The following is a 115,343-nucleotide window of genomic DNA, read 5'->3' as shown; positions in this document are numbered from 1 at the left end:
TTTTGATAACAGGATGTAAGACCAATTCAAATTCCATAAATTGGGCACAACTATTTTCTATTTTTCCGTTCTGTTAACAATTGACTGACCGTTTACAAAAGCAACATCTGTTTGGAATTACTTGATAGATTTTCTGATGAGGCCCTGTGGCAGGGGTTCGTGACTGAAAAAGACAGGCAGGTGCTGGCAGTACTGTATGACCGCTATCTCACCCTTGTTTATGGGGTTTGCCTCAAATACATGGGCGACAAAGAGGAGGCCAAAGATGCTGCCATGGAGGTTTTTGAGAAGCTCTACGAAACCAGCCCCTCCCAGAAAATAGAAAAATTCAGAAGCTGGCTTTTTGTCGTAGCTAAAAATCATTGCCTGATGAAGCTTCGTTCGAAAAAGGGAATTCAGGAAAAAAGTGCACACTTATTTATGGAATCGACCGAAGTTGTGCATCCATTAGACGAAGAAGAAACTGATCTCACACCGCAACTACAGCAATGCCTTGAGCAACTGAAGATGGAACAGAAAGGATGTGTGGAGATGTTCTATTTCAACAAAAAGACCTATGAAGAGATCGCATTGAAGAAAAGCATAGATGTGAAACAAGTGAAAAGCCATATTCAAAACGGAAAAAGGAACTTGAAGCTCTGTATTGAGAGTAAAAGATGAGCAAGCCCAAAAACGATATTGATCCGTCAAAAAGCCAGGAAGAAAAAGACCTTCTGCGCTATCTCAATGAAGAGATGAGCAGCAAGGAGAAGTACGCTTTTGAAAGAAAGGCAGAAAACGACCCTTTCCTCTATGAGGCGATGGAAGGACTCCAGGATGTGGACGTGAAACTTCTGGCCAAAGACCTGGCTGACATGAAAAAGAAGCTGGCCCGGTCTGAAAATGCTTCTTTTTACAGCTTCTCTAACGTTTGGAAAATAGCAGCCGTGGTTACGCTGCTGTTGGTGGCAGGCTTCTCCGCCTGGAGACTGACAATGTCTCCTAGATTGGAGGAAAATGCATCCGCCGAGACGTTAGCTGCGGATTCATCACTGGCGATCAATGACCCTGCGCCAATTGAAATGGATGAAACCGAAGAACAGGCCGATTCGGCAAAGGCAACAACCGACAATACCTCCTATCAACAAAATCTGGTAGCTGAAAGTCAGCCAGTTGAAACACCAAAACCAATAGCTGACGAGGAGAAAGCAAGCCCCCAGGTTACTGGCGCTCCGGTGGCCGTGGCCGATGAGGCTGAGCTAAGTGATGAAATAGCGGTTGCTGAAGAAACACCTGACCTTACACTAGCAGACGATATAGAATTTGCTCAGGCAGAAGAAAGCAGTCAGGGTGCTGGCTTGGCATTGCAGGAGACGGAAAAAAAAGATATTGCTACTGAGACGGTGCCGCAAGAAGTGGCTGCCCCCAAACTATCTGAGCTCAATGCCATTACAGCGACTGATGTGAGTAGTGGTGCAGCAAAGGCAAAAAAGGAAGCCGATCAAGCCAGTCAGCCGGTTGCCAGATCCGCAAGAATTGCCACCACCACGCAACTGGCGACACCTGTGGCAGGACTTGAGTCTTTTAGAAGGTATGTGACCGACAACCAGCAAAAAACAGCTGACATGGTCGCTGGGGAAGTGCAGCTTACATTTTCTCTTACTTCCCAGGGAGCTCCTCAAAACATCACGGTTAGCAAATCTCTTTGCGAGTCTTGCGATCAGGAAGCCATCTGGTTATTGCAAACCAGCGGCCCCTGGAAATACAACGATGGGATAACAGGCACTCCGTTGAGTACCATAACCATTCAAATCAGCAACTAGGCTGAATTGGCATGAGGGCGTTATAGTGCCTACCTTCGTGCCTTAATATCCAGACATGAAAGCAAACCCCTGGTGGGTTCATCCTGCACTTTTAATCACTGGCTTACTCTACGGCGCCAACTACAGCGTTGCCAAATCGGTGATGCCGGAGCCGGTATCTCCGTTTGCGTTCATTCTAGTGCGGGTGCTTGTAGCAACAGTACTCTTCTGGCTTATTCAGCCATTATTTACAAACGAAAAAATAGACAGCCGCAAAGATTTTATCCGGCTGGCTGTCTGCGGCTTTTTTGGTGCAGCTATTAACATGCTTATGTTCTTCAAAGGCCTCAGCATGACTTCTCCCGTCAACGGCGCTTTGATCATGACACTTACTCCAGTGGCAGTAGTCACAATGTCATACTTTCTACTGAAAGAGCGGATCACCAGACGCAAAGCACTCGGGCTTTCTTTTGGTTTGGCCGGAGCGGTTTCTCTTGTAGGCCTTCATGAATTCTCCTTCAGCAACAGCTTTCTTTTGGGAGACCTTCTGGTGATCGGCAACGCCATTTCCTATGCTATTTACCTTGTTTTGGTCAAGCGACTGATGGCCCACTACCACCCTTTGACGGTGGTCAAATGGACATTTCTTTTTGGATTGTTTTTAGTTACTCCGTTTTCAATTCACGAGGCTGTTAACATTCCTTTTGGGGACTTGTCCAGCGCCCAGTGGATTAGCATCGCCTATGTGCTCATTGGAACGACCGTTATTGCCTACATTGCTAATGTGTCAGCTTTGAAATACGTGAACTCATCAATAGTGGGCTATTACATATTTCTTCAACCTCTTTTTGCCACGCTTATTGAAGTGGTATCGGGGCGGGAGCTCCCCACCATTGGCAAACTAATTTCCGCAGCTCTTATTTTTCTTGGGGTATACATGGTGAGCGTTAAAAGGGGCAATTAAAACGCACTTTTCAGCTTCCCCACAGCCTGGCCGAAATAGTCAATCATGTCATCCTTGATGTCCAAGTGGGTCACCAACCTTACCTCATGCTTTCCGAAAGGCACTGCTAAAATGCCCGTTTCTTTCAGTTTGGCTACCATGTCAGTTGCCAGCACCTTTTTGTCGAGTTCGAAAATAACAATATTGGTATCCACAGGTAGTAGTCCGGTCACATAGGGAAGCGTCGTGACCAGCTCTCCAAGCGCTTTGGCTTTCTGGTGATCAATCTTCAGTCTTTCTACATGGTTGTCGAGCGCAAAGATGCAGGCGGCTGCCAAAAATCCCGCCTGACGCATACCGCCACCAAAAACCTTGCGCACCCGCTTTGCCTTTTTGATGTGCTCATGGCTACCCACCAAAGCAGAGCCAACAGGAGCACCAAGTCCTTTAGAAAAGCAGCAGGACACGGTATCGAACAGCTCGCCAACGTCCTTTGGGCGATCGCCCGTTTCTACTAATGCATTGAAAATACGAGCACCGTCCAGATGCATTTTCAAGCCTTTCGAGCGGGCGGCGTCACTCACAGCTTTGGTCTGGGCCAGCGTGTAATAAGCACCGCCCCCTTTGTTCATCGTGTTTTCCAGCGACACAAGTCGGGTGAGGGGTAAATGGATATCATCCGGATTATTGATGTTTTCGAGAACGTGCTCTGGTGAAAGCCTGCCCCTGTCTCCGTCGACCAGCCTGGCAGAAATGTGAGAATTACTGGCAATGCCGCCACCCTCATAAAGGTAAATATGAGAACGTTTGTCGCAGATGACCTCGTCCTGTGCCTGGGTGTGGATGCGAAGGGCAATCTGGTTGGTCATGGTCCCAGAAGGACAGTAAATAGCAGCCTCTTTCCCAAACATGCTGGCTATTTTTGCTTCCAGCTTCTTAATGGTTGGATCTTCGTCGAAAACGTCGTCGCCCACTTCAGCGGTCATCATGGCTTCGAGCATGCCTGGTGTCGGCTTTGTTACTGTATCACTTCTGAAATCTACTGTCATCATGCGGGCAAGATATTAAAAAGTGTCAATAGGTGGCACGTGAAGACACGACGCCACGGCGAAATATTAATATGTGTGTTCAGGGGGGTCTGGCTGGTGAAGACACCAAGCCGCAACGGAGACTGGTGAAAACGCTGACCGAAAGTTGTATCACGAAAAAACGAATGGCAAAGGCCGGTAGGTTCTCTCCACCAACTTGCTTATAAAAAAACAAAAGGTCCAAGCGGGACGCATTGAACCAGTTTTGTTTTTTTATTCACTACGAACTGTCTTGAGCTAAAGCTATGAAGGACAGCAACTATCGCATAACAGCTACTTCAAATATTTATCAAAGTACACCTTGGCCGCCTCAAAGGTGCGGAACCAGCTATCATACCGCAGGAAGCCGTGCACTTCGTCGGGGAATATGAGCAGATCGACATTCACTCCTTTTTCTCTGAGGGTCTCGGCCAGGTCAGTGGTTTGCTGGAAAAGCACATTCCGGTCGTCGTCACCGTGCACCAGCAGCACAGGCGCCGTCCACTTGGAGAGGTCAGAAACCGGAGACGACTCGTAAGCCTTGCCCATCAAGTCGTCGCTGATGCCCCACCAGCCGCCAAGGCTAAATTGCTTTGCCCGAAAAGCCCAGTCGTGCACGCCATGAAGATCAACACCGGCTTTGAAAAGCTCCGGGTTTCTTGCAAGGCCCATGGCAGTGAGGTAGCCGCCGTAGGAGCCTCCCCACAGGCCTATTTTGGCTGGGTCTACTTCCGCCCTGCCTTGCAGGTATTTGCCTCCGGCTACAATGTCCTGGTATTCCGAAGCTCCTCTTGGACCCTGGTTTTCAGCTCTGCGAAAGTTTTTTCCATACCCGATACCATCACGATAATTCACCGACATCACCACATAGCCCTGACTGGCCAGGTACTGGTTGAAGGCATAAGCGTTGGAATAATAACTTGAATAGTGGAAGGTCAGCAGCATTTGTCTGATGGGGCCGCCGTGCATGAAAATAATGGCGGGATGCTTCTCACCCTTTTTGTGCGTAGCAGGCATAAATAGTTGTGCGTGAATTTCAACGCCATCGGGCGATTTGTAAATGACCTGCTCTGGCTTGACCAGCGACTTAGCGGGAAAGGCCAATGGAGCAGTCGAGGAAATTTGTTTCACGGTCGTCGCTCCAGACGCCAGAAAACCGACAGTCTTGTCAAAGTTATAACCCATGTATTGCATCGCCAGGCCCCTGCCGGAAGCCAATGGCACCGGCGTCATTTCGCTTCCTTCTCCCTTTGTCAGTGCTTTTGGGACTCCACCTTTTACTGCCACACTATACAAGTGCCTTCTGTCGATATCCCCACAGTTGGAAGAAAAATAAAGTGTGCCGCCGTCTGGAGAAATGGCGCTGTCTTCTGCCTCGCAGGCACCGGGTGTCAAATCGACAAGGCCCGACCCATCCGGATTCATGCTGTAAATGTGCATCCAGCCGTCATGCTCAGAATAAAAGAGCAATCTGTTTGCTTTCGTCCATTGAAGTGGAGCCGCCGGGTACGATTGCGCAAAGCCCCCGTCGTCCGAAGGGGATTTCCATACTTCTTTAGCTGCTCCCGTGGCAGCATCCGCCACCATGATTGAAAATGACTCTCCACCGGTTAGGTTAGTCAGCTCATATCGTTTCAAGCCGCTGAACCTGACAAAAGCCACCTGTTTGCCGTCAGGCGACCAAACGGGAATCATATCTCTGCCTACCGATGGAGCCATCCAGCGGATTTCCCCTTTTTCTGGATTGAAAATCCCCAAGAAACTATGATCTCCTCTTGAACTGGTAAAAAGCACTTCTTTGCCGTCAGGTGACCATGCCTGCCCACCATTGCTGCCACGGGCCCGAAATAACAGCCTTTCACTATCAGATTCAGGAATGCCGTATTCATTGATCTTTATTTGGAAAATGCCTGCCGGACTGGAAAAAAGAATGGTGTTTTCAGTGGGATGGACGGTTGGTGAGTAACCGTTTGCCACCCTGATCGCATCACCCCCTTCTGTAGAAATAAGCCAGATGATTTGCTCGGCGCCTTCTGGGTTGCTATCGGGGTTGGCTATTTCGCCATTTCCGTTGGGTGCACTGCCCCGCACGTAAAGCAGCCACTGGTCATTCATAAAAAAGGTGAGCGAGGATATTTCCTGCCCATCGTCCTTACCATAGCTGGTAAGCTGAACCGAAGGCCCTTCAGGCCCTTTTGCAAAGTAGATATTTCTTACCCCCCTTTTGTTTTCAACCCACGCCATCGCATCGGTCGCCCTGCCAGCTACCAGCTCAGTGGCAAAGGGGTAAGACATCACCTCCTCAAGGCTGAACTGTGCAAGTGCGGGCAGGGAAAGGATGGGAAGCAGGATAACCAGCAAAAGCTGGCGGAAACGATTGATCATTTTGTGGTTGGTTAGTCGAAGGTAATTTACCCAAATGAATCGTTCCCGCCAACTGGTTTAAGTGAACCGGCTGTTATTCACTTTCCACGATCAGAAACTCCACCCTTCGGTTGAGCTGCCGACCATCAGCGGTGTTATTATCAGCAGTTGGTTTGGTGAGCCCATAGCCTTTGAATGCCAGTCGCCCGCCGTCGATACCCTGCTTGATTAGATAATCATAAACGGCCTTTGCCCTATTGGCGCTCAACTTCATGTTGTAGTCAGCGCTGCCCGTGTTGTCGGTGTGCCCCGATATCTCGATACGCAGTCCCGATTGGTCGGTCAGCAGCTTGACAAACCGGTTGAGCTCAGGAGTAGCCTCCTTCTTGAATGTGAACTTATTTACGTCAAAAAAGATGTTGTTAAGGCGCACCACCTGCCCCTTTTCAATTGGCACCAAATAAAGATCCTTATTGATTTCCCGATACTCCTTCAGGTTGACAAGATCCAGGTTTTCGCTCACCGAAATAAACCCATCGGATTGACCCAAAAAGCCATAATTTTCACCCGAAGGTAAAATAATACTGTAGCTTCCATCTACTGCGTCGCTATTGGCAACGCCTGCCTGTTTACCGGAACTCAGCACTTCATAGTTGATGCTGGCTCCCAGTGGCTCGTTTGTTTTGGCATTGAGTACCCGGCCCCGCACTACTACTACTGGTTTTGGCCTCAGTGATTCAGGAAGTCTCACCCGATATAAATCGCTCTTTCCATAGGAATCTTTGCCGTAAGAGGAGAAGTATGCGTAGTCGCCCGATGCGGTAAAAGAATAGTATGCGTCAAATTGGGGAGAGTTAATGTGAGGTCCCAGGTTTTGCGGCTCTGTCCAGTTGAGCCAGGTGTCGTCGAGGCGTCGGGTGACGAACATGTCGGAGCCGCCGTAGCCGGGCCACCCTGACGTAGAATAGTAAAGAGAAACACCGTCGGCAGCCATATAGGGGAAAATCTCAGATGCCGCTGTGTTTACCGTTGGCCCGATATTCATGGGTGCCGTCCAGGTACCATTTTCCCTTTTAAAACTGACATGGATGTCTTTGGAGCCAATGGAGTTGTCTCGCTGCAAAGTCATCAAAAGGGTTTGTCCGTCGGCCACGAGAAAATACTCTCCGAACTTATTGTGGTTGTAGAAGCTGTCGATGTCGACTTTTACAGGAAAGCCCCACTTATCACCTTCCTTGTGTGTGATCGAAACACCTACGCCCATCGTTCCGTCGGCATTGTAGGTGTTGAGCAGCAAGGCAGTTTGGTTATCGGGCAAAATAGACTCCAGACCGCTGTTGCTGGCATTGTTGAGCGGCCGGCCAATGTTCACAGCAGTGTCAATGCTACCATCTTCGTTGATATTCGCAAACCAAATGTCCTGGGTAGCCGGATCATCGAGGTTCTCGGGGTGGCCTTCCCTTGTGAAGTACAATACCTTGCCATCCGGCGAAATAATGGGATTAAGGTCATCTGTAGGCGCATTCACACTTGCAGAAAGGTGTTCTATCTGCAACACCTTGTCCGCATCGGGAGACAGGTTAATCCCCACTGGAACCGGTGCCTCCGAGTCACTAATGGCTATTGCGTCAAGCTCGTTAAAGCCGGGCACCGAAGATGTGCGCAATTCGACCTTTACCGCAGCCACCTTGTAGGTCGTTTTAGGGAACACATGGGAAAGCAGCCTACCAGCCTCGCTCAGCGGTGCGGTTGAGTCGTTTTGGTAAATAACCGATTCGTTGTCTGCCTCATCGTAGAGGAGTATCCTGCTCACGGCCCCTGGATTGAAGATTTCGACTACGACTACCTGGCTGATTTGCATAGGCTTGTCGAAGCCAACTTTGATCCACTCGCCTTCAGGACTATTTTCCTTGCTGGGCGTCCAGCCGCATGGTGTCGCTCCAAATACCGGATACCTGCTTGGCTTACCCAGAATCTCTTTGGCGAGATATTGTCCTTTGTAATTGTTGTTGATATACTCGCTGGAAAAACCACCAACTGAAGAGGCCCACTGCACCTGCTGGGCTTTTAATGTAAACATGCCTGCACACAACAGAGTAGCTGTGGCGGTCCACTTTCTAAAACTTGTAGCAATCATAAATGTACCTGTGTTTTGTTAACAAAACAGCGGCTAAACAGGTACGCATCCTGGGCCAAACAAGGCCCTCTTTAAGGCCGAAAATTATAGATTAATTTTGGATACTTCTCAATAGTCATTCAATTTCTTGCAATTCCTCAGGCCACTGAAGTATCCACTCAGAATGCCGGAATGGCTCCCATCCTACGCTTCCCAGGTCAACTTCCGGGTCAATCAGGGGGTAGGAAGGATGTCCATTAAGGCTTACCACACAGTCAACAAATACGGCAACCTCTTCCCATCCTTTACTTTCGTATTCCTTTTTGAGATGATGAGCAAACTGCCAGATGATGTCCGGATGGCTGCTGGCCATCCTGCCTTTAAGTGAACCCAGGTAATGAGACGGACGAACTTTTTCTACTTCTCCAGTTTTCTTGTTGGTGACTCTGTAAACAGCACTGCCGCTCTTCGTCCGAAGCATCATATGCCACGATAATTTATGACCTTCTTCTGTCCAATGGACGTTGCCCTCAAACAAATGATGCCTCAATGGCAGCAACAGCTGAATCAGGAAATAGCCCAAAAAGAGGAAATAGCCTGGGTGGTTTAGCAAGTCCGTTTTTGCATGCAAAGCAATTCCCCATTTCCACCTTCCCAGTAGTTTTTTTCTGAGGTCAGCTCCATCGAAAAAGAAGAACAATGTGCCTAGCATGAGGTAGGGAAAGATACCGATTTGAAAAACAAATGAATTAAAGAGGTGAAAAGCTATCGACAAGGTGACGCCTACCCAGCGAGTCCTCTTGATTAATAACAACCAAATAATAGCTCCGTCAAAAACGATGCCCCCATAGGCAAGTACATAGTGAACCCACTTATACTGCAACACACCGCCCACCAGCCAATAGTGAGACTTGCCCTTCATCCAAATTTCCATCGGCCTTGTTTCCAGCCAGTCGGGGTAAATTTTGGCGATACTGGCAAACGTATAAACGATCAGCAACTGAAGCACAAAAAAGGAGACACACCACCTGGGACAAGACGTTGATCGCCTGTCAGGGTGGTAATGGGCATCAAGAGACAAATCATCGGCTGCGGGCATGAGCGCCATAGCGTAGGCCATCAGCATAAAAAGGTAGTGATGATTGTTATAGTGGGCCTTGTGGGAGAAGTAAATGTATGTCCAGGTCAGGGCAAATGCCCAGGCTGAAAACCTGTACCGCCAACCAAGCATGATCATGATGCCAATCACACAAACAAAAGTAAAAACCAGGTACATCCCAATGCCTGGCAGCGGCTGCATCCAGCCTAGTCCCTGATAGGTGAAAACAACAACTGCTTCAGTATAAATTTCGGAGATTTGGCCGAGCAAGAAAAAGCTTGCCCCCTCCATAAACACGAGAAAGCCAAAAACCACCCGGAACAACACAAGGGGTGTATTGTCAACTGGTTGCGATAAGTACTGTCGATTATGCGTCAGAGAGGAAAACACATCAAAAAAGTTTGTGTAAAGAAATGAATCTCTGGCATAAAAAAAAGGGCCCTAAAGACCCTCTTTTTCAAACCAACCTAAACCTATCTACTAAAAACAACTATGCGTTGTTATTTCTTATTCATTTAAAAGCGTTTACGTTTCAATTGACCATTGTGTTGCCCCCGGCAGTGAAATTTTGATCTATTTCTTTCGCCAATTTCTTGGATGTCGCCAATTTCTCAAGCTGCAGCTTTGCTTCAACCCTCATAGCGTCATCTTTTTGGCCAACGGCCGCTCCCGTCAGTGCCCTTTCCCCTGCCACAAATCCTGACCCATTCAAAGACGACAGGAGCGAGACGACTGCCACAATTACTCCCAGTAGGAGAATCTTTGTTGTATTTGCGTTCTTCGATTTCATAGTCTCTTTGTTCAATGATCATGAAAATAAGTCAACACTTGTGCCAAAAATTTCAACCTACTAATAATCAACTAGTTAAATATTTTCTTCAACAAAAAAGTGTACACATATGAACAATAACCTGCCGATAGATGAACGAAACTGACCTGGCTTCAGCATCTGAAGCGCTACTAATTCGTACAAATGGGCTGATGTTATATTTTCAATCCTCATTTTCCTAATTTTGAAGCTTTATACAACCCAAGCAATGAGTCAGTCACTTGAAGAAATTCGCAGCCTGGTAGAAAAAGAAGTTCAGGCCATTCATAATATCCCGGTAGATGAGTCGATACTGAACGCCATCGATGCGCTGTACGATCAGATACATATTAATAAAGGCAAGATCGTCATTAGCGGCATTGGCAAAGCCGGTCAGATAGGGCAGAACATCGCCACTACTTTTTGCTCAACGGGCTCCCCTGCTGTGTTCCTTCATCCATCGGAAGCGCAACATGGCGACCTGGGAGTTTTGCAGCCGAACGACATCCTGCTCGTGATTTCCAACTCGGGCAAAACTGAAGAAATTCTCAAGCTGCTGGAGCTGGCAGACAACCTGTATCCAAAAATCAAGACTATTTGCATCACCGGCCATCCGGAAAACGAGCTGGGAAGAACAGCCAATATTTGCCTGAGCACCGGGCAACCGAAAGAAATTTGCCCCCTTGACCTGACGCCAACCACTAGCACCACTGTGATGTCGGTTTTGGGCGACTTGCTGGTGGTAATGTTAATGAAAAAGATCAACTTTGATAAGGCTGGCTACGCCAAAAGGCACCATAGCGGCTACCTCGGACAAAAAAGCAGAATGCGATGAGTAAATTATTCCTGATAGCCGGCCCTTGTGTGGTCGAGAACGACAAAACACCTTTTGAAATAGGCAGAAAAGTAAAAGGTATCTGCGACGAGCTGGGTATCGATTACATTTTCAAAGCCAGCTTCAAAAAAGCCAACCGCACCAAGCTCAACAGCTTCACCGGCATTGAAAAAGAAGAGGCCATGGCTATTATTCAGGCTGTGGGAAAAGAACTTGGCGTGCCTACCATTACCGACGTGCATGAGAGCTATGAACCTGCCATTGCCGCCAAGTACGTGGACTACCTGCAAATCCCCGCCTTCCTATGTCGGCAAACCGATTTGCTGCTGGCTGCCGGTGAAACAGGCAAAGGCGTGAATATAAAGAAGGGGCAGTTCATGTCACCCGAGGCCATGAAGTTCTCATTAGAGAAAGTACTGTCCACTGGCAACAAAAATGTGTGGCTTTGTGAGCGTGGATTCTCGTTTGGCTACGAAGGGCTCGTGGTGGATGCCACGGCTATTGCCAGACTGAAGAAGCATGGCGTGCCCGTGGTGATGGATTGCACGCACTCGGTGCAGCAGCCTAACAAAGCAGACGGAGTAACTGGAGGCAATCCCGAAATGATTGAAACGATGGCCCTGTCAGCTATTGCCACCGGAGCTGACGGTCTTTTTATAGAAACCCATCCCGACCCCGCAAATGCGTTGAGCGACGGCCAAACGATGCTGCCGATTGAAAAGCTTGAGGGGATATTGAGGAAGGTAATGAAGGTGAGGAAAGCACTGGAGGGGTAAAGCACCAAATGGCAAATCGGAAAATCAAATAAGCTCCAAGGTCAAATATTAAAAAGAGAACTAAGAGAACTAGGTTAGATCAAGACTCTCAACCATTGCCTTGAGCTCATTTGGCTTGAGGTCACTTTTCTCACTCTTGTCATAGATCGTCAGCAAATAGACACCTCCAGCCTCAGTGTAGAAGTAGGTAATTACTCTAGCCCCACCCCTCTTTCCTTTGCCTTTGCTACCAATCCCGAGCCTAATCTTAAAACAATTATTTCCTATGGGAGTACCCGAATCGGGAGTTTGCAGAATCTCAGTTATTAGCTGACTAAACTCCTGCTTAAGGGACGGAAATTTTTTTACGAGACGTTTTAACTCCTTTTCAAATCGATGGGTGGGTATGATGCTATAGCTCATCCAACAGTTCTTGAGCTGTTTTGAGCTGAATTTTTCCTTGCTTATGTAAACGCACCTCCTCTGCAGCCTCCTTCAGGTTCTCCCAAAGCTCAGCTGAAGCCAGGGACATAGGCTTTGCATTCTTCACGAACGACAGGCTTTTCAGTACCTTCATCCCAAAAACGGCCTCTTTGTCAGCAATATCAACCAAAACTTTCATAGATTTCAATTTTTTTCTTCTTCTTTCAGCGTCTAAGTGAACACGGATAAATTTAAGAAAATTCAGATAGTATTTAAGCTGGCGCAAAATAATGGCTCCGCAAGCCGGCTGTGGCAGCAGCGAAAATCAGCATCAAGATTCCCTTTTAGCGGGCTCCTATCCCTTGAATTTGATCAACTTGTGTATGTTTTCACTTTTGTTTTTTGATCTTAGGCCTTTGAATACATAACCTTGATTTTTAATGCCTCCTAAATATAACATCAAGCTCCTCATTCTCGACGTTGACGGCACACTTACCGACGGCGGTATTTACATTATGGAAGACGGCAGTCAGTTCAAAAAATTTAACTCCCGTGACGGTATGGGCATACGGCTGCTACAGAAAGCGGGCATTGAGGTAGGCATTATCAGCAATGGGAAGACCACCTCTATGGTAAAAGCACGTGCCGACATGCTGGGAATGACCAGGGTTTATGTAGGCGAAGCAAAGAAAATGGATGTGCTGGAAGCCTGGATGAAGGAAATGGACATAGGCCTTGACCAGGTGGGCATGGTGGGCGACGACATCAACGATTTGCCTGTCATGGAAAAAGCAGGACTCTCGGCCTGCCCGGCTGATGCAGTGAAGGCAGTGAAGGAAAAAGCTGATATCGTGCTTCAGCTCAAAGGGGGCGAAGGATGCGTGCGTGAATTAATCGACAACTACTTGCTGGCCGATTGAAAATGGGGTTAAACCGGCCTATTTAGGTTTGGCAAAGCGATTATTAATCCTATTTTTGTGCAAAAATCTTACGACAGAATGAGCGTTCTAGTAAATAAAAATTCCAAAGTCATCGTGCAAGGCTTCACAGGCACTGAGGGTAGTTTTCATGCCCAGCAGATGATTGAATATGGAACCAACGTAGTAGGAGGTGTTACTCCGGGTAAAGGAGGTCAGAAGCATCTTGACAAACCCATTTTCAATAGTGTAGAAGAGGCTGTGCAAACGACGGGAGCTGATGTTTCTATCATTTTTGTGCCACCAGCTTTTGCCGCTGACGCTATCATGGAAGCAGCTGACGCTGGCATCAAGGTAATTGTGGCAATCACAGAAGGCATTCCTGTAAAGGACATGATGACTGCCAAAAATTATATCAAGAATAAAAAAGTAACACTGATTGGCCCTAACTGCCCTGGCGTCATCACTCCTGGCGAAGCGAAAGTAGGCATCATGCCTGGTTTCGTGTTCAAAAAAGGAAGAGTGGGCGTAGTGTCTAAGTCAGGCACATTGACTTACGAAGCAGCCGACCAGATCGTGAAGGCGGGTCTTGGTATTTCTACGGCAATTGGCATTGGTGGTGACCCCATCATTGGCACTCCTACCAAAGAGGCAGTTGAGTTGCTGATGAACGACCCCGAAACTGACGCCATCGTGATGATTGGTGAAATTGGTGGTAACTATGAGGCACTTGCTTCTGAATATATCAAGAGCACTGGCAACAAAAAGCCTGTAGTTGGCTTTATCGCTGGCCAAACAGCCCCTCCGGGCCGTAGGATGGGTCACGCTGGTGCTATTATTGGTGGCGCTGATGATACAGCAGCTGCCAAAATGAAGATCATGGAAGCCTGCGGCATTCACGTGGTGCAGTCTCCTGCGGATATAGGAGAGACACTGGCCAAAGTGCTTAAGAAATAAGTAATACATTATAACAAGCAAACCTAAACCAAAGAACAGAGCCGCCCTGCTACGCAAGGCGGCTTCTGTTTTTCTAACTGCTCTGCTTTAGAACTTCAGCGTATAGACAATGTTGGGCAACATGGCCAGCTGATAGGATTTCACAATGTTGCCAGTGCCAGCCACATAGTATTCATTCACCAATGCCTGGTTGTTGGTGACATTGGTAACGTCAATTTTAAATTCGCTGGTCGTCTTCTTTCTGTTCTTTCTGGTGCCAATGGCCAGGTTGACAAAAAACACATCGTCTCCCTTCACTGAAAACGGATTGGCATCATCCCTCACCTCTGTGCCGAGCTCCCTGGAGGCTTCAAGGTCGATGGGGCTATACCTTTGCCCGCCAATAAGCGCCGCTTTGGCGTTGACAAAGAGTACTCTGTTCTTGTCGATACTCCCCACTTTAAATTCTTTTCCCCCTATCACATTCACGATGTAATTTCCATCAAAAGCGGACGCCCTCTCAACGCCATCTTGCGCTGTGTAAAGTGACTTGTACAGCGATACAGTTGACATGTAATAGAAGCCACGGTTCAGGTATTGCTCCAGCGTAAGCTCTAGGCCATAGTTTCTCCCGGCTCCTTCATTTACCAACGATTCATTAACAAAAGCTCCAGAGCTGTTGATCATGGAGAAGCTGCTTGAAGGATCGTTCTCCACCGGCACATCATATAGCTGCTGATAGTAGGCTTCGAGCTTCAGATGAGTGCTTTGATTAAGCACCTGATTGAAACCCACCACATAGTGCGCCGCTTTGGTTGTTCTCAGGTTCTTGTTGGGCTGCAAAAGCGAGCCATCCTCCTGCGTCTGTTTGGCCAGGTAAGCAGAAATCGGCTCCAATCGGCTATGAAGGCCAAAGCCTGCAGTAAAAGCCTGCTTGTTGTTGAGGTCGTACTTCAAGCCGACTCTTGGCTCCACAGATTGCGTATCGTTCAAAGCAAACAGGAAGTAATGAACACCACTGGTCATCGTCCAGGCCTCACTGAAGCGTAATTTCCAACTACCAAATGCCTGAAAGGTGCCCGTATTCCCTTTGTCGTCCAGCCACGTATCCATGGTCTTGTTTTCATAATTGTAAAGATCAACTTTGGCATTGTAACCAAGCCTTGAGTAGATAATGCCAGTCTCAAACTTATTTTTTGCATTCAGCTTGTAGTTCAAAGTGCTGGCTACTCTGATGCTATTTTTGTTGAGGTCAATATCTTCCACATCCCTGAAGCCTGTGTCTTCATTCATGTCGTAATTAGATGTTTGGCCCGACAATGACAATGCAATGGAGTTCCTGACAAACACATTGTCGTTGACAAAGTAGGTGTAATTAACACCGGCTACTCCCAGCCGAGCGCTAAAGTCTCCTCTGGAAAGTATGATGTCCTCATCTTCCTCGTCGGTTTCGGTTTGGCTGATATTGCTAATACCTCCCAGGCCAAATAGTGTAACGTACTGCTTCTTCCCTATTGGCAAGGCGATATTGAAAGATCCGTCCTGGTACTTGGGCACCCCGTTGAAGTCAAGAATACCGGCATCTGACAGCAACTGCAGCGAGGAATAACGATAATTTGCTATGTAGGAACCATTATACCCTTGCTTGAAAGGCCCTTCAGCTGTAAAGTCCACTCCGAACACACCGAGAGAAGTAGTATACTCTCGTTGCTCGTTGTTTCCCTTTTTGAATTTGATGTCAAAGACTCCTGAAAGTGCATTGCCATACTCAGGCGAGAAGGCTCCGGTGAAAAAATCGGAGTTATCGAGCATATTGCTGTTCAAAGCATTCACCGGGCCGCCGGTGGCTCCTTCGTTGGCAAAGTGATTGGGATTGGGTATTTCCACGCCCTCCAGCTTCCACAAAATTCCTTTGGAAGAATTTCCTCTTACCACAATGTCGTTGTTGCCCTGCGCATCGCCGTTCACACCAGCAAAAGCCGATACCATCCTGGCAGGGTCATTAATGGCTCCAGCATAGCGCTGTGTTTCCTCCACCGAAAATGAACGGGCACTGACCAGCGCCATCTCATTCAGCACTTCCGATTTGTCCTTTTTGGCAGTAACAACCACTTCATCCAGCTTGTCAATCGACTCAACCAGGTCAATATTGAGAAGTACTTCTTTGGCGGAATTGACCTGGATATTCGGAATAACCCTGTCTTCATAGCCAATGTAAGTCACAAAAAGCGAAGCCCTGCCAACTGGCACATTTGTAATCCTGAAGTTGCCATCCAGGTCGGTCACAGCGCCAAGTATTGGATCGGTGCCAACTATCTGGACGGTGGCGCCAATCAAAGGGCTCTTAGCATCCTGGTCTAGAATCTGTCCTCTGACAGTTTGCGTCATTTGCTGAGAAAATGACAAAGAAGTAGCGAGCAGGAGGAGTGCTCCTGATAATAAAAAATTCTTCATGAGTGTTTTTGTGTGGTTTATTGGAAAAAGGAGGGGGAGGTATTAAAACCTCACCCCAACATGATAGCCTACCCAGGCCTTCACGTTTGTGCCCGAAAAAGTCTGGTCATAAAATCCATTCTCACCGAGGCCGAGGCCAAAGCTGCCATCAGCATTAACTGAACGGGAAGTGGATATATTCAATATCGGGCCAGCGTTCACTGATAAGGTTTTGAATATTTTGTAACCTACGTTGACTGACAGTTTGGTCACCTGGTTGAGGTCGTCCTGAAAATCATCCACTCTGTTTACCCCAAAAGAAGCAAGCTCAACGCTTGTTACAAATTTGTCTTTGATTGGTTTAAACTGCGTACCGAAACCTGCACCTACCGCCCATAGGGGATTGTCGCCAGTTTGAATACCCACTTCAAGTACGCTGTAAAACTTATCAGTTCCCGACCTGAATGCTGCATTGATATCGGTAATGTCGTTGTAGCTCAGGGCAACTTCATGCTTGCCAGTCCTAACAATGTTCAGAAAGCCTATTGTTGCACCCTTTTCAACTGTGTCGGCAATGTTGATGATACCAAATTGGAACCCCCGCAGGGTTTTGGTGTAGTTGGCAAAACCAGATGCCTGCACACCGTTTACCTCTTTTGCATGGTTATAAAACCCGCTGAGCTGAGCGCCTTTCAACGAATCGTTGGCATAGTTAACAAAACCGGCACCCTGCACACCCTTTACACTTTTTGCATAATTGACAAAGCCTGAGCCCTGTGCACCAACTACATCACCCAATGCAAAGTTTACAAAGCCGGTTCCCTGCACCCCGGTAATATCTCCGTGAGCGTAGTTCACAAAGCCTGAGCCTTGCCCGCCGATCACATCCCCTTGGGCATAATTCACAAAACCTGAACCCTGAAGCCCTGTCAAGCCTTTGCTCATATTGACAAAGCCTGCCATTTGGGCCCCTGTCACCTGCTGTTTGACGCCGTTTACAAAACCGGCTCCCTGGAAGCCAGTAACGTTTCCTCCAACGAGGTTTACAAACCCAGATAGCTGCAGGTACTTCACGTCCGACCTGTCGACGTTAACAAATCCACCAAGCTCAACACCGTTGACACCGTAATTGTATCCGGCAAATATGTTCAACGAAACATTGTTGAGTGATTGACCATAGGGTTTGAAGTTGGTGCCTAGCACCGGAATAAACGACACCTGGAGTGCCTGCTCGCTGATAATCTCTTCAGCTGCATCGCCTTTCTGGGATTCATCTGAAGACTCTTGTGCTTTGCCCGCAAAGGTTACTAAACCAAGGAGCATCATCGATAAAAAAAATTTTGAGTTCATGACTTTAATTTTTTAGAGTTCTACTTAATTTCTCTTTCCCCTATGGAAATTAAAGTCGCTACTACCCCCACGGGCAGATGAAAAAAATCAGAAAAATATTTTTAAGAGTACTATTATGTGGCCAAAAAGGCTAAAAAAGGCGCAAAGCGGCAGTATATCCTACCCAAACCTTAGAGTTGGAAGTTGCGCCAGAAGATTTGAAAAGTGGTCGTCCGCCAAATTTTGTGGAAAGATCCAGCGCCTCACTGTCGGAAGAGTAATTAAAGAAATGAACAACAGGGCCAGCATTGATCGAAGCCCATTTCAACAGCCTAAATCCGAAATTGACCTGGAAACGGTAGTCACTCGGGGCGTTTTCAATCCAGGTATCCATTGGTTGCACAGTGTTTGTTGACAGCTCAAAGTCTGTATAGATTTTCTCGGTCCAATCCACCTCTGTTCCTACGCCTATTCCCATTGACCAAATGGTGTTCTCCTGTGGAACAACGCCAAACGTTAACAAGGTGTAGAAATGCTTCGTGCCAGACCGGAAGGAAAAATTCAGATCAGTGATGTCGTTGGCGCTCACGTCAAAGGAGTGAAACCCTTCTTTCACAAGGTTCACGACTCCTATCGTAGCTCCTTTCTCAACCCTTTTTGCAATATTTAAAATGCCAATCTGTAGCCCTTTCACTGTTCCAGCCATATTGATAAGACCGGAAGCCTGAACACCATTAACGGCGGTGGCCATATTCAAGAAGCCGGCCCCTTGAATACCCCTCACCCTTCCTGCCATGTTCACAAAGCCTGTTCCCTGAACACCGTTCATGTCGAGCAGCGTAAAGTTAGTGAAGCCTGAGAGCTGTGCGCCATTGATGTTGTTGGCCACATTCACAAAGCCGGTACCCTGCAGGCCGGTATACCTCGTGCCAGCGTGATTGACAAATCCTGAAAGCTGCGTTCCGGTGCCTCCACTGGGTGTCAAATTGACGAAGCCAGATAACTGAGCACCATCCACCTGGCCCCCAACAATATTGCCAAAGCCACCTGCCTGAAAGCCCTTCACATCCATCCTGTCAACGTTGAAAAATCCTCCCAGCTCAACACCACTAACCGAATGATTGTAGCCAGCAAACATATTGAGAGAAACATTGTTGCCAATTTTTCCACCCATGACGCCATTGGTACCTATCACTGGCAAAAACGATACCTGTAACCAACGCTGCTCGACCATGTCAACGTTGCGAATATGCTGCTTCGCTTTTCTGTTGACCAAAAACCTGACAATGTTCAAAGAATCAATGAAACGCCGGAGTGTTCTGTCTCTGGTTTCTTCGGTTGCTTCCAATGGCTGCAGCTCAATCTTAACCGGCGCTATCTGCTGATTAACAATCCTGATTACCGTGTCTTTATAGTTCTCTTTGCTGATGGCGAAAGCCGTCACGCCATCCTGAAAAAAGGTGGACAGTTTGTAAGAACCATCCTCACCGGAAAGGGTCGATGATAAATTATTTACGTCGTAAACACTCGTATTGGCAAGGCTCCTGCCCGTGCGGGCATCTACAACTTCGCCTACAAACTCGATATTGGACTTGTGCGATTGCCTATCTGCCACCGGCTGAATAATAATGTAGCTGCCCCGTACTTTGTAATCGAAGCTCTTTCCAATCGTCTTTTTTAAAACTTCCTCAAGTGATGTCTCCTGAAAGCTGGCAGTAACGTTTTTATTTGGAAGCAGGTCCGGATTATAGGAAAATCTGCAGTCGGCCTGATTCGATATTTCAGTAAGCGCCTGCCCAATCGGAAGATCAGTGAAGGTTAGTGACAGCCGTTGGTCAAGCAGGTTTTGACACCAGGCCCTACCAACAACCGCTACCAAAAAAAATGTTAAAAAAATCAGTTTTCCGGACATCCCGTTCCCTTTAAAAGAATGACGTTTCCACTTTTACTAACCTTCAGGTCGAGCGTCAGCGCAATCACATCAAGGATATTGTTCAAAGAGTCATTTTCAAAGTTTACGGATAGGCGACAGTTAGCCATTTGCTCATTTTCAAGCTCAATGTCTACAAAATAGGCCTCTTCAATAGCATCGATCACGTCTGGGAGAGAATGGCCAGCAAAGGAAAGCCGACGGGTTCTCCAAAACTGATCTACTCCGGTTGAAGTAGACCCACCGGTAGAGGCCAAAAGCCCCGACTTGGCTGTGTACGTAGCTTTCTCCCCCGGGGTTAGAATAATTTCCTGCGTGCCCACAGAAAAAGACACTCTTCCGGTGAGCACAAAGACAGCAACCGTGTCCTCCATTACCGAACTCTTGACGTTGAATGAGGTACCAAGCACCGTAATGATAGCAGGCCCGGCATGAATAACAAAAGGCTTAACGGTATCGGGCGCCACTTCAAAAAAAGCTTCTCCTTTCAAGTTCACCTGCCGAAGATTGGCAGCAAACTCCTCGGGGTATTGAATAATACTTTCTTCATTCAGGGTGATATGGGAGCCATCCTGAAGGTCAACGTTTATTATCTCGGAGGCTGACGCTACCTCGGTCATCTGCACTTCGGTGAAATAGCTGCGCAAGAAATAAGTGATGCCACCCAGCAGAACCAGAGAAGCTGCAATCCGCATAATCCACGGATTTCGACTTTCCAATTTCCTCTGGTTGCTGACGGCGGTTGCCTTAGCCGTTTTTACGTTGGCCCAGGCAGTGTCTACATCAAAAGATGTGTGTGTCGTTGCGTCGTCTATCATCACAGCTCCGAGGTCTTCCCAAAGCATTTTTTGCTGAACAAATGCCTCCTCATTTGCCGGAGACCCGGAAATCCATATCATCACAGCCGCTGATTCTTCATCAGACGCCTCACCGGCAAAATATTTTGCCAGTAACTCGTTAGTGATCATATGTGGACTTTGCTTACTCATCTCTTCATTTGTTCGACAACAAGATTACCATTTACCCCCATGCAAAAACAGAAACAATAAAACCACCGGAAGGTACTCCCCCAATTCTTCACGCATAATCTTCAGCGCCTTCCCCATTTGATTCTCCACGGTTTTCAACGACAAGTTCAGTTCGTCGGCAATTTCCTTATATCTTTTGCCCTCAAACCGGTTTAGCTCAAATATCTCCCGACATTTTTCCGGGATTTTATCCATAGCACTGGCAATCTTTTCTTTTAGCTCCTCTAGTTCCAGAAAGTCGGTAGACTCTCCCACTGGCGCCACGTATCTTGTTCTGTCTGCATACTTCTGCTCTACCTTCTGGTGCTTGATATAATTGAGGCAGGCATTCCTGACGGCCCCAAAAAGGTAGGACTTTATCGACGTTTTGATTTTCAACAGATCTGTTTTGATCCATATATCGCTGAAAAGCTCCTGCACAATTTCCTCCGCTATTTCCGTGTCTTTGACATATTTGAGGGCAAAGGAAGCCAGCCCTGAATAATATTCACGGAAAATCCCCTCGAAGACTTTTTCGTCAGCGACATTGACAATGTGGACACTATGTTCTACCTGCTCTGACAGTTTCTGTGTTATTTCCTGCAATAATAGTGAGTTTTAGATCAAAACAGCTTGCATCCACGGTTAAGAACCCAAAAGTAGCCAGCCAAAAAAAAAGAAAAGCCGGGAACGCCCCGGCTTTATATTGTTTAAGCTTTTACAAGGCTATTCTTCGTGCAAAACATCAACAGGGTTGCTGAAAGCCGTTTTTACCGACTGATAGCTTACTGTGAGAACGGCCAAAACCAGGGCACTCAATCCAGCGTAAATAAACACCTGCCAGTTGATAGCGGTTCTGTACTGATAGTTTTGCAGCCACACATTAGCCGCCCACCAGCCAAGCGGCACGGAGATAGCGAAGGCAATGATCACAAGCCGGGCGAAATCCTTACCCATTAGCACCACAAGCTGACTGACCGACGCCCCCAACACTTTCCGGATGCCAATCTCCTTGTTGCGCACTTCTGCCATATAGGAAGCCAGCCCTAGTAGGCCCATACATGCAATTAGTATAGCCAAACCGGTGAATACCGAAAACAGTTGACCAAGGCGCTGCTCAAATTCAAAAGCGCTGAAAAACATAGCATCAGTGAACTGATAGCTAAATGGTAAGCCAGGTGCAAATTCGTCCCACTGCAATGTTAAAAAGCTTAGAAAGTCTTTTACGTCTGCAGCTTGATTATTTTCCGGCTTCAGTCTGACGGACAGAAAATGTGTCTCCTGATGGGTGATAGGTGCCCCATAAGGAAATACCGCCAGCGGCTGTATCGGGCTGTCAAGCGTCCAGTAGTTAAAATCTCTGATCACACCGATAACGTTGAAACGGGTACCCCAGTAAACTAGCTTTTTGCCTATCACAGTCTCATCATTGTTCCAGCCAAGGGCTGTTACTGCATTTTCATTCAGCACAACGCTCGTACGGTCGGCCTGGAATCCTTCTTCAAAGATTCGGCCGTGCAGCACTTCAACACCCAGTGTTTGCAAGTAATTATTACTCACATTCATATAGTTGATGGGCTGCTCGTTCTCCGGATCGTCCTCGGTGGTGAAGCTGTCACCATCCCATATATTGGGAGGAACCGACGTAGACATGCCCACCGAAGCAACCGAAGGATTGTTGCTAAGTACTTCTCTGAACGACACCCGCTTCACTGAGTCCATTCTTTGCACCTGAGGCACAATGATTAGGTTGCTCTTATCAAAACCAATGTCTCTGTTTTGCAAATACGTGATCTGGTCATAAACGATAAAGGAGAGCACGACCAGCGTAATGGATATGGCAAACTGAAATACGACAAGGCCTCCACGAAGAAGCCTGCCGCCCTTTCCCACTTTGTTCTGCTTTCTCAATGCCTGAATCGGACTGAAGCGAGCCATATAAAACGCTGGATAAGCGCCGGCAAGAAGGGCGGTGGAAAAAATAATTATTAGCAGGAACATGACCTTTGTGCCACTATCGAAAAGACCAAGGGTGGACAATTGGATGCCCGCCATGGTATTGAAATAGGGGATGCAAAGCTCGACAAGCCCTACGGCCAATGCTGATGAAAATATAACCAGGATAAAAGACTCGGCCAGGAACTGAAAAAGCAGATGCTCCTTCAATGCGCCCATCATTTTACGCACACCCACCTCTTTTGACCTGCTGACCGATCGTGCTGTGGCCATGTTCATGTAGTTAACACTGGCCAGCACAAGCACCATAATGGCTATGGCGGACAGTACATACACATAGAGAATATTACTGGTTGGGCCGAGCCGGTTGGGTGAACTTACAGAATGCAGCCATATATCAGACAAAGGCATCAGGTACAAATGCCAGGGCTTGCCGCCAGAGGTAATTGATTCATAAGCCTTGCCTGCTCTTTTGCTGGGCAGGTCAAAAATACCTTCCCTGACTGATTCGGGATTTGTGCCATCCTTCAGTAACGCATAGGTGACAAACCCAGACCAAAACCAAGTCGCCTTCCGGGCAGCGACTTCCGGGAATGATGACATAGAGGCAAGTACATTAAAGCTGAAATGGCTATTTGGAGGCACGTCCTCTATTACACCAGTGACTTTGAACAGCCCCTCTGTTCTACCGTCTGCTATTTTCAGGATTTGCCCCATAGCGTCAACTTTTCCAAAATATTTCAACGCCGATGATCGGGTGATGACCACCGAAAATGGCTCATTAAGGGCCGTTTCGGAGTCTCCATCAATCATTTGAAAAGTGAATAGCTGTAAGAAGGTGGAGTCCACCGCACCCACTCCGTTGTCCTCATAGGCGACAGCATTTTGCTGAGAAGGCACACTTACGAGCTTATCACCCACGGTGTACACCCTAGAGGTTTCCTCTACGCCGGGAATGTCTGTGCGAATGGCGTCGGAAACGCCCGGCCCCGTAGAACCAAAAGTCGGATATGCATCGCCCCAGATAAATGTTTGATCGATCCTATAAAGTCGATCACCCTTTTCATGGAATCCATCGTAGCTGAACTGGTAGTCGATATAAAGAGAAATAACCATAAAAACAGCCAGCCCTACACCCAACCCAAACACATTGAGAATGGAGTAAAAGCGCTGCTTGAGCAGGTTCCTTATGGCGACGGTTAGAATGTTCTTTAGCATATCCTTAAATTTTTGTCTAACCTGTTAAGACAACCATTGTACCAAAATATAATCTACTGTTTTTCAGTTAATTACGAATATTTGACTCGCTTTCTCAATTCCAGTATCAAACAGAGGTGTCTGATATCGGACGGTATAAAAAGAAAATCCCACCGAGTGGCGGGATCTTCCAGCATTAGTAACCTATGGCTTTTCAGCTCGGGTAAAGCTCTTCTTATATGTCAATCACATTGTGAAAACTGAGGTCTTTCAGTGAACTCAAGCTTTCATATTTATTCTCAAAATACTCTTCCTGGTCGCTTCCGGGGTATTGTGGTCATTTACGAAGTATGAAATAGTTTTGGATTTCTCTATGCCCGAGATCAGGTAGTTATTTGCCCGAGCACCACCATGTTCTCCAGCGTTGGTGACTCCAGCCCTCCTTTGGGCTCAAGGGTGATGGCAAACGCTACAGCTCCTTTGATGTTCTTCATCTTCACAAGACTATTGGAGTTAGTGAAATCAATCACTCCCATGTCAATCGGCTTACCCTCCACAATGGCCCAAAGCTGATAATCCTGCTGGTCACCTGGTGTGCCTAAGTTGCCAAGGTCGAGGTAGACCTCTTCGGAGGTGGTATTCCAGTAAACAAACAATTGAAGGTTGGAGCCTTCTTTTGTGGCGTTCAGTTGAATTCTCTTGGTATTTTCGTCTGTGGCAAGGGCCAGCATTTGCTCGTTTTGGTCATGCGAATTCTTCACCTGGTTAAGTTCCTGCGCCATCATGCTGTTCTGAGAAACGAGCGCTTCGTATTCCCCACTTACGCTATTGTACTTTTGGAAATAGAATAGCGCTGCGATAAATGAAAGCAGGGCAACGGTTACAGAAGCAGCCATCATCCAGTTATTCTTCGTCTCGCTGGCTGGTTGGAGATGTATCTGCTTACCTTTCCCTACCAGGGTAGACTCGGGAAGAGCGTCAAAAAGTTTCTGCTTAACCGGCACAGGTGGTGCAATTCCCAGCTCCTGATCCATCAACTCCATTGCATGCTCAACAGCCTCAAGTTCAGCCTTCACCTCAGGGTGCTCAGCGCACATACGCTCAACCTCAGCCTTCTCAGGTGCAGAGAGCGTGCCCAGAACGTAAAGTTCCAGTATACCTGATTCGATGAATTCTTTACTTGTCAACGTTCAATAGTTTTCTTAACAATATCATTCCAGCCCTTAACCTGGTTTTCACCGTGCCAAGAGGAATATTGAATTTCTCTTCAATTTCCGATTGAGTGTATCCCTGAAAGTACATCAAGTCCACAATCTCTGCCTGATCCGGTTTTAGCTTGCTGAGCAATTCCCTCACTCCAATCCCGTCCACCTTCATTTCTTCCATTGGCAAGGCTGCCTCTGCATATACGAAGGACTCCACCGAATCAGTTTTACCCGATTGAGAAAATTCTTTTGACCGGGTTTTATCAATGGCCAGGTTTCGGGCAATATTCACCATCCAGGTATACAGCTTTCCTTTAGAGGAATCGTATTTTTCTGAGCGCTCCCAATACCGCAAAAAGGCATCGTTAAGCACCTCGGAGGCTACTTCTTCACTTCGGACAATTCGAAAAACGACACCATAAATAGCCTTTGAGTACCTGTCGTACAGGTACTCAAAAGCCAGCTTGTCCTTTTCCTGAACACGGCGGACTAACTCTTCTTCCGGGATGATATAGACGGTTCTTCCGCTCAACTACCGCTTTTTACAAATGAATTACCTCGTCGTAAGCCGCTGCTGCTGCTTCCATCACCGCTTCAGACATAGTCGGGTGAGGGTGTACCGATTTGATAATTTCATGGCCTGTGGTTTCAAGCTTTCTCGCTGTAACAATTTCAGCGATCATTTCCGTCACGTTAGCACCGATCATATGTGCACCAAGCAGCTCGCCGTATTTGGCATCAAAAATTAGTTTCACAAATCCGTCGGCGGCTCCGGCGGCTTTGGCTTTGCCTGAGGCTGAGAACGGAAACTTGCCCACCTTCAGCTCATACCCGGCTTCTTTGGCAGCCTTTTCGGTGTAGCCTACAGAAGCCACTTCTGGCGAGCAGTAGGTACAACCAGGGATATTGTTGTAATCCAGCGGTTCAGGGTGATGCCCTGCAATTTTCTCTACGCAGATAATACCCTCGGCAGAAGCAACGTGCGCCAGCGCCTGGCCCTTCACAATATCGCCGATGGCATAAATGCCTGGTATATTCGTTTTGTAGTAATCATCTACCAGCACTTTACCTCTGTCGGTAGCAACGCCCACATCCTCCAGACCTATTCCTTCAAGATTGGTAGAAATACCTACGGCAGACAGTACCACATCACACTCAAGGTTTTCTTCACCTTTTTGCGTTTTCACAGTCACTTTGCATTTCTTGCCTTTGGTGTCGACCTTGGTTACTTCCGAGTTGGTCATGATGGTCATGCCGGCTTTCTTAAAGATTCTTTCCAGCTGCTTAGAAACTTCTTCATCTTCCAGTGGCACAATATTGGGGAGAAACTCTACGACGGTGACGTCCACCCCAATTGACTTGTAGAAGTACGCAAACTCAACGCCGATGGCGCCCGAACCTACCACCACCATGCTTTGTGGCTTTTTGTCAAGCGTCATGGCCTTTCTATAGCCGATAATTTTTTCATTATCGATGGGCAATGCCGGCAATTCACGTGAACGACCTCCGGTTGCCACTATGATGTGGTCAGCCTGGTAGTCCGTCTTCTTACCGTCTTTGGCAGTTACTTCGACTGTCTTGTTTTTCTTTAGCTTACCGAATCCTTCGATGTGATCGATTTTATTCTTTTTAAAAAGGAACTGGATGCCTTTGCTCATTCCGTTGGCTACATCCCGGCTTCTCTTCACCATGCCATCAAAATCTGCCTCGGCGCCTTTTACTGAGATACCGTAGTCTTTGGCATGATTGATATATTCAAATACCTGGGCACTTTTAAGTAGGGCTTTGGTAGGTATACAGCCCCAGTTGAGGCAAATTCCGCCCAGCTCATCACGTTCTACCACACCTACTTTCATTCCCAGTTGAGAGGCCCTGATAGCGGCCACATAGCCTCCGGGTCCACTCCCAATAACAATCAAATCGTATTTCGTAGCCATTTGAATATGTTTATGTCAATTTAAAATATAGTCTGGCGGCAAATTTAAACCGTTTGGCTGGAGAAAAAAATTTACATTATATATCGTAATTTCTTTCCCGAAACCATCAAGCGGGTCATTTGTATAAGAGGTCTTAATATGCTTATTTCGACTTTACATGAGCACTCAAATGAGCCCGTATCGACGTCCTTGTTTGAAGGTTTTAAATAGAACCACTTTATAGGAAGGTAGGTTCGGAGTGAATTAAACAACTTTATATAATGAAACTATTGGAAGGAAAAGTCGCCCTCATTACCGGCGCTTCAAAAGGTATTGGTAAATCTATTGCACTGGCCTTCGCTGAGCAAGGTGCTACTGTAGCTTTTACTTATCTGTCAAGTGTGGAAAAAGGCCAGGCGCTCGAAAAAGAGCTGTCGGCAAAAGGTGTAACAGCCAAAGGCTACAGATCGGATGCCAGTGACTTTCAGGCGGCTGAAGAGCTGATCAACTCAGTAGTAACCGACTTTGGAAGACTCGACGTGCTGGTAAACAACGCCGGCATCACAGCCGACACACTGCTGATGAGAATGAGCGAAGAGCAGTGGGACAAGGTAATTCAGGTGAACCTGAAATCTTGCTTTAACACAGTGAAGGCCGCCACCAAGCCCTTTTTGAAGCAAAAAAGTGGCAGCATCATCAACATGACCTCAGTGGTTGGTCTCAAAGGCAATGCAGGCCAGGCGAACTATGCTGCTTCCAAGGCAGGCATCATAGGCTTCACCAAATCCGTAGCCCTGGAGTTTGGCTCCCGCAATATCAGATCCAATGCCATAGCTCCAGGTTTTATAGAAACTGAAATGACTGATGTGCTTGACGAAAAAATAGTTCAGTCGTGGAGAGATGCTATTCCCTTGAAAAGAGGTGGCCAGCCCGAAGATGTGGCCAATGCTTGCATCTTTCTTGCCTCCGACATGTCAACCTACATCACAGGCCAGGTGATCCAGGTCGATGGTGGTCTGCTGACCTAAAACCTTTGACTCGGTAATCGGCTTTGCAACCACACCGGTCACTCATCGCCGATTACCGGTTAACATAACCCAGCGTGCCGCTCACCAAATTTACAGTAACTTCCAACACCCTTTTGCGGTGCACTTCGTTATCATTGATGTGTCTTAAAGAGCCAAATGACAGAAAACAATAATTTACTGTTCGAACATTCTCCCTGGTGGATTTTGGCGTGCTGTGCTTTGGGTTTGCTTTATGCTTTTTTGCTGTACCAGAAAAAATCAACCTGGTCAACACTGACAAACCGCATCCTTTTCAGCATTCGTTTTCTGCTGGTAAGCTTCCTGGCCATTTTGTTGCTCAGCCCTTTTCTCAGGCTTGTACTTAATCAGGTAGAAGAACCCATTTTCGTCCTTGCACTCGATAACTCCACTTCGGTTGCCAGCGGTTTAGACTCTACTCAGCTTTTGGCCGTGTCCAGGCAAGTGGATCAGCTGGCTGCCGCACTAGGTGCAAAAGACATTACAGTAGAAAGAAGGAACCTCAACAACGAAGACCTTTCAAAGTTTGAAGGCACACCTTTTGACCAGAAAACAACCGACCTTTCAACGCTCCTCAGAGAGTGGCAAACCGAATTCGAAGGAAGAGCGTTTGCAGGTGCACTGATAGTATCTGATGGCATCTACAACAAGGGCATGGCTCCCCAGTATCTCAACTTTACCGGCAAAGTTTATACGCTGGGCGTTGGAGACACAATTCCTGTAAAGGATCTCATTTTGAACAATGTTCAGTTCAACAAAATCGCTTATCAGGGAAACCTTTTCCCAGTGCGGGCAGAGATAATTAACCAAGGCATTGAAACAGGAGAGTTGGAAGTCTCCATTTTAAAAGACGGGAAAATAATCAGCACGCAAAGAATTAAAGGCGGCGGTGGTGAGCTTCTCAACGCCGACTTTCAGGTGCCCGCCGAGCAGAAAGGCCTTCAGCACTACGTAGTTCAAGTATCGACCCATCCTGAAGAAACGATTCTTTCCAACAACCGGCAGGACATATACATCGACATTGTAGAGGGCAAAGAAAAAATCCTCATTGCTTCCGGCGCTCCCCACCCCGACATCAAGGCCCTTAAGGCTGCCATATCGAAAAATGAGAACTACGAAGTAAAAACCTATGTGCCGATGGTAGACAAAGAGCTGCCTACCGACGTATTTGACCTCGTTATCCTCATCTCCCCTTTCGAAAGACAGCGAAGACTAGCTGCTTTGTTAGAGAGAGTGAAAAATGAAAACATGAGTGCCTGGTATGTGCTGGGCAGCACTACTTTGTGGGCAGAAGCCAACAATCAAAATACCCTCTTCAAGGTGGAGAGAACGAGAAATGAATCAGACCAGGTCAGGCCAGCATACAATGATGCCTTTCAGCTTTTCACGTTCGAAAGTGAGTGGAAAGGGATAGTCAATTCTTACTACACCCCAGTCACGGTTCCATACGGTGACTATCAAATAAGTGGTGGTGTAGCTGTGGCTTTGTTCCAGAAAGTAGGCGCTATTACCACACCCCGGCCCATGTGGTTTTTCTCACAAAACCAGCTGCCCAAGCAAGCGGTGACTTTAGGTGAAGGCCTTTGGCAATGGCGCATGCAGGAGTACTCGAGAACAGATAATTATGTAGCATTTGATAATCTCGTGCTGAAAACGGCACAATACCTGAGCTCTAAAGAAGACAAAAGGAAGTTTCGGGTGTACACGACAAAAACTGAATTTTTCGACAACGAGCAGATCATTTTTCAAACTGAAACCTATAACGACGTCTTCGAGCCTGTTTATGGCACAGAGGTGGAGCTAAAGCTGACCTATGCCGATGGAAGCGTAACCAACTACAACTATACTACTGCGCCGGGAAATACCCGATTCCGGCTCAATGGATTGAAAGATGGTATTTATAAGTTTGAAGCCAGTGCCATGGTAAACGGGAACAGGGAGCTTGCCTCGGGTCAGTTTACAATAAGAAAGCTCGACCTTGAAAACCTACAGCTGACAGCCAATTTTAATGTTTTGAGAGAGTTGTCAGCAAGCACAGGCGGTAAGTTTTACGCAGCCAATCAGGTTGACGCCATGATCGCCGACCTCACCGCACTGCAACCAAAAGGCAGGATTTACAGCTCAGAAAACTACCTTCCGATTATTCATCTCTGGTGGATCTTCACTATCCTCCTGGTACTGCTGTCAGCAGAGTGGTTTACCCGAAAATATTCGGGCAGCTATTGAAACTAAGTCCTCATCACTTGATTAAACCGGGATTAATTTGAATAAAGACTACAAAAGTTTGGTTTGGGTCAGTAGCGTAAATACCCCTTCCAACTAAGCTGCAAGCCATTGCCCAGGGCTGTCTTAATAAACTTTTGTAGTCTGGTGGTGGCAGAAGTGGTTTACCAGAAAGTATTCAGGCAGCTATTAAAAAACAAAAGCCAGAAGTGAGACCTCTGGCTTAGCTAATTCTATTTGAGTATTTACTTCAGTTACTCTTTCTTTTCTTTCTTCACTTTCTTCTTTTTCAGCGAAATCACCAACTGCTCGGCGTCGGTTACATGATCGGCAAGGATAACGTCCCCCTCCTCAATTTCACCTCTAAGAATTTCTTCAGCCACAGGATCTTCCAGGTATTTCTGAATAGCCCGGTTTAGCGGTCTTGCACCATATTGTGGATCATAGCCCTTGTCCGACAAGAAATCCTTTGCCTTTTCCGTCAGCTCCACCTGATAGCCAAGGTCTGTGATTCTCCTGAACAGCTTACCAAGAGTGATGTCGATGATCTTATGGATATGCTCTCTTTCAAGACTATTGAAGATGATGATATCGTCTAACCTGTTCAAGAATTCAGGGCTGAAGGTTTTCTTCAAAGCATTCTGGATGGTCGACTTCATCACCTCATCCATGCTGTTTTGTCTCGACTGAGTGGCAAAACCAATGCCCGCTCCGAAATCCTTCAAATCACGCACACCAATATTGGAGGTCATGATAATAATTGTATTTCTGAAATCGACTCTTCTACCAAGTCCATCAGTAAGAATACCGTCATCGAGCACTTGCAACAGGATGTTAAACACATCTGGGTGTGCTTTCTCAATCTCGTCGAGTAGCACCACAGCATAAGGCTTACGGCGCACTTTTTCAGTCAATTGACCGCCTTCTTCATAGCCAACATATCCGGGAGGCGCTCCCACAAGTCTCGATACAGAGAATTTCTCCATGTATTCGCTCATGTCGATGCGCACCAGCGAATCGTCTTTATCGAAAAGGTAAGTAGAAAGCACTTTTGCCAGTTCGGTTTTTCCAACACCTGTAGGACCAAGGAAAACAAAAGATCCGATAGGCTTCTTAGGATCCTTCAAACCTACTCTCGTGCGCTGAATAGACCTTACCAGTTTCTTGATAGCCTCTTCCTGACCAATTACTTTGCCAGCCAGCTCTTCACCCATTTTCAGCAATTTATTGCCTTCCTTCTGAGCTACCCTGCTGGCAGGAATGCCGGTCATCATGGCTATTACTTCCGCTACGCTTTCCTCGTCAACTGCATAACGCTTCGACTTAGTCTCTTCTTCCCAGCGAGTCTTGGCATTTTCCAGCTCCTCTATCAGTTTCTTCTCCTTGTCTCTCAGCTGAGCCGCCTCCTCGTACTTCTGGCTTTTTACCACCCTGTTCTTCTCCTTCTTCACATCTTCTATCCGCTCCTCCAACTGCACGATGTCTTCAGGAACATGGATATTGTTAATGTGAACACGGGCACCAGCCTCATCCATCACGTCGATGGCCTTGTCGGGCAGGAACCTGTCGCTGATATACCTGTCGGACAAAAGCACACACGATGCAATTGCTTCTGGTGTATAATTCACATGGTGATGCGACTCGTACTTGTCTTTGATGTTGTTCAGTATCTGCATGGTTTCTTCCACCGTAGTGGCATCCACCATAACTACCTGAAAACGACGGGCAAGCGCACCATCTTTCTCAATATATTGACGGTACTCATCAAGCGTAGTGGCTCCGATGCATTGTATTTCGCCTCTGGCCAAAGCTGGTTTGAACATGTTGGAAGCATCAAGTGACCCTGATGCACCCCCTGCACCTACTATGGTATGCAGCTCATCGATGAAAAGAATTACGTCAGGTGATTTCTCTATCTCATTCATCACCGCCTTCATTCGCTCTTCGAACTGCCCACGGTACTTTGTGCCGGCTACCAGCGAAGCAAGGTCAAGCGTTACTACTCTCTTATTAAAGAGCACTCTCGACACTTTCTTCTGAACGATTCTCAGCGCAAGGCCTTCAGCAATGGCTGTTTTACCAACGCCTGGCTCACCAATGAGAATGGGGTTGTTCTTTTTACGGCGGCTAAGGATTTGTGCCACCCTTTCAATTTCTTTCTCACGACCTACAATTGGGTCAAGCTTGTCATCCTCGGCCATCTTGGTCAGGTCTCTGCCAAAATTGTCGAGTACAGGCGTTCTGGATTTCTCCCCGCCTTTTGCCGCACCAGCCTCTCCTCTTCCGGCAGACCCACTTCCGCTGCTGCCAAATATTCTTGAAGAGGAATCGTCGTCAGTATCATCAGTGTCTGACGATGCCAACGGATTTTCAGTTTGATATTCCAATAGCTCTTTCACGACTTCGTATGTTACGTCAAATTTCTCAAGAATTTGAGTTGCTATATTGTCTTCATCTCTCAGGATAGAAAGCAATAAGTGCTCGGTGCCAATCAACTGACTCTTAAATATTTTTGCCTCCAAATAAGTGATTTTAAGCACTTTCTCTGACTGCCTGGTCAGGGGTATGTTGGCGAGGTTTTTTACATTACTGGTGGCAGTGCCTTTGGTTGCCTGCTCCAGAGCAGTGCGAAGCTCCTCCAGAGAAACGCCCAGTTTCTTCAGCAAGCCTACAGCTACACCTTCGCCTTCTCTAATCATCCCCAACAATAAATGTTCAGTGCCTATATAGTCATGCCCGAGACGGAGCGCCTCTTCCCGGCTTAGAGAAATTACCTCTTTGACTCTATTAGAAAATTTTGCTTCCATAAAATGGTATATCCTGTATTAGAGTAAAAATAATTTTTTAGCAGCGCAATTACTACTAATTGATGGTCGATTTGAATCTATTTAACAACGCCCTTCTCCCAAATGTTCAGTTCACAATTTACTAAGCTAATAAGGCCACTTTACTGAGGACTTCTTAATAATATGTAATGCATTAGGGCCTTCGCAAAAGATTAAATCGAGAATGGAGAGGTTAGGGACAAATTCGCTGCCAAAGTTTTGCTGGTACACAGCAGGCACGAAATGATCAATTTCCCCATTAGTGCTCTTGGGGCTAATTTTCGACCTGAAATCGGTAAAATCAAAATCTTTTGCCAATAAATATTTTTCTGACTGTAAAAATTTGTCTGACAGTCCGGCGCATTTCAGACATAATGACAGCAACTTTTCATTAAAATCAAGCAGCCTGTCTGTCGGACGCAGAATCGCCGCTTCAAAATCCTCGCCGAAAAATTCGAAGAAAGGCGACTTGCCATAAGCGGAAAGGATGCCCTTCCAGAAAGGCCGCTGCCATGGAATGGTGTTGTCAATCAACACCTCGTGAAAGGGAATTTTGGGAGCTGTGTGGCGCACGGGCACCGTAAGCGCCAGAGGGCCGTTGGCCCCAAGGATGATGCACCTGTTTCTGTAAGACTGCTTGATGTAATTTTCATGCACATCGAAAATCACTTTGTCGAAGCTTTCCCAAACAGCGAAGTATTCAATGCACGGCAATAGCGGAAACTCACAAACCACAATTTTCTCTGCGCCCACTACAAGAACTGGTTAAAGTCTCCAAGCCCTTCTCTGATCACCTCAAACTCGTCGTCAACACAATTCACTATGGTACTGGGTACATTGTTGCCATAGCCGCCGTCAATCACTGCGTCTACCAGGTCTTCGTATTTTTCAAAAATGAGACCCGGATCGGTTGAATACTCAACAACCTCGTCCTCATCGTGAATGGAGGTAGTGATAATCGGGTTGCCCAGCACATTTACTATTTCTCTGGGAATATTGTGGTTTGGCACCCTGATACCGACCGTTTTTTTATTGGCATGCAAAATTTTTGGCACACGGCTGCTGGCTTCCAAAATGAATGTAAAAGGCCCTGGGAGCGCTTTCTTCATCACTTTAAAAACCGGCGTGCTCAGGTGGCGGGTGTATTCGGAAATATGGCTAAGGTCGTAACAAATGAAAGACAGGTTGGCATTCTTCATTTTCAGGCCCTTGATACGCAAAATTTTCTCAATGGCTTTCTGATTGAAAATATCGCACCCCATGCCGTACACTGTGTCGGTTGGGTAAATGATAACTCCTCCGTTTCTCAATATCTCCACCACCTGATCGATCTTCCTCATATCGGGATTATCGGGGTGTATTCTTATCAACTCTGCACTCATATGGTTAGCTCTTTGCCTCCTTTAGAAACATTTTCTGGCCCGAAAAGAATCTTTTTGCATCAAAAAATTCCAAATCCTGTTAAATACACTAAACTTTGAAGCCGCTAAGTTAACTGAAGTTAAACGGGTATGACAAAACGCAACGTATTGGTTGGGGCAATAGTGGTATTTTCCACCCTGGTATCATCATTTGCTTTTTACGCTTATCAGGTGCTTTTTACTCCCAATTTTTTAACCGAAACAGAAGGAGACAAGCCATTCATTATTGAGAAAGAAGCCACATTCAAAGATGTGCAAAACTCGCTGTACGACAATGGTTATGTAACCGATCTGGTCTCGTTCAGCTTCCTTGCCAAGCTGATGAACTACCATGAGGCTGTGAAGCCAGGGTATTATATTATCCGAAAAGACATGAGCAATATCGATGCCATCAGGATGCTTCGGGCGGGGCTGCAACAACCTGTTGACATCACCTTTAGCAATGTGCGCCTCATGAGTGAGTTGCCTGAGAAGCTGAGCAAAAACCTGATGATGTCGGAAGAGGAACTCAGGGCTTTGTTGCTTAGTGACTCGGTGGCTGAGGCTTATGGCTTCACCCAGCAAACGTTCATCAGCATGTTTATTCCAAACACCTACGAGTTGTATTGGACCATTACGGGCAAGGCATTTCTGGACAGGATGCACAGTGAGTACACCAAATTCTGGAGTGCACAAAGGAAAGAAAAGGCCGATGCCCTGGGAATGACGCCCGTGCAGGTATCCACGCTGGCCGCTATTGTGCAGGCCGAATCCATTAAGGGCGAGGAAAGTGCCACCATTGCCGGGCTGTATCTCAACCGCCTAAAGAAAGGCATGCCCCTTCAGGCTGACCCTACGCTCAAATTCGCCCTTGGCGACTTCGCCATCCAGCGACTACTCCTCAAAGACCTCGAAATAGATTCGCCCTACAACACCTACAGGAATGCTGGCTTGCCTCCGGGCCCTATCAACATGCCTACCATTCAGAATATTGACGCCGTGCTGAACTACGAAAAGCATAAGTATCTGTATATGTGTGCCCGAGAAGATTTTTCGGGTTATCATGCGTTTGCCACCAACCTTATTGATCACAACAAGAATGCAAAACGCTTTCAGGACGCATTGAACAAAGCTAAAATATTCCGCTAAGCATGTATACCCACGAAACTCAGCTCAGGGTACGCTACGCCGAAACAGACCAAATGGGCTACGCTTACTATGGCAACTATGCTGCCTACTATGAAGTAGCGAGGGTGGAATGCATAAGGTCACTAGGGTTCTCTTACAAAAAGCTGGAAGAAATGGGCGTGATGCTGCCTGTGCTGGAGCTGCACACCCGTTACCTGCTGCCTGCCCGCTACGACGAGCTGCTGACTATTAAGGTGGTGATCCCCAAAAAGCCGACGCTGAAAATTCTATTTCAATATGAGATATTGAATGAAGCTGGTAAGCTGATCAATGAGGGAGAAACTACACTGGTGTTTATCAACATGGAAACCAACAGGCCCATGCGCATGCCTGAGGTGATGGGGAAGCTGCTGGAGCCTTTTTTTGGTAATCAGTAAGGAGTATACAGTAATAGGTGGGGTACCAATGAGGTGCGTCTTCAATCACCTGAAAGTTCAAAAGCAGCTCTAATCTCAACTATAAGTGGTAAATGGCAGGAAATATTCAGTAATCAGTGGCGTGCTTAGTTTGCGGCGAGTACGAAGATTTAAAGTGCATAAAGTGATGCGGCTCTCTACTATCTACTACTTACTGATCACTGAATACTTTTTTTCTTCCTGCCTATTGGCATATATCACCCAAACCACTACATTTGCAATCCGTTTGAAGAACGACCAAGTAAAGGAGTGGCAGACTTGTCTGTAGATGCCTTGAAACCTCAGACGGAATTTTAATTAGAGGAGTGGCAGAGCGGTCGAATGCGGCGGTCTTGAAAACCGTTGAACTGCGAGGTTCCGGGGGTTCGAATCCCTCCTCCTCTGCAAAAAGCCCCAAATACATAAAGTATGAGGGGCTTTTTCTTTTTTGGTACCGGCGATGGTACCGACATCTGAGAGGCGGATTCTGGATCAAGCAATAAATCTGGGGAGTAAAACTCAAAAATAGAGTTATTCTATTCAGCGATTGGAGATCATAAAGAAGCAAAAGGTCCAAGCCTGTCCCGGCCGGGCGAGACGCATTGAACCAGTTTTTGCTTTTTTATGACCACTCGGAATATTGGGTTTGAAGGGTAATCCCCAGCTTTTCCGCTTGATCCCTGAAAACCTCACCCTGGATGTGCCTGTTCAAGCCCGCAGTGGCACATAAAGACACGAGGCCACAACCATGATTGTTTTGGTGAGTGTCTCCACTCACCAATCCCCTTACTCCCCAGCCTTAAACACTTCGTTCCCCTCGTTACCCCCTGCCATTAAGTAGGCCAGCAGGTCTTTCAACTCTTCCTCGTTCAGCCTGTTCACCAACCCGGGGAACATCAGCGAAATATAAGAGTACTTTGTGCTCACCACCTCGGTCTTAGGGATTGTGCGGGTTACTTCCGGTGCAAATGGGTTCTGGAAAATAACATAGGCTTCGTCCGTTTCGTTGGTCAACCGCCCGACAATGGAGCTGCCGTCTTTCATGGTGAACACAGTGGACGCATACTGATCAGACACCACCTTGTTGGGGTCGATGATCGCTTCCAGCATGTCTTTCTTTGAAAATCTCGTGCCCAGCTGGGTCAGGTCAGGGCCAATGCCGCCACCTTCACCTTGCATCGAATGACAAGAAATGCATCTGGTGGCAGCGTACATATTTTTGCCTTGCAGAAAGTTTCTAACACTTGAATCTCCCTCAATCAATGGCAGCGCTTCATCAACTGTCCAGTTTCTACCGGGGCCTTTAGGTGATGGGGCATTGCTGGCCAGGTCGTTACCTGAGTTCGTTAGCAGGTCACCGCCAGAAAGCTTGTCGTAATACGCTAGCTTGTCTTTGGGCACATGGGTGAGTGCTGCCTGCCTGGCCTTGTTGATAAAACCGACATAGCTCACGCCTCCCTTGTAGCCAAACGCCTTGTTGAACCATTCAAAGTACTTCTGCTGAGTGTCGGCCGTCCAGCCTGATTTAGCTTCACTTAGCACGGTGGCCAGGTAGGTTTGCTGCGCCGGTGGCACTTTGGACAGCATGCCGGCGATGTCCATACCATATTGCGGGTTTCTCAAAATAAGGTCGGACGATGCGCTGGCAGTTTTTTCTATCGGATCGTCCTTAGCATTTTCGAGTAAAGCGAGTGTTTTCTCGGTTCCTTTTGGATCATCCAGGTAAACCAAAAGCTTGCTAAGTCCACGGTTCAGCTTATTGGAGTTGGCTGGGTAAGCCTCATTCAAATAGGCCACCACTTGCGTTTTCACTCCGCCTGTTGGTGCACCCATTCTTAGCATCACCAGTTCCATGGCTCGCAAAAGATCGATTTGTTGCATTTCACTGAGCGCCTTATAATCTACCGATGCCAGTGCTTTCAATGCTGCATCTTTCTGGTTTTTATTGCCATGTCTGGAAAGGGCAATCATCGACTGCGTCAATGCCACAGGCTGCCTTTCCGCCAGCGCTTTGGCCTGCCATTCACTAACAGGCTGGTGCTCTACAGCCATTCTTGCTGCATAGCGAACAAATCGATCTTCATGGCTAAGATAAGGCCAGGCAAAGTCAACCGCTCCGGCCTGAGGTGCTCCATGGTAGGCTTCCAGCTGCTTTCTTAGGGCAGCGGGTTCGGTGGCTGCTGCAACAGCCGGAGCTGCTACCGACTCGTCGCCTGTGTAGGCTACTCTGTAAAGATCCGACTCTAACCGACGACCTCCTGTGAGAAAATACAATGAGCCGTCAGGCCCGAAAATACCGTCTGTGAGCGGTAGGGGAACACCAGACAGGAATTCTTGCGGCTCTGCGGTGTAAGAAGCCCCGTCAGGGCTCAGAAAAATAGCGTAGATAATACCGAAGCTCCAATCGGAAGCAAACAGTGCTTTCTGGTACCTGGCCGGAAACTTAGCATTTTTTCCGTGGATGAGGTTAGTGGGTGAGCCCTGGCCAATATTGATCACTGGTGACAGATTGTCCGGATAGTCGGGCGACCACTTGCTGTTGCCCGTGCGCCAGCCATATTCGCTGCCGCTGGTTACGTGGCATATGCGGGTAGGGCGGTACCACGGCATGCCAAAGTCCCACTCCATGTCCGAATCGTAGGTGAAAAGCTCGCCCTGCTCATTGAAAGCAATGTCAAAAGGATTGCGGTAGCCGACGCTAACCAGCTCCCATGTCGTTCCTTCGGGGTTTATTTTGGCAACCCAGCCACCCGGCGCCATGCGGTCGTTGGCGTGGCCTCGTGGATCCTTGATCAATGGAAACAAATTATCCTCCTGCCACACTTTCGGGTATCTGTAAGCATCCATTTCCGGCACGTCGGTATGGTTACCAGCAACTACATAAATAGATTTTCCATCGGGTGCCAGCACAACACTGTGAGGCCCATGCTCGCCTGCGCCATGCAAAGACTTAATTAATGTGATCGATTCAAACTGATCATCACCATCCAAATCCTGTAGCCTGTAGAGGCCGCTTGTTTTTTCGAACTCCTCATTGCCCCAGTGGTTGACCATCACATACAAACTATTGAAAGCATAGAGCAGCCCCTGGGCGTAGCCCATGCCTATTTTGAAAGCAGAAGTATCATTTAAGGCCGGTTTAAGATCACCTACTTTCAGCCGTTCTATCCTGAGTGAGTCCCCCGACTCTTTGGCTGGAATTTCCAGCCTGTAGAGCCAGCCATACTGGTCGGAGGTGATCATGCGCCCCTTGTCGTCGAACGTCATAGCCACCCACGAGCCGTTTTCGTTCTCGGAAGGGCTGTACAAATGCTCAGCCTCAAAACCGGGCAGCAGCTTCAGCTTGGCAACCTTGGGATGAACAGGCTTTGTTTCAGCTTCTTTCTTTTCCTCGCAGGCTGAGAAAAGACTTACAAAAAGAGCGGCAGACAATCCTGCTAGTATTCTCTGGGAAATGGTGAACTTCATGCAGTTTAATGTTAGGTGTTTAGGATAAGAACTAAATCTAAAAAATACTTTCAGATCAACCACTACTTATTCCCCCAAAGGTAATCAGTGTTGATAACAATTCGTTGGTGGCAGGCAGCCCCTGGCTTTCACCGGGGAGACCTCATAAAGTTTCGAGGCTAGGGTGACATTTTATTTTGTAATTATGACCAGGGTCATAATTGTGGCTTCGGTTTTTTGCAATCTTTGTCACCATGAAATCAATCATCGCCCTAAGTATCCTTTTGCTCTACAGCATGGTACTCTTTAGGCCCGCCCTGCAGGTGGTTGATTATTACGTGCAGTTACAACAGTACAAAGCAAAGTGCGTCAACAAATCGAGGCCAGAGCTCCATTGCGACGGCACCTGTTTGCTGGCACAAAAAATAAAAGCCATGGAAGAGGAGCAGGGTTCGCCTGTGGCACCGAGCCCTGTAAAAATCAATATAAAAGATTTTCCGGTTGGCATTTTTCAGCATTTCACCTTGCAACAGCTTTTTAGAGCCGCCTTTAATGTCTCTGAAGTTTCCTATCTGGAAAAATTCGCCAGCCAGAGCGTTATCAACGACATCTTTCACCCGCCGTCTTCGCCTCTTCACCCTCTCGTTTGAGCAGTTGTTCAAACTCCTTACTTGTGATTAGAATTTGCTGTTCCTGCGCTCAGCAAACGTCAAATCCCTGAATAGTCTATTTGAAAATTGTCGAATGCACGGCCCTGGCTTGCCATCTGCGCTATGCTATGCAACATGCCGTGCCCAAAATGAATAACAAAATGAACGCATCTATCATAAAAACAATATTTTTCGGTGGGTTTATCACAACCCTGCTCTTTTCTTGCTCTTCCGACGACGAGCCATCTATCAACCCCACAGAAGGCCTCACAAAAATATCCGAAGCCTATGCCAATGGTGCAGCGGCCAAAGTCGAGATATGGGCAGCAGAGGAGCTGTTTGCCGGCTACAATCCCATTTACCTTTTTATCACCGATTCCCTGACAGGCGAGACAATTACTGACGCTCATATCACCCTGAGCCCGCTGATGACCATGGCCACTATGAGCCATTCCTGTCCCGTGGAAGTAACTGAAGGAGAAGCTGTAAACGACTTATTCCCAGCTGCAATTCTATTCAGTATGGCATCCGGAGAAATGGGTTCATGGTCACTTGAGGCCCATATTGACAATCACCTCAAAAATTTATCAGGCTCAGCAGCGTTCGACATCGAAGTAAAGGCCACCACGCCTTCCAGAGTGTCGGTATTTCAATCGGAAGCCGGACAGAAATATTATCTGTCTTATATGTTCCCCAAAGGAATGAAAGTGGGTGTCAACGACTTTGAGGTGGTAGCCTACACAACGAAAAACGGAGAATTTGTGCCAGTCGAGACGTTGTCGATTGAGTTTACGCCTGCAATGCCAGCCATGGATCACGGTTCGCCTAACAACGCAAATCCCACCTACGTGGCATCAGGGCACTACATGGGCAAAGCAAATTTCACTATGACGGGAGAATGGCGACTGAACCTTGCGCTCACAGATGGAGAAACCAGTCTGGGCACCAGGTCTTTCGACATAGTTGTAAACTAAAAAACTAATGCCTTTCACCACCCGGGCCGGTACCGGGTGGTGAAAAAAACAAAAAAATATAGTGATGAAAATCGGAGAAATATTGAGCATAATCGGCTTCATGATGGCCTTCTCCAGCTATGGACAGGCACCCGACAGCATTCGCACATTTGTTATGACTGAGGTGGTGGTGGGCAGCGAAAAACTGCATTCCGACACGTTGCAGAGCTTCTATCAGTCGAACACTTCGGCGACTACAGAAACCATTCTTTCCAGAATGAGTGGCGTTTCGCTTGTTCGCCGGGGGGCATATGGCCAGGAACCTGTGCTCAGAGGCCTCAGCGGTGGGCAAATCAATGTGACTATTGACGGAATGAAGATTTTTGGTGCCTGTACCGACAAAATGGATCCGGTTACCATCTATGTGGAACCGATGAACCTTTCGGTAATACAGGCCCTACCCGGCTCTCAGGGCGGGCAGTTTGGAAGCACCATAGGCGGATCGTTGAACATGAAGCTGGCCGAGCCCTTAGTTGGTGTCCCTGGGATACACGGACAAGCTGGCATCGACTACCAAGCATCGGCGGGTGCGGTCAATGCATTTTCCTCCGCCAATATCGCCAGAAACACAAGTGCCTACCGGGTGAATGCCACCTTTCGAAAAAGCAACAACTATCACGCCGGAGGAGGAGACGAAGTTGCCTATTCACAGTTTCAGAAGCTCAACGTTGGTGCATCCGGCAAGTGGGTGCTGGGAAAATTTGACACACTACAGGCCGACGCCATTTTTGATCAGGGCTGGAACATTGGCTTTCCTGCGCTGCCCATGGACGTGGGCACAGCTACCGCAGGCATCTACTCCGTCGGCTACAAAAACAGCACGCCATGGTGGTTTTTCCGTGATATCCGAGCCAAAGTTTATCAAAACAGCATTGCGCATAGCATGGATGACACACACCGGGAAAATGTGCCTATGCACATGGATATGCCGGGCAAAAGCACTACGACCGGAGGTTATTTAGAAGGCAGCGTTGGAATTTTCAGAGAGCAGAAAACCACCGTAAAAGCCGAATACTACTCCAATACATTAATAGGAGAAATGACAATGTTTCCAGCGGAAGGCCCACCGATGTACATGCAAACGGCACCTCAAACCACGAGGCAAAATGTGGGGTTGTATGCGCAGCAACAGATCAAATTTAGTCCGAAAGACAAAATGCAACTATCGGCAAGGGCAGATGCTTTCTTCGACAGAATGCATGACGGGATCGGAAGCCAGCAGTGGGAAGTTTTTGACAATGGGCTGGCCAAATCAACCACCAGAATACTAAAAACAGCCAACGCCAGTTTCACTCATTTTATCTCCGGCAATCTGCAAGTGGATGTTCAGGGTGGGTACGGTGAAAGAATCCCGACCCTCAACGAACGCTTCGGATTTTATCTATTCAACCGGCTGGATGGCTACGACTATATTGGGGATCCCGGTTTGAAAAACGAAACCTCCTGGAATGCGGAAACCACGCTGAGCTATTTCGGTCGCAATACAGAGTTTAGGCTCACGCCGTTTTTTAAAACCATCGACAACTACATCATGGGCCGGGTGGTGCCGGATCTAACCACAATGACCATTGGTGCCAGAGGGGTAAAGCAAAATGAAAACCTGGCCTGGGCGAGAATGACCGGTGTCGACATGCTGGTGATGTTCAGCCCCTTTAAGAATGTTCAACTGGTGTCGAACAATAAGTATACCTACGGCACCAATTCCCTGAACGAAGCAATGCCTCAAATCCCTCCCTTTAAATCTGTTTCTTCCGTCAGGCTACAGTTGGCTAAGTTTAACGCCCAGGCAGAGTATGAATGGGCGGCAGCCCAAAGCCATATCAGCAGCTCATTTGGAGAAATGAAAACAGCTTCTTACTACATCCTCAATTTTAGATCAGGCTGGAAAGTGAACAGCTCGTTTCAGGTGAATGGTGGCGTTGAAAATATATTAGATAGAAACTACAGAGAGCATCTTGACTGGGGAGGCATTCCCAGACCAGGGAGGAATTTCTACTTTAGCATCACCTGCAAATTTTAACCACCAAAAAGAGGTGCCAGATGGGTTTGTCACCTAAAAAAGTGAGTCTATTTGTTTGTTCAGTAACTAGATTATGTGTTGTATCTTCGGCTGAAGTTTTAGTTTTAATGGGGCGGGTGTAATAATTGGCACCCCTCTCGCCACTAATATTTCAAATTCAATCAGTCAACCCAAACTACTACAAGCCTTGAACATTCTCGTTACAGAACACATCCACAAGAGCTTTGGCGATTTCAAAGCGCTGGATGATGTAAGCATCACTATTCCCGAGAACACCATTTTCGGACTGCTTGGCCCCAATGGTGCCGGCAAAACCACCCTTATCCGTATCATCACACAAATCCTTATGGCCGATCAGGGCAAGGTCATGTTTCATGGGCGCCCGCTGGAGCTGGAAGATGTGCACCGCATCGGCTACCTGCCTGAAGAGCGGGGTCTCTACAAAAAAATGAAGGTGGGCGAGCAGCTGCTTTACCTGGCGCAACTCAAGGGAATGAGCAAAGCTGAGGCCACCAAAAAAATTAAGGCCTGGATGGAGAAATTCGACATCATTAGCTGGTGGGGCAAAAACGTGGAAGACCTTTCCAAAGGCATGGCGCAAAAAGTGCAGTTTATTGCCACGGTGCTGCACGAGCCGTCTTTAATTATCCTCGACGAACCTTTCTCCGGCTTCGACCCTGTGAACGCCAACCTGATCAGGGATGAAATCCTTGAAATGAAGAAAAAGGGCATCACCATTATTTTTTCCACCCACCGCATGGAGTCGGTGGAAGAGCTTTGTGACCATATTGCGCTCATCAACAAGTCGAAGAAAATACTGGAGGGGCCAAAGAAAGACATCAAGGAAACCTACAAGTCCAACACGTTCAATGTGCTCCACCATGGCAAAGTAAATGGGCTGCCCGCCGACTTTGACACTTTAAGTACTGAGGAAGTGGAAGGAGCCATTCACTCGACCATACAGATCAAATCGGCTCTCGGGCCTAACGATTTGCTCAAGGCGCTCATCAGCCAGGTGGAAGTGCATGAGTTTGTTGAAAAAATACCTAGCATGAACGAAATTTTTATCCAAAAAGTACAGGAGGGCGGCCATGAATAAGATATCACTCATTATAGCAAGAGAATACATCACCCGGGTGCGCAAGAAGTCATTTCTCGTCATGACCTTTGTAGGGCCACTACTCTTTGCATTGCTTATCATCGTGCCTACCTGGCTTGCTACCAGAGACGGTGATGAAAAGGTCATTGAGGTCGTTGACGAATCCGGCTTATTCAAAACTGTGTTAACCGACACCGACGAGATCAAATACTCTTTCATGAATGAAGACCCTGACGCCCTTAAGCAATCGCTTGAAGGCAGCGAGTATTATGGATTCCTTTACATTCCTAATATCGACATCGACAACCCTCAGGGCATTCAATTCTATTCCACGTCGAAGCCCAGCTTAAGTGTGATTGGCGATCTGGAATGGGGCATCAGGCAAAAAATTGAAAATATCAAGCTGGAAAAATCAGGTCTCGACAAACAAGTGCTCGACAACCTGAAGGCAAACGTCGACATTGCCACCATCAGCATCACTGACCAGGGCGAGCAGGAAAGCAGTTCTATTGCCGCTACCGGCATTGGTTACATTTCCTCATTGCTGATTTACTTCTTCATTTTCTTTTTTGGCGCCCAAATCATGCGTGGCATTATTGAAGAGAAAACCAGCAGGATCATTGAGGTAATTATCAGCTCAGTGAAGCCCTTCCAGTTGATGATGGGGAAAATAATAGGGGTTGGGGCTGTTGGGCTCACGCAGTTTCTGCTTTGGACACTCCTTACTTTTACAATTACCACGGTGCTCAGCAGTGTGTTTGGCTTCGAACCACAGGCTGCAAATAGCATGGTGAACGGCCAACCTGGCATGGCAGAAGTGCAGGCAGCAGCAGGCGATCAAAATGAATTCGCTAAAATCATGGGTGCCATAGGATCCATCAACATCCCGCAGGTGCTCTTCTTTTTTCTTATTTATTTCCTCGGCGGATACCTCCTTTATGGGTCGCTGTTCGCAGCCGTAGGTTCTGCCGTCGATTCGGAGGTCGACTCTCAGCAATTTATGCTGCCTGTCACTCTTCCGCTCATTCTTTCCATTGTTTCTCTGGGAGCAGTTTTGAATGAGCCGGACGGGTCTTTGGCCTTCTGGATGTCCATGATCCCGCTGACCTCTCCTGTCGTTATGATGATGCGGATACCCTTTGGCGTGCCCATTTGGCAACTCCTGCTTTCGGTTACTCTGCTAGCGGGTGGTTTCATGTTCACCGTCTGGCTTGCTGCCCGAATTTACAGGGTGGGCATTCTCATGCATGGCACCAAAGTGAATTACAAAGTGCTGGCCAAATGGTTTATGATGAAAAATTAGCAAGACAATATCTGCTCAAATTTCCCGTATCTTAGCTTTCACTTATAGTCAAAGATATTCGGAATGCAGTACCCCCTGAAAGAAGCCACTACCCTTGAATTTTATAAGGACAACTCCAATTTCAAATGGGTAGTGGTTTTAATTGCCATCCTGATCAGCATTGGGTCTATCTACTACACCAACATAGTTGTTGAGAGCCTTAAGGATCGGGAAAAGCGGCTGATCGACCTTTTTGCTAACACGCTGGAGTACACCGCCAACGAAGATGGAGAAGCTAACCTCACGTTCATTTTTGATGAAATCATTGTAGCCAATAACTCCATCCCGGTCATCATCGCCGACGAGTTTGGGATACCGTCTCAATCAAAAAATGTTAAAAAAGCTGACGAAGCAAAAACGGAAAGAGAGCGAATAAGAATCCTGGCAGAAACACTCAAGGACATGGAGAAAGACCATGAGCCTATCGTGGTTACACTGCGTAACAAAAACAAGAACTACGAAATTACGGGCTACAACTATATTTACTACCAAAACTCAGACCTTCTCAAGCAGCTGACCTATTACCCCTATATTCAGCTAACGGTCATTTTCCTCTTCGGGCTTATCGCCTACATCGCCTTCAACTCTTCCCGCTCGGCCGAGCAAAATAGGGTGTGGGTGGGCCTGGCCAAAGAAACAGCCCATCAGCTGGGCACGCCACTCTCCTCGCTCATGGCATGGGTGGAATATTTCAAAACAGATGATCGCTTCAAAGATTCGGACATTATCCCCGAGCTCAACAAAGACATCGAAAGGCTGGAAATGATCACCTCCAGGTTTTCAAATATTGGTTCGGTACCGCAGCTCAACGAAGAAAACCTCTACGACGCCTTAGAGGAAACCATCAATTATCTGCAAAAAAGAGTTTCCACCCGGGTAAAGTTTATTCTCAGCGCCTTCCCGAACAAAGATATCAAAGCCGACATTAATAAGCCCCTGTTTGCCTGGGTAGTGGAAAACCTCTGCAAAAATGCCGTGGATGCCATGAGTGGTACAGGCACCATCGAAATCAAAATCCTGAAAGCCAACGAGGGCAAGGTAATGGTCGACATCAGCGACACGGGAAAAGGAATTCCCAAATCAAAAATCGGTTCGGTATTCCAACCCGGCTACACTTCCAAGAAAAGAGGCTGGGGACTTGGGCTTACACTGGTGAAACGAATTATTGAAAATTATCACACCGGAAAGATTTTTGTTAAATCATCTGAGCTGGACAAAGGAACCACGTTTCGCATCGTTTTGAAAGTTTAGTTGAGAAAGACAAAATCGCCTCTCGAAGCCTCATTCTAAGTGGTTCACGCATAAGCTGAAAAGAATTCAAATTCTTTGGAATCAAGATGGAAATCAAACTTGGCTTTAAAGGATTATTGGTTTAATTTTGCACTTCGAAATTCAAAGTGACATAATTCTTATAACACTCACAAAATAATGGCGAACACCGGAAGAATAACCCAGGTAATTGGACCCGTCGTTGACGTTAGTTTTGAAGGCGAAGGCTCCAAACTGCCCGAAATCCTTGATGCCCTTAAGGTTACCAAAGAAAATGGCCAGGTAGTAATCCTGGAAGTACAGCAACACCTGGGCGAAGACAGGGTTCGTACTATAGCCATGGACAGTACAGATGGTTTGAGCAGAGGGATAGTAGTAACAGATACTGGCGCTCCTATTTCCATGCCCATCGGCGATGATATCAAGGGTCGTTTGTTCAACGTAGTTGGTGAAGCCATTGACGGCATTAGCCAGCCTGAAGGCAAAAAGAGGCTTCCTATTCACCGCTCTGCTCCAAGGTTCGAAGATCTTTCAACTTCTACTGAGGTGCTTTTTACAGGAATCAAAGTAATCGACCTTATCGAGCCTTACTCAAAAGGTGGTAAAATTGGTTTGTTCGGTGGTGCCGGTGTGGGTAAAACAGTATTGATCCAGGAATTGATCAATAACATCGCCAAAGCCTATGCAGGTCTTTCAGTATTTGCTGGTGTGGGTGAAAGAACACGTGAAGGAAATGACCTTCTTCGTGAAATGATTGAATCTGGTATTGTAAACTATGGCGACGACTTCCTCCATTCGATGGAAAAAGGTGGTTGGGATCTTAGCAAAGTAGATAAAAAGAAATTACTTGAGTCGAAGGCGACTTTCGTGTTTGGCCAAATGAACGAGCCCCCTGGGGCCCGTGCAAGAGTGGCTTTGTCGGGTCTTACCCTTGCGGAATACTACCGTGACGGTGATGGAACAGGCAAAGGAAAAGACATTCTTTTCTTTATCGACAATATCTTCCGTTTCACCCAGGCTGGTTCTGAGGTGTCTGCCCTTCTTGGTCGTATGCCTTCTGCGGTGGGTTACCAGCCTACGCTGGCTACCGAAATGGGTGCCATGCAGGAGAGAATTACTTCTACCAAAAATGGTTCTATCACATCAGTGCAGGCTGTTTATGTACCTGCTGATGACTTGACTGACCCTGCTCCGGCAACTACCTTCTCTCACCTTGATGCTACTACTGTACTTTCAAGAAAGATTTCTGAACTAGGTATTTATCCTGCCGTGGATCCTTTGGATTCTACGTCAAGAATTCTTTCAGCTGACATCGTGGGCGAAGAGCACTACAGATGTGCGCAAAACGTGAAGGAAATTCTTCAGCGCTACAAAGAACTTCAGGACATCATCGCCATTCTTGGTATGGATGAACTTTCTGACGAAGACAAGCAAGCTGTTTCACGAGCTCGTCGTGTGCAGCGTTTCCTTTCTCAGCCGTTCCACGTTGCCGAGCAGTTCACAGGTATCCCTGGCCAGCTGGTTGACATCAAGGACACTATCAAAGGCTTCAACATGATCATGGCTGGCGACGTTGATCACCTTCCTGAATCAGCGTTCAACCTGAAAGGAACTATTGAGCAGGCAATCGAAGCTGGCGAGAAAATGTTGGCTGAAGCTGCTAAAGCATAATCTGAAACTGTAGAACATGTATTTGGAAATTATCACACCCGATCGTAAAGTGTTTGAAGGAGAAGTTGATGCTGCTACCTTCCCTGGCAGCGACGGCTCGTTTCAGGTGCTGAACAATCACGCACCTATTATCAGCTCTTTGGCGAAGGGGGATTTAATCTACAAAACCAAAGAGGGATCAAAAATCCTTATAGTTGATGGTGGCGTGGTGGAGGTAAGAAACAATCATGTGATTGTTCTGGCGGAATCTGTGGAATAGATCATCAAAGCAAATAATAAAAGCCTCTGACAGCCCTTGTTGTCAGGGGCTTTTTTCGTTTTAACAGGCCTCGGAGGCCACTTCTGGGGCTGTTGCGCCATTGCCCCGGCATTCAAAATGAGTGTTAACTATTTAGACTACTTTTATCAATACATTATACTTACCTACTTCCTCATGAAAAGAATTCTGATCCTATTCGTTCTTGGACACCTTCTATTCGCCGGCTGCACCTCCGATCAGCCGACTACCCCCTGGCAGATTGGCCCCTTTGTCAAACAGGACGACGCCAACCCCATCTTAACTGCTCTCGATAGCACAACTTTTTTCTGTCCGGTAAGAATGGACAGTGTGTATTGGGAAGCAAAGGACGTATTCAACCCCACGGCGCTGGTAAGAAATGGGCAAGTGCACCTGCTCTACCGAGCCGAAGACAGGATCGGGAAATACGCAGGCACTTCCCGCATTGGATTGGCCGTCAGCGATGATGGTATTCACTTCGAAAGGATGCCAGCCCCCATTTTCTACCCCGAAAATGATGATCAAAGCAAATACGAGTGGGAAGGTGGCTGCGAAGACCCCAGGATTGTAGAAAGTAACGACGGCACCTACTTTATGACCTACACAGCTTACGATGGCGAAGTAGCACGACTGCTGGTGGCTTCCTCTAAGGATCTGGTGCGCTGGACAAAATACGGGCCGGTCTTTCAATCGACCGAAAACGGGAAGTTCCTCGACCTTTGGTCGAAATCAGGTGCTATAGTGACAAAAAGGGAGGGCGATAAATTTGTCGCTACCAAAATCAATGGCAAGTACTGGATGTACTGGGGCGACACCAACATTTACCTGGCCTGGTCCGACGACCTCATCAACTGGACGCCGGTAACAGATGATGCGGCAGGTGTTACCGACTACAAGCTGATGCCCATATTCGGCCCCAGACCGGGCAAGTTTGACAGCGATCTGGTAGAGCCTGGCCCACAGGCTTTCGTAACCGAACAGGGCATTCTCCTCATCTACAACAGCAGAAATTATGGAGAAAACCGGACGGCTGATTTGGCAGACGGCACCTACTCCGCAGGACAGATTCTTTTTGACATCAACGACCCCTCGAAGGTGGTAAGCCGCTCCGACGATTACTTTATGACACCCGATAAGGACTATGAAATCACCGGTCAGGTAAACAATGTGTGTTTTCTGGAAGGGTTAGTGAATTTCAAAGGCAAATGGTACTTATATTACGGAACCGCTGACTCAAAAATCGCAGCAGCGGTAAGTGAATAAAAATCTAATAAATCCGACGATGAAAAGATTAGCACTATTTCTGGCTATTGCTGCTTTCAGCACCGCTTCATTTGCCCAAAACAAACTCACCAAAGAAGAAAAAAAGGATGGCTATATGCTCCTTTTTAATGGAAAAGACCTGTCTGGTTGGGTAGGCAATAAGCAAGATTACGTGGCCGAAAACGGCACTATTGCAGTGAAAACAGATGCAGGTGGAAGCGGCAATCTTTATACTGAAAAGGAATACGGAGATTTCATTTTCCGTTTTGAGTTCAAGCTAACACCTGACGCCAACAACGGCCTGGGCATTCGCACACCGCTGGAAGGTGATGCTGCTTATGTAGGCATGGAGCTGCAGATATTAGACAACACTGCCGAAATGTACTCCAAGCTTCAGCCCTATCAATACCATGGCTCTGTATACGGTGTTATTCCGGCTAAAAAAGGTTTTCTAAAACCTGTCGGCGAGTGGAACTACGAAGAAGTCGAGGTAAAGGGAAACAAGGTGAAGGTGACCCTGAATGGCGAAGTGATTGTGGATGGAGATATCGCCGAGGCCAGCAAAGACGGCACCATGGATCATAAAGAGCACCCAGGTCTAAAAAACAAGAAAGGTTACATTGGCTTTTTAGGCCACGGCTCAGAATTGTATTTCAGGAGTATCAGGATTAAGGAGCTTGATTGAATAACTCATCAACAAATCAGTATTCAGGTTTTAGGATAACAGAACCTCCGCCGGGATATTGAATTCCTTGTGAAATAGCTTAGCCAATTCCAGGGTTAAAGGCTTTCGTTTGTTCAAAAGTGAGGAAACATGACCTTTGCTCCCATACTTTCCTACCAGGTCTTTATTCCGGAGGCCTAGCTCTGACATTTTTAACCTGATCGCATCTATCGGGTCAGGTAATGGGACTGGAAAGTGTTCGTCTTCAAACTGCTTAATAAGGAGCAAAGCAACTTCCACCTTTTTACCGACAGGGGAATCTGGAGCAACTTTTTTGTCAAACATTTCATCCACCCATTCAAGATAAGCTTCGTATTCAGCTTCGTTTTTTATCACCGCCAGTTCCATCCTATTTCTTTTTAAATTGTACAGTTGCTACATCTATTTTGTCATATTCGGCATGAGTGCCAAACCACTTGACTTGGATCACCTTAAACTCAAATATAATGCGGACGACAAGTCTGTATTTATTCCCCATTATGTTAAACACGACCCGATCATCTCCGACCAAGCTGGCATTGGCATACACATTCTTCAAGTCATTAAAGCTTTCAAAATCAGCTTTCACTAATTCATGATACCACTCGAATAGCGCTGTCGCAGCCAATGGGTATTTTTCTGTGTACTCCAGCAGGGTCCTTCTTGTTATGACATTGAACACCTGTCAAATATAAAAAGTTTTCCTGAAGAAAACTGCCGAGTAAGATAGAACGTATTTCGGAGTCCATAAAATGGATCAAGCGGAAAATCTGTGGAGTAAGACTCTGAAATAACGTTGTACCAATTGGCGAACGATAGACAATAAAGAAGCAAAACTGGTTCAATGCGTCCCGCTTGGACCTTTTGCTTCTTTATGTAATGAGAAGATACTCTTGCAAAAAAAACAATCCCCAGAAATATTGCTTGATCCCATAAAATACTTCGCTAGCATGGACAACGAGCACCGTAAACGCAAAAAAGCCATCACTTCTGATGGCTTTTTTACTTCCGCTCCTCCTCTTGGGCTCGAATCGTGCGACGAACCGCAAGTACCCTCCAATTAAAAGTCAGATGCTACACTAAAACCGACTAGTACCTCAAAGACCAATCAGGCAGCTCAACAAAAAAAGCCATCACTTCTGATGGCTTTTTTACTTCCGCTCCTCCTCTTGGGCTCGAACCAAGGACCCTCTGATTAACAGTCAGATGCTCTAACCAGCTGAGCTAAGGAGGAATTTTCTGGTTCCAATTAACTTACCAAAAGAGAGGCTCGTCAAATGGGAATGCAATATTAGCAGGTTCATTTTAATTGTGCAAAAACAGCGGCCATATTTTCCGTATTCACTCATATAATTTTTTGTGCCAACAATCTGCTATTTTAGCTAGCGGAACACAATGCCTGTTAAAAAACGTTAACGTAGCATCACAGACGATCCTATTTCGTTACACTAGTGTTAACTGACTAAAAAAAACCGAGTTATGAATAAAAGACAAATTTATGTAGCGATGCTATTCTCCTCTCTTTTGAGTGCGATGATAGCTATAGGCGGGTATCAACTGCTAAACAATCAGAATGATGAGTTTTCATCGTTCGAAGACCGTCAGAATGTAAGGTTCTCCAATTTCCTTGACACCACAAGCGTGGTAGTGCCGGAAGGACTTAATTTTGTGTATGCTGCCAAAGCAGCCACGCCAGGTGTGGTGCATATCAGGTCAAAATACACCTCTACACCCACTGCCAGCAACAATCAATTTGACCAGTACTTTCAAGACTTTTTTGGTAACAGGGGGCAAAGGGCTCCATCAGGTGCCAGCGGCTCAGGTGTGATTATATCCGATAATGGCTATATCGTGACCAATAACCACGTGGTGGAAAATGCATCAGAGGTGGAAGTGCTTTTGAATGACAACAGAACTTTCGATGCCAAGGTAGTGGGTACTGACCCAACAACTGACTTAGCACTATTGAAAATTGAGGGCAAAAACCTTCCCTTCGTTAAGTTTGGGAGCTCAGAGCATATCAATGTCGGCGAGTGGGTACTGGCCATTGGTAATCCTTTCGAGTTTAGGTCAACTGTAACGGCTGGTATTGTGAGCGCCACCGGCAGAAACATCAATATACTTCGTGACCCCAGCAATAGAAACCTGCAAATCGAGTCGTTCATACAGACAGATGCAGCCGTCAACCCGGGCAATAGCGGTGGAGCGCTGGTCAACCTCAGGGGCGAGCTTGTTGGCATCAACACGGCCATCGCTACCCACACCGGCTCCTATTCGGGGTATTCCTTCGCTGTGCCCACAACTCTGGTAAAGAAGGTAATGGATGATTTGAAGGAATATGGCGTGGTTCAGAGAGCCCTGCTAGGGGTAAACATTGTAGATGTGAATTCTGCGCTGGCCGAAGCAAGGGGACTCAATGTACTGAAGGGCATCTCCATTGAAAATGTTAATCCCAACAGCGGCGCTGCTGATGCCGGTCTGGAAAAAGGCGACGTGATTGTTGCCATTGATGGGAAGACGGTTGACAACGTAGCCAAGCTGCAAGAAAAGATTGCAGTTAAAAGACCTGGCGACAAAGTGGAAGTTGGTTACATAAGAGATGGTAAAGAAAATACCGTGAAGGTAACGCTGAAAAGCACGTCTGATTCCATCGAGGTTGTGGAAGCCAGAAGCGCCTTCTCAATAGAAGGAAGCAACTTTACAGATGTGAGCAGGGAAGAGCTACAGAAGCTGCAAATTGAAGGCGGCGCCAAAGCAACAGAGGTGAATGACGGTAAATGGAAAGAAGCCGGTGTTCGTGCCGGGTTCATCATCACCAATATCGACAAAACCACTATCAGAAATATTCAGGATTTGGCAAGAGTGATGGCCAATAAGAGAGGTGGCACACTGATTGAAGGTGTGTACCCCGACGGCACCGAGGCCTTCTACGGCATAGGCTGGTAGTAGCCTTAGATCGCTTTATTAAACAAAAAAAGGGTTCACTTGGCATGAACCCTTTTTTTTTGAACACCTTACCCCAGCCTTTTACCTCAACCAGCTACTAAGCATCCAAATCGTCTTTTCCTGTTTGGCCAGCAAGTCGGATATCAGAGAGTTAGTGCCTTCATCATTCGCTTCGGCACTCTGATCCAGAATAGGCCTTTCCAAATTCACAAGCTCGATATACTGCTCAAGAATGCTCTCAACAGCAGTTCTTGCCTCGCTTACTTCAGTCACCTCTCTGATTTTGCTCTCCTTCAGATACTGACTGATAGAGTGCAAAGGCACACCGCCAATTGTGAGAATTCTTTCAGCAATTGCGTCTACGTCTTCTGCGGCGGCTGTGTAGTATTCTTCAAATTTTTCATGCAGCCCAAAGAACTTCTCACCTTTGATGTTCCAGTGAAAGCCTCGGAGATTTTGATAGAACACCTGATAGCTGGCAAGCAAACTGTTCAAAGCCTTTACTTCACTCGCAGCAACATCTTCATCTATTCCTATGTAATTCATGATACTGTTGGTTTAAATTGTTATCCTTTTACAGTTAGATAACATTCAAAACCACGCAATAGATCACTCAAACTGATTGTTATTGTCGATCTGACTATAGGTATTGTCTATGGAGATTAGCACGAAAGCGAATTAACAAAATGAAGTGCTTGCAGTAGCTTCTTCAAGCTTTCCTGAATTTAATTTTGTAGTCCTGGATTGCTTTTTCAACGATTTCTATTGCCACTTTTTTATCCATAAAGTCGTGCACCACTACAGTTTTGTGTTCCAACTTTTTGTAGTCTTCGAAAAAATTCTGGATTTCATTTTTAAAGTGATCAGGCAGCTCACTGATATCGTTGTAATGGTTCCAGCTCATGTCGTGCTGAGCCACGGCAATGATCTTATCGTCAGCCTCGCCCTGGTCGAGCATGCGCATCACGCCAATTACTTTGGCAGGCACTATGCAAAGAGGCACCACTTCGATTTGCGACAACACCAGAATATCCAATGGATCCTTGTCGTCACAATAGGTTTGAGGGATAAACCCGTAGTTGGCCGGATAGTAAACTGAAGAATAAAGTACCCTGTCGAGCATCAGTAAACCACTGTCCTTATCGAGCTCATATTTGGCTCGGCTGTTTTTTGGTATCTCAATGATGCCATTAATGATTTCCGGTGCCTTTTCGCCAAGGCTTACATGGTGCCAGGGATTAAATCTATCCATAGTTATTGATTGATGTGTAAGTAAAGGTAAGCATCTGCCAGCAGAATTCGCAACTACTGAAACCGCCAAACAGCGAGCATGCACACTTGAGCCGTAAACTCAAAATCAAATGGCGGTAAATTGGTTTTTTCACTTTTTCCTTACAAAAGTGAAACTTATCGTTGTCGATTCAGTATATTACTTACAATACTGAATAAAATATGGAAAATCTAAAGTTGGGCAATTTTGAAGAGATCGTGCTGCTGCTCGTCGGGGTGCTATACAATGGTGCCTACTCCGTTGCCATTGTAGAAGAGTACAAAAAGCAAACCGGCAAGAGCATCAACATCAGCGCCATACACACGGTATTGTACCGGCTGGAAGAGAAGGGTTTCCTGGAATCGAAACTAGGCGAGGCAGGTGATTTTAGAGGAGGCAAGCGCAAGAGACTGTTTTATCTCACACCATACGCACGAAAGGCTCTGGAGGAAATAGCTTCGCTTCGGGAGCAACTACGCAGTCAAATTCCAGCCATTTCCATACAATAGTTTGCCAGGTCATGAGTCACGAAAAACATTTCCCTCCACCATTAGCGCTGAAGTTTTTTCGGTGGTACTGCCGCAAAGACAGGCTGGAGGAGCTGGAGGGCGACCTGGAAGAAAGCTTTTATGCCATGCTACATTCTGGCAAAGCGCCCGGTCTGGCCAAGATGATTTGTTGGTGGAACGTGATCAGGTGCTTTCGAAGCTATGCATTTAAACGTTCGGCCACTTATCGTTCAACAAATGTCTATTCCATGCTAACCAACTATCTGAAGGTCATTCGCCGAAACTTCTCCAAGCAAAGAGCCTATGCCCTGCTTAATATCACAGGACTGGCTATCGGGTTTGCGGCCTTTATTCTAATTGCAATTTACCTGCATTTCGAAACAAGTTTTGAAAACTTCCACACAAAATCGGATCGGATCTACCGGCTTACTGTCCACTACACATCACCCAGCGGCTACGACACACACTTCGCCAGAGTAGATACCGACTGGATCAACGGAATTCCCGAAGAAATTCCTGAAGCAGAGAAGCTCATCCGTTTTCAAAACCATGAGCCTAAGTTTGTGCGAATTGGTGAAGAAAAATTCAGGCAGGACAATGCTTTTGTAACAGACAAAGATGTCTTCGAAGTTTTCAACTTCCCTCTTACAAAAGGTGATACAAAAACGGCCCTGGCCGAGCCGCTTTCCATCGTGATATCGGAGGCTGTTGCCGAAAAGTACTTTGCAAACGAAGACCCGATGGGCAAAGAAATATTCATCACTGGCTACTGGTCTACCGACGAAACCGTCTATAAGGTTACCGGCGTGATGAAAAACCTGGCGTCCAATACCCACCTCCCCGTCGATATGTTGATTTCCTTTCGGAACGAAGCCGAAAGGTCATGGTGGGCCTATACCTACGTGTTGTTTCAGGAGGGTACCAACATGGTGTCTGTTCAGAAAAAGCTGGAAGCAATGGCTATAAAGATAAACGGAGACCAGGCGCTCCAGGGCGCAGAGTTTGTCTTTCAGCCTTTGAGCGACATCCACCTCCATTCAAATCTGGCCCGGGAAATAAAGCCCAACGGTTCTATTACCTATGTTAAAATATTCTTGCTGGTCGCCATACTTATATTGGCGTTGGCTGTGATCAATTTCATGAACCTGACCAGTGCCATGTCAATTGCCCGGTCAAAGGAAATTGGCGTCCGAAAGATACTTGGCGCCGAAAGTCAGCAGATAGTTTTTTACTCATTGACTGAATCTGTGCTGTTCAGCATGGCGGCAGCAGGGCTTGGTTTGATCCTGGCCTTTTTGGCTTTACCTGTTTTCAGCGAACTAACAGGCACCGAGAATCTTTTACCGCCTTTTGTACTCGTTTCCGTATTGATCGGCGTGACAGTAGTTACCGGACTGCTTGGAGGTTTCTACCCGGCTTTTGTCCTTTCTTCTTTCAAGCCTGTGAACATCATCAAAACCAGCAAAGCCTTTTCAATTGGTAAAAAAACAGGACGATTTAGTATAAAAAGAGTACTGATTAGCCTGCAGTTCGGCATATCCATTCTGCTCATCGCCAGCGCCATGATAGCCCGTCAGCAGTTCGTGTTTCTCAACGAGAAAAACCTTGGTATGGAAAAAGACCAGGTAATTGCCCTGCCCGGCGTGCCGGATACCGTAAAAGACAAGTTCAAATTGTTCAAAGACAAGCTGGAAGGACAACCTGGCATCAAAGGAGTCAGCGCCTGTCTCGAAGTGCCCTCCAGAGAAATAAGGGATGGTGGCACCGTAACGGCTGAAGGCATACAGGAAAACGTTGATGATGCCCCCTCCATGGACATCCAGGTGATAGACCACGACTTTATCGACGTAATGGGAATGGAGCTGCTGGCAGGCGAGCCATTACCAAAAAGCCTAGCCTACGAGCCGCTTCCTCAGCTAACGGGTGCCAACAACGATGTTGAAGAATACCTGCTCAGCAAAAGAAGGGCCTACCTCCTCAACGAAACTGCCATGCATGCTATTGGTTGGCAAACCCCCGAAGAGGCTATTGGCAAAAATGTGGACTGGAACCAGGGCACCTATAAGCTTGCGAAGGGGCCCGTTGTAGGGGTAGTGAGGGACTTTCATCAGGAAACCCTGAAGAACAAAGTGGATCCTATCATCATGGTTTTTGAACCGTTATGGTTGCGCACGTTTTTGGTAAAACTTGAAACCAATGACGTAGCCTCAACGATGTCCGTTATAGAAGGTGCCTGGAATGAGCTTTTTCCAAAGTACCCTTTCGAGTACCAGTTTCTTGATGAGCTTTATGAGAACCTCTATCAAAATGAAAGGCAACAGCTTCAATTGCTCTATCTGTTAAGCGGGCTGGCTATTACTATCGCCTTTATTGGTTTGTTTGGGTTGATTGCTTACTCGCTGAAAACAAGAGTAAAAGAGATGGCCATCAGGAAGGTGATGGGAGCCAATTTCACCTCGCTTATCCGGCTAATTGGTAAAGAATACCTGCTGGTGATGCTTGCTGGCGCAGCGCTGGCCATTCCATTGAGCTATTTCTGGGTAAGTAAATGGCTGGAGAACTTCGCCTATAGGATTGATATATCTGTGATGAGCTATTTGATTACTTTGGCGGGCATCTGCCTGTTGCTTATGGCCACAGTGGCACTGCAAACTATCAAAACTTCTGGCAACAATCCGGCAGATACATTAAGAGAAGAGTAAAAAATGGACGGGAAATTGGGCAACCTCCACCAACCGAAGAACCTATCCACCTTTTCGTCAAAGGCTGCCCGGGCAACCGTAGCGACTGCCTTTATTTCCCTAGAAGCTTACTGAAGAGGTAAAAAAAGACCGGCCTTCTGCCGGTCTAATCAACCTACCAACCAATGTTCCTGCATTAGTTATTCACTTCAGGCTTATAGTTTTTGTACGCTGGGCCTTTGAGTCCCTTTGTGTTTTTTCCTTTTAATTCATCAAGCCTAACCACTTCAAACTCGGACTTGTCAATATCCCAGTGCTTTTGGTTTTTCGCCTCTGGCCCCTTGGCTGTAGGAGTTTCTCCTCTTACCAGCAATGTGCTGCTGCCTTTATACTTTTCAGTCGGGCTGGCATTTTTGTACGCCGGTCCTTTCAAAGACTTGCTTTGTGCATTGGCACTGAAACAAATAGCCAGGCCAAGAATAAGGGTTGTTGCTGCTGCCTTTAACATAATTAGGGTGCGTTTAATGTTCATACAAATAAACGCAACAACGGCACCCCCGGCCTTCGCAAAAAATGGGTAATTGGATATGTGGAAAATACGTAATGATATGTGGAAAATACGTAACGCTAAATGAGCTTGCGCCGGTAAGCCGCATTTATCATCTCAGAAGCGTTGGCGGCACCCAGCTTTTTCATGATACGGGACCGGTGCGTTTCGACAGTTCGAACGCTGATAAATAATTTGTCTGCAATTTCTTTAGTGATCTTTCCCTCGGCCACCATTTTCACAATCTCAATTTCCCTTTCTGAAAGAATAGGTGAGGGGCTTCCCGGCCCGGACATATCCTCCAGCAAAAGCTCCGATATCTTATTTTTAAAGTGCCGCTTTCCGAGGTATACCCCACGTATAGCTTCCCGCAATTCGTTTTCACTAGTGTCTTTGAGCAAGTATCCCGACGCTCCTTTTTTGAGGCTCTCCTTTACGTACTGGAGTTCCTCATGCATAGTTAGCATGATGCATTTTGTGTCAGGATATTTTTCCCTCACCAAAGGCAGAATATCGAGTCCAGACTTGTCCGGTAAAGAAATATCCAGCAGAATGATGTCTGCCTTGGTGGTTGCCAGCTGGTTCAGGAGTGCCTCGCCAGTTTCGGCCTCACCAACAATTTCAACGCTCTCTTGCGCCAGCAGCAAAGCCCTGAGGCCATTCCGAAATAGCTGGTGATCATCGGCAATAATAATTCTAATAGTACTCATGATATCGGAATTTCTATCTCTATGCCTGTTCCTGTTTCTTCTGATTCTATATAAAAAACACCGCCCATTAATCTTACCCTCTCCTCTATATTTCTGAGCCCCAGGCCGGTGAATCCATCTTTCTGCCCAACTTCAAAGCCTATGCCATTGTCCTTAATATACAATGCCAGATGATCATCGAAAACAGTGATTGAAAGTTGAATTTCGTCACACTGGGCATGCTTGATGGCATTGTTGATGGCCTCCTGCACTACCCTGTAAATATATACTTGCTTATCCTTCTCAAGTTTATAGTTGGAGTTCTCCAGCTCATTAAAAAATAAAACTTTGATCTGAGTACTGTCTTCAATGTCTGAAATAAGCTGTTCAAGAGCCTCGCTTAGTCCAAAATCCCGAAGCACAGCCGGCATCAGGTTCCTTGCCAGGCTTCGGGTCTCCGAAATAGTTCTTTCTATCAAGTCTCTTATGTCAGCACTTTCATCCATAACACCGCTCTTCTCCATTCTTAGCTTCAAAGTAGTAAGCAACGCCCCGAGCCCATCGTGCAAATCTCTGGAAATCCTTTCCCGGTCTTTTTCCTGGGCTTCGATCAGTATCCTTTTGGAGTTGAGCTCCAACGCATTCTTTTCGTTGTTCAATGTAACCAGCTGATCCCGCATTTGAAGAATGGCTTTCCCCAACTCATCGTGGCTGCTCAGCATTACATAGGTCGACTCCATCTTGCCTTCACCGATGTCAGAGGCAAACGATGCAATCTGTTTCAAAGACCGAATAAGCTTGTCCATCGACTGTGTGATCTGCTGCATTTCAAGCACAGGGCCAGATGGTCTGATGTCGGAAGGTAAGGTTCCCAGCGACAGTTGGTCAGCCACTCTTCGAAGTTGCACAATGGGGTTCGACAGAATTTTACCGAGAAAAACAGAAATGGCTAACGACACCGCCATCAAAATCCCGACAACTATGACCATCTTCTCTCTAATCGAATAGATAGGCCTCATGAGCTCGTCGAGGTCAATTTCTGTTAAGAGGGCCATTTTTATCCCATAAAAATCAACGGGCCGAAAAGCTCCCATCACGCCCACATCCCGGTAGTCTGTATAGATTGTGACGTCTTCTTTGCCGCCAATGGCCGACAGCACACCGTGGCTGGGGCTCGATATGTTAGTAGGATACTCCTGAGGGTGGAAGAGAGAGGCCGACATGAGGCGGTGTCGCTCATTAACTACGTACGACTCGCCGGTTACACCAAGCCCGGTACGCTCCAGTAGAATGTCCTGGATGTCCTGCAAGCCAAAAACCAGGCGGACTTGCCTTTTCTCACTCGTGAAAAGAAAATTGTAATAGGTGGAGTCTACGTCGAGGCTGGCTACGAACCGAACCTGATTGGGGTCAAATTCGTGCAAAAGCTCAATCCGTTTTATTTCGGATATCGACTGTAGGTTTTCCACCAGGTCGGCCTCATTTACGCCATGAAGGTCGGCGTTGGATAAAATATGATCCGCCTCTTGCTTCTTGTCTCGCAGGTGAAGCTCAATGAGCCGTCTTTTAAGAATATTAACGGCGTTTAGCTTGTCTTTTGCTCTTAAAACAAGCTCCTCTTCAAGGCTAGAATAGGTAATATTGAACACCACCAGAATAAAAATGGTGCTGAAGACAAAGAGGCAAAGGGTGAGCCATATGTTGAGCTTTAGCTTCAAGGCAGACTTGACTATTCTTGATTAAGTCGCCAAGATGCAACCTTTATTTAATAATGGAAAGAGAGATTTTACACAGTGCGAGGCTTTGCCTCCTCTCATTTTACCTCTAAGGCATATTGCATTTCCTCCTGTTCCACCAGGCAGTTCTCCCTTGGAATAGCCACCCTGAAGGCTGTACCCTTGCCAAGCGTGCTAAATACTTTGATCGTGCCACCCATTCTCTCCACCTGGGTTTTCACCAGGAATAATCCCATCCCTTTTCCCTCCACGTGGCTGTGAAAGCGCTTATAAAGCTTAAATAGTTTGCCCGCAATAAGCTTCGTGTCCATGCCCAAACCATTGTCCTTCACCCATAGCACTAAATCATTTTTGGTCGTGTATGCAGTGACGCCAAGTTCCAATGGTCGCCTTGGGTTCCTGTACTTGAGTGCATTGGTAGTAAGGTTATGAACCACAGAATGAACATACCCCCTGATTGCTTCAAGCTGAATAGACTCATCGACTTGCAAACTGATTTTTGCGCCAGACTCCTCAATTTGAAGTATGAAGGAAGAAAGTACCTGCTGAACCAGGTCTTTCAATATAAATTTCTGTTTCGCTTGAGTAGATGATTCTCTTACCTGAAGAATGTCATTCAGATCAATAAGGATTGTATCCAGCTGTTGTGCCGATTCAGTAAGATGCTTTAGTATCTTCAGGTTGTATTGGTTGAAAGCCTGTGACTTATCAAATATTTGGGTCAGTCCGAGAATGTTGACAACCGGAGCTCTCAGGTTGTGAGAAACAATTTGAGTAAACTCCTGCAACTCCTTGTTGCGGCTAATGAGCTCGTTGGTTAGGCCCTGTGCCTCATTCTGCGCCTGTTTTCTTTCACTTATATCTTTTACTATAGCGACGAAATAATGTTGGTTGTTATTGCTCAAATCCCCCACCGGCGACACCGCCAAATTGATCCAAAACGACTCTCCATTCTTTTTGTAGGAAACCAAATCCTCCTGGATATAGCTTTCGCTGGTAATAGCATCAAACACTTTTGTCAATTTCTCGCTATCAGATTTTGGGCCCCTTAGCAAACTGATAGGATTCCTCTGCTCCACCTCTTCCGGACTAAATCCAGTCATTTTGAAGAATGCGTCATTGGAATAAACAACCCTGTACATTGCATCATTTTTTTCACAAGGCTTGTTAATAATCAACACCGCTTCGGCAATGTTCTTAACAGCGGCCTCCAATATCACACGCTGATTGTCGTGCTTCTTCCGTTCGGTAATATCTGTTTCGATTGAAATAAATCGCTCAAGATTACCCATAGCGTCAAAAATCGGAGTGATTTCAAGCGCCACCCAAATTTTTTCACCGTTCTTGTTATGGTAAATAACTTCCTCCTGAATAATCTGTCTGCGGGCAAGCTTCTCCTTAATCCTTTTGACAACCTCCGTGTCAGCATCGGGTTGACTTGCAGCGTCGGCCGGGTATGTACCTGCTACTTCCGACAACGTGAATCCCGTCATCTTTTCGTAAGCGTCATTAACCCAGATCACTCTTGCATTCGCATCGGTAATCACTACTCCGTTATGGGTTTTGCTAGCTACCAGAGACAACTTTTGCAGTTCAGCTTCGGCTAACTTTCGATGGGTTATGTCAAGGTGGGTTCCCAGCGCCCTAACAGGCCTACCACCAGCATGCCTCTCCATTACCTTGCCCCTGTTGTGTATCCATACCCAATGGCCATCTTTGTGGCGCATCCTGTACTCCATATCAATCATCTCGGTTTCCCCGTTGATATGGCTTTTTATGCTACCCAAAGCTGCTTCCAGGTCGGCGGGATAGACTAAACTTTGCCAGGTTGCCTGAGAACCGTCCATTTCGTCGGCGCTGTAACCCAGCATTTCCTTTAACTGTTCATTGTATTGAGCCTCCCAGGTTTGCAAGTTAAGGTCCCAAATTCCAAGGTCGGCCCCTTCAAGTACCATCTCCAGCTTCTCATTGCTCTCCTTCAGTTTCTTCTCCTGGTCAACTTTCCAGGTTATATCCCGGCTCACACATGTTACTCCTTCAATTTGACCGCTCCTTGGACTTTTTAAAGGCTGAAATGAATTTTCGTAGCTCGCAATGCCAATGGCCGCTGATATCGTGTCCTGGAATGTAAAAGTAATCCCTCTTAGTGCTTTATTATAAAGCTCCTTCCATTTACTGTTGTCCTCAGCCATGTTTATGGCTAGCACATCATCTCCAGGGCGACAATCGTGCCCTGAAAAAAGCTTTATGGAAGACCGGAACGCCTCATTGAAGAAAAGTAATTTGTACTCTGTATTAACTGCCCAAACCATCTCAGGGCTGTTGTTCATAATATTCCAGGCGTAGCTATCACGCTGGTGTTTGGTATATGACGCTTTAGTGATGTGCACGTACCCATAAATAGCGATCATTGCCGCTGTCAATAGCAGAAGTGAAGCTTGTGTATGCGTTAGTATATATGCAGAAACGAGAAAATCGTTGACCGATACCAACGCTAAGGCAATAAAAACAAACGCCAGAAGCGACTTCATGGGAAGGTAAGCTCCCCGCAGCAAAACTTTAATTTTTTCCATAGCAAACTACTCTTAATCCTTCGTTGATTTTGAAGGATAGCAACAATAAATAATTGATAATGTCGAGAGTAATGGAAGAGAGTGATGATACAAAGATCACTATTACAACGCATCAATTGCTATGGCAGGTGTGTGATTTCGACCAACTGAGGGCAGCAGCAGATATAGTCGCCGAATCTTTAGACTACCAAAATTACAGGTTGGCAAAAAAAGTGAAGCGTCATACACTTTTAAAGCTGACAACGAACTCTGTCCCCTTGCCTGCTTCACTTTTGATTTCCATAGAGCCTTCGTTGCTCGCAATGAATTGCTTGACGAGTAAAATCCCCAGGCCGGTACCCTGCTCATTGCTGGTTCCGAGTTCAGTCAGTCTTTTGCTAACTTTACTTTGAATAGCTTCCAACCTTTCCTCCGTCATGCCCACACCGTTGTCTCGTATATGCACCGAAGTCATAAAGTTGCTTTCTGAATAATAGATCTTCACTTCACCACCTTCTCTTGTGAATTTGATAGCGTTGCTCAGTAAGTTTTGCACAATGATTTTCAGCTGGGAAACATCCGCCCGCAAGAAAATATTGGCTTGTGGTTGGTGAACCAGGCTTATATTTTTCTCCCCGGCCTGAAAACCATAAACAGCCACTAAATCCTGCACAACAGCGGTGGCATTAACTTCCTCAATAGTGGTTTGAATGCCAGAAAACTGTGCTCCTGCCCAAGTGAGCAGGTTATTGAGCATGTTAGCTACATTATCAACTCGCTTACCGAGCTCCTCAAATATTGCATAGTCTTTGAATGCAGCGCCAAACTTTCCCTTCATCAATTCGATCGTTGACTGCATCGAAGCTATCGGACTTCGCATGTCATGGCTTATAATAGAAAGTATCAGTGAATTAGTACTATTCAATGCCTCAAGCCTTTCATTTTGCTTTTCTATCTGCTCCTTTTTCCTGGCAATGTCCTCATTTTGCTGCGTGAGTTTTACGTTGAGTCTGCTCTTTATCTTGCTATTTCTAGATAAGAGATAGGCAACGGCAATTGTGAATACCAGCACCACGGCAAAAATGATGCTAGCCAGAAACGTAACCCGAAGCTCTTTTTCCTGAACCTTGTTCTCCTGAGCCAGTTTTTGATTCTCTGCTTCATGGTACTTGACCATCAATAAGTTTATTTCTTTCTCTTTCGCCTCGCTGAGAATCGAGTCACTCAACTGTTTATATTTTTTATGTGTTTCGAAGGCGTTTTCAAAATCACCGCTTTCAGCATAAGCCTCTGCCAGCACCCCGTAGGCTCTTTGCTTGTCCCACATTGCCCCCACTCTCTCTGCATAGTCCAGAGCGTAACGTCCGTGATTGATAGCTGTTTCGGGTTCATCAAGGCTAATGTACGCCTCGGCCATACCAGCGTGCGCAAAGGTGCTCTCCCAGTTGCTTTGATAATAATCCGCATTAAGCACTTTTTTGTACTGCTCGATGGCATCCCGGTACCTACCCTCGTGAAAATAAGTAAGCGCCAGGCGATTGTTTACCATGAGCTTGATTCTTTCATTTTTGTAAACATTGCAAACCCTGATAGCAGCATCGAGATAGTGGTAGGCGCTGTCAAACTGTCGCAACTCGTCGAAAGCGAGGCCAAGGTTAAAATAATTATTTGCCAGTAGGGAGGAGTCAGTGCTGTTTTTACTGTACCAAATTGACTGCCGCTGATACTCAATCGTTCTGATCAAATCGTCCTTGCCGAGATACACCAAACTGATACCATTCAGACTTAGTGCCATCCCCTTTCCGTTGCCAATCTGCCGATGCAACACCAGAGCACTTGAGTGAGCATCGAGCGACAAATCGTAAACACCTCTAATGTAGTAGCAGATTCCCTTCTTGGTGAGGCTATTGGCGAGCCCACGTGTAAAATCCAATTCTCTTGAATACTCCTCAGCCAAACTAGAATAGTAAAGCGCACTGTCAGTGTTGTCGTACTGATAAGCTGTAGCAATATCAATTAGAAGGTTAATGGTGGTGGTGTCCGGGTCGGTCGTTTTCCTTAATTCCCAATCACTGAGAAGTGAGTCGAGGCTTGATTGCCCGAAAGAAAAATAGGGCGCAAAAAGCATAAAAGTCAGAACCAAACATCTTGGAATCATCATCTTGGAGAACAACAATTAGCAAACAAAAAACACCATAGCCTATGCATAATTATTTAAAAAAAAGGGTAATTCAAACTAAGTGCTAACCCTCCTTATGCGCCTGGCTATATGTTCAAGAATTTCGCTTTTATAAAACAAGCTATTGCTTGCTAACCAGTTGGCACAATGGCTACTCCAAAAAGGCAAATGAATAAACTGAAAATGTATTTACTTCTTGCTGACGAACTCTACGTTGCCGAGTGCAACGTCGATATTGAACTCCATCAAGTCGAGGGCATCGGGATGGTAGCTGGAGCTGGTGTACACATTTTTACGTATCTGTGTAAACTCAGCTGGCATTTTAACACTGCAAAGAGGCGAGTTGTGCAGGTATATAATCACCGGAACGTTTTCCTTTGGCATGATCATTTCCAATCGGCCGGCCCCTACGCTGGCCCTGATTTTGGACGATTGCTGGCTTTTATCACTAAAGTCGAGCACTGCTGTTCCAAACCCCACTTCGGCCACAATTACTTTTGAGTTGGTAAGGTTGATATGATTGGCGATCAGCGACCCCAGGTCAACTTTCACAAAAAAAGTGTCCATTGCCACCAGGTTTCCTTTGCCATCGGCATAATCAACAATGACGTCAGCGCTTCCGGTGTTAATCTTTAGTTTTTCTACAGGAATGCCCGAAAGATCCACATCGGCATTTCCGATACCATAAGCTAGCTGCAGAGAGTATACTTTATCCTCGGTAAGGAGAATCTTCCAGTAATTCTTGTCGTCCTTTTTGCTGTCTCCAAAAATGCTCGACGTCAGACTTTTGCTTATTGTGGAGGATTGATAGTTTTCGAGGTCAAGATTAACATGTTTGACGCTGTTCTTTATGTAGGTCTTGAACGATGGGTTGATAGTTTCGAAGTCTGGATTGCCATAAATATTGACTGGCTGGGCTGCTTTCACAGGCCGGATATAGCAAGAGCCAGAAGTTGCACTCAAACAAAAATCTACCTTTTGAAAGGCAGAGTCGTTGCTCACAGAGTAAAACTTTTTTAACTGACTAAATGACGAAAAACTTGCTAAAAGACTAAAACTCAATAAAACCAATCTCCGCATAGTGGCTATCAACGATATACAGCAGAGAGAGTTGCGAATGTTGAAAGAAAATAATAAAAAATGCAGTTCCTTTCGACGAAACTGCATTCCAATATGACTTTTAAAAGAATTCTTTCATTTTATCGAAGAACCCTTTTTCCGATTTGCCTGGATTAGGGCTGAAATTGTCAGATTCTCTGAATCTTTCGAGTATTTCCCTTTCTTCTTTGTCGAGTGTTTTGGGTGTCCAAACATTGACGTGGATCAGCTGGTCACCCCGGCCATAGCCGTTCAGGTCAGGAATACCTTTGCTTCTCAGCCTGAGTAGTTTACCGCTCTGGGTGCCTGGCTCAATTTTTATTTTTACGTTGCCATCGATAGTTGGCACTTCCAGTGAAGTACCGAGGGCAGCGTCGGCGAAGTTGAGGTACAAATCAAAAATGACATTGTTGCCGTCTCTTTTCAGCAACTCATCTTCAATCTCTTCCACCACAATCAGCAGGTCGCCTGGCGTTCCGCCACCAGGAGCAACGTTACCTTTGCCAGACATTGACAATTGGATACCATCAGAAACACCAGCCGGGATTTTGATGCTGATCACTTCTTCCTGAGGCTGCAAGCCTGAGCTATCTACGCCGGGTGGCCGTTTGTCAACTCTTTGGCCAGAGCCACCACAAGCGCTACAGGTACTGCTCGATACCATTTGGCCAAGCATGGTGTTAACTACCTTCCTCACCTGACCAGCGCCGCCGCAGGTAGAGCAGGTAGCGTACGTAACGCCTGGAGCAGTTACCAGCCTTGTCACTTTTATTTTCTTTTCAACTCCGTTTGCTATTTCTACCAGGGTAAGTTTCAGCTTGATGCGAAGATTAGACCCCTTTCGACCACCGCCACGACCGGAGCGTCCGCCTCCAAAAAAGCTTTCAAAAGGGCTGCCGCCACCACCGCCGAAAATATCGCCGAACTGGTCAAAGATGTCGTCCATTGACATGCCACCGCCACTGAAGCCGCCACCCGGGGCACCGCCAACACCCTGATGACCATAACGATCATACCGCTGGCGTTTCTCAGCATTGCTTAGGACTTCATAAGCTTCGGCTGCCTCTTTGAATTTTTCCTCAGCCGTAGGGTCATTGGGGTTTTTGTCAGGGTGAAATTTGATGGCTATTTTTCTATAAGCCTTCTTTATTTCCTCCTGTGGTGCGCCCTTTTCTACTCCTAAGATTTCGTAAAAGTCTCTTTTCGCCATAGTCAATTATGCCCCTGTTACCACTTTTGCAAACCTGATGACCTTGTCACCCAAAACGTATCCCTTCTCCACGACATCTATCACCTTTCCCTTCAACGACTCGTCGGGTGCAGGAAACTGAGTCACCGCTTCGTGTAATTCGGGGTCGAACTCATGGCCTGTGTCAACTTCCATGGCCTTCAGCCCTTTTTGGTCAAGCACCTTGATTAGTTTGTTGTAAATAAGATCAATACCTTCTTTTACTGAAGCCTCAACCTCTTCACTATCTATTGATTTTTTTGCCCTTTCAAAGTCGTCTACCACAGGAATAAGTACGGCCAATACGTCCTCACCAGCCGTTTTTATAAGTTCCACCCTTTCTTTGGCTGTTCTTCTTCTATAGTTATCAAACTCAGAATAAAGCCTCAGGTATTTATCTTTTGACTCTTCCAATTCTCTCTTCAGTGCAGTCATTTCGTCTTCAGCAGCATCTGACCCATTGTCAGTACTCTCCTCAGAGGCATTGGCATTTTCGCTCTCCAAAACCTGCTCTTCTACACTATTCTCAATAGTTTCTTTGTTCTCTTCCACGTTTTTTTTTGCCATTTCAAGAAACATTAATTCCTGCCAGCAAGAGTCAATTACTTTGCCAAACCACTTCTGACTGACAAGATGACACTAGCTGTTAATGGTTTGCCAAATCTTATCTTTCAATTCCTGTATGCCTTGTTGGGTTACGCTCGAAATAAATATAGCTTCTACATCGTCGGGCAGTTCCGCTTTCATCTCCGTCATGAGTTCTTCATCAAGCATATCCGACTTCGTGATCGCCAGGAGCCGTTGCTTATCCAGCAGTTCCGGGTTGAACTTTTTGAGTTCGTTGAGAAGGATGTTGTATTCTTTTTTGATATCAGATGCATCGGCTGGCAACATAAACAAGAGAATGGAATTTCGCTCGATATGACGCAGGAAGCGTACGCCGAGACCTTTTCCCTCAGCGGCGCCTTCGATGATACCTGGTATGTCGGCCACAACGAACGACTTAAAGTCACGGTAGGGCACAACCCCTAAATTGGGTGTGAGGGTGGTAAAGGGATAGTCGGCTATTTCAGGTCGTGCTGCTGAAATAACAGAAAGAAGGGTCGACTTTCCGGCATTTGGAAACCCCACAAGGCCTACATCGGCTAAAAGTTTCAACTCCAGGATTACCCAACCCTCTTCACCCGGCGTACCTGGTTGGGCGTAAGTAGGCACTTGGTTGGTGGGCGATTTAAAATGGTCGTTGCCCAGCCCTCCGAGGCCGCCCTTTTTTAAAATAACTTTCTGGCCATCTTCAACAATCTCCAGCAACTTTTTGCCGGTCTCGGCGTCCCTTGCTACCGTCCCAAGGGGCACGTCGAGAATAATGTCCTTGCCTTGAGCACCTGTACATTTATCGCCTGCACCTGCCACACCATTTTCCGCAATGATGTGCTTTCGGTATTTGAGGTGCAACAAAGTCCACAGTTGCGAGTTTCCTTTCAGAATAATGTGGCCACCCCGGCCACCATCGCCGCCATCGGGCCCTCCTTTATCAATAAATTTTTCCTGATGAAAGTGAACTGAACCAGCCCCGCCGTTGCCCGATTTACAGCTAATTTTTACGTAGTCAATGAAGTTATTGTCAGCCATATAATAAATGAGGACGCTTTTCGCCATGGAAAAGCATCCCCCTCCTTATTTCTTTGCTCTTAGAAAGAGTCTATTACGCTGCAAATGTCGTGAAATATCTCTTCTATTTCACCAACTCCCTCTATTTGATGGTATTTACTTTGCGACTTGTAGTAATTAGCTACCGGCATCGTCTCATCCTGGTAAACTTTTATCCTGGTGGTTATTTTGGCTTCGTCCTGGTCATCCACTCTGCCGGAAGTCTTACCCCTTTCTTTGATCCTAACCCTTAACTCAGCTTCAGGAACATTGAGCGCTATCATTCCTTTGATAGGTTCTCCCATACCATTGAGCAGCTTGTCCAGTGCCTCGGCCTGATTAACAGTGCGGGGAAAGCCATCGAAAATAACCCCCGACGACCCATCGGTAGACTTCAGCTTGACATCTACCATGCCAATCACCACCTCATCAGGAACCAGTTTGCCATCATCCATGTATTTCTGAGCTAGCTTTCCAAGCTCAGTGCCTTCAGTCAGGTGCTTGCGAAATAAGTCGCCAGTTGATATATGCGTCAGGTGATATTTGCTAATTAGCTTTTCACTCTGGGTTCCCTTACCGGCACCCGGAGGGCCAAACAAAACAATATTCAGCATTACATTAGGTTTCGTTTCTCTTACAAAGGGCCAAAAATCCGAAATACTTATCAAAAAAAGAATTACAAACTTCAGTCTTTAATTTTATAGATGTCTGGCAGTTGCCTGCCAAGCTCGTCATAATCAAGTCCGTAGCCCACAACAAACTTGTCAGGAATGCTGAAACCAACGTAATCAAGAGGGTATTTGCTCTTGAAAACATCAGGTTTTACCAGCAGCGTGCAGACTTTAACTGATGCTGGCGACTGCTCCCAAACCATTTCCAAAAGTTTGCTCATTGTGCGCCCTGTGTCTATAATATCCTCTACAATCAATACTTCTCTATCTTTTAACTCATGCATTAGCCCTATCAGGGTTTGTACTTCGCCAGATGAAGCCAAACCTCGGTAAGATTTTAGCTTTACAAAGGAAACCTCGGCATCGACCTTAAGCAAACGGATAAGATCACCGGCAAAAATGAAGGCGCCATTCAGGACGGCAAGCATCACGACACTTTTACCAGTATAATCCGTGTCAATTTGCTCAGCAAGCTCGTTGAGTCTATTGCTGATCTGGCTGCGATCTATATAATGCTCAAATTCCTTGTTGTTTATCATCATACCTCTTCAGTATTTTAAGGCAAACAGCTGTTCGAAATACACAAGTATTTGCCTTGCAACTCTGCCTGACTACAATTCAGCCATCAATACTTCATAAAGACTAACCATAGCAGAAATGTCGTCTTTGTGCACGGTTTCGTTCGGCGAGTGCACATTACTTTCAGGTGCTCCCACAAAACACCAGTCGATGGGATAGGGAGAAATTTGCACGTCCCGACCATCAGAAGAACCACTCCCTTCTACCTCTAGCTGAAAAGGCACACCTGACGACTGAGCGATAGCTATGACCCTATCCACATACGATTTTCGTGGAATATTTTTATCTCTCATTGACACCACCACACCTTTGCCATGATGCACTCCGTCCGTTACCCAGGTAATGTCCGAGACCAGTGCCTGTTTTATCTGCCAGCGCTCGTACAAATATTTGGTGAGGTACTGCACCGAACCACCTCCGTGCTCTTCCCATGCACTGAAGACTATCACTCCATGTTCAAGTGTTTCCGCTACTTTCAAGGCATTATAAACACCCAAACGGTTATCAAGATAACAAGTAGTTACCATGTCGTCGTGTTGTCGAAAGTTGCATTTGTAGGTAAGGCTGGTACCTCTATTAATGGCTCTGCCAAATTCATAAAAGGCTCGGCCTTCTTCATTTAACACAAGCTTGCATTCAATAGGCCCAAGGCTATCCTCTCCTACCAGCAGCGTACCGGTATCGGCATCTGGCCCGCCTATAGGCACCAGTTGATTGTCGTATCTGACAGTAAATCCAATGGAGTCCATGTGCGCAAAAATTGCTGTTCTGGGATTGCCAAAGGCCAGGATGAGGCAATCCTGAAACTCCGGCCCCTGTATAAGCTCGGGCTTCACCTTCCATGTCTTTTGCTGCCTGTTTATATAAGACAGCAAGAACTCCTTCATAGGAGCTTCATCGCCTGAGGGAGCATGCACTGCGCAAAGGTCTTTCAATAGCTTCATGGATTTTCCAGTTTTCTTAAATGTCAACCCTGGAGAATCACCCCCATGGTCATCGGATGCTTTTTAATGGCGGTTAAATTTATGAAATTGAAACATCTCAAAAGCATCGCCATGAAGATTCATATTTTAAATCAGCAAACCTCAATAGCCAACCAGTTTTTATGTGAATTGAGGGACACGTCGGTACAGACGGACAGGCTTCGTTTCCGTGCCAATTTGGAGAGGCTGGGAGAGCTGATGGCCTACGAGTTTTCGAAAACGCTGATGACAAAAAAATGTGAAGTAGCTACTCCTCTGGGGACTTCGCAAGCAGAAGTACCTGTAAATGACTTAGTAATGGTGACAGTGCTAAGAGCAGGTATTCCCTTCTATCAGGGGTTTCTGAACATTTTCGACAAGGCAGAATCTGGCTTTATTGGCGCCTACAGGGAAGAGGGCTCTGCAAAAGATTTAATGATAACACTTAATTATTCTGCTTTACCCAACCTTGACAACAAACAACTCGTATTAATTGATCCTATGCTGGCTACCGGGAAATCGCTAGTGAAGGCTTTCAACCAGTGCCTGAAATACGGCCACCCGAAAGCCGTTCATATCATGTCGGTGATAAGCGCTCCCGAAGGTATCAGCTATCTGGAAGAATCAATCGATCACCCGGGAAGTATATGGACTTGGGCCAAAGACAGCCATTTGAACGAAATGGCCTATATAGTGCCTGGTCTTGGCGATGCCGGCGACTTATCCTTCGGTACCAAAGAATGATTCGTTGACGATTTGTGTTGATTTGGAAAGTGATAACTCCAACTTTTTAATATTGCTTTCACCCTGTATATATGCAGATCAATTTCGTAGCCGAACTCCTGAAATACCTGGGCGTTTATGTTCTTAGCATGTTTAAGTTCATTGTCGGCCCCACTATTGGTATTTCTTCAGGGCTGAATATTTTTGTCACCTTCGGGCTTTCAGTAGCGGGTATGATGACCATGGTTTACCTGGTCACCTACTTTGGTGAGCAGGTTCGCTTCCTCACCAGCCGCTTTTTCAAACCGAAACCCAACGAAAAGAAATTCACAAAAAAGAAACGGCTTTTCGTGACCCTCTGGAAAAAATATGGTGTCTACGGAGTGTCCTTCTTTTCCCCACTATTCATCACACCGATAGGTGGTGCGCTGATACTCAATACGCTCGGTGTGAAAAAGGAGCAGATCATTGGCCCGATGTGGGTGAGTGCCATTTTTTGGGGCATTATTCTCACCCTTTTTGTAAAATATGCCAAAGACCTCATTCTTTGGCTTTACTAGCCAATACGGGTTTAGTCCCTTAACTTCATCCTTAGCAATCGACTTTCGGAAGTAATAAAAACCACCTTTTCGTCACCTCCGAAAGCAATATTGGCTGTCGGTGCTCCTGTGATTATTGTGCCCAGATGCTTTCCGGAAGGACTTAAAACAACTACTCCACCCGGGCCAGTGGCAAAAATGTTTCCTTTCGAATCTACCTTCATCCCATCAGGATTTCCGGGTGTTACTTTCGTCAATTCAGTAGCATCAAAGAAGACCTTCCCTTCCCCGACAGAGCCATCTTCACTCACTGGAAAAGACATCCAAATTGACCTTTCAGGATCAGAATTGGCAACATACAATGTTTTCTCGTCGGGCGACAGGGCTATGCCATTGGGCTTGGACATTTTATCCGTGACAAGTTCGATTTCTCCACTTTTCTTTAGCCGGTAAACGCCGTTGAATGGAATCTCTTTGATAGGGCTGGCGTCCAGGCCAGTAAGACCATATGGGGGATCCGTAAAGTAAATATCTCCCCAGCTGCTCAAAATAAGGTCATTTGGGCTATTCAGGCGCTTGCCCTCGAACCTGTCGACCAACGTAACAAATTTGGAGGCAGGCGCATCCACGGGCGCATCCATCCTGGCCACCCTTCTGTCGCCGTGCTGGCACAGCAATAGCCTGCCCTGGTCGTCCAAAATAAGGCCGTTGGCTCCAGGCTCCCTTTCTTCCTTTCCTGCTTCCGCAGTGTAGCCCGAAGGCTTCAGGAATACGCTAACACCCTCACCTTCCTTCCATTTGTAAGCCACATTGTTAGGCACGTCAGTAAAAAGCACCATCTGCTGCGATGGCACCCACACTGGCCCCTCTGCCCAGGTATAGCCCTCTCCCAGTATTTCGAGCTTTGCGTCTTTATCAATTAGTTTGTCAATAGCAGGATCCAGCCGCTCCACTACCTGTGGCTTCGATGCTTCTTCATTGCTAGTTTCTTCGGTCTGAGGTTTCTGCGGCCCGCAGCCGCTCATCAATATGGCAATAGCCACACTAAAATAGATAGGTTTCATATGAGTAGGTATGTTAAAAGTAGTTTCAACAATATTTTGGTAGTTAATTTCCGAATATTTTGATTGGGAAGTGAGTGCAAAACGTAAATTTTCGCTTTCGTAAAAAAACTTTTCACATTCGTCGGCGTTTGCTCTATTTTTCTCATGTATTAATTACCCCGAGGATGTTTGGCATATTCAAAAGAAAAAAAGAATCCCCCAGGAAAGAGAAAAAGCTTGAACTAGTTGATCTGGAGCAGCAGCCCCTTGCCGTTGGCGACAAAGTGGAATCCCTCAGGTACGATCTTGGCGTAAGTAAGTTGATTCAGGAAGAGGATGGGCTCTATTACCAGTCGGAAGCGACTGGCACCAAAGTCCATTGGACTAAAATGATCGATGCTTCTACAGAATTTCAAAAGGTGAAGAAGATTATTGTTGACAAGTAAGGGCTGAAAAAGGACAGTCCGCCCGAACAAAGGTGAACAATCTCCGGTCTAAAAGTGTCCGGTTTCGTTACAGCCCAGACCTTCCTTGTTCCATCTATTAACTTGTTTATCAAACAGTTACCTTGTTTGGCATTTGAATTGCAAGCCTTTTGGCATGCGGTCGAAAACTCAAATAAAGGGAGCCTTATTCAAAGTCGCTTCTCTGCCTGCTTTTAAAAACATTGTTATCATTCTGGGGATAGCCGTAGCCCTTCTCGTAGGCTTTTTCACTTTGCACGCTCAGCCCAATGCAATGGGTGAGTTTGCTATTGATCCGAAGACAGTAAGCTCCAACGTCATGGTTGTGGGCTCGGATTTTCTTGACGTTGAAACTACGCCTGAAGTGATTATTTATGACAGGAACCTTGACCTTATTTTATCTGCCAATCTGACGTCAATTTCTGATTATGAAAAGGAGCACCTCAGTAGATTGCTGAAAGTATGTGATCTTATGTTTTCGAGCGATAATACAACCATTTATCAATTGGATAAATAATTGCGTTCGCCTATATTCCATAAACCTTATTTAACATGACTCAAAGACTAACAAGATCAAGAGATAAAATGCTGGGCGGTGTTTGCGCAGGAATTGCCGACTATTTTGGGTGGGATCCTACCATGGTTCGCCTTGGCTATGTTGTCCTGTCTCTACTTAGCGCTGCTTTTCCAGGCATACTTGTATACATCATCATGTGGATAGTAGTGCCAGAAAGTTAATTCAGCTTGGCATGGGTGGTCATCCATCTTTCCGGAATTTCACCTTTGGTAGCCGTTTCATAATCTTTGTAGCTACACGGCACAATGCTATTTCTGCTGTACTTGGCTTTTCCTCCCGGATATGGCACTTCCATCCACCACTTTTCTGACGACTGGCTCTTGAAAAATGTAATGGTGGAGGGCTGGTTGTTCATCGACACCACGTACTTAGTGTAGTCTTTCTCCCTAAAGTGCCTGTCGTCTTTCCTGTGATAGTATCCCTCTATAAAGTACCAGATCATCGTGGCTGTTACCATGGCGGTTGAGCTACGAATATCGTCTTTCAGCAGGTTGTAGCCATAGAAGCCAGCAGAACTGAGCTTCTCGCTGTTGCCCGCATACCAGCAAATTTGACAAGCCTCCTCACCAGTAAGGCCAAAAACTTGGGCATGTTGTCCTCCTGGTGCATAAATAGAACTCAGTGCCGATATGTCGAAGCTCAGCATGTCAGCCTGCCGGATAGACGGTTCCATTTCGTCAATACTTTCTCTCAAGACCCCGAGGCGTACAGCTTCAAAATAAAATTTCTCGACGATGTTCAGCGCCTGCTGGTCAACCAGATAGGTTTGAAAGGCAAGGTGAGTATAGTTAAAAAGGTAATTGGGCTGATGAACAAGGATTCTATGTAGTCGACGATCAGCGTCTGAGGCCTTTTTATCGTCCTCTAAATCGAATGAACTGTCAACGCCAAGCACCGAGATCATCTTGTCGAAAGTCTCATATGCCATGTACTGGCCATAGTCGATATCATGTGAGCCCCCGACAATAATTGGCAGAATATCCTTTTCCAGCAACGATTGCACCACCTCTTTCAGTCTTAGAACGGTGTCTTCGGCGGTCGGCCCGTTTCGCAAATTGCCGAGATCAACGATGTTATTCTTACCAAGCCCTTTGCTCAGCCCATAAAGCTTTTTTCGAATTGCATCTGACGATTGATCAATGCCTTCACCACTGTTTTCGCCTCTGTGCTCTTTGATCCCAACAATTGCTATGTCAGTGTTCTTCAGGTCTGGCATCTTGTTGGAGAATATCCTGATGCTCTTTAGAAATGCAGACTTCGGCAATGCTTTGGTGACATCTGAAGAAACCGGGTCGAAAAAAAGCTTGAAGTCCATTTGCTCGCTTGAGATTGAATCATAAAAAAAGGGAAAAATTTTCATTTTTCCCTTTTACAGTGTCTTGATTCAGAGATTATCCTCCGAAGTCATCAAATCGAATATTTTCATCCGGGATACCAAAATCCTCTCCCATTTTTTGAACTGCAGAGTTCATCATAGGAGGTCCGCAGAAGTAAAGCTCTATTTCTTCAGGAGACTCGTGCTTGCTGAGGTATTGGTCTATTACGGCCTGGTGAACAAAGCCTAAGAATCCGTCTCCGTCTTTGTCGTTTACATCTTTCTTCACTTTCCAGTTATCCTCGGGCAATGGCTCCGAAAGCACTACAAAGAATTTGAAGTTAGAAAAAGCCTTTTCTAGCTGATAAAAGTGGTCAAGGTAAAATAGTTCTCTTTTCGAACGGCCACCATACCAGAAAGTGACGGTTCTGCCAGTTTTCAAAGTTTTAAAAAGCTGATAAAGGTGTGATCTCATTGGTGCCATACCAGCGCCTCCACCTACGTACAGCATTTCTGCGTCAGAAGGATTAATGAAGAACTCTCCGTAAGGCCCTGAAATGGTCACCTTATCGCCTGGCTTTCTTGAAAAGATGTACGAAGAAGCTAAGCCTGGATTGACCTTCATCCAGCCATTATTTGCTCTGTCCCATGGAGGTGTAGCAATCCTCACGTTTAGCATGATCTCTCTGCCCTCAGCAGGATAAGATGCCATAGAGTAAGCTCTTTCAGCAGATTCAGGGTTAACCATTTTCAAATCCCAAAGACCAAATTTATCCCACTCCTTCTGAAATTTCATTGGATCATCGTGCTCCTTAGGGTGGGCAGTAATGTCCATGTCTTTGAAATCAACCGTACATTTGGGAACCTCAATCTGAATATAGCCACCTGCCTGGTAGTCCATATCCTCAGGAATCTCAACAACAAATTCTTTGATAAATGAAGCCACGTTGTAGTTTCTGACAACAGTCGCTTCCCATTTCTTGATACCGAAGATTTCTTCAGGTATCTCTATTCTCATGTCTTGCTTCACCTTCACCTGGCAGCCAAGCCTAACGTGCTCCTTCTGCTCGCTTCTGCTCAGGTGACCAACTTCTGTGGGAAGAACGTCGCCTCCACCATCCAGCACCTTACATTTACACATGGCACAAGTACCACCTCCGCCACAAGCTGAGGGAAGAAATATTTTTTGGCCAGACAATGTCGACAGAAGGCTTGTACCAGCTGCTGCTATAAGGGGGTTCTTCTCGTCCCCGTTAACAATGATCCGCACGTCGCCTTGTTGAACCAGCTTGGCCTGAGCCACCAGAAGAATTGCCACCAACAAAAGAATGATGACGGTAAAGGCTACAATAGAAGTTAGAACAATAGATGTCATTGACTATGAAAGATTTTTGGTTCTTACTTAACAGACACAAATATATCTATAACACGGGTTTTCCATTAACCAAACAATGAAAATTTGAATATAATTAGCAAGTGCTATGGTTTAACCCTGCGTGCCCGGTTTAGTTATCAGCTTTTATAGATTAATTATTGATGAGCTTCAAAAGATTGGTGAGTTTTGTCTTCAGGTTCCTTCTATCGACAATAAAGTCCAGAAAACCGTGATCAAGCACAAACTCAGCACTTTGAAAACCCTTAGGAAGATCTTTTCCAATCGTTTCACGGATGACCCTTGGCCCGGCAAAACCAATTAATGCTCCAGGCTCTGCTATATTAAAGTCACCAAGCATCGCAAATGAAGCTGTTACACCGCCGGTAGTTGGGTCCGTTAATAATGAGATATAGGGTATTTTTGCTTCGGACAAGAGCGCCAATTTTGCCGATGTTTTAGCCATCTGCATCAGCGAGAAGCCTGCCTCCATCATTCTGGCACCCCCTGATTTGGAAATCATAAGGAATGGAATCTTATGCTTAAGGCTATGATCGATTGCCCTGGCGATTTTCTCCCCCACGACCGAACCCATTGAGCCACCAATAAAGGTGAAATCCATACAGGCAATCACTATTTCGGAGCCGTTCATTTTGCCAACTGCCGATCTCACAGCATCATTCAGCCCCGTCTTCTTAATAGAGGCCTCAATTCGCTTTGGATAGGGAGCCGAGTCTGTGAACTTGAGCGGGTCAGCTGACTTCATGTTGGCATCAAGCTCTTGAAACTTATTGTTGTCAAAAAGTATTTCGAAATACTCTTTTGAGCCAATACGAACATGAAAATCATCGTCTGGACAAACGTATGCGTTGTTTTTCAGCTCTCTGATGTGAATAATATTGCCACTTGGCGTCTTGTACCATAGTCCGTCAGGTGCCTCCCTCTTCTCGTCAGTTGGTGTTAATATTCCCTTGTCCTGTCTCTTAAACCACGCCATACTGTTTCCAATTGTTGGACTGCAAAGATATTAGATATTCTTTAAAAGTAACGACGAATTAAATAGATGCTAAGTTCCCGCATGCAATGAATAAACCAACTTTTGGGCATTCAAATTTATTACCCGCATCGACTGCTAAAACTTAATGCTTACTCCAAAGTATGGTGAGAAATATTGCGTGGCTTTGTAGGAGCCGTCGGCTGTTGGAGCAAAGGCCCAGTAATAGTCAACGCCTGCGGCCAAAAACCTATTGAGGTGGTAAATGAAGCGCACCTTGACCAGGGATCTTTCGTCAAGCTTAAATGCGTCTTTCAGGGTGGACAGGTTGCCTTTCACATAGCTTCCGTGAATCGACACCTTGTCGCCAAGCCTGTCCACATCAGCATTTAACCTCACCACGGCAGGTGCTGTTTCGGAAACGTCGTCGGGCAACAAAATGCTGCCGCCAAGTTGCACCTTCTGCAATATGTGCCCTGTGAGGCTACCATATATGCCACTCATTTTCCCAGCATTGGCTAGCGAAAGCAACCGGGCATCCTTGTTCAGTTCATAGGAGGCATCAAAAAACTGGGGCAAATAATTATCAGTATAAGTAAGACGCTCAATTCTCATGTCAGTGCTGAGAAGGTCGGCGATGAAATTGAAACGAAAATTGATTCCACCGCTGATTCCGTGGCCATCTGTAAATTCCCTTGTATCACCCTGTGAGGCATATATTGTAGCAATTGAGTCTGTTAAAGCGGCAGTTCCCACATTCAGCCTGGAATAATTGACGAATGCGTCGATCTGAATAAAAGGAATCCTCAGTAAATTGATACCGGCATCGAGGCCAAAGGCACCGACGCCATCCGCTGTAAATTGATTCACCACAAAAGTGCTGTCGCTGGTTGGCCGCTGGGTCTGGTCTTTGTCCTTAATAACAGTGGCTCCAATCTCCAGCGTCCTGACAATCGGTATAATCGTCCAGGCCATCGGGCGCACATAAGGCCGTACAGCCAGCAGATTGAGCGAGGCGGGGTCAAAATCGCTGTACATACCCTCCAGGCCAAACAGCCCTTTGAAATTCAAGTCGTAGTGAAGCCCAAGTTTACGTTTTTCATAGCTGGTTGTGTTGGTATAGTTGTTAATCAAGCCCCCAAAACCGATCATGGTATTATTCAGCTCACCAACACGGACATAAACAGGATCTCTTTTTTGCGAACCGTACCTGATGTATCTGATCAGTCTGGCAGCACCGATGCCTCCCTCAAAAATCTCCGTCCTGATAGCCTGGCTCTCCAGCCCATACAAGACTGGCACATTGAGACCGAGGCCTATTTTCCAAATTTTGAATTCCGGAGCAAGTACCAAGCCGACAAAATTCTCATCTCCAATCTTGGTGTAGGTCACCCCTCCGGTGAAAGACCCTCCGGATTCACTGTCGGGCGGCCCAGCCCTGAAATCTTCAGGAACTGGTTCAACTTCCCTTTTTTCCCGTTCTTCCTTCGGCTCCTTTATCTTTTTTTCTTCTTCTGGCTCACTCTCAAATTTTTCCTCCTCAATGGGCGCCTGCAGACTGTCTGTTGCTGGAATTGTATCAGCCTGGTAAGTAGTAACTGGTGTTATTGAGTCGAGAGGCTGTGTTGGCAGCGTGAGTGTGTCGACCACGGGTACTGGTGCAGTGAGGGTATCGGCTGCCACCGTTGGCTGATCAACCTTCTCAGCTTTCTTGTCTTTTTTCTTTTTCTTCTTTTTTGTGTTTTCCCATAGATAGGAATAATCGGCAAAAGGATCTTCGGCTTCCTGTTCCTGGGCAACTACAGGAGCTGCCACCGATAGAAAAAACGAAGCTACAAGCAGGTAGAATAGTATTCTATTATTCATAAAAGCTAAATTATCATAAAAATAATACTATTTCCGAATAGTCAAGTGATCGAAGTCTTACTTGCCATCAGAAAAAAACAAAAGCGCTTCAATTGAAGCGCTTTTCACTATAAAATCAAAATATTGTCAGCAGTCTATTTTACCTCCTCATAATCTACGTACTCCCCACCTATCTTCCCTGACGATGATTTCCGTTTTTTCACCTCGTCTTCAGGGATATAGTCCACTTTTATTTCCTCGTGGCGGGCGTTGGTCGTTGTTCTGCTCCTATACTGTTGCTGCTGGCGCTGCTGATATTGTCTCCCCGATCCAAAATAAAGGGCCCTCATGATGAAGCCGCCTACTTTATAGAAGACGTAAAAGAATATTAAGAGTATGAGAATGAATTTAAACATCTGCTTTAAATTTTAAGTCTTACTGTTTAACGACTCAAATAAAGATTTCGTTCTGAATAAATCTTTAAGAAGTAGTCATCCATCAGATCGTCAATGAAATATATAGCTTCGCCCGTCGATTTCATTTCCGGGCCAAGCTCCTTATTCACATTGGGGAACTTGTTGAAAGAAAATACGGGAACCTTGATTGCATATCCGTGTTTTTTCGGAGAAAATTTGAAATCCTTCACTTTCTTCTCCCCTAACATCACCTTTGTGGCATAGTTCACATAAGGTTCATCGTAGGCTTTGCATATAAACGGCACAGTGCGTGATGCTCTCGGGTTTGCCTCAATAATATACACCTGGTCGTCTTTTATTGCAAACTGAATGTTGATAAGACCAACCGTTTTCAGCGCCAAAGCAATGGTTTTGGTGTGCTGCTCAATCTGCCGAATAATGAAGTCTCCCAGGTTGTAAGGAGGAAGCACAGCATAGGAATCGCCAGAGTGAATTCCCGCCGGCTCGATATGCTGCATGATACCAATAATGTAAACGTCTTCTCCATCGCAAATAGCATCCGCCTCCGCTTCGATAGCACCGTCAAGGAAGTGATCGAGAAGTACCTTGTTACCCGGAATGTCTTTAAGAAGATCTATTACATGTGACTCAAGCTCCTGCTCATTGATCACAATTTTCATGCTTTGGCCTCCCAAAACGTAGGATGGACGCACCAGCAAAGGAAAACCAAGCTTCTTCGACAGCTCAATGGCCTGGTCGGCATCTTCTATCACACCAAACTCAGGATACGGAATGTTGTTCTCCTTTAGCAGGGAAGAAAAGCTACCTCTATCCTCCGCAAGGTCAAGAGACTTATAGTCGGTTCCGATAATCTTGATGCCATATCTTTCGAGCTTTTCTGCGAGCTTAAGTGCTGTCTGCCCACCTAACTGCACAATGACACCCTCCGGCTGCTCATGCAAAATGATGTCGTAGATATGCTCCCAGAAAACTGGCTCGAAGTACAGCTTGTCGGCAATATCAAAGTCAGTAGAAACCGTCTCTGGATTGCAATTGATCATGATGGTTTCGTAGCCGCATTCCTTTGCTGCCAGCACACCATGCACGCAAGAGTAATCAAACTCGATTCCCTGACCAATTCGGTTGGGTCCAGAGCCCAGAATCACAACTTTCTTCCTGTCACTTCTTACCGACTCATTCTCGTCATCAAAAGTGCTATAATAGTAAGGCGTTTTCGCTTCAAACTCCGCAGCGCAGGTATCCACAAGTTTGTAAACCCTTTTTATTCCCAATGCGTGACGCTTGGTGTGCACTTCGCTTTCCAGGCAACCCAAAAGGTGGGCGATTTGTCGGTCGGCGTAACCTTTGGTTTTGGCTATTCGAAGAATTTCCGCTGGAATGGTCTCTATCGTAAACGATTCGATTTCATTCTCTAATTTTAGGAGCTCCTCAATCTGGTCGAGGAACCACATATCAATTTTGCTGAGCTTGTGAATGGTCTTCAACGGAATGCCCAGCTTAATGGCGTCATATACATGGAAGAGCCTGTTCCAACTGGGATGGCGGAGGCTCTCCAGGATTTGCTCCTGATTAGTGACTTCCTTACCATCGGCACCCAAGCCGTTTCTTTTTATCTCAAGTGACTGGCAAGCCTTTTGAAGTGCCTCCTGAAAGTTACGGCCTATGCCCATTACTTCACCCACTGACTTCATCTGAAGGCCAAGGCGGCGATCGGCTCCCTTAAACTTATCAAAGTTCCAGCGTGGAATCTTCACAATGACATAGTCGAGCGCCGGCTCAAAAAATGCTGAAGTGCTGCCCGTAATTTGGTTTTTGAGTTCATCAAGGTTATAGCCAATGGCTAGCTTAGCCGCTATTTTGGCAATTGGATAGCCGGTAGCTTTTGAAGCAAGGGCCGAAGAACGAGATACCCTTGGGTTGATCTCGATGCCAACGATCATGTCGTCTTCAGGGTTAACCGCAAACTGAACGTTGCATCCCCCGGCAAACATACCAATGCCATTCATCATCCTGATAGCCAGGTCACGCATGTGCTGGTATATGGTATCAGGCAAGGTCATGGCCGGTGCCACGGTGATCGAGTCGCCAGTATGCACACCCATTGGGTCAAAATTCTCAATGGAGCAGATAATGATGATGTTGCCAATATTGTCCCTTAGCAGCTCAAGCTCATATTCCTTCCAGCCGAGGATGCTCTGCTCCACCAGCACTTCATGAATTGGTGACGCATGTAAACCGTTGTTCAGTGCCTGATCAAAATCCTCCGGTTTCTCAACAAACCCACCGCCGCTTCCGCCTAATGTATAGGATGGTCGGATAACCAGCGGGAAGCCTATTTCCTGTGCTATTTCTTTTCCCTGAAGGAAGGAAGTGGCTGTCGATCCTTTACATACATTTACCTTCAGCTCGTGCATCTTCAACCGGAATTTCTCCCGGTCTTCGGTGGTCTCTATGGCGGCAATGTCTACACCTATGATCCTGACGCCATATTTTTCCCAAAGGCCTGCCTTTTCACAATCAATGGCCAGGTTAAGGGCAGTTTGACCGCCCATTGTGGGCAAAACCGCATCAATTTTGTGCTTTTCAAGTATCTGCTTGATGTATTTCTTCTCCAGCGGCAACAGATACACGTGATCAGCTGTGACCTTGTCGGTCATAATCGTGGCCGGATTCGAGTTAATCAGTATAACTTCTATTCCTTCTTCACGAAGTGACCTTGATGCTTGTGAACCGGCATAGTCGAATTCACAGGCCTGTCCGATGACAATAGGGCCGCTTCCAATGATTAGAATTGATTTGATACTGGGGTCTTTAGGCATCTTTAGAATCTATCGTTAAAAGGAGGGTTAGCAATTCACAAATCCCGGCAAAGTTATATGCCACCGCCCGATTATCAAAAGAGATTTCGGAAAGATGGGGAAGAAAAATGAAGATGATTGACAAGCGGGCCCTGTCGGCTCGAAGAATCTCATGAGTCGATTGGATACCAATAAAAAAGCCACCCTGCGAGAGTGGCTTTTTTAAGTTCAATCTGTTTTTTTACATGTGAATTGGTCGGTTGTCCGTTGCTGCCAAACACGCTTCTTTCACGGCCTCCATGTAAGTGGGGTGTGCGTGCGACATGCGTGACACATCCTCAGCAGAGGCCCTGAATTCCATGGCTGTGACGCCAGCGGCAATCATGTCGGCCGCTCTTGCGCCAATGATGTGAATGCCCAGTATTTCGTCAGTTTGCTTATCGGCCAATACCTTTACCAGTCCGTCCACATCGCCTGATGCTCTGGCTCTGCCAAGCGCCTTGAACGGAAACTTTCCGACCTTATATTCTTTTTTCTGATCTTTAAGCTGCTCCTCGGTGTAGCCCACAGCGGCCACTTCCGGCCAGGTGTATACAACACCGGGGATCAGGTTGTAATTAATGTGAGGCTTCTGCCCCATAATGGTTTCAGCCACAAACACACCTTCCTCCTCGGCCTTGTGAGCAAGCATGGCGCCTTTAATCACATCGCCAATAGCCCAAATATTGTCCACGTTTGTTCTCAGGTGACCGTCCACTTCAACCAGGCCTCTGTCGGTTACTTTCACCCCAGCTTTGTCCAGGCCAAGTCCTTCAGTGTAGGCCTTTCTTCCTATCGACACCAGGCAGTAGTCTCCTTTGAGGTCTACCTTTTCACCTTTCGGAGTCTCGGCTGTTATGGTCACTTCCTTGCCCTTAGCCTCCACCGCAGTCACTTTATGAGACAGGTAAAACTCCATGCCAAGTCCCTTCAGCGACTTTTGAAGCTCCTTGCCCATGGTTGAATCCATCGTCGGGATGATGCTATCGAGGAATTCCACAACTGACACCTTGGCCCCCAATCTTGCATACACAGAGCCCAGCTCCATACCTATAACGCCACCACCAATCACAATCATGTGCTTTGGCACTTCGGTCAGTTCGAGAGCCTCGGTGCTGGTGATGATCCTTTTCTTATCGATTTTAACAAAAGGAAGACTTGCTGGCTTGGAGCCGGTAGCAATGATTACTTTCTCGGTGGTAATCTTCTTTTCTTCTTTTCCTGAAACTTTGATGGTGTTCTTATCTATAAAGGAACCCATGCCATGAAAAACATCGATCTTGTTCTTTTTCATCAGAAAGTTGATGCCGTCGGTGTTTTGCTTCACCACGTCCGTTTTCCTGGCTATCATTTGCTTCAAATTCACTTTCGGCTGAGGAATGTCAATCCCATGCTCCTTAAATATGTGTGCTGCATTGTGGAAGTGCTCGCTTGAATCGAGGAGCGCCTTTGACGGGATACAACCGACGTTGAGACAGGTGCCTCCCAGGCTATCATATTTCTCAATAATCGCCGTTTTTAAACCCAACTGTGCGCACCTGATGGCTGCTACGTATCCGCCGGGTCCTGAACCAATTACTGTTACCTGATAATCCATGTTGTTTGTTTTAATTAAAAAATAGTAACGGGTTTTACACTCCCAGAAGAAGCCTGCTAGGATCTTCGAGCAGTTGCTTCACACGTACAAGGAAGCTGACAGACTCACGACCATCAATGATGCGGTGATCGTAAGAGAGGGCCACGTACATGATCGGCCTGACAACTACCTGGCCGTTTTCCACGACAGCCCTTTCTACTATATTGTGCATACCCAGAATAGCTGCCTGGGGCGCATTAATAATAGGTGTAGAAAGCATGGAACCAAAAATGCCTCCATTGGTAATGGTGAATGTACCGCCTTGCATTTCGTCAATGCTCAACTTTCCGTCTCTGGCTTTCAATGCCAGTCTCACTATTTCCTTTTCTATTTGATCGAAGCTAAGTGCTTCTGCATTTCTTATTACAGGCACAACAAGACCTTTTGGCGTGGACACCGCTATCGAAACGTCGGCATAATCGTTATACACGATTTCTTCCCCGTCGATCTGTGCATTTACGGCAGGCCATTCTTTCAACGCCATTGTAATTGCTTTGGTAAAGAATGACATAAAGCCCAGGCCAACTTCGTACTTTTCCTTGAAGCTGTCTTTGTATTTCTTTCTCAATTCCATTACCGGGCCCATGTTCACCTCATTGAAAGTAGTGAGCATGGCTGTCTCATTCTTTACAGAAACCAGCCTTCTTGAAATAGTCTTGCGAAGAGATGACATTTTCTCTCGTCTCTGCCCCCTTGAAACACCGCCACCGATTTGAGGTGCGGCATAGGACGGAGTTGCTGGCTTGCCAGCATCAGATTTTGGAGCTGCCGACTTTTCAGCTTTCATGGCATCTTCTTGCGTGATACGACCGTCAACTCCGGTTGCTTTCACATCAGAAGCAGAAAGTCCTTTCTCTGCCATAACCTTTGCTGCTGCCGGAGATGCATGCCCAGCTGCATAAGATGAACTGCCTGATGTTGTAGGAGCAGCAGCCGGGGCAGGGCTTTTGGCCTCCTCTTTAGCAACCGCACCTTCCATAACTTCAATTTTGCATATTAAAGCACCTATCTCAAGTGTTTCTCCTTCCTTGGCGATGACCTGAAGCTTGCCTGTAGCTTCGGCGGTGAGTTCAAAAGTGGCTTTGTCAGATTCAATTTCAGCGATTACTTCATCTAGCTGCACAATTTCGCCGTCCTTTTTGACCCAGGAAGATATGGTCACCTCATTGATGGACTCGCCAACCGTGGGGACATGCATTTCGATTGTCTCACCAGTCGATGTCGCCTCTTTAGCCGACGTTGACTTTTCTTCCTTTTTCTCTTCTTTTGCAGGAGCTGCACTATCGGTGTCAATACTGCATATAACAGCACCAATCTCAACAGTTTCTCCCTCTTTGACCAAAATCTTTATTTTTCCGGCTGACTCAGCGTTTAGCTCGAAAGTGGCTTTGTCAGATTCCAGCTCACACAGAAGTTCGTCCCTCTCCACAATGTCACCATCATTCTTTAACCACTTGGCAATGGTTACTTCGGTTATTGATTCCCCTACTGCGGGGATTTTAACTTCAAGGCTCATTATTTATTAGGGTTTAATTATGCAAATGCTTTTTGTACAATCTCTTCCTGCTCTTTGTTGTGCAGTTTGTAGTAGCCAGTGGCAGGAGAGGCTGCTGCTTTCCTTGAAACCAATTCCATTCTCACTTCAGGGAACATCCTTAGCAAGAAGGTCCAGGCACCCATATTTTCGGGTTCCTCCTGGGCCCACACGAGTTTGGCTCCTTTGTATTTATTGATTTCTGCGAGGATTTTCTTTCTCGGGAAAGGATGAAGCTGCTCCACACGAACAAGTGCAACGTCTTTTCTATTACTTTTCTGACGTTCGTCCAGTAGGTCAAAATAAATCTTGCCAGTGCACAGGATAAGCTTTTTCACGTCCTTCGCTTTCACTTCAGTGTCGCCAATTACCTCCTGGAAACCACCTTCAGTCAAGTCGCTGATTGGCGACATCACTAGCGGATGACGGAACAGCGATTTTGGTGACATTAATACGGCAGGCATTCGGAACGGCATTACCAACTGGCGACGCAGCATATGGAAGAAATTGGCAGGTGTAGTCAGGTTGCAGAAAAACATGTTGTTGCCAGAGCACATCTGAAGGAATCGCTCAGGGCGAGCATTGGAGTGCTCTGGCCCCTGACCTTCGTAGCCGTGAGGCAATAACAATACAAGGCCGTTCATTCGCTGCCATTTGGTATACGATGGCACGATGAACTGATCAGTCATCACTTGCGCACCGTTGGCAAAATCACCAAACTGCGCTTCCCAGATAACCAGCGCATTTGGGTTGGCCATGGCATAACCAAACTCAAAGCCAAGCACACCAAACTCTGAAAGCAATGAGTTGAAAATCCTGAACTTTTCCTGACCTTCCTCAATGTGATCCAAACTATTGTGGGGCTTATTAGTGACACTGTCACGCAACACAGAGTGCCTGTGAGAAAAAGTGCCCCTTTGCACATCCTGGCCAGTCATTCTGACAATCTTTTTCTCAAGAAGCAGCGACCCATAAGCCAGTAGTTCAGCAGTTGCCCAGTTGACAGACTTCTCTTCGAAAATCATCTCGGTGCGCTGCTTCAGCACTTTGTCAATTTGCTTCAATGGCTTGAAGCCCTTTGGAATAGTTGTGAGCGCCTTGCCTACTTTATCGATTACTTTCTGATCAACAGAAGTTTTAGGCGGATTTTCAAAATCATCTGGCTTTGAAATTCTTAGCTCCTGCCACTCCTTCTCCATTGGGGAATATTGATAAGGGAGCGGCTTTTGCTTCACCATGTTGAGCCTGTCCTGCAAAAGGTCTCTGAACTCCGAATCCATTTTGTCAGCCAGTTGGGCATCCACATCGCCTCTTTCTATCAAGTGCTTGTTATATACTTCCCGTGGGTTGGGGTGCTTCGATATAATATTGTAAAGCGATGGCTGGGTGAACTTCGGCTCATCACTTTCGTTGTGCCCGTGCCGACGGTAGCACACCATGTCAATAAACACGTCTCTTTGGAACTTCTGTCTGAACTCCACAGCCAGGTTAACACAGAAAATAACTGCCTCGGGCTGATCACCATTTACATGAAGTACTGGCGAGTCGATTACTTTAGCCACATCCGTACAGTAGATACTGGATCTGGCGTCGTCAAAGTCTGTTGTAAAGCCAACCTGGTTATTGATAACAAAGTGAATAGTACCACCTGTGGTATAACCATCCAGCTTACTCATTTGAACAACTTCGTATACTATGCCCTGGCCAGCCACAGCCGCATCTCCGTGGATAAGAATGGGAAGCACTTTTGTCGCATCATTTTTGAACTCCCGGTCGACCTTTGCTCTCAGAAACCCTTCCACTAACGGATCAACCGCCTCGAGGTGAGATGGGTTGGGCGCCAACCTGAGGTCTACTGTGTTGCCCGAAGGAGTTACTATCTGGCTGGAGTAGCCCATATGGTATTTTACATCACCATCGCCCATGGTCTGGTCGGTGGCTGCATTCCCTTCAAACTCATTGAATATCTGCTCATAGGTTTTCCCCATGATATTGGCCAGCACATTCAGCCTACCCCGGTGAGCCATGCCTATCATCACTTCCTGTACACCCAGTTCAGCTCCTTTATTAATTATTGCGTCAAGTGCTGCTATTGTTGTTTCGCCACCCTCCAGAGAGAATCTCTTTTGACCTACATATTTAGTGTGAAGGAAATTCTCGAAAACAACCGCCTCGTTCAGCTTCCTTAGTATCCTTTTTTTCTCGTCAATAGAAGGGTTAAAATTCAAGGCGTCGAATTCCACCTTCTTTTTGTACCACTCCAAAATATCCGGCTCCCTGATATACATATATTCGAAGCCGACGGCCCCTTCGTAAATCTGCTTAAGCGACTCAACAATTTTCCTAAGCGTCGCTTTCCCAATACCAATCGTCGCCCCCGACTGAAACTCAACATCAAGATCCGCTTCCGACAACCCGAAGTCACTAAGGTCAAGTAAGGCCTTCCGATCCTTCCTTTCCCTTACCGGATTGGTTTTGGATTTAAGGTGGCCACGTGTTCTGTAGGCATGAATAAGATTACTAACAGCGATCTCTTTGTCCGACACGCCTCCGGAGGTAGTGGCGGCTTGACCATTTTCTCCATACTTCGATTGAGAAAACTCAAATCCCTCAAAAAATTTCTGCCAGGTAATGTCTACTGACTCAGGGTCTTGTTTGTAACTTTGGTATAGTTCATCGATGTAAGACGAGTGTGCGTTGGCGATATAGGAATATTTATCCATGTTCTTGGGTGACGTTTAATTAGGTAAAGGTATATAATACATTAAACGTATTAAAACTGTATATTCGTTTTAACAAATATACATGCTATTTTGATTTAAAGGCTCATTTTTCTAGTCCAACCAACGGGCAGTTAAAGTCATCCGCACATTTCACTGCCGAACCAGTTATCAATTTGCTGTAGATGAGTTGCTTTTACAAAAAAATCACTAACTTTGCGATCCAATTTTCCGGACGGGTTCCGGAAGAGATTAAATAAAACGAACAAAAAATGGCAGTTAAAATCAGGTTAACACGTCGAGGACGTAAAAAACTTGCAATGTTTGATGTGGTTGTGGCCAACAGTACTTCGCCACGTGATGGTAAGTTCATCGAGAAATTGGGAACGTACAATCCAAATACCAATCCGGCAACAATTGTTTTGAATGATGAAAAGGCCTTTGACTGGGTGATGAAAGGTGCACAACCTTCTGACACCGTTAGAGCCATGCTTTCTTACAGAGGCATTCTTTTGAAAAAACACCTTCAAATCGGTGTGAACAAAGGAGCCATTACTCAGGAACAAGCTGATGCTAAGTTCGAAGAGTGGAAGAACCAACAAGACTCTAAAGTAACAGGTAAAGTTGAGTCTCTTGCTAAGAAGAAAGAAGACGAAAGAAAATCACGCCTTGCTGCTGAAACGAAAGTGAGCCAGGCAAGAGCTGAAGCTATTCGTAAGAAGGCTGAGGTTGCTGCTGCACCAGAGGCCAGCGAAGAAGCTGCTGTAGAAGCAACAGCGGTTGCGGAAGAAACTCCCGCTGCCGAGGTAGCTGAAACAGCGCCAGTGGTAGAGGAAACGCCTGTTGTAGAAGAGGCTCCGGTTGCGGAAGCACCTGCGGCAGAGGAAGCTCCTAAAGCGGAAGCTCCAGCCGAAGAGGCTCCTAAGGCTGACGCTCCGGAAGCAGAAGAGAAAAAAGAAGAGTAGTCCTTATGCATTTGGATGATTGCTTTCAGCTTGGGGTAATCACCAAAACCCATGGCACAAAGGGCGATGTTCAGGTTTGGATCGATTCGGACGACCCTGGGCATTACAAAAATCTGGAATCAGTTCTGTTGTTGATCAACAACGAGCTGGTTCCTTTTTTTTTAGAGCATTGGTCACTAAATGGCAAAAAAGCCATTGCCCGCTTCGATGAAGTGAGGTCTTTGGATGCGGCTGAGAAGCTTGCCGGCACGGAGGTCTACCTCCCAGAAAGCAGACTGCCGGCACTTTCCGAAGGGCAATATTTCTTCCACAACCTGGTAGGGCTTGAGGCAGTTGAAGAGGGCAAAGTATTGGGCACCATATCAAACATCCTTAACTTTCCGGGGCACGACGTGCTAGCCATCGATTGCCAGGGAAAGGAAGTGCTTGTGCCAATCAGCGATGATATTATTAAAGCGGTGGATTTAAAAGCGAAATCGGTTACCCTGCAGCTTCCCCCCGGTTTGCTTGATATATATTTAGATTCTTAGTCAGTCATGGTAAGATTCGATATTATTTCCTGCGTGCCTGAGCTGCTCAAAAGTCCATTTGAGCACAGCATTCTCAAAAGAGCCATCGACAAAGGCCTGACGGAAGTAAACGTGCACAACCTGAGAGACTACGCCGTTAACAAACATAAAACTGTTGACGATTATGCCTACGGCGGGGGAGCGGGAATGGTGCTGCAAATAGAACCCATCGACCGATGTATCCAGGCCCTCAAGTCCGAACGTACGTACGACGACATTATATATATGAGTCCTGATGGGGAGCTGCTGACCCAAAGGCTGGCCAACGGCCTGGCTATGAAAGGAAACATGATTTTGCTCTGCGGGCATTATAAAGGAGTGGACGAAAGAGTACGTCAGCACCTGGTTACCAGAGAAATCAGTGTTGGCGATTTTGTACTGTCGGGAGGAGAATTGGCCGCCGCCATTGTATGCGATGCAGTAATCAGGCTGATTCCTGGTGTGTTAAACGACGAAACCTCTGCACTTACCGACTCCTTTCAGGATGACCTCATAGCTCCGCCTGTTTACAGCAGGCCCGCCGACTACAAAGGCATGAAAGTGCCCGATGTGTTGCTTTCAGGAAATGACGCCCTCATTGATGACTGGAGACACGAGCAGTCGCTACAACGAACGAGAGAGAGAAGGCCAAATTTATTGTAGGCATTCATCAAAAGCACATTATCCCGTATTAATACAGACAATCTTTCGTTTTTTTGATTATTTAGAGGTCTCGATTTTTTATGGAAAACAAAAATATACGGATCAAAGATATCGCCCGCCTTGCCGGGGTGTCTGTGGGCACTGTGGACAGGGTGCTGCACAAGCGAGGCAAAGTATCCGATAAGGCGCTTGAGAAAGTTCATGCCATCCTTGACCAAATTGACTACAAGCCCAATCTCATCGCCAGAAGCCTTGGCCTCAACAGAACCTTTAGGGTGGCGGCTGTGCTGCCAGACCCCAAGCTTGACGCTTTCTGGGTGCAGTCGCACGAGGGGCTACAACAAAGTGAGCGAGAGTGGCAGCAGCAGGGACTTGTAATTGACTACTATTTTTATGACCTACATAACAAAGAATCGTACAACAAAGCGTTTGAAAACGCCATTGCTTCAAGCCCCGACGGTGCTGTAGTGGCACCACTATTCTACAAAGAGGCTCTGCCGTTTTTTGAAAAATTTCATAAAAATGAGGTGCCTTATATATTGTTCAACACACACATTGAACACCCACACCCGTTGTCCTTCATCGGGCAAGACCTGTATCAAAGCGGGCGGCTGGCCGCTGAATTGATTTCCCCCGGACTGGCCAGTGGCAAAAAACTGGCGATCTTACATATTCATGAGGATCTGCCAAATTCTGCCCACCTTTTGGACAAGGAAAAAGGCTTCAGAGAATATGTTGCTTCGATGTCTGATATAAAAGTGGAGGTAAACACCATCAACCTTGAAGCCCCGGAAAACCCCTCTTTTGAAGCGGACCTCAAAAAACTGTTCAGCGATCCACAGTTACACGGGGTTTACATAAGCACCTCCAAAGCCTATCAGGTAGTGGAGTTTATGAAAGCGACCGGCAAAAATGGCTGTAGAATCGTTGGCTATGATTTACTGGAAAAGAACCTTCATTTTCTTAAAGAAGGGTATATCAACTTCCTGATTAATCAAAACCCAAGCAAGCAAGCCTCCTTGTCTATCAGCCACCTCATCAATCACCTGGTGTTTAAGACAACTCCACCCAAGGAGGCCCTTTTACCCCTGGAAATCATCACCAAAGAAAATATTGACAGTTATAAGCCGGCACTTGCAGCACTTTAACCTGAAAAGAGAGATTTTTATTTGATTGTATTATTTGTGTTTAAAAACATAGTCGTATATTTGCAGTCCGTTTCAGAATACGGCTTAAATAGACAGTCATGAGCGAGTTGATAAAACTAGTTGAAGCAGAGTACCAGGAGAAGAGAAATTCACTGCCCGCATTTAAGGCAGGTGATACTATAAATGTACACGTGAAGATCACGGAAGGTAACAAAGAGCGTATCCAGCAGTTTCAGGGTACCGTTATCCAACGTAAGAATATCAGCACGAATGGAGAAACCTTTACCGTAAGAAAAGTATCTTCAGGTATTGGTGTGGAAAGAATTTTCCCGATTATGTCTCCAAGCGTTGAGAAAGTTGAATTGGTTCGTCAGGGATCAGTTCGCAGAGCCCGTCTTTACTACCTTCGTGGTAGAAAAGGAAAAGCCGCAAGGATCAAAGAAAAAATGTCCTAAGGGATTAAATAAAATAGCTGAAAAGCCAACTCTCGGGTTGGCTTTTTTCGTTTACTTGCTATTAGTTTTATGCTATGGAAATTCGTTTTCACAAATATCAGGGCACAGGTAACGACTTCATTCTCATCGATGACAGGGAACTCCAATTTCCTGATGACCTGACCGTTATAGAAACCCTGTGCCATCGCAGGTTTGGCATCGGCGCAGACGGACTCATTCTCATACGCAATCATCCCGACTACGACTTTGAAATGGTCTACTACAATTCCGACGGCACACAGAGCATGTGCGGGAATGGTAGCAGGTGCGCAGTGCACTTTGCGAAGTCTCTTGGCATGACCACCAGCAGAACTACTTTTCTGTCTACAGATGGCCCCCACAAAGCAACCATCAATGGAAACATTGTTTCTGTGCAGCTTTATGACGTTGACAGCATTGACGAACTTGCCGACGGCGCCTTCATCAACACCGGATCTCCCCACCATATTGCCTTCGTGGATGATGTCAAGAACTTTCCGGTTGTGCCAAAAGGAAAAGCTATTCGCTATAGCGAGGTCTATGCCCCCAAAGGCACTAATGTAAACTTCGTAGAGTTGGAGGATAGCAATGCTATTTTTGTGAGAACTTATGAAAGAGGGGTGGAAGATGAAACGCTATCGTGCGGCACTGGAGTCACAGCTTGTTCGCTCGCCGCATCACTCAAAGGGTATAAAAGCCCGGTAATAGTTCACACCCTGGGTGGAACCCTCGAGGTCAGTTTTTCGGTTAAGGAGGGTGGCTTTAGTGATATTTTCCTGAAGGGCCCGGCCACACCCGTTTACTCAGGCCTCATTGATGTGTAAATCTGTCAAGAAACACCTTGGCAATTAGTATCGAATTAGGAAAAAGCGGTTAATTTTAAGGTTTTAAAAAACGACGAAATGTTGAATATATTCACCAAAGGGGTAGCCAAACTTTTTGGAACAAAATCAGAGCGAGATATCAAGGAAGTCCTTCCGCTTGTTGAGCAAATCAAAAAAGAATTTGAGAAACTAAAGAGTATTTCTGACGATGAGCTGAGAGACAAAACCAGTCAGTTCAAAGCGTTCATCAAAGAGGGCAACGCCACTATCCAGAAGGAAATTGACGATTTGCATCAGAGGATAATCGACGAACCAGATTTGGATATCGACCAGAAAGATGACGTATTCAAAAGAATAGATCAACTCGAAAAAGATAAGAACAAGAAAATTGAAGATTCGCTGCTTAAACTGTTGCCAGAAGCTTTTGCCGTAGTGAAGGAAACTTCCAGGCGACTTGCTGAAAACAAGAAGCTGGTGGTTAAAGCAACGCTCCTTGATAAACAGATGGCAGCCACGAAGCCCCACATAAAAATCACTGGAGAGACCGCCGAATGGTCCAATAAATGGCTGGCAGCAGGCACCGAAGTGGAGTGGAACATGGTTCACTACGATGTGCAGCTAATTGGCGGTGTTGTACTGCACTCAGGTAAGATTGCCGAAATGACGACAGGTGAGGGAAAGACCCTTGTAGCTACTTTGCCTGCCTACCTGAACGCCCTTGCTGGCAAGGGTGTGCATATTGTCACAGTAAACGACTACCTGGCCAAGCGTGACTCAGAGTGGAACGCTCCCTTGTTCCAGTTTCATGGGCTAACGGTTGACTGTGTTGACAGGCACCAACCCAACTCCCAGGAAAGAAGAAACGCTTATCTCGCCGACATTACCTATGGCACCAACAACGAATTTGGCTTTGACTACCTGAGGGACAACATGGCCAGAAGCCCAGAGGAACTGGTGCAGCGGGAACATCATTACGCTATGGTGGATGAGGTTGACTCCGTCCTTGTGGATGAAGCCAGAACACCTCTTATCATTTCCGGGCCTATCCCTAAAGGAGACGAGCATGAGTTTTACGAACTGAAGCCCAGAATATTTAAGCTGGTTGAATCTCAACGCAAGCTATGTGCACAGTTTCTGAATGACGCCAAAAAACAAATTTCTGAGGGCAATGAGACAGATGGCGGCTTGTCGCTGTTCAGAGCTCACAGGGGGCTTCCCAAATACAAGCCTTTGATCAAATACCTCAGTGAAACAGGCATAAGAAATGTTCTTCAAAAAACGGAGAATATCTACCTGGCTGACAATCAACGGATGATGCCGGAGGCGGATGAGCCTTTGCTTTTTACCATTGAGGAAAAAAATAACTCTATCGAGCTGACTGAGAAGGGTGTCGATATGATTACAGGTGATGGCGAAGATCCCAATTTCTTCATTATGCCTGATATTGGGATGGAAATTGCAAAGCTTGAGGGTGACACCTCTCTTGCCGAAATCGATATCCTGAAAAAGAAAGAGTCGGTCATCAAAGACTACCAAATCAAAGCGCAGCGTATCCACACCGTTAATCAGCTGCTAAAAGCCTATACGCTTTTTGAAAAAGACACCGAGTATGTAGTGATTGACGGCAAAGTGAAGATTGTCGACGAGCAAACCGGCCGTATGATGGAAGGGCGCCGCTATTCAGACGGTCTTCACCAGGCAATTGAAGCGAAAGAAAGCGTGACCGTGGAAGATGCAACGCAGACTTATGCAACCATCACCCTGCAGAACTACTTCAGAATGTACCACAAGCTGGCCGGTATGACTGGTACGGCCGAAACCGAAGCTGGTGAACTTTGGGAGATTTACAAACTTGATGTGGTTGTCATTCCAACAAACAGACCGATCGTTAGGAAAGACATGGAAGACAAGGTCTACAAGACCATGCGTGAGAAGTTCAATGCTGTTATTGATGAAATTGTTGCGCTTACTGAAGCCGGTAGACCAGTGCTGGTGGGTACTACTTCTGTAGAAATTTCGGAAGTACTAAGCCGCATGCTCAATATCCGTAAAATTAAGCACAACGTACTAAACGCCAAGCAACACCAGCGAGAGGCGGAAATTGTGGCCGAAGCGGGCCACCCTTCTACCGTAACAATTGCCACCAACATGGCGGGGCGTGGTACGGATATAAAACTGACCGAAGAGTCGAAAAAAGCTGGAGGCTTGGCCATTGTAGGAACTGAAAGGCATGAATCGAGAAGGGTCGACAGGCAGTTGAGAGGCCGATCAGGCCGGCAAGGTGACCCAGGGTCTTCGCAGTTCTTTGTGTCGCTTGAAGACAACCTGATGCGGTTGTTCGGCTCAGACAGAATTGCTAAGTGGATGGACAGAATGGGATTGGAAGAAGGTGAAGTAATCCAGCATTCGATGATTACCAAGTCGATTGAAAGAGCTCAAAAGAAGGTAGAAGAGAACAACTTCGCCATGCGTAAGCGCCTCCTGGAATATGACGATGTCATGAACTCTCAACGAGAGGTAATCTACACCCGAAGAAAGAATGCCTTGTTTGGTGAAAGACTACAGCTCGACATCCTCAACATGATGTACGACACATCTGAGGACTTGGCTATATCGGCTACTGCTTCTCAAGACTATGATGGCTTTAGACTGAATGTGCTCAGCACCTTTGGCCTCGATATGCGTATCAGCCAGGAAGAATTTGCCGGTATCAAAAGCGACGCACTTGCTGCAAGACTTTACGACGAAGTGTTGGCACACTACACCACCAGAAAGGCTGCGATCCGGGAAAAGGCATTGCCAGTTCTTAAGCACACTCTTGACAATAAAGGAGCCACTGTAGTCGATATTCTTGTACCATTTACAGACGGGAAAAAGCAACTCGGCATTGTGGTTAATCTAAAGAAAGCGGTGGACACAGAGGGTAAGGAGATGGTGGCGGCCATGGAGAAAATGATCACCCTGGCGCTTATCGACCAAACCTGGAAGGAGCACCTTCGTGAGATGGATGACTTGAAGCAGTCTGTTCAAAATGCTGTATACGAGCAAAAAGACCCGCTTTTGATCTACAAATTTGAGGCGTTCGAGTTGTTCAAAGTATTCCTTGCCAAGGTAAATGAGGAAACAATGTCTTTCCTTATCAAAGCCGATATACCAAGCCAGGATCCGAACCAGGTAAGAGAAGCTCGCCAAACCCGCACGAAAAGTGATTACAAAGAGAGTAAGGAAGAGTCACGTTCTTTGCTGGAAGGAAAAGAGGGGCAACCTGTTGGTTCAAGGCCAGCAGTTACCCGCCCAGAGCCAATGAAGTCGCAGAAAGTGGCCGGAAGAAACGATCGGGTGACTGTGCAGTACACTGACGGCACTTTAAAAGAAGGCGTGAAATACAAAACTGTGGAGCAAGATGTGAACAACAACAAATGTGTTGTAATCAATATTGAAGACTAACCAGCTATGAATAGAGTCGTTTCTTTAGCACTTGGTGTTTTTATCCTGTATGGGTGTTCAAAAAAGGTGGTTCCCTCTTCTGGCGCCACTGACTCTTATTCTGAAGACTTGTCTATTTTACACCCGGTTATAATCAATGATGAAAACCTCCTTAAACCTACAGAAACAAGCAAATCGACGACCTCTATTGAACCACTAGACACACAATACGACATCACTCAAGAACTCGACAGCGTCGTCATGTTTATAGCCGAAAAAAACCTCCAGAAGAGAGTAGTTGACGGCTTTACAGTTCAGGTATACTCCGGGCCTAACAGAGACCAGGCAAATAATGCACGAGCACAGCTTCGTTCTATCGGACTGGACATTCCCTCCCAGGTTGTTTACGTTCAACCCAACTTTAAGGTAAAACTCGGGAAGTTTTATTCCAGGCTGGAGGCTAATCAGGTGTATGCACAGGTTCGGGAGGTATTCCCCAACGCTCTCCTACTTCCGGAAAAAATACCCGTAGAATAGATGAATTTGAAAGACAGAATCAAAACGCTTAGCAATCAGTTTTCGGAGGAAATTATCGGCGTACGAAGACATCTGCACGCTAACCCTGAGCTGTCCTTTGAGGAGTACAACACAGCAAGCTACATCAGAGAATTTCTTGGAAAGCTTCCCATTGACCAGTTGGACGAAATGGCCACTACTGGTACGGTGGCTATTATAAAGGGGAAAAATCCAGATAGAAAAATTGTAGCACTGAGGGCAGACATCGACGCTTTGCCCATTTTGGAAAAGAACACTGCACCTTATAAATCAACAAACGAGGGTGTTATGCATGCCTGCGGCCACGATGTTCATACCTCCTCACTTCTCGGTGTTGCCAAAATCCTCTGTGCGCTGAAGAATGAATTTGAGGGAACTGTTAAGCTTATTTTTCAACCTGGAGAAGAAAAACTACCGGGCGGTGCCAGCCTAATGATCAAAGAGGGAGTTCTGACTAATCCTTCCCCAAACAGTCTTTTCGGCCAACATGTGATGCCGCTGTTACCTGCGGGCACGGTAGGCTTTCGGCCTGGCATGTACATGGCCAGCGCTGACGAAATATATGTGACAGTGACAGGACAAGGCGGTCATGCAGCCATGCCTGAAACTTTGGTAGATCCTATCGTAGTGACTGCTTACATTATTACAGCATTGCAGCAGGTGGTTAGTAGAATGGCCAGCCCAAAGATACCTTCCGTGCTTTCGTTTGGCGATATTGAAGGGAAGGGAGCAACAAATGTTATTCCATCTGAGGTCAAGCTAAAGGGCACATTTAGAACCCTCAACGAAGAGTGGAGAATGGAAGCCCATGCGAAGATGAAAAAGATGGCTGAAGGAATAGCAGAGTCAATGGGTGCGACCTGCGACTTTAACATCATGAAGGGGTACCCCTTTCTTGCCAATGATGAGCAACTAACCAATCGCTCTAAATCATGGGCTGAAGAATTTCTGGGGAAAGACAAAGTTGTAGACCTTGATATTTGGATGGCTGCCGAAGATTTTGCCTTCTACTCTCATCACATAGATTCATGCTTCTATCGACTAGGCACCAGAAATGACGCTAAGGGCATCACCTCGGGAGTTCATACCCCCACGTTCGATATTGATGAAAGTGCTTTAGAGCTTGGCGTGGGGCTTATGACCTGGCTGGCTTTGAAAGAGCTGACTGTTTAAAGTTACCAGCCTATCAGGTCAAAAAACTCTTTCCTCATGTCGTCGTTGATCGACAAGGCGAGAAAAATGGAAATGACCAATCCAATACCGGCATACAGAGCATCCTTGCCTATCAGCTTCATGCTCTTTCTTATTCCCTTTCTGCGGCTGGACTTGTTTTTCTTCATGTAGTTGATCGCCAACTCACGGCCTCCCAAAAGCCCTATAAAGACCCAAGTGGTACTTATCGGAATCGTATTAACTACCTTCAGGTAGTAGAGGAGGCATGCATAAACCAGGTCGACTATTGTGGCGGCCCTCACATCAGTAATGTCTGCCTTCTCTTCCACAATCGACTGTATCTTGTCCCCTTTGAGGTAGAACAGCACACCTAGGCCAAGAAATATAAATGACGCAAATGCAACAAACTCCACAGTGTTTAACGCCCTTGGCAATACAACCGCTATGTTTGCAGCATCCTGCATGATCCAAACCGACCACAATGCCCCGCTGGTAAGCCATTGCATCGGCGCCCACCAGTGTGCCGGTTTTTTCTTAGCATATTTATCAAATAGCTGTGCGGTTAGGGTCCAAACAATGATGGCGATGACGAAAGCCAGTGCATAGCCCACAAGACTTTTTGATAAAATACCTCCGATGGAGCTAGCTTTGGTAGAGAAGGCACTCAACAGTAGGATTGAAGTTGATACCGGCATTCGAAGCCTTGTAAGGACCAGCAGGATTACCGGAGCGGCAACCTGAAGAAAGCTAAAGGATGTAGGTGCTACCTCAAGGCCTTTTGTATTCAACCGCTGATACGATACATCTCCACCATAAGTGATCCAGCTATAAGTAACTGTAACAAGGAAAATCAGTCCCATGAAAAGCCACAAGTGATACCACTTCCTATGGGAGTTTGAAGAAATAAAAGTGCCAATGGTTTGAATACTATCATTGGCAATGGCAGAATAGCCAGCCAAAGCAAACGCAACCCACATAGCCACCTCCTGATAGGGATACACCATGCCGCAGACAAACGTGATGGCAAGCAAAAAATAAAGATAGTTTCTCTCCTTTTTTGACACGCTAAACAATTTAAAAGCCCCTTTGCCTAGCTTTTGTGTAGTGATACTATCAGACGGTTTGGAAGACATCGCAGGTGTACGCTTAATTTGAAAGTTCCGGCAAAGCTAAATATAGTTTTTGTTACCACTGTTAAGAAAGTGTTAAGGCTTTTATTTTGTAGTCTTTGCATATTACTTAGCCTTATGAGCCATTGACGGTGAAAGCTCCCTGGCTAAAAAGATACCTCAACCTGCGCACGATACATCATTGAGCCGTCCCCTCCTTCAATTTCTATCCTTGTCAAGTCCGACTGTATTTTAAGAGAATGACCAACGATATATTTTGAGACGCCAAAAGTATATTGATGAATACCTGCTCGCAATGTTTCGACGGCTGGCAGCACTTCCGTAAACCTAAGGGCCAACTCGAAATTATTTTTGAGTAAGTATCCTGCTTGAATATTAAGGCCAGTGCCAGTATAATAAGTTCCGTCTGAAACTACGGGCCCGTTCGGTGCTTGCTTATTAACATACTCCGACATCACCGACCATCCTCTGTACTTAAAATGCATATCCACAAACACAGCCTGCAGAATCCTGTTTTCACTTAATACTCTACCCAACTGGCCTCTTTCCCTATTAGTGTTGTCGTTATAGTCGTAGACAATTCCAACCATCAGCTTTGGAGTCGATTCTCTTTTGAGGTCGGCTCCAACATAGTCGCCATTGCTCCTGAATCGCCCGAGGGGAAGCCACTCAAGTCTGGCCGTATAGTCGTATCCACCTTGATTCTCCTCGGAAATATTCCTGCCCTCCCCTATGGAAACCGCAGTTATTAAACCAAATGTCTTTCCATCATAGCGAACCTGAACTCCCCGGTCTCTGTCAAGATTGTATCTGGAGTTAAGAAAACTTCGGTCAACAAACTGTAACGATTGAGATGAAATTACCCGTTCCACGTTTCCGGGAAGTTTCGTTTGACCGACCCACAGGCTCCAGTTTCCATGGAAGTTGTATTTTATCACGGCATCAAGGATTTGCAGTGGCGCATAATTCGATTCAGAAACAATGTCCTGATTGCCAATGTCGCTACCACTCAAGCCCAACTCAATCTTGTATTGTATTTTTGGGTTATGCACAAACCCGTCAAACTTCAACCTTGCTCTCCTTATCAATAGGTTGTCTTTGTATTTGTCGAGCTCCATGTCGTATACTCCCTCATACAAAGTCTGAAACCTGGTGCTAAACTTCATCGAAAATGAAGAGTCTCTGGCAAATACTGAGATTCCGCTTCCGAATTTGCTTTCGGTAATGTCCTGTGCTTTGACAATACCTGGTAAAATGAACGATAGGGTTAAAAAGAAGGCTATTACAATGTTGATCACTCTCTGCATGAATCTTAGGTCGGTTGCTCTCGTAGGGAAGAGCTACAATGTTAAGAAATTGATAACTATATATTAACAAACCCTCATTTACTTAACAATTTAGAAACATCATTAATATTATCTTAACACAAGCAAGGTTACTGTTTTGGCTAACCAGATTATATGGTAAGTATGGTTAATGGCCAAAAAAAGGCACATTTTCCCTCAAATTTATGATCTCAAACCGGGCATTCACTGCCTTTAATAACGTGCAACTGGCCTTCACAATAGGCAAATCAGCTTGCTTCCCCAGTTCAAGCGTTTGAGCACAAGGTGAATTAACAATAGTTTCATATCGCTAACGGATTGAACAATTAGTTTTTGATAACTTTGCGGCTTGCTTCTTCTGGCAACAACTCTTCAATTGGATGACCGTCAAGAAAGTTTTAAACATAGACGAGGGAAAGCAGACTTCTGCGAAAAACCTGTACCGTAATATCGGGTACGTCCTCATCACTGTTTTCATCTTTCTCCTTTCCATCAATATGATGGGGCAAGCCTTCAACCAGCTCACTGAAACTGCTGCCCAATCCATCCTGTCTGCCACTTCCGACCCATTCGTTGGCTTGTTTATTGGCCTTCTGATTACAGCGCTTATACAAAGCAGTTCGTCAAGCACCACTATGATTGTGGCGGCCGTTGCTGTTGGCTCAATCTCATTTGAGGATGCCGTCCCCATTATTATGGGTGCCAATATTGGCACCACTATCACGTCATCAATTGTATCGCTTGGTTATATCACCAAGAGAAATGAGTTCAGAAAAGCCATTGCGGCTGGGGCAGTGCACGACATTTTCAACATCCTCACTACCATCATTCTTTTTCCACTAGAGCTAAAATACCACCTGCTTTCCCGCCTCTCTCGTGAAATAGCCTCCTCACTTAGTGGTGGAGATTTATTTTCGAAAAGCGGACCGATATTTAATATCAACACATTATTGTTTGATCCCATCAGCCACTGGGTAAGTCTTTGGATATCACACCCCATAGTTCTTCTCATTGTTTCATTTCTGGTACTGATAGGCTGCATCAAGCTGCTGTCGAATATCATCTACAAAAGACTGATCGGTCAGTCCAAGGTGAATTTTGAAAATATTGTTTTTAACAATCCTTTCAAGGCCTTTGGATGGGGAACCCTCCTCACGGCTGGCATTCAGTCGAGTTCCATCACTACTTCCCTTATTGTTCCTTTGGCAGCTACCCGCAAAATCTCCGTACAAAAAGCCTTCAACTTCATCCTGGAGCCAATGTTGGAACAACGATTACTGCCATTATTGCAGCACTGTTCAAGTCGGAAGAAGCCATAGCCGTGGCAATTGCCCACCTGTTGTTCAATTTAATCGGTGTCCTAATATTCCTGCCCTTCCCTGTTATTCGAAGGATTCCTGTTAAAATGGCTGAACTCCTTGGTAAATTTACGCTGAGGTACCGCATCGTGGGTTTTGCCTATATACTACTCACATTCTTTATCATCCCCTACAGCCTCATTCTGGCTCATAGGTCATTTACACACACAACTTCTCCTCCTGTCGAGCTAATTGATAAAAAGCCTGTCGAGGAACCTTAACCGTTTGATCAAAGTTTCATACCTTGAACGCTTAGTCCAAAGGAGGTATTTTTGTCAAAGTTTTGGAAAATAGATGAATTGATAGATTCCGTCACTGAGTATGTGCGGATAAAAATTGAGCTCGTCAAACTAAACATGATCGAAGAGCTCTCTGGAATTCTCGCTCAGCTGATAGCACTGTTTCTGATTCTCACGGTTTTTATGTTCTTCCTGTTTTTTGGAAGCATTACGCTGAGTACTTTTTTAAACTATCTTTGGAACAGCGCCTACCTTGGGTATGGCGCAGTTACGTGCTTCTATCTTCTTGCATTGCTTTTTTTCGTGTATCTGCTCCAATCCGGCAAGCTGAAAGATGCTGTTGAAAATCAGATTACCAAAGCAGTGAAAGAGAGGGAGGCCCTTACAGAAAAACCAATTGAAGAAGATGAGTAAAGCGGATATTACCAGGCGGAAGGAACAACTTCAGGAAATGGAGCGAAAGGCAAAAAAGAAACTCCAATCCGGAACCGACTCTGTTGAGCAAAATGTCTCCCGGGCTCTGAAAACCGGACTGATTATTGGCGGCGTCCTTTTCGCTGGATACCAGATAGCCAGACTTATCACATCGTCTTCCAGGAAAGAGGATCTTAAAAAAAAAGTCCTGACCAGCCAATACAACTAGTTGAAAAACCGCCAAAATCATTTTTTAAATTGACACTCAACAAAAGCATGGCGGCTCTTTGGGGGGTTTTACTTCAATTTGGCTTAAATTATATTCAAAAAAGAATACTGACGAATGAACCACCTACTGAGTCAACTGACACAGAAGAGTAACGAAGGCAAACGCTCACTGGGCATATTGATTGACCCTGACAAGGTGTCGGACAACAGCGCTTGCCTTAGGGTCATCAACATGTGTGTTGAAAATAAGGTTGACTATATTCTTGTGGGTGGCAGCCTTATGACCAAGAATAATTTTAGCCAGATCATCCAGCTTATAAAAGCAAATTCCAGTATTCCGGTGATTATTTTTCCAGGCAACTACTATCAAATAGACTCCAATGCCGACGCCATTCTTTTTCTTTCTTTGATCTCAGGGAGAAACCCAGAGTATTTGATAGGCCAGCATGTAATAGCTGCACCCATTTTAAAAAGGACGCACCTCGAAGTAATACCAGTCGGGTATATGCTGGTGAACAGCGGTCATGCTACTGCTGCGAGCTACATCAGCAACACCACACCCATTCCAACCGACAAGGTAAGCATCGCTGTTTCCACAGCAATGGCCGGCGAAATGCTAGGTTTACGAACAATTTATATGGACGCTGGCAGCGGGGCAGAGGCACCTATTCCTCCCAAAGTAATTACTGCCGTTAAGAAAAATATCAATGTTCCGCTAATTGTGGGTGGGGGAATCAGCTCGGTTCATTTGGCTATACAGGCTCTTCAGGCCGGAGCCGACATGCTTATTCTGGGAAACAGTGTGGAGGAAAACCCAAATCTATTGATTGAAGTATCAGAGAGAATTCATCACCTCAATCAAAAGCCTTTAAACATTAATTAAAGACTCTCTTCTTCGCATTTTACCTGCCGGGATACCAAACATCATTTTGAAACGACGGCAAAAGTAAGCAGTGTCTTTATATCCCACATCTTTACCTATTTCCCTGATGCTTTTCTTTGAGGTTCGCAAAAGGTTAACTGCCTTTTCCATTCGCTGGTACTCAATGTAGTCCTGCGGGTTAATACCGGTCAGCATTTTGAAGTACTGCCCCACATAATCTTCTGAAACATTGGCAACATTGGCCAAAATCTTATTGGAAAGGTCGTCACCAAGATTATCCTTGATATAGGCAAAGATATCAATCAGGCGAGGGTCTTTGAAGTAATTGCTATTAGTAGCCAGCTGCTCCACATACAGGTTGTGCTGAATGATATACCTGATGGCCTGCACAACCAATCTATCCGTTTCAAGCTTCACAATTCTATCTCTACCAAGCTTTCCGGAAAAGTGTTCAACAACGATGTCCTGAATCAATGAGCCCATCATTCCGTCTTTCATTACAAACGGCGGTATGTCAAGCGATGCAAAAAAGTTGACAGTGTCGAATACCTTTGCTTCGAAAGTGATGTAGCTAAAATTATCTCTGGTTTCTTCCTCCTGACTATAGCCCTTCACGCTCTCCAGGTACTTCTCTTTGTTGTTCAAAAAGTCGTCATTAGACAAGCTGATGGCCTTTCCTGAGCCATAAGTAATAGACGCCATTTTGCCGCCGGGTACAAAAAGCACCTCGCCGGCATGCACCTCTTCTTTGTCCTTACCAAACTTCAAAACCCCCTTGTGAACCAAAAAAATGGTGTTTTCAACGTCGTAAAAATTCTCTACCGTAACAGATTGAATTACATTGGTGTGGCGTGCCTTAATAAATCTGATACTAAGAGATTCAATAATTTTATTATACTCTTCCATGAATCATACAATTTGCGAGAGCGGGTGGCAATAGAAAAAATTAACAATGAATTTGTATAAAACTAATACAAATATGATTTAATAACAAAATACCTAGCTCAAATATGAATTAAAAAGGAACTCAATTTTTGAGCAACCCTCTGGAAATTACAATTTTCTGAATTTCTGACGTCCCTTCGTAAATCTGCGTGATTTTTGCATCCCTCATAAGCCGCTCAACATGGTACTCTTTCACGTAACCATATCCGCCATGAATCTGCACTGCTTCCACCGTCGTCTTCATCGCTACATCGGATGCAAAAAGTTTGGCCATCGCACTGGCCTGACTAAAATCGGCCTTCTGATCCTTTAATTGCGCTGCCCTAAGACAAAGCAACCTGGCAGCTTCAATATCAGTAGCCATGTCAGCAAGTTTGAACTGAATGGCCTGGTGTTCAGCGATGCTTTTCCCAAAAGCCTTTCGTTCTTTCGCATAGGCAATTGACAACTCCATCGCCCCGGAGGCAATTCCGAGCGCCTGGGAAGCTATGCCAATTCTACCGCCGTTAAGCGTGCTCATGGCAAACGAAAAGCCAAATCCATCGTCGCCGATCCTGTTTGCTTTTGGCACCTTCACATCCTGAAACATCAGCGAATGAGTATCAGACCCTCTGATGCCAAGCTTATTTTCCTTTTTCCCAACAACAAAGCCCTCCATCCCCTTCTCCACTATCAAGGCGTTGATTCCTTTGTGGGCCTTGGAAGCATCGGTTTGTGCCATTACGATATAGACGGACGCACTGTTGCCATTCGTGATCCAGTTCTTTGTTCCGTTGAGCAGGTAGTAGTCACCCTTGTCCTCAGCCGTGGTTCGTTGCGAGGTGGCGTCCGACCCAGCTTCCGGCTCTGAAAGGCAAAACGCCCCAATTATTTCACCTTTGGCTAACCTGGTAAGGTATTTCTGCTTTTGTTCTTCATTGCCATATTTTTCGAGGCCCCAGCACACCAGTGAATTGTTCACCGACATGCAAACGGAGGCTGAAGCATCAATTTTCGATATCTCCTCCATGGCCAGCACGTAGGACACGGTGTCCATACCACTCCCGCCATATTTCGGATCCACCATCATCCCCATAAAACCAAGCTCACCCATCATCTTGACTTGCTCAGCCGGAAATTTTTGATGCTCATCTCTTTCAATTACTCCGGGAAGCAATTCATTCTGCGCAAAATCTCTTGCGGCATCTCTTACTGCCAGCTGCTCTTCAGTCAAATCAAATTTCATCATCAGTTATGTGCGGGTTATTGTATGAGCTAAAAATAAACAAAAAAGGACTTGAGCCATGCCCAAGTCCCCATCATTTCTTTAAATTATTTTGTTAATCTCTGCTCATGCCCAGGTAGGACAGAATAAAGTAAAACAGCGTAACCAGCGCCGACAATGCAGCCACCACATAAGTCATTGCGGCCCATTTCAATGCATCTTTTGCCATTTCGTGCTCTTTTGACGTCACAATACCTTTGCGGTCAATCCAGGCCAGCGCCCTGCTACTCGCATCGAACTCAACCGGGAGGGTAACGAAAGCAAACAAGGTGAATACAAAGTAACAACCTATAATGATCAGAAGTCCTGTTTGCATAAATCCCTGCAGGAAGAATGAACCAAACAACATGGCCATGAATATAATATTCATTACCCTGGCTGTAACGTTCTGCACTGGCACCATCGCTGATCTGAACTCAAGGAAGCTATATGCAGTAGCATGTTGCACAGCGTGGCCGCATTCGTGTGCAGCCACTGCAGCGGCGGCGGCGGATCTGCCATGGTATACTTCAGGGCTCAGATTGACCGTTTTATTGGCCGGATTGTAATGATCCGTCAACTGGCCTTCTACCGACACCACTTTCACGTCATATATGCCATGATCTGCCAGCATTTTTTCGGCAATTTCACGGCCACTAAGGTTAGAAGCTAACCCAACCTGAGAGTACTTTTTAAATTTATTTTTCAGCTTGTTACTCACCGACCAGCTGATAATCATAAATACAACACCAATCAGAAGAAGCATCATAAGTTTTTATCGTTTAGCTTAATTTTATTCACAAATGTAGTAGTAGAATACCCATCTATCAATGGGAGTGGAATAACTTTTCCACCGTGCTTCAAAACAAAATCGGCACCTACAATAGTTTCAACAGTGTAGTCACCGCCTTTCACTAAAATATCTGGTTGAAGGGCTTCGATCAGCTCTTTCGGCGTTTCCTCATCAAAAAAGACCACCAAATCGACGAAACCGAGAGCGGCCATTACCCTGGCCCTGGATGCCTCATTCACGATAGGCCTTTCCGGCCCTTTCAGTCGCTGAACCGACGCATCCGTGTTCAGCGCCACTACCAGCTTGTCGCCAAGTTGCCTCGCCCTTTCAAGATAGTCGACATGACCAAGGTGCAGGATATCGAAACATCCATTGGTAAACACCACTGAAAGCCCTTCGGCATGCCAACTAGATACCTGGCTACTGGCCGCCTTCCGATCCTTGATTTTCGACGCTGTTTTCAATTTGGTTCTTTACTGGTAAAAGCACTGCCACAAGAATCGATACGCCTCCCAACACCAGGATGGTTACGACCTGTGACGTATGAAGCAGTGTAGCAAAAAATACGCCTGTTTGCTCTCCGATGCCATACCACAGTAAAATTCCTGCCACAAAGGCATGATATGTGCCAATTCCTCCCTGAACTGGCATGGCCATGCCAATTCCACCCATCGCCAATAGCACCAGACCTGCCTTTAAGTCAAGCCATGCTGTCTCTTCCATAGAGAATACGATAACGTACGACATAAAAAAGTAAGTCGCCCACATAGCCACAGTGCTCAGAATAAAAAGAGCAGGAGACTTAAGTTTAGTTATGCTGCCGATGCCATGGCCCAGGTTGACAAGGAATTCCTTGAGCTTTGCGAAGGCCGGCATTTTTTGAAACCTTTTGATCATAAAATAGATAAGAACAACCACTGTAGCGATAATCACCACCGTAATGATTAGTTGCGTGGCCGAAAGCCCTGCCCATAGTCTGCTGAACATATCGCCAAGCAACGACGATATTTTACCAAACTCGACTAGCATAGCGCCGGCCAGCACCGATAAGAGGGAGATTAGATCAACCCCTCTCTCTGTAACCACAGTGCCTATGGAGGTAGACATGGGGATGTTGTCTGTCCTTCTGAGGATAGCACATCGGCTAACCTCCCCCATCCTGGGAAACGCCATGTTGGCCAAATAACCTACCATGACTGCTAAAAATAGCCTGAAAGTACTAACCGATACATCAAGAGACTTGAACAGCAGGTTCCATCTGTAGGCCCTTACCCAATAACCAAAAAAAGATATGCCAATAGACAGGTACACCCAGCCGTATTCTACCTTGTTAAGCTGTGACATGAAGTCATCCAGGTCGATGTCCTTAAAAAGCCACCAAAGGAGAGCAAAGGCAAGGGCGAGGGTTAAAACGTATCGGACAACACTGGTGATAGTTTTTCTCAACTGATTAGTTTGTTATTGTCGTCAGGGAAAATGAGTGTCGGCTTAAAAGCTTTAGCCTCTTCAAAATCCAGGTGACAGTAGGAAATGATTATTACGACGTCGCCTACCTGCGCCTTCCGGGCTGCCGGCCCATTGAGGCAAATCTCCCCACTTCCGGCATCTCCCTTAATCACATAGGTTTCAAGGCGTTCACCATTATTAACATTCACGATCTGCACCTTTTCATTCTCAATAAGGTTGGCAGCCTTCATCAGGTCTTCATCAATTGTGATGCTGCCCACATAGTGAAGCTCCGCCTGAGTAATTCGAACTCTGTGAATTTTTGACTTAAGAATTTCAATCTGCATTTTCTTATTCAGTTTCTTCCTGAAGGAAGATATTATCAATCAATCGAACGTCACCCACATACCCTGCAATGAACAAGGAAACAGGTACATTCGTCTCAACACTTTGTACAGGCTCTAAAGTTTCACGGTTCGCTATTTCAAAGTATTCAAGTCTTACTTCAGGCAGGCGATCAAATGCTTGCCTGACGGAAGCAACTGCTCCCTCTACACTCTCTCCCGCAAGAAGTTTTTCTCTCGCCATATACAGGCTTTTGCTGAAAATCACCGCTAACGATCGTTCCTTCTCACTCAAACGTTGATTTCTTGAAGACATAGCCAACCCATCTGGCTCTCTCACTGTCGGTACAGAAATAATTTCTGAGAAGAAGTGTAAATCTCTGACCAACTGCTTAATAATAAGCACCTGTTGCCAATCCTTCCTGCCGAAAAAGGCCTTTTGTGCCGGCACCACGTGCAGCAGCTTCGAAACGACAAGGGCAACACCCTCAAAATGACCCGGGCGATAGTGCCCCTCCATAGATTTTTGCAGGCCGGGGAACGTTATCTTCACCTCAGGAGTCCCCGGGTACATATCGCCATCTGACGGCGCAAAAACGATATCACATCCCGACTGCCTCAGCTTCTCTGCATCACTATCAAATGACTTTGGGTATTTCTTGAAGTCCTCTTCGTTGTTGAACTGTGTTCGATTTACAAAGATGCTAACCACAACAAAATCACAGGACAACTTTGCCTGTCTGACCAGCTCCATGTGTCCATCGTGCAAGGCCCCCATCGTAGGAACAAACCCTATGTTTTTCCCCTCCACAGTCAGAGAAAGTATCTTTTTTCGACATTCTACAGGGGACGTTACTATCTCCACAGCACTGATTATGAGTGAGCTAAAGGGCAGCAAAACTAAGTTATAAAAGGGAATATGTATGGAAAGCACGTTATTTTTTTGTACTTTTGTGGCTCGTTTTGTTCCGTCAAATATAAATCAATACTCTTATGGCAAAACTTCGCATTCTATACGTAGCCAGCGAAATCAATCCCTTTCTTCAAACAACTCAAGTAGCAGAATTCGTGAGAAGACTGCCGCAAGCTATGCAGGAAAGAGGCATGGAAATCAGGATTCTTGTTCCACGTTTTGGGTTGATCAACGAGCGAAAAAACAGACTGCATGAAGTAGTAAGATTGTCCGGCATTAACATTGCCGTGGGAGATGAGGAGAAGCCTCTTGTTATTAAGGTTGCTTCTATCCCGAACGCTAAATTACAGGTATACTTCATCGATAATGAAGATTACTTCCACAGAAAGTCTGTGTTTCACGACAAAGAAGATAAATTTTATAGCGATAATGATGAAAGAGCTATTTTCTTCTGCAAGGGTGTGCTCGAAACTGTAAAGAAATTGGGTTGGGCACCAGACATTATCCACTGCAACGACTGGATGACAAGCCTGATTCCGTTGTATGTAAAAACAACTTACAAGAATGATCCCATCTTTCAGACGGCTAAGTGTGTCTTGACAATATACGACAACGCTTTCTCTTTCAAGTTTGGGGACAACCTGCTTGAAAAGGTGAAAATGATTGACATCGAGGATAGCATGTTGAATCCACTTAAGTCTGCAGATTACGAAGGTTTTATTAAGATGGGTATTGAATATTCGGACGCTGTCATCAGAGCAGAAGAAGAAGAAAGTGAAAGCCTGAATAATTTAACCAACGAATTATCCAAAGAAAAGAAATTCAACGTTATCGAAAATGACGAAAACTTTTTAGACAGACACTACAATCTATATAATGAACTTGCAGGGTAGGACTGCATCAGGGTTGCTCTTTGGAGCGGCCCTAATGCTTTTTGGGTGTGAAAACCCAAGTGAAGTAGGGTTGGAGCTTAATCCAAACGAAAATAATGTAGGTGTTTATGAGGAGGTTTTTACTCTTCCATCTTCTGTTATTCTTTTTGACAGTATAAATACAACCAACGACTCAAGGCTGCTCGTTGGAAGGTTTAAAGATCCATTCTTTGGAGACATTACCGCTAAGTCCTTTTCGCAGGTAACGAGAAACGGCGAGCTTGTTGCCATCAACGACAAGGGCATTCTTGACTCAATCATGTTTGATTTTGAGTTGAGTTATATTTATGGCGAATACGGTAGCACGTTTCAGACCATTAATGTTTATCAGCTATCGGACACACTGTATTCCGGGGTTAGCTACTATTCGGATGACTCAACAAAGTACCTGTCACGTACGCCGGCTGCGTCCAAAAAATTCTTTTATTCGCCGACAAAAGACACAGTAATAAGGATAAAGGCGACTCCGGCATGGGCCAGCAACTTCTTTAGTATTGTTAGAAATGGAACAACAGTTTCTGAGCTGGAAAATGAGATAAAAGGCTTTGCTCTGATCCCGGGGGCAGACAATACACTCATTTTTGGTTTCCACCCCGAAAACTCTAAAGTAAATGTTCACTATCATGTACCTGACGGCGCTGATTCATTGGTTTATTCGCTGAACTTTGACGCCACGGTACGATACAACGGCGTTACCGCAGACAGAGCAGGCACCGAGCTGGGAGCCCTGGTAGAGCAGAGCGACGAGTTTATTCCTCCATCAGGTCACATGTATCTTCAGGGAGGAACAGGTATTTATACCAAGCTTTCACTCAGACCGTTCAGAAAGTTTGTGGATTCTCTGGGCAATATTATCGTCAATCGTGCTGAGATAAAGCTCGGGGCTATTGATGAATTGACTTCGGTCGACTATCGAATCATGCCCCCAAATAGCTTTATGTATATATTTGCTGATAGTACGAATAAAATAATTGGGGCAAACATTGGCCTGGCTAACCGAATTGCCAATCATGTTATTCTAAGCGATGTCAGCTACGGCAATCCCAGTTCGCCTCGCCCCCTGTTTCCACTGTACGACTCGGCTTCCAGGTCATACAGCGGTACGCCGACTTTTTTCTTTCAGCTCTTGCGTGATAGCATAATTAACACAAACGATCTGCTCATTTATCCTGGCACCAATGATGTTACGAGCTTAAGCAGGTTTGTTGTGCCCAAAGACAGCATCCAGTTAAAAATTTACTATACAAGATTACAATAAGCTATGTGTGGAATTGTTGCCTACAAGGGAAAAGAGCAAGCATTGCCAATTCTCATCAAAGGCCTCAAAAGACTTGAATACAGAGGTTACGACAGTGCTGGAGTTGCGTTATTCGACAACTCAGTTGCCGACATCAAAATATACAAAAAGCAGGGCAAGGTCAAAGAACTTGAAAATCTGATAGACGGCAAAAGCCCTAAATCCGGCATCGGAATTGGCCATACACGTTGGGCTACTCACGGTGAGCCCAGCGACATCAATGCCCACCCCCACAAGTCGTACAATGGCAGGCTTTCACTGGTGCATAACGGCATTATTGAAAATTACGCTGCAATAAAAACCGAGCTGCAAAAAAAGGGTTACACATTTGAGAGCCAAACCGACACAGAAGTGCTGGCGTCTTTTATTGACTATATTATTACGTCAGAAGATTGCTCTCTTGAGGAAGGCGTAAGGCTTGCCCTGACCAGAGTGGTAGGTGCATACGCTATTGTAGTAATCGCCAAAGATAATCCTGACACCTTAATTGCTGCCAGAAAAGGAAGCCCACTTGTTATCGGTATTAAAGAGGATGATGGCTCTTTCTTCCTCGCCTCCGATGCGACGCCGATCGTAGAATACACCAAGAAGGTGGTGTATTTGAAAGATGAAGAAATGGCGGTTATCACTGGCAATCAGATGACCATCAAAAGTCTTGAGGATGTAGAACAATACCCTCAGGTACATGAACTTGACCTCAATCTTGAAGCCATCGAAAAAGGTGGCTATGAGCATTTCATGCTTAAGGAAATATTTGAACAGCCTAACAGCATCGCTGACTGTATGAGAGGTCGTTTAAAGGCCGACGAAGGCAAACTGGTGCTCGGAGGTATTCATGAGTATGCCAATGCGCTCACTAACGCCCAAAGGATAGTGATTGTGGCTTGCGGCACTTCGTGGCATGCGGGGTTGGTAGCAGAGTACATTATTGAAGATTTTTGCCGCATTCCGGTAGAGGTCGAATATGCTTCTGAGTTCCGTTACAGGAACCCGATCATTAACGAAGGCGATATTGTCATTGCTATTTCGCAGTCTGGCGAAACGGCCGATACACTTGCTGCTCTTGAGCTGGCCAAATCTAAAGGTGCCATTATTCTTGGAGTAGTTAATGCGGTAGGTTCATCCATTTCGAGAATAACTCATGAAGGAGCCTATTTGCATGCCGGCCCTGAGATTGGTGTTGCCAGTACCAAAGCCTTTACAGCCCAGCTGACTGTCCTTATTATGATGGCATTGCGGATCGCTCATCGCAAAGGCACGATTACTGAAAGCAAATACCATGAATTGCTTGTGGAGCTTGAAAGCATACCGGCGAAAATCAAAAAGGTGCTGGATGTTAACGATCAAATCAAAGAAATATCGGCGCTTTTCAAAGACGCCAGAAATTTCATCTATTTAGGCCGGGGTTACAATTTTCCAGTGGCACTTGAGGGGGCACTTAAATTGAAAGAAATTTCCTATATCCATGCAGAAGGATACCCGGCAGCAGAAATGAAGCATGGCCCTATTGCGTTGATTGACGAAGAAATGCCGGTCGTATTTATTGCCACCCGGGATTCTTCTTACGAGAAAGTTGTTTCCAACATACAGGAAGTGAAAGCACGCAAGGGAAAAGTGATCGCCATTGTTACCGAAGGAGAAGAAACCATCAAAGAGATAGCAGATTTTGTCATTGAAGTGCCTCACACTTCTGAAGCACTGATGCCATTGGTATCCGTTATTCCTCTACAATTACTTTCGTACCACATTGCGGTGATGAGAGGGTGCAATGTTGACCAACCACGAAACCTTGCCAAGTCAGTAACTGTTGAATAAGCATGAAGAAAATAGTCTACACTAAAAACGCCCCCGCCCCTATCGGGCCTTATAGCCAGGCGGTAAGATATGGCAACCTTGT

Annotated in this window: 102 protein-coding genes and 2 tRNA genes (1 of these 104 running past the window's edge); 48 read left to right on the top strand and 56 right to left on the bottom strand. The window is 46.0% G+C overall.

Annotation, left to right across the window (positions count from 1 at the left end; translation table 11 throughout):
• Positions 1-111 precede the first annotated feature (111 nt).
• Genes GC130_RS00820 through GC130_RS00810 form a run of 3 tightly spaced genes read left to right on the top strand, consistent with a single transcriptional unit; the run spans position 112 to position 2,745 of the window.
• Positions 112-660 carry an RNA polymerase sigma factor gene (locus GC130_RS00820; protein ID WP_193217720.1) on the top strand — a complete coding sequence of 183 codons (549 nt, stop codon included), beginning with the start codon at positions 112-114 and terminating at the stop codon, positions 658-660.
• Positions 657-1,802 carry a hypothetical protein gene (locus GC130_RS00815; protein ID WP_151996340.1) on the top strand — a complete coding sequence of 382 codons (1,146 nt, stop codon included), beginning with the start codon at positions 657-659 and terminating at the stop codon, positions 1,800-1,802. Before GC130_RS00820 ends, GC130_RS00815 begins: the two co-directional genes overlap by 4 nt.
• A 55-nt stretch (positions 1,803-1,857) precedes the next feature.
• Complete coding sequence (locus GC130_RS00810) at positions 1,858-2,745, top strand: DMT family transporter (protein ID WP_151996339.1); 888 nt, start codon at positions 1,858-1,860, stop codon at positions 2,743-2,745.
• Here the strand turns inward: GC130_RS00810 and GC130_RS00805 are convergent.
• The 5 genes from GC130_RS00805 to GC130_RS00785 form a co-directional block, all read right to left on the bottom strand.
• A complete protein-coding gene (locus GC130_RS00805; RefSeq protein ID WP_151996476.1) occupies positions 2,742-3,773 on the bottom strand; it encodes a low specificity L-threonine aldolase in 1,032 nt (343 codons plus the stop codon). The genes GC130_RS00810 and GC130_RS00805 overlap by 4 nt on opposite strands.
• 312 nt (positions 3,774-4,085) lie before the next feature.
• Entirely contained in the window at positions 4,086-6,176 is a 2,091-nt protein-coding gene (locus tag GC130_RS00800; RefSeq protein WP_151996338.1) for a prolyl oligopeptidase family serine peptidase, read from the bottom strand.
• Positions 6,177-6,249: 73 nt separating this feature from the next.
• Positions 6,250-8,292, bottom strand: a complete 2,043-nt coding sequence (locus tag GC130_RS00795; RefSeq protein ID WP_151996337.1) for an OmpA family protein — start codon at positions 8,290-8,292, stop codon at positions 6,250-6,252.
• Between the two features lie 115 nt (positions 8,293-8,407).
• Positions 8,408-9,760 (bottom strand): HTTM domain-containing protein, encoded by a 1,353-nt coding sequence (locus tag GC130_RS00790; RefSeq protein WP_151996336.1) that lies wholly within the window; start codon positions 9,758-9,760, stop codon positions 8,408-8,410.
• Positions 9,761-9,902: 142 nt separating this feature from the next.
• Positions 9,903-10,160, bottom strand: a complete 258-nt coding sequence (locus GC130_RS00785; protein WP_151996335.1) for a hypothetical protein — start codon at positions 10,158-10,160, stop codon at positions 9,903-9,905.
• Between the two features lie 247 nt (positions 10,161-10,407).
• Here GC130_RS00785 and GC130_RS00780 point away from each other — a divergent pair, with 247 nt between their 5' ends.
• Together GC130_RS00780 and kdsA are read left to right on the top strand one after the other, a co-directional pair.
• A complete protein-coding gene (locus GC130_RS00780) occupies positions 10,408-11,013 on the top strand; it encodes an SIS domain-containing protein (RefSeq protein WP_151996334.1) in 606 nt (201 codons plus the stop codon).
• Complete coding sequence (gene kdsA, locus GC130_RS00775) at positions 11,010-11,789, top strand: 3-deoxy-8-phosphooctulonate synthase (RefSeq protein ID WP_151996333.1); 780 nt, start codon at positions 11,010-11,012, stop codon at positions 11,787-11,789. The genes GC130_RS00780 and kdsA overlap by 4 nt, the downstream gene beginning before the upstream one ends.
• A gap of 69 nt (positions 11,790-11,858) precedes the next feature.
• Here kdsA and GC130_RS00770 read toward each other — a convergent pair whose 3' ends face one another.
• Both GC130_RS00770 and GC130_RS00765 read right to left on the bottom strand, forming a co-directional pair.
• Positions 11,859-12,191, bottom strand: coding sequence for a hypothetical protein (locus GC130_RS00770; protein ID WP_151996332.1), 333 nt, complete (start codon positions 12,189-12,191; stop codon positions 11,859-11,861).
• Positions 12,181-12,390, bottom strand: a complete 210-nt coding sequence (locus GC130_RS00765; RefSeq protein WP_151996331.1) for a hypothetical protein — start codon at positions 12,388-12,390, stop codon at positions 12,181-12,183. Before GC130_RS00765 ends, GC130_RS00770 begins: the two co-directional genes overlap by 11 nt.
• 241 nt (positions 12,391-12,631) lie before the next feature.
• Here GC130_RS00765 and GC130_RS00760 point away from each other — a divergent pair, with 241 nt between their 5' ends.
• Both GC130_RS00760 and sucD read left to right on the top strand, forming a co-directional pair.
• Positions 12,632-13,111: an HAD family hydrolase gene (locus tag GC130_RS00760; protein ID WP_151996330.1), complete on the top strand. Its 480-nt coding sequence runs from the start codon at positions 12,632-12,634 to the stop codon at positions 13,109-13,111.
• Between the two features lie 78 nt (positions 13,112-13,189).
• Positions 13,190-14,065 carry a succinate--CoA ligase subunit alpha gene (gene sucD / locus GC130_RS00755; RefSeq protein WP_151996329.1) on the top strand — a complete coding sequence of 292 codons (876 nt, stop codon included), beginning with the start codon at positions 13,190-13,192 and terminating at the stop codon, positions 14,063-14,065.
• Positions 14,066-14,152: 87 nt separating this feature from the next.
• Here sucD and GC130_RS00750 read toward each other — a convergent pair whose 3' ends face one another.
• The 9 genes from GC130_RS00750 to lpdA (GC130_RS00710) form a co-directional block, all read right to left on the bottom strand.
• Positions 14,153-16,498, bottom strand: coding sequence for a carboxypeptidase-like regulatory domain-containing protein (locus GC130_RS00750; RefSeq protein ID WP_151996328.1), 2,346 nt, complete (start codon positions 16,496-16,498; stop codon positions 14,153-14,155).
• Between the two features lie 42 nt (positions 16,499-16,540).
• Entirely contained in the window at positions 16,541-17,827 is a 1,287-nt protein-coding gene (locus GC130_RS00745) for a hypothetical protein (RefSeq protein WP_151996327.1), read from the bottom strand.
• 130 nt (positions 17,828-17,957) lie between these two features.
• Positions 17,958-19,718 (bottom strand): DUF4974 domain-containing protein, encoded by a 1,761-nt coding sequence (locus tag GC130_RS00740; RefSeq protein ID WP_151996326.1) that lies wholly within the window; start codon positions 19,716-19,718, stop codon positions 17,958-17,960.
• Entirely contained in the window at positions 19,703-20,725 is a 1,023-nt protein-coding gene (locus GC130_RS00735; protein ID WP_151996325.1) for a FecR family protein, read from the bottom strand. The genes GC130_RS00740 and GC130_RS00735 overlap by 16 nt, the downstream gene beginning before the upstream one ends.
• A 24-nt stretch (positions 20,726-20,749) precedes the next feature.
• On the bottom strand, positions 20,750-21,349 hold the full coding sequence (locus tag GC130_RS00730; protein ID WP_226940353.1) for an RNA polymerase sigma-70 factor: 600 nt from the start codon (positions 21,347-21,349) through the stop codon (positions 20,750-20,752).
• Positions 21,350-21,469: 120 nt separating this feature from the next.
• Positions 21,470-23,917 (bottom strand): ABC transporter permease, encoded by a 2,448-nt coding sequence (locus GC130_RS00725; RefSeq protein WP_151996324.1) that lies wholly within the window; start codon positions 23,915-23,917, stop codon positions 21,470-21,472.
• Between the two features lie 362 nt (positions 23,918-24,279).
• Positions 24,280-25,083: an anti-sigma factor domain-containing protein gene (locus GC130_RS00720; RefSeq protein WP_151996323.1), complete on the bottom strand. Its 804-nt coding sequence runs from the start codon at positions 25,081-25,083 to the stop codon at positions 24,280-24,282.
• Positions 25,073-25,633: an RNA polymerase sigma factor gene (locus GC130_RS00715; protein WP_226940352.1), complete on the bottom strand. Its 561-nt coding sequence runs from the start codon at positions 25,631-25,633 to the stop codon at positions 25,073-25,075. The genes GC130_RS00720 and GC130_RS00715 overlap by 11 nt, the downstream gene beginning before the upstream one ends.
• 10 nt (positions 25,634-25,643) lie before the next feature.
• A complete protein-coding gene (gene lpdA / locus GC130_RS00710; RefSeq protein WP_151996322.1) occupies positions 25,644-27,038 on the bottom strand; it encodes a dihydrolipoyl dehydrogenase in 1,395 nt (464 codons plus the stop codon).
• 260 nt (positions 27,039-27,298) lie between these two features.
• On the opposite strand from lpdA (GC130_RS00710), the gene fabG reads away from it, so the two are divergent.
• Both fabG and GC130_RS00700 read left to right on the top strand, forming a co-directional pair.
• Positions 27,299-28,045, top strand: coding sequence for a 3-oxoacyl-[acyl-carrier-protein] reductase (gene fabG, locus GC130_RS00705; RefSeq protein WP_151996321.1), 747 nt, complete (start codon positions 27,299-27,301; stop codon positions 28,043-28,045).
• Between the two features lie 156 nt (positions 28,046-28,201).
• Positions 28,202-30,289, top strand: coding sequence for a DUF3488 domain-containing protein (locus GC130_RS00700; protein ID WP_151996320.1), 2,088 nt, complete (start codon positions 28,202-28,204; stop codon positions 30,287-30,289).
• Positions 30,290-30,540: 251 nt separating this feature from the next.
• On the opposite strand, the gene GC130_RS00695 is transcribed toward GC130_RS00700, so the two are convergent.
• The 3 genes from GC130_RS00695 to GC130_RS00685 all read right to left on the bottom strand — a co-directional run bounded on the left by GC130_RS00695 (position 30,541) and on the right by GC130_RS00685 (position 34,493).
• On the bottom strand, positions 30,541-33,093 hold the full coding sequence (locus GC130_RS00695; protein ID WP_151996319.1) for an ATP-dependent Clp protease ATP-binding subunit: 2,553 nt from the start codon (positions 33,091-33,093) through the stop codon (positions 30,541-30,543).
• Positions 33,094-33,219: 126 nt separating this feature from the next.
• On the bottom strand, positions 33,220-33,864 hold the full coding sequence (locus GC130_RS00690; protein WP_151996318.1) for a WbqC family protein: 645 nt from the start codon (positions 33,862-33,864) through the stop codon (positions 33,220-33,222).
• Positions 33,864-34,493 (bottom strand): L-threonylcarbamoyladenylate synthase, encoded by a 630-nt coding sequence (locus GC130_RS00685; RefSeq protein WP_151996317.1) that lies wholly within the window; start codon positions 34,491-34,493, stop codon positions 33,864-33,866. Before GC130_RS00685 ends, GC130_RS00690 begins: the two co-directional genes overlap by 1 nt.
• 129 nt (positions 34,494-34,622) lie before the next feature.
• On the opposite strand from GC130_RS00685, the gene mltG reads away from it, so the two are divergent.
• The 3 genes from mltG to GC130_RS00670 all read left to right on the top strand — a co-directional run bounded on the left by mltG (position 34,623) and on the right by GC130_RS00670 (position 36,499).
• Positions 34,623-35,660: an endolytic transglycosylase MltG gene (gene mltG / locus GC130_RS00680; protein WP_151996316.1), complete on the top strand. Its 1,038-nt coding sequence runs from the start codon at positions 34,623-34,625 to the stop codon at positions 35,658-35,660.
• Between the two features lie 2 nt (positions 35,661-35,662).
• Positions 35,663-36,076: a thioesterase family protein gene (locus tag GC130_RS00675; protein WP_151996315.1), complete on the top strand. Its 414-nt coding sequence runs from the start codon at positions 35,663-35,665 to the stop codon at positions 36,074-36,076.
• Between the two features lie 338 nt (positions 36,077-36,414).
• Positions 36,415-36,499: transfer RNA gene (locus GC130_RS00670), tRNA-Ser, on the top strand.
• Between the two features lie 381 nt (positions 36,500-36,880).
• Here the strand turns inward: GC130_RS00670 and GC130_RS00665 are convergent.
• A complete protein-coding gene (locus GC130_RS00665; protein ID WP_151996314.1) occupies positions 36,881-39,562 on the bottom strand; it encodes a c-type cytochrome in 2,682 nt (893 codons plus the stop codon).
• A 233-nt stretch (positions 39,563-39,795) separates the two neighbouring features.
• Here GC130_RS00665 and GC130_RS00660 point away from each other — a divergent pair, with 233 nt between their 5' ends.
• The 10 genes from GC130_RS00660 (at position 39,796) to GC130_RS00615 (ending at position 50,830) form a co-directional block, all read left to right on the top strand.
• Positions 39,796-40,191: a hypothetical protein gene (locus GC130_RS00660; protein WP_151996313.1), complete on the top strand. Its 396-nt coding sequence runs from the start codon at positions 39,796-39,798 to the stop codon at positions 40,189-40,191.
• A 161-nt stretch (positions 40,192-40,352) separates the two neighbouring features.
• Positions 40,353-41,165: a FixH family protein gene (locus GC130_RS00655; protein WP_193217719.1), complete on the top strand. Its 813-nt coding sequence runs from the start codon at positions 40,353-40,355 to the stop codon at positions 41,163-41,165.
• A gap of 64 nt (positions 41,166-41,229) precedes the next feature.
• On the top strand, positions 41,230-43,224 hold the full coding sequence (locus tag GC130_RS00650; RefSeq protein ID WP_151996311.1) for a TonB-dependent receptor: 1,995 nt from the start codon (positions 41,230-41,232) through the stop codon (positions 43,222-43,224).
• Positions 43,225-43,411: 187 nt separating this feature from the next.
• Complete coding sequence (locus tag GC130_RS00645) at positions 43,412-44,323, top strand: ABC transporter ATP-binding protein (RefSeq protein WP_151996310.1); 912 nt, start codon at positions 43,412-43,414, stop codon at positions 44,321-44,323.
• Positions 44,316-45,626, top strand: coding sequence for an ABC transporter permease (locus GC130_RS00640; protein ID WP_151996309.1), 1,311 nt, complete (start codon positions 44,316-44,318; stop codon positions 45,624-45,626). Before GC130_RS00645 ends, GC130_RS00640 begins: the two co-directional genes overlap by 8 nt.
• Positions 45,627-45,689: 63 nt before the next feature.
• Entirely contained in the window at positions 45,690-46,916 is a 1,227-nt protein-coding gene (locus GC130_RS00635) for a HAMP domain-containing sensor histidine kinase (RefSeq protein ID WP_151996308.1), read from the top strand.
• A gap of 177 nt (positions 46,917-47,093) precedes the next feature.
• Positions 47,094-48,605 carry a F0F1 ATP synthase subunit beta gene (gene atpD / locus GC130_RS00630; protein ID WP_151996307.1) on the top strand — a complete coding sequence of 504 codons (1,512 nt, stop codon included), beginning with the start codon at positions 47,094-47,096 and terminating at the stop codon, positions 48,603-48,605.
• A gap of 16 nt (positions 48,606-48,621) precedes the next feature.
• A complete protein-coding gene (atpC, locus tag GC130_RS00625) occupies positions 48,622-48,864 on the top strand; it encodes an ATP synthase F1 subunit epsilon (protein WP_151996306.1) in 243 nt (80 codons plus the stop codon).
• 174 nt (positions 48,865-49,038) lie between these two features.
• The gene (locus GC130_RS00620) at positions 49,039-50,145 is read left to right on the top strand and encodes a glycoside hydrolase family 130 protein (protein ID WP_151996305.1); all 1,107 of its coding nucleotides are present in this window, start codon (positions 49,039-49,041) and stop codon (positions 50,143-50,145) included.
• 19 nt (positions 50,146-50,164) lie between these two features.
• Positions 50,165-50,830 carry a DUF1080 domain-containing protein gene (locus GC130_RS00615; RefSeq protein WP_151996304.1) on the top strand — a complete coding sequence of 222 codons (666 nt, stop codon included), beginning with the start codon at positions 50,165-50,167 and terminating at the stop codon, positions 50,828-50,830.
• Positions 50,831-50,860: 30 nt separating this feature from the next.
• Here the strand turns inward: GC130_RS00615 and GC130_RS00610 are convergent, their stop codons facing one another.
• The 3 genes from GC130_RS00610 to GC130_RS00600 form a co-directional block, all read right to left on the bottom strand.
• A complete protein-coding gene (locus tag GC130_RS00610) occupies positions 50,861-51,217 on the bottom strand; it encodes a type II toxin-antitoxin system HigA family antitoxin (RefSeq protein WP_151996303.1) in 357 nt (118 codons plus the stop codon).
• Between the two features lies 1 nt (position 51,218).
• Positions 51,219-51,530, bottom strand: coding sequence for a type II toxin-antitoxin system HigB family toxin (locus tag GC130_RS00605; RefSeq protein ID WP_151996302.1), 312 nt, complete (start codon positions 51,528-51,530; stop codon positions 51,219-51,221).
• 478 nt (positions 51,531-52,008) lie between these two features.
• Positions 52,009-52,082: transfer RNA gene (locus tag GC130_RS00600), tRNA-Asn, on the bottom strand.
• A gap of 245 nt (positions 52,083-52,327) precedes the next feature.
• On the opposite strand from GC130_RS00600, the gene GC130_RS00595 reads away from it, so the two are divergent.
• On the top strand, positions 52,328-53,794 hold the full coding sequence (locus GC130_RS00595; RefSeq protein WP_151996301.1) for a Do family serine endopeptidase: 1,467 nt from the start codon (positions 52,328-52,330) through the stop codon (positions 53,792-53,794).
• Between the two features lie 81 nt (positions 53,795-53,875).
• Here GC130_RS00595 and GC130_RS00590 read toward each other — a convergent pair whose 3' ends face one another.
• Both GC130_RS00590 and GC130_RS00585 read right to left on the bottom strand, forming a co-directional pair.
• Positions 53,876-54,340, bottom strand: a complete 465-nt coding sequence (locus GC130_RS00590) for a Dps family protein (RefSeq protein ID WP_151996300.1) — start codon at positions 54,338-54,340, stop codon at positions 53,876-53,878.
• A gap of 163 nt (positions 54,341-54,503) precedes the next feature.
• A complete protein-coding gene (locus GC130_RS00585; RefSeq protein ID WP_151996299.1) occupies positions 54,504-55,046 on the bottom strand; it encodes an inorganic diphosphatase in 543 nt (180 codons plus the stop codon).
• Between the two features lie 200 nt (positions 55,047-55,246).
• Between GC130_RS00585 and GC130_RS00580 the strand changes: the two genes are divergently transcribed.
• Together GC130_RS00580 and GC130_RS00575 are read left to right on the top strand one after the other, a co-directional pair.
• Positions 55,247-55,573 carry a PadR family transcriptional regulator gene (locus GC130_RS00580; RefSeq protein ID WP_151996298.1) on the top strand — a complete coding sequence of 109 codons (327 nt, stop codon included), beginning with the start codon at positions 55,247-55,249 and terminating at the stop codon, positions 55,571-55,573.
• 11 nt (positions 55,574-55,584) lie between these two features.
• A complete protein-coding gene (locus tag GC130_RS00575; protein WP_151996297.1) occupies positions 55,585-58,275 on the top strand; it encodes an ABC transporter permease in 2,691 nt (896 codons plus the stop codon).
• A gap of 175 nt (positions 58,276-58,450) precedes the next feature.
• On the opposite strand, the gene GC130_RS00570 is transcribed toward GC130_RS00575, so the two are convergent.
• The 12 genes from GC130_RS00570 to GC130_RS00515 form a co-directional block, all read right to left on the bottom strand.
• Positions 58,451-58,762 carry a hypothetical protein gene (locus GC130_RS00570; RefSeq protein WP_151996296.1) on the bottom strand — a complete coding sequence of 104 codons (312 nt, stop codon included), beginning with the start codon at positions 58,760-58,762 and terminating at the stop codon, positions 58,451-58,453.
• A gap of 119 nt (positions 58,763-58,881) precedes the next feature.
• Positions 58,882-59,511, bottom strand: coding sequence for a response regulator transcription factor (locus GC130_RS00565; RefSeq protein ID WP_151996295.1), 630 nt, complete (start codon positions 59,509-59,511; stop codon positions 58,882-58,884).
• A complete protein-coding gene (locus GC130_RS00560; protein WP_151996294.1) occupies positions 59,508-61,208 on the bottom strand; it encodes a sensor histidine kinase in 1,701 nt (566 codons plus the stop codon). Before GC130_RS00560 ends, GC130_RS00565 begins: the two co-directional genes overlap by 4 nt.
• A 95-nt stretch (positions 61,209-61,303) precedes the next feature.
• Positions 61,304-63,799: a PAS domain S-box protein gene (locus GC130_RS00555; RefSeq protein WP_151996293.1), complete on the bottom strand. Its 2,496-nt coding sequence runs from the start codon at positions 63,797-63,799 to the stop codon at positions 61,304-61,306.
• Positions 63,800-64,019: 220 nt separating this feature from the next.
• Complete coding sequence (locus GC130_RS00550) at positions 64,020-65,939, bottom strand: ATP-binding protein (protein ID WP_151996292.1); 1,920 nt, start codon at positions 65,937-65,939, stop codon at positions 64,020-64,022.
• 207 nt (positions 65,940-66,146) lie between these two features.
• Positions 66,147-66,959, bottom strand: coding sequence for a hypothetical protein (locus tag GC130_RS00545; RefSeq protein WP_151996291.1), 813 nt, complete (start codon positions 66,957-66,959; stop codon positions 66,147-66,149).
• 178 nt (positions 66,960-67,137) lie between these two features.
• Entirely contained in the window at positions 67,138-68,265 is a 1,128-nt protein-coding gene (gene dnaJ, locus GC130_RS00540) for a molecular chaperone DnaJ (protein WP_151996290.1), read from the bottom strand.
• A gap of 6 nt (positions 68,266-68,271) precedes the next feature.
• Positions 68,272-68,850: a nucleotide exchange factor GrpE gene (locus GC130_RS00535; protein WP_151996289.1), complete on the bottom strand. Its 579-nt coding sequence runs from the start codon at positions 68,848-68,850 to the stop codon at positions 68,272-68,274.
• A gap of 72 nt (positions 68,851-68,922) precedes the next feature.
• Entirely contained in the window at positions 68,923-69,915 is a 993-nt protein-coding gene (gene obgE, locus GC130_RS00530; protein WP_151996473.1) for a GTPase ObgE, read from the bottom strand.
• 59 nt (positions 69,916-69,974) lie between these two features.
• Complete coding sequence (locus GC130_RS00525; RefSeq protein WP_151996288.1) at positions 69,975-70,547, bottom strand: adenylate kinase; 573 nt, start codon at positions 70,545-70,547, stop codon at positions 69,975-69,977.
• Between the two features lie 71 nt (positions 70,548-70,618).
• Positions 70,619-71,146: a hypoxanthine phosphoribosyltransferase gene (hpt, locus tag GC130_RS00520; RefSeq protein WP_151996287.1), complete on the bottom strand. Its 528-nt coding sequence runs from the start codon at positions 71,144-71,146 to the stop codon at positions 70,619-70,621.
• Between the two features lie 69 nt (positions 71,147-71,215).
• On the bottom strand, positions 71,216-72,127 hold the full coding sequence (locus tag GC130_RS00515) for an aminopeptidase (protein WP_151996286.1): 912 nt from the start codon (positions 72,125-72,127) through the stop codon (positions 71,216-71,218).
• Positions 72,128-72,208: 81 nt separating this feature from the next.
• On the opposite strand from GC130_RS00515, the gene upp reads away from it, so the two are divergent.
• Positions 72,209-72,889 carry a uracil phosphoribosyltransferase gene (gene upp / locus GC130_RS00510; RefSeq protein ID WP_226940351.1) on the top strand — a complete coding sequence of 227 codons (681 nt, stop codon included), beginning with the start codon at positions 72,209-72,211 and terminating at the stop codon, positions 72,887-72,889.
• 71 nt (positions 72,890-72,960) lie between these two features.
• Entirely contained in the window at positions 72,961-73,428 is a 468-nt protein-coding gene (locus GC130_RS00505; RefSeq protein WP_151996285.1) for a hypothetical protein, read from the top strand.
• Between the two features lie 11 nt (positions 73,429-73,439).
• Here the strand turns inward: GC130_RS00505 and GC130_RS00500 are convergent, their stop codons facing one another.
• Complete coding sequence (locus GC130_RS00500) at positions 73,440-74,471, bottom strand: SMP-30/gluconolactonase/LRE family protein (RefSeq protein ID WP_226940350.1); 1,032 nt, start codon at positions 74,469-74,471, stop codon at positions 73,440-73,442.
• A gap of 164 nt (positions 74,472-74,635) precedes the next feature.
• Here GC130_RS00500 and GC130_RS00495 point away from each other — a divergent pair, with 164 nt between their 5' ends.
• From GC130_RS00495 to GC130_RS00485, 3 genes are all read left to right on the top strand, one after another.
• Positions 74,636-74,896 (top strand): hypothetical protein, encoded by a 261-nt coding sequence (locus GC130_RS00495; protein WP_151996284.1) that lies wholly within the window; start codon positions 74,636-74,638, stop codon positions 74,894-74,896.
• Positions 74,897-75,050: 154 nt separating this feature from the next.
• Positions 75,051-75,431, top strand: coding sequence for a hypothetical protein (locus tag GC130_RS00490; RefSeq protein WP_151996283.1), 381 nt, complete (start codon positions 75,051-75,053; stop codon positions 75,429-75,431).
• A 35-nt stretch (positions 75,432-75,466) separates the two neighbouring features.
• Positions 75,467-75,652 carry a PspC domain-containing protein gene (locus GC130_RS00485; RefSeq protein ID WP_151996282.1) on the top strand — a complete coding sequence of 62 codons (186 nt, stop codon included), beginning with the start codon at positions 75,467-75,469 and terminating at the stop codon, positions 75,650-75,652.
• Here the strand turns inward: GC130_RS00485 and GC130_RS00480 are convergent.
• The 9 genes from GC130_RS00480 to GC130_RS00440 all read right to left on the bottom strand — a co-directional run bounded on the left by GC130_RS00480 (position 75,649) and on the right by GC130_RS00440 (position 90,184).
• Positions 75,649-76,851, bottom strand: coding sequence for a formimidoylglutamase (locus GC130_RS00480; RefSeq protein ID WP_226940349.1), 1,203 nt, complete (start codon positions 76,849-76,851; stop codon positions 75,649-75,651). The two genes, GC130_RS00485 and GC130_RS00480, sit on opposite strands and share 4 nt — an antisense overlap.
• Before the next feature lie 31 nt (positions 76,852-76,882).
• Positions 76,883-78,181: an NADH:ubiquinone reductase (Na(+)-transporting) subunit F gene (nqrF, locus tag GC130_RS00475; RefSeq protein WP_151996281.1), complete on the bottom strand. Its 1,299-nt coding sequence runs from the start codon at positions 78,179-78,181 to the stop codon at positions 76,883-76,885.
• A 151-nt stretch (positions 78,182-78,332) separates the two neighbouring features.
• On the bottom strand, positions 78,333-79,175 hold the full coding sequence (gene accD, locus GC130_RS00470) for an acetyl-CoA carboxylase, carboxyltransferase subunit beta (protein ID WP_151996280.1): 843 nt from the start codon (positions 79,173-79,175) through the stop codon (positions 78,333-78,335).
• Between the two features lie 135 nt (positions 79,176-79,310).
• Positions 79,311-81,038, bottom strand: a complete 1,728-nt coding sequence (locus tag GC130_RS00465) for a hypothetical protein (RefSeq protein WP_151996279.1) — start codon at positions 81,036-81,038, stop codon at positions 79,311-79,313.
• A 134-nt stretch (positions 81,039-81,172) separates the two neighbouring features.
• Positions 81,173-81,433 (bottom strand): DUF4834 family protein, encoded by a 261-nt coding sequence (locus GC130_RS00460; protein ID WP_151996278.1) that lies wholly within the window; start codon positions 81,431-81,433, stop codon positions 81,173-81,175.
• A 26-nt stretch (positions 81,434-81,459) separates the two neighbouring features.
• Positions 81,460-84,273 (bottom strand): carbamoyl-phosphate synthase large subunit, encoded by a 2,814-nt coding sequence (carB, locus tag GC130_RS00455; RefSeq protein ID WP_151996277.1) that lies wholly within the window; start codon positions 84,271-84,273, stop codon positions 81,460-81,462.
• A gap of 220 nt (positions 84,274-84,493) precedes the next feature.
• Positions 84,494-85,888: a dihydrolipoyl dehydrogenase gene (gene lpdA, locus GC130_RS00450; protein ID WP_151996276.1), complete on the bottom strand. Its 1,395-nt coding sequence runs from the start codon at positions 85,886-85,888 to the stop codon at positions 84,494-84,496.
• 34 nt (positions 85,889-85,922) lie between these two features.
• Complete coding sequence (gene odhB, locus GC130_RS00445; protein WP_151996275.1) at positions 85,923-87,443, bottom strand: 2-oxoglutarate dehydrogenase complex dihydrolipoyllysine-residue succinyltransferase; 1,521 nt, start codon at positions 87,441-87,443, stop codon at positions 85,923-85,925.
• Positions 87,444-87,460: 17 nt separating this feature from the next.
• Positions 87,461-90,184 (bottom strand): 2-oxoglutarate dehydrogenase E1 component, encoded by a 2,724-nt coding sequence (locus GC130_RS00440; protein ID WP_151996274.1) that lies wholly within the window; start codon positions 90,182-90,184, stop codon positions 87,461-87,463.
• Between the two features lie 269 nt (positions 90,185-90,453).
• Between GC130_RS00440 and GC130_RS00435 the strand changes: the two genes are divergently transcribed.
• From GC130_RS00435 to GC130_RS00395, 9 genes are all read left to right on the top strand, one after another.
• Complete coding sequence (locus tag GC130_RS00435) at positions 90,454-91,146, top strand: 30S ribosomal protein S16 (RefSeq protein ID WP_151996273.1); 693 nt, start codon at positions 90,454-90,456, stop codon at positions 91,144-91,146.
• A gap of 5 nt (positions 91,147-91,151) precedes the next feature.
• A complete protein-coding gene (rimM, locus tag GC130_RS00430) occupies positions 91,152-91,676 on the top strand; it encodes a ribosome maturation factor RimM (RefSeq protein ID WP_151996272.1) in 525 nt (174 codons plus the stop codon).
• Positions 91,677-91,682: 6 nt separating this feature from the next.
• Positions 91,683-92,357, top strand: a complete 675-nt coding sequence (trmD, locus tag GC130_RS00425) for a tRNA (guanosine(37)-N1)-methyltransferase TrmD (protein ID WP_151996271.1) — start codon at positions 91,683-91,685, stop codon at positions 92,355-92,357.
• Between the two features lie 80 nt (positions 92,358-92,437).
• Complete coding sequence (locus tag GC130_RS00420; protein ID WP_151996270.1) at positions 92,438-93,505, top strand: LacI family DNA-binding transcriptional regulator; 1,068 nt, start codon at positions 92,438-92,440, stop codon at positions 93,503-93,505.
• A gap of 98 nt (positions 93,506-93,603) precedes the next feature.
• Positions 93,604-93,960, top strand: coding sequence for a 50S ribosomal protein L19 (gene rplS / locus GC130_RS00415; RefSeq protein WP_151996269.1), 357 nt, complete (start codon positions 93,604-93,606; stop codon positions 93,958-93,960).
• Positions 93,961-94,034: 74 nt separating this feature from the next.
• Complete coding sequence (dapF, locus tag GC130_RS00410; protein ID WP_151996268.1) at positions 94,035-94,802, top strand: diaminopimelate epimerase; 768 nt, start codon at positions 94,035-94,037, stop codon at positions 94,800-94,802.
• A gap of 78 nt (positions 94,803-94,880) precedes the next feature.
• A complete protein-coding gene (secA, locus tag GC130_RS00405) occupies positions 94,881-98,249 on the top strand; it encodes a preprotein translocase subunit SecA (protein WP_151996267.1) in 3,369 nt (1,122 codons plus the stop codon).
• A gap of 6 nt (positions 98,250-98,255) precedes the next feature.
• Entirely contained in the window at positions 98,256-98,765 is a 510-nt protein-coding gene (locus GC130_RS00400) for an SPOR domain-containing protein (protein WP_151996266.1), read from the top strand.
• Positions 98,766-99,956, top strand: a complete 1,191-nt coding sequence (locus GC130_RS00395) for a M20 family metallopeptidase (protein ID WP_151996265.1) — start codon at positions 98,766-98,768, stop codon at positions 99,954-99,956.
• Between the two features lie 2 nt (positions 99,957-99,958).
• Here the strand turns inward: GC130_RS00395 and GC130_RS00390 are convergent, their stop codons facing one another.
• A complete protein-coding gene (locus GC130_RS00390; RefSeq protein WP_151996264.1) occupies positions 99,959-101,089 on the bottom strand; it encodes a hypothetical protein in 1,131 nt (376 codons plus the stop codon).
• Between the two features lie 143 nt (positions 101,090-101,232).
• Positions 101,233-102,393, bottom strand: a complete 1,161-nt coding sequence (locus GC130_RS00385; RefSeq protein WP_151996263.1) for a porin — start codon at positions 102,391-102,393, stop codon at positions 101,233-101,235.
• A 398-nt stretch (positions 102,394-102,791) separates the two neighbouring features.
• Here GC130_RS00385 and GC130_RS00380 point away from each other — a divergent pair, with 398 nt between their 5' ends.
• The 5 genes from GC130_RS00380 (at position 102,792) to GC130_RS00365 (ending at position 105,533) form a co-directional block, all read left to right on the top strand.
• On the top strand, positions 102,792-103,730 hold the full coding sequence (locus tag GC130_RS00380) for a Na/Pi symporter (RefSeq protein WP_226940348.1): 939 nt from the start codon (positions 102,792-102,794) through the stop codon (positions 103,728-103,730).
• An 86-nt stretch (positions 103,731-103,816) separates the two neighbouring features.
• On the top strand, positions 103,817-103,990 hold the full coding sequence (locus GC130_RS28795; protein WP_226940347.1) for a hypothetical protein: 174 nt from the start codon (positions 103,817-103,819) through the stop codon (positions 103,988-103,990).
• A 51-nt stretch (positions 103,991-104,041) separates the two neighbouring features.
• Entirely contained in the window at positions 104,042-104,422 is a 381-nt protein-coding gene (locus tag GC130_RS00375) for a phage holin family protein (protein ID WP_151996262.1), read from the top strand.
• Positions 104,415-104,651: a hypothetical protein gene (locus GC130_RS00370; protein ID WP_151996261.1), complete on the top strand. Its 237-nt coding sequence runs from the start codon at positions 104,415-104,417 to the stop codon at positions 104,649-104,651. The genes GC130_RS00375 and GC130_RS00370 overlap by 8 nt, the downstream gene beginning before the upstream one ends.
• A gap of 114 nt (positions 104,652-104,765) precedes the next feature.
• A complete protein-coding gene (locus tag GC130_RS00365) occupies positions 104,766-105,533 on the top strand; it encodes a geranylgeranylglyceryl/heptaprenylglyceryl phosphate synthase (protein ID WP_151996260.1) in 768 nt (255 codons plus the stop codon).
• Here the strand turns inward: GC130_RS00365 and GC130_RS00360 are convergent.
• The 7 genes from GC130_RS00360 to panC all read right to left on the bottom strand — a co-directional run bounded on the left by GC130_RS00360 (position 105,519) and on the right by panC (position 111,169).
• Entirely contained in the window at positions 105,519-106,439 is a 921-nt protein-coding gene (locus GC130_RS00360) for an AraC family transcriptional regulator (RefSeq protein WP_151996259.1), read from the bottom strand. The two genes, GC130_RS00365 and GC130_RS00360, sit on opposite strands and share 15 nt — an antisense overlap.
• 121 nt (positions 106,440-106,560) lie before the next feature.
• Positions 106,561-107,703, bottom strand: coding sequence for an acyl-CoA dehydrogenase (locus GC130_RS00355; protein ID WP_151996469.1), 1,143 nt, complete (start codon positions 107,701-107,703; stop codon positions 106,561-106,563).
• 94 nt (positions 107,704-107,797) lie between these two features.
• The gene (locus GC130_RS00350) at positions 107,798-108,487 is read right to left on the bottom strand and encodes a zinc metallopeptidase (RefSeq protein ID WP_151996468.1); all 690 of its coding nucleotides are present in this window, start codon (positions 108,485-108,487) and stop codon (positions 107,798-107,800) included.
• Entirely contained in the window at positions 108,487-108,978 is a 492-nt protein-coding gene (rfaE2, locus tag GC130_RS00345; RefSeq protein ID WP_151996258.1) for a D-glycero-beta-D-manno-heptose 1-phosphate adenylyltransferase, read from the bottom strand. Before rfaE2 ends, GC130_RS00350 begins: the two co-directional genes overlap by 1 nt.
• Entirely contained in the window at positions 108,935-109,960 is a 1,026-nt protein-coding gene (locus tag GC130_RS00340) for a lysylphosphatidylglycerol synthase transmembrane domain-containing protein (RefSeq protein ID WP_151996257.1), read from the bottom strand. The genes rfaE2 and GC130_RS00340 overlap by 44 nt, the downstream gene beginning before the upstream one ends.
• On the bottom strand, positions 109,957-110,307 hold the full coding sequence (gene panD, locus GC130_RS00335) for an aspartate 1-decarboxylase (RefSeq protein WP_151996256.1): 351 nt from the start codon (positions 110,305-110,307) through the stop codon (positions 109,957-109,959). Before panD ends, GC130_RS00340 begins: the two co-directional genes overlap by 4 nt.
• Before the next feature lie 4 nt (positions 110,308-110,311).
• Positions 110,312-111,169, bottom strand: a complete 858-nt coding sequence (panC, locus tag GC130_RS00330) for a pantoate--beta-alanine ligase (protein ID WP_201568622.1) — start codon at positions 111,167-111,169, stop codon at positions 110,312-110,314.
• A gap of 128 nt (positions 111,170-111,297) precedes the next feature.
• On the opposite strand from panC, the gene GC130_RS00325 reads away from it, so the two are divergent.
• The 4 genes in view from GC130_RS00325 to GC130_RS00310 are tightly spaced (at most 3 nt apart) and all read left to right on the top strand, a layout consistent with a single transcriptional unit that may run on beyond the window.
• Positions 111,298-112,110, top strand: a complete 813-nt coding sequence (locus tag GC130_RS00325; protein WP_151996255.1) for a glycogen/starch synthase — start codon at positions 111,298-111,300, stop codon at positions 112,108-112,110.
• Positions 112,094-113,407: a DUF4270 family protein gene (locus GC130_RS00320; protein WP_151996254.1), complete on the top strand. Its 1,314-nt coding sequence runs from the start codon at positions 112,094-112,096 to the stop codon at positions 113,405-113,407. Before GC130_RS00325 ends, GC130_RS00320 begins: the two co-directional genes overlap by 17 nt.
• A gap of 3 nt (positions 113,408-113,410) precedes the next feature.
• Positions 113,411-115,261, top strand: coding sequence for a glutamine--fructose-6-phosphate transaminase (isomerizing) (glmS, locus tag GC130_RS00315; protein ID WP_151996253.1), 1,851 nt, complete (start codon positions 113,411-113,413; stop codon positions 115,259-115,261).
• A 2-nt stretch (positions 115,262-115,263) separates the two neighbouring features.
• A protein-coding gene (locus GC130_RS00310; RefSeq protein WP_151996252.1) for a RidA family protein crosses the window boundary here: on the top strand, positions 115,264-115,343 show its start. The gene runs 304 nt beyond the window's last position; only the first 80 of its 384 coding nucleotides appear in the window; the start codon lies at positions 115,264-115,266; its stop codon lies off the right edge, out of view.

The organism is Imperialibacter sp. EC-SDR9 (genome assembly GCF_902498805.1).
In the GTDB taxonomy this organism is placed as follows: Bacteria; Bacteroidota; Bacteroidia; order Cytophagales; family Cyclobacteriaceae; genus Imperialibacter.
This window is presented reverse-complemented; position numbering and strand designations above follow the sequence as displayed.

Excerpts from the sequence above, each read along its gene's own strand:
- GC130_RS00615 (WP_151996304.1), top strand. The coding sequence starts at position 50,165 with ATGAAAAGATTAGCACTATTTCTGGCTATTGCTGCTTTCAGCACCGCT.
- GC130_RS00805 (WP_151996476.1), bottom strand. The coding sequence starts at position 3,773 with ATGACAGTAGATTTCAGAAGTGATACAGTAACAAAGCCGACACCAGGC.
- lpdA (WP_151996322.1), bottom strand. The coding sequence starts at position 27,038 with ATGGCTACGAAATACGATTTGATTGTTATTGGGAGTGGACCCGGAGGC.
- GC130_RS00685 (WP_151996317.1), bottom strand. The coding sequence starts at position 34,493 with ATGAGTGCAGAGTTGATAAGAATACACCCCGATAATCCCGATATGAGG.
- GC130_RS00575 (WP_151996297.1), top strand. The coding sequence starts at position 55,585 with ATGAGTCACGAAAAACATTTCCCTCCACCATTAGCGCTGAAGTTTTTT.
- GC130_RS00400 (WP_151996266.1), top strand. The coding sequence starts at position 98,256 with ATGAATAGAGTCGTTTCTTTAGCACTTGGTGTTTTTATCCTGTATGGG.
- GC130_RS00535 (WP_151996289.1), bottom strand. The coding sequence starts at position 68,850 with ATGGCAAAAAAAAACGTGGAAGAGAACAAAGAAACTATTGAGAATAGT.
- GC130_RS00580 (WP_151996298.1), top strand. The coding sequence starts at position 55,247 with ATGGAAAATCTAAAGTTGGGCAATTTTGAAGAGATCGTGCTGCTGCTC.
- GC130_RS00435 (WP_151996273.1), top strand. The coding sequence starts at position 90,454 with ATGGCAGTTAAAATCAGGTTAACACGTCGAGGACGTAAAAAACTTGCA.
- GC130_RS00325 (WP_151996255.1), top strand. The coding sequence starts at position 111,298 with ATGGCAAAACTTCGCATTCTATACGTAGCCAGCGAAATCAATCCCTTT.
- GC130_RS00555 (WP_151996293.1), bottom strand. The coding sequence starts at position 63,799 with ATGGAAAAAATTAAAGTTTTGCTGCGGGGAGCTTACCTTCCCATGAAG.
- GC130_RS00490 (WP_151996283.1), top strand. The coding sequence starts at position 75,051 with ATGCGGTCGAAAACTCAAATAAAGGGAGCCTTATTCAAAGTCGCTTCT.
- GC130_RS00725 (WP_151996324.1), bottom strand. The coding sequence starts at position 23,917 with ATGCTAAAGAACATTCTAACCGTCGCCATAAGGAACCTGCTCAAGCAG.
- GC130_RS00610 (WP_151996303.1), bottom strand. The coding sequence starts at position 51,217 with ATGGAACTGGCGGTGATAAAAAACGAAGCTGAATACGAAGCTTATCTT.
- GC130_RS00350 (WP_151996468.1), bottom strand. The coding sequence starts at position 108,487 with ATGCTTCTTCTGATTGGTGTTGTATTTATGATTATCAGCTGGTCGGTG.
- GC130_RS00655 (WP_193217719.1), top strand. The coding sequence starts at position 40,353 with ATGAACGCATCTATCATAAAAACAATATTTTTCGGTGGGTTTATCACA.
- GC130_RS00500 (WP_226940350.1), bottom strand. The coding sequence starts at position 74,471 with ATGAAACCTATCTATTTTAGTGTGGCTATTGCCATATTGATGAGCGGC.
- obgE (WP_151996473.1), bottom strand. The coding sequence starts at position 69,915 with ATGGCTGACAATAACTTCATTGACTACGTAAAAATTAGCTGTAAATCG.
- sucD (WP_151996329.1), top strand. The coding sequence starts at position 13,190 with ATGAGCGTTCTAGTAAATAAAAATTCCAAAGTCATCGTGCAAGGCTTC.
- GC130_RS00665 (WP_151996314.1), bottom strand. The coding sequence starts at position 39,562 with ATGAAGTTCACCATTTCCCAGAGAATACTAGCAGGATTGTCTGCCGCT.
- GC130_RS00640 (WP_151996309.1), top strand. The coding sequence starts at position 44,316 with ATGAATAAGATATCACTCATTATAGCAAGAGAATACATCACCCGGGTG.
- dnaJ (WP_151996290.1), bottom strand. The coding sequence starts at position 68,265 with ATGGCGAAAAGAGACTTTTACGAAATCTTAGGAGTAGAAAAGGGCGCA.
- trmD (WP_151996271.1), top strand. The coding sequence starts at position 91,683 with ATGGTAAGATTCGATATTATTTCCTGCGTGCCTGAGCTGCTCAAAAGT.
- fabG (WP_151996321.1), top strand. The coding sequence starts at position 27,299 with ATGAAACTATTGGAAGGAAAAGTCGCCCTCATTACCGGCGCTTCAAAA.
- GC130_RS00320 (WP_151996254.1), top strand. The coding sequence starts at position 112,094 with ATGAACTTGCAGGGTAGGACTGCATCAGGGTTGCTCTTTGGAGCGGCC.
- GC130_RS00780 (WP_151996334.1), top strand. The coding sequence starts at position 10,408 with ATGAGTCAGTCACTTGAAGAAATTCGCAGCCTGGTAGAAAAAGAAGTT.
- GC130_RS00800 (WP_151996338.1), bottom strand. The coding sequence starts at position 6,176 with ATGATCAATCGTTTCCGCCAGCTTTTGCTGGTTATCCTGCTTCCCATC.
- GC130_RS00660 (WP_151996313.1), top strand. The coding sequence starts at position 39,796 with ATGAAATCAATCATCGCCCTAAGTATCCTTTTGCTCTACAGCATGGTA.
- GC130_RS00365 (WP_151996260.1), top strand. The coding sequence starts at position 104,766 with ATGAACCACCTACTGAGTCAACTGACACAGAAGAGTAACGAAGGCAAA.
- GC130_RS00785 (WP_151996335.1), bottom strand. The coding sequence starts at position 10,160 with ATGAAATCGAAGAACGCAAATACAACAAAGATTCTCCTACTGGGAGTA.
- rimM (WP_151996272.1), top strand. The coding sequence starts at position 91,152 with ATGCATTTGGATGATTGCTTTCAGCTTGGGGTAATCACCAAAACCCAT.
- carB (WP_151996277.1), bottom strand. The coding sequence starts at position 84,273 with ATGCCTAAAGACCCCAGTATCAAATCAATTCTAATCATTGGAAGCGGC.
- GC130_RS00760 (WP_151996330.1), top strand. The coding sequence starts at position 12,632 with ATGCCTCCTAAATATAACATCAAGCTCCTCATTCTCGACGTTGACGGC.
- hpt (WP_151996287.1), bottom strand. The coding sequence starts at position 71,146 with ATGATGATAAACAACAAGGAATTTGAGCATTATATAGATCGCAGCCAG.
- GC130_RS00370 (WP_151996261.1), top strand. The coding sequence starts at position 104,415 with ATGAGTAAAGCGGATATTACCAGGCGGAAGGAACAACTTCAGGAAATG.
- GC130_RS00495 (WP_151996284.1), top strand. The coding sequence starts at position 74,636 with ATGTTTGGCATATTCAAAAGAAAAAAAGAATCCCCCAGGAAAGAGAAA.
- GC130_RS00620 (WP_151996305.1), top strand. The coding sequence starts at position 49,039 with ATGAAAAGAATTCTGATCCTATTCGTTCTTGGACACCTTCTATTCGCC.
- GC130_RS00480 (WP_226940349.1), bottom strand. The coding sequence starts at position 76,851 with ATGAAAATTTTTCCCTTTTTTTATGATTCAATCTCAAGCGAGCAAATG.
- GC130_RS00440 (WP_151996274.1), bottom strand. The coding sequence starts at position 90,184 with ATGGATAAATATTCCTATATCGCCAACGCACACTCGTCTTACATCGAT.
- GC130_RS00810 (WP_151996339.1), top strand. The coding sequence starts at position 1,858 with ATGAAAGCAAACCCCTGGTGGGTTCATCCTGCACTTTTAATCACTGGC.
- GC130_RS00635 (WP_151996308.1), top strand. The coding sequence starts at position 45,690 with ATGCAGTACCCCCTGAAAGAAGCCACTACCCTTGAATTTTATAAGGAC.
- GC130_RS00460 (WP_151996278.1), bottom strand. The coding sequence starts at position 81,433 with ATGTTTAAATTCATTCTCATACTCTTAATATTCTTTTACGTCTTCTAT.
- GC130_RS00695 (WP_151996319.1), bottom strand. The coding sequence starts at position 33,093 with ATGGAAGCAAAATTTTCTAATAGAGTCAAAGAGGTAATTTCTCTAAGC.
- GC130_RS00515 (WP_151996286.1), bottom strand. The coding sequence starts at position 72,127 with ATGAAGCTATTGAAAGACCTTTGCGCAGTGCATGCTCCCTCAGGCGAT.
- dapF (WP_151996268.1), top strand. The coding sequence starts at position 94,035 with ATGGAAATTCGTTTTCACAAATATCAGGGCACAGGTAACGACTTCATT.
- secA (WP_151996267.1), top strand. The coding sequence starts at position 94,881 with ATGTTGAATATATTCACCAAAGGGGTAGCCAAACTTTTTGGAACAAAA.
- GC130_RS00390 (WP_151996264.1), bottom strand. The coding sequence starts at position 101,089 with ATGTCTTCCAAACCGTCTGATAGTATCACTACACAAAAGCTAGGCAAA.
- GC130_RS00385 (WP_151996263.1), bottom strand. The coding sequence starts at position 102,393 with ATGCAGAGAGTGATCAACATTGTAATAGCCTTCTTTTTAACCCTATCG.
- GC130_RS00735 (WP_151996325.1), bottom strand. The coding sequence starts at position 20,725 with ATGAGTAAGCAAAGTCCACATATGATCACTAACGAGTTACTGGCAAAA.
- GC130_RS00745 (WP_151996327.1), bottom strand. The coding sequence starts at position 17,827 with ATGAACTCAAAATTTTTTTTATCGATGATGCTCCTTGGTTTAGTAACC.
- GC130_RS00550 (WP_151996292.1), bottom strand. The coding sequence starts at position 65,939 with ATGATGATTCCAAGATGTTTGGTTCTGACTTTTATGCTTTTTGCGCCC.
- GC130_RS00395 (WP_151996265.1), top strand. The coding sequence starts at position 98,766 with ATGAATTTGAAAGACAGAATCAAAACGCTTAGCAATCAGTTTTCGGAG.
- GC130_RS00595 (WP_151996301.1), top strand. The coding sequence starts at position 52,328 with ATGAATAAAAGACAAATTTATGTAGCGATGCTATTCTCCTCTCTTTTG.
- GC130_RS00465 (WP_151996279.1), bottom strand. The coding sequence starts at position 81,038 with ATGAATAATAGAATACTATTCTACCTGCTTGTAGCTTCGTTTTTTCTA.
- GC130_RS00675 (WP_151996315.1), top strand. The coding sequence starts at position 35,663 with ATGTATACCCACGAAACTCAGCTCAGGGTACGCTACGCCGAAACAGAC.
- atpC (WP_151996306.1), top strand. The coding sequence starts at position 48,622 with ATGTATTTGGAAATTATCACACCCGATCGTAAAGTGTTTGAAGGAGAA.
- GC130_RS00590 (WP_151996300.1), bottom strand. The coding sequence starts at position 54,340 with ATGAATTACATAGGAATAGATGAAGATGTTGCTGCGAGTGAAGTAAAG.
- nqrF (WP_151996281.1), bottom strand. The coding sequence starts at position 78,181 with ATGACATCTATTGTTCTAACTTCTATTGTAGCCTTTACCGTCATCATT.
- atpD (WP_151996307.1), top strand. The coding sequence starts at position 47,094 with ATGGCGAACACCGGAAGAATAACCCAGGTAATTGGACCCGTCGTTGAC.
- GC130_RS00505 (WP_151996285.1), top strand. The coding sequence starts at position 72,961 with ATGCAGATCAATTTCGTAGCCGAACTCCTGAAATACCTGGGCGTTTAT.
- GC130_RS00770 (WP_151996332.1), bottom strand. The coding sequence starts at position 12,191 with ATGAGCTATAGCATCATACCCACCCATCGATTTGAAAAGGAGTTAAAA.
- GC130_RS00740 (WP_151996326.1), bottom strand. The coding sequence starts at position 19,718 with ATGTCCGGAAAACTGATTTTTTTAACATTTTTTTTGGTAGCGGTTGTT.
- mltG (WP_151996316.1), top strand. The coding sequence starts at position 34,623 with ATGACAAAACGCAACGTATTGGTTGGGGCAATAGTGGTATTTTCCACC.
- GC130_RS00585 (WP_151996299.1), bottom strand. The coding sequence starts at position 55,046 with ATGGATAGATTTAATCCCTGGCACCATGTAAGCCTTGGCGAAAAGGCA.
- odhB (WP_151996275.1), bottom strand. The coding sequence starts at position 87,443 with ATGAGCCTTGAAGTTAAAATCCCCGCAGTAGGGGAATCAATAACCGAA.
- GC130_RS00355 (WP_151996469.1), bottom strand. The coding sequence starts at position 107,703 with ATGAAATTTGATTTGACTGAAGAGCAGCTGGCAGTAAGAGATGCCGCA.
- GC130_RS00700 (WP_151996320.1), top strand. The coding sequence starts at position 28,202 with ATGACAGAAAACAATAATTTACTGTTCGAACATTCTCCCTGGTGGATT.
- upp (WP_226940351.1), top strand. The coding sequence starts at position 72,209 with ATGAAATTGAAACATCTCAAAAGCATCGCCATGAAGATTCATATTTTA.
- lpdA (WP_151996276.1), bottom strand. The coding sequence starts at position 85,888 with ATGGATTATCAGGTAACAGTAATTGGTTCAGGACCCGGCGGATACGTA.
- rplS (WP_151996269.1), top strand. The coding sequence starts at position 93,604 with ATGAGCGAGTTGATAAAACTAGTTGAAGCAGAGTACCAGGAGAAGAGA.
- glmS (WP_151996253.1), top strand. The coding sequence starts at position 113,411 with ATGTGTGGAATTGTTGCCTACAAGGGAAAAGAGCAAGCATTGCCAATT.
- GC130_RS00795 (WP_151996337.1), bottom strand. The coding sequence starts at position 8,292 with ATGATTGCTACAAGTTTTAGAAAGTGGACCGCCACAGCTACTCTGTTG.
- GC130_RS00360 (WP_151996259.1), bottom strand. The coding sequence starts at position 106,439 with ATGGAAGAGTATAATAAAATTATTGAATCTCTTAGTATCAGATTTATT.
- GC130_RS00650 (WP_151996311.1), top strand. The coding sequence starts at position 41,230 with ATGAAAATCGGAGAAATATTGAGCATAATCGGCTTCATGATGGCCTTC.
- accD (WP_151996280.1), bottom strand. The coding sequence starts at position 79,175 with ATGGCGTGGTTTAAGAGACAGGACAAGGGAATATTAACACCAACTGAC.
- GC130_RS00380 (WP_226940348.1), top strand. The coding sequence starts at position 102,792 with ATGACCGTCAAGAAAGTTTTAAACATAGACGAGGGAAAGCAGACTTCT.
- GC130_RS00815 (WP_151996340.1), top strand. The coding sequence starts at position 657 with ATGAGCAAGCCCAAAAACGATATTGATCCGTCAAAAAGCCAGGAAGAA.
- GC130_RS00420 (WP_151996270.1), top strand. The coding sequence starts at position 92,438 with ATGGAAAACAAAAATATACGGATCAAAGATATCGCCCGCCTTGCCGGG.
- panD (WP_151996256.1), bottom strand. The coding sequence starts at position 110,307 with ATGCAGATTGAAATTCTTAAGTCAAAAATTCACAGAGTTCGAATTACT.
- GC130_RS00765 (WP_151996331.1), bottom strand. The coding sequence starts at position 12,390 with ATGAAAGTTTTGGTTGATATTGCTGACAAAGAGGCCGTTTTTGGGATG.
- GC130_RS00570 (WP_151996296.1), bottom strand. The coding sequence starts at position 58,762 with ATGTTAAAGGCAGCAGCAACAACCCTTATTCTTGGCCTGGCTATTTGT.
- GC130_RS00525 (WP_151996288.1), bottom strand. The coding sequence starts at position 70,547 with ATGCTGAATATTGTTTTGTTTGGCCCTCCGGGTGCCGGTAAGGGAACC.
- GC130_RS00750 (WP_151996328.1), bottom strand. The coding sequence starts at position 16,498 with ATGAAGAATTTTTTATTATCAGGAGCACTCCTCCTGCTCGCTACTTCT.
- GC130_RS00565 (WP_151996295.1), bottom strand. The coding sequence starts at position 59,511 with ATGAGTACTATTAGAATTATTATTGCCGATGATCACCAGCTATTTCGG.
- GC130_RS00485 (WP_151996282.1), top strand. The coding sequence starts at position 75,467 with ATGACTCAAAGACTAACAAGATCAAGAGATAAAATGCTGGGCGGTGTT.
- kdsA (WP_151996333.1), top strand. The coding sequence starts at position 11,010 with ATGAGTAAATTATTCCTGATAGCCGGCCCTTGTGTGGTCGAGAACGAC.
- GC130_RS28795 (WP_226940347.1), top strand. The coding sequence starts at position 103,817 with ATGGCTGAACTCCTTGGTAAATTTACGCTGAGGTACCGCATCGTGGGT.